This window comes from Burkholderia sp. MSHR3999 (assembly GCF_000833595.1).
Classification (GTDB): domain Bacteria; phylum Pseudomonadota; class Gammaproteobacteria; order Burkholderiales; family Burkholderiaceae; genus Burkholderia; species Burkholderia ubonensis.
On the sequence record NZ_JRFO01000007.1, the window covers coordinates 1 to 111854 of the forward strand.

Annotated in this window: 109 protein-coding genes and 7 pseudogenes (1 of these 116 running past the window's edge); 67 read left to right on the forward strand and 49 right to left on the reverse strand. The window is 67.4% G+C overall.

Annotated features, from left to right (window positions below; genetic code table 11):
• The 3 genes from KY49_RS38715 to KY49_RS38720 all read left to right on the forward strand — a co-directional run.
• On the forward strand, positions 1-361 hold a 361-nt coding region (locus tag KY49_RS38715), incomplete at its 5' end, for an HlyD family secretion protein (protein WP_442854637.1).
• 7 nt (positions 362-368) lie between these two features.
• The gene (locus KY49_RS23630; RefSeq protein WP_042586943.1) at positions 369-722 is read left to right on the forward strand and encodes a hypothetical protein; all 354 of its coding nucleotides are present in this window, start codon (positions 369-371) and stop codon (positions 720-722) included.
• On the forward strand, positions 694-1071 hold the full coding sequence (locus KY49_RS38720; RefSeq protein ID WP_143137743.1) for a PucR family transcriptional regulator: 378 nt from the start codon (positions 694-696) through the stop codon (positions 1069-1071). Before KY49_RS23630 ends, KY49_RS38720 begins: the two co-directional genes overlap by 29 nt.
• Before the next feature lie 59 nt (positions 1072-1130).
• Here the strand turns inward: KY49_RS38720 and KY49_RS23640 are convergent, their stop codons facing one another.
• From KY49_RS23640 to plcR, 5 genes are all read right to left on the reverse strand, one after another.
• Positions 1131-2831: a M4 family metallopeptidase gene (locus KY49_RS23640; RefSeq protein WP_042588663.1), complete on the reverse strand. Its 1701-nt coding sequence runs from the start codon at positions 2829-2831 to the stop codon at positions 1131-1133.
• A gap of 574 nt (positions 2832-3405) precedes the next feature.
• Positions 3406-3693 carry a hypothetical protein gene (locus tag KY49_RS23645; RefSeq protein WP_042586945.1) on the reverse strand — a complete coding sequence of 96 codons (288 nt, stop codon included), beginning with the start codon at positions 3691-3693 and terminating at the stop codon, positions 3406-3408.
• A 264-nt stretch (positions 3694-3957) separates the two neighbouring features.
• Positions 3958-6120, reverse strand: a complete 2163-nt coding sequence (locus KY49_RS23650; RefSeq protein ID WP_042588664.1) for a glycoside hydrolase family 15 protein — start codon at positions 6118-6120, stop codon at positions 3958-3960.
• A gap of 121 nt (positions 6121-6241) precedes the next feature.
• A complete protein-coding gene (locus tag KY49_RS23655; RefSeq protein WP_042586946.1) occupies positions 6242-7618 on the reverse strand; it encodes a pectin acetylesterase-family hydrolase in 1377 nt (458 codons plus the stop codon).
• Between the two features lie 68 nt (positions 7619-7686).
• On the reverse strand, positions 7687-8415 hold the full coding sequence (plcR, locus tag KY49_RS23660; RefSeq protein WP_156162586.1) for a phospholipase C accessory protein PlcR: 729 nt from the start codon (positions 8413-8415) through the stop codon (positions 7687-7689).
• Positions 8416-8823: 408 nt separating this feature from the next.
• Here plcR and KY49_RS23665 point away from each other — a divergent pair, with 408 nt between their 5' ends.
• From KY49_RS23665 to KY49_RS23685, 5 genes are all read left to right on the forward strand, one after another.
• Entirely contained in the window at positions 8824-10050 is a 1227-nt protein-coding gene (locus KY49_RS23665; protein WP_042586947.1) for an amino acid deaminase/aldolase, read from the forward strand.
• Positions 10051-10090: 40 nt separating this feature from the next.
• Complete coding sequence (locus tag KY49_RS23670) at positions 10091-11377, forward strand: D-arabinono-1,4-lactone oxidase (RefSeq protein WP_042586948.1); 1287 nt, start codon at positions 10091-10093, stop codon at positions 11375-11377.
• 56 nt (positions 11378-11433) lie between these two features.
• Positions 11434-12630 carry an MFS transporter gene (locus tag KY49_RS23675; RefSeq protein WP_042586949.1) on the forward strand — a complete coding sequence of 399 codons (1197 nt, stop codon included), beginning with the start codon at positions 11434-11436 and terminating at the stop codon, positions 12628-12630.
• A 138-nt stretch (positions 12631-12768) separates the two neighbouring features.
• The gene (locus KY49_RS23680) at positions 12769-13965 is read left to right on the forward strand and encodes a porin (RefSeq protein ID WP_042588666.1); all 1197 of its coding nucleotides are present in this window, start codon (positions 12769-12771) and stop codon (positions 13963-13965) included.
• An 89-nt stretch (positions 13966-14054) separates the two neighbouring features.
• A complete protein-coding gene (locus KY49_RS23685) occupies positions 14055-15086 on the forward strand; it encodes an AraC family transcriptional regulator (protein ID WP_042586950.1) in 1032 nt (343 codons plus the stop codon).
• Positions 15087-15173: 87 nt separating this feature from the next.
• Here KY49_RS23685 and trpS read toward each other — a convergent pair whose 3' ends face one another.
• Positions 15174-16190, reverse strand: a complete 1017-nt coding sequence (gene trpS / locus KY49_RS23690) for a tryptophan--tRNA ligase (protein ID WP_042588667.1) — start codon at positions 16188-16190, stop codon at positions 15174-15176.
• 341 nt (positions 16191-16531) lie between these two features.
• Between trpS and KY49_RS37570 the strand changes: the two genes are divergently transcribed.
• The 4 genes from KY49_RS37570 to KY49_RS23710 all read left to right on the forward strand — a co-directional run bounded on the left by KY49_RS37570 (position 16532) and on the right by KY49_RS23710 (position 19853).
• A complete protein-coding gene (locus KY49_RS37570; protein ID WP_156162587.1) occupies positions 16532-17245 on the forward strand; it encodes a hypothetical protein in 714 nt (237 codons plus the stop codon).
• Between the two features lie 60 nt (positions 17246-17305).
• Entirely contained in the window at positions 17306-17854 is a 549-nt protein-coding gene (locus KY49_RS37575; protein WP_156162588.1) for a hypothetical protein, read from the forward strand.
• A gap of 181 nt (positions 17855-18035) precedes the next feature.
• Positions 18036-19484: a DEAD/DEAH box helicase gene (locus KY49_RS23705; protein ID WP_042588668.1), complete on the forward strand. Its 1449-nt coding sequence runs from the start codon at positions 18036-18038 to the stop codon at positions 19482-19484.
• A gap of 9 nt (positions 19485-19493) precedes the next feature.
• Positions 19494-19853 (forward strand): hypothetical protein, encoded by a 360-nt coding sequence (locus KY49_RS23710; RefSeq protein WP_042586953.1) that lies wholly within the window; start codon positions 19494-19496, stop codon positions 19851-19853.
• An 85-nt stretch (positions 19854-19938) separates the two neighbouring features.
• Here the strand turns inward: KY49_RS23710 and KY49_RS23715 are convergent, their stop codons facing one another.
• From KY49_RS23715 to KY49_RS23735, 5 genes are all read right to left on the reverse strand, one after another.
• A complete protein-coding gene (locus tag KY49_RS23715) occupies positions 19939-20358 on the reverse strand; it encodes a secondary thiamine-phosphate synthase enzyme YjbQ (RefSeq protein WP_042586954.1) in 420 nt (139 codons plus the stop codon).
• A gap of 22 nt (positions 20359-20380) precedes the next feature.
• Complete coding sequence (locus tag KY49_RS23720; RefSeq protein ID WP_042586955.1) at positions 20381-20707, reverse strand: thioredoxin family protein; 327 nt, start codon at positions 20705-20707, stop codon at positions 20381-20383.
• Between the two features lie 93 nt (positions 20708-20800).
• The gene (locus KY49_RS23725; RefSeq protein ID WP_042586956.1) at positions 20801-22063 is read right to left on the reverse strand and encodes a lipoprotein-releasing ABC transporter permease subunit; all 1263 of its coding nucleotides are present in this window, start codon (positions 22061-22063) and stop codon (positions 20801-20803) included.
• A gap of 56 nt (positions 22064-22119) precedes the next feature.
• Entirely contained in the window at positions 22120-23193 is a 1074-nt protein-coding gene (locus KY49_RS23730) for an ATP-binding protein (protein ID WP_052495766.1), read from the reverse strand.
• The gene (locus KY49_RS23735; RefSeq protein WP_042586957.1) at positions 23190-23879 is read right to left on the reverse strand and encodes a response regulator; all 690 of its coding nucleotides are present in this window, start codon (positions 23877-23879) and stop codon (positions 23190-23192) included. Before KY49_RS23735 ends, KY49_RS23730 begins: the two co-directional genes overlap by 4 nt.
• A 225-nt stretch (positions 23880-24104) precedes the next feature.
• Here KY49_RS23735 and KY49_RS23740 point away from each other — a divergent pair, with 225 nt between their 5' ends.
• The 10 genes from KY49_RS23740 to KY49_RS23785 all read left to right on the forward strand — a co-directional run bounded on the left by KY49_RS23740 (position 24105) and on the right by KY49_RS23785 (position 35858).
• Positions 24105-24785: a hypothetical protein gene (locus tag KY49_RS23740; protein WP_042586958.1), complete on the forward strand. Its 681-nt coding sequence runs from the start codon at positions 24105-24107 to the stop codon at positions 24783-24785.
• 228 nt (positions 24786-25013) lie between these two features.
• Complete coding sequence (gene thrS / locus KY49_RS23745; RefSeq protein WP_082062495.1) at positions 25014-26234, forward strand: threonine--tRNA ligase; 1221 nt, start codon at positions 25014-25016, stop codon at positions 26232-26234.
• A gap of 378 nt (positions 26235-26612) precedes the next feature.
• Positions 26613-28115 carry an MFS transporter gene (locus KY49_RS23750; RefSeq protein WP_052495767.1) on the forward strand — a complete coding sequence of 501 codons (1503 nt, stop codon included), beginning with the start codon at positions 26613-26615 and terminating at the stop codon, positions 28113-28115.
• Positions 28116-28124: 9 nt separating this feature from the next.
• A complete protein-coding gene (locus tag KY49_RS23755; RefSeq protein ID WP_042586960.1) occupies positions 28125-28712 on the forward strand; it encodes a hydrolase in 588 nt (195 codons plus the stop codon).
• Between the two features lie 57 nt (positions 28713-28769).
• Positions 28770-29933 carry a quinone oxidoreductase family protein gene (locus KY49_RS23760; protein ID WP_042588671.1) on the forward strand — a complete coding sequence of 388 codons (1164 nt, stop codon included), beginning with the start codon at positions 28770-28772 and terminating at the stop codon, positions 29931-29933.
• A 90-nt stretch (positions 29934-30023) separates the two neighbouring features.
• Positions 30024-31274: a CaiB/BaiF CoA transferase family protein gene (locus KY49_RS23765; protein ID WP_082062428.1), complete on the forward strand. Its 1251-nt coding sequence runs from the start codon at positions 30024-30026 to the stop codon at positions 31272-31274.
• The gene (locus tag KY49_RS23770; protein WP_042586962.1) at positions 31271-32143 is read left to right on the forward strand and encodes an HpcH/HpaI aldolase/citrate lyase family protein; all 873 of its coding nucleotides are present in this window, start codon (positions 31271-31273) and stop codon (positions 32141-32143) included. The genes KY49_RS23765 and KY49_RS23770 overlap by 4 nt, the downstream gene beginning before the upstream one ends.
• Positions 32140-33624 (forward strand): MmgE/PrpD family protein, encoded by a 1485-nt coding sequence (locus KY49_RS23775; RefSeq protein ID WP_052495768.1) that lies wholly within the window; start codon positions 32140-32142, stop codon positions 33622-33624. Before KY49_RS23770 ends, KY49_RS23775 begins: the two co-directional genes overlap by 4 nt.
• Entirely contained in the window at positions 33621-34640 is a 1020-nt protein-coding gene (locus tag KY49_RS23780; RefSeq protein WP_042586963.1) for a cyclase family protein, read from the forward strand. The genes KY49_RS23775 and KY49_RS23780 overlap by 4 nt, the downstream gene beginning before the upstream one ends.
• A gap of 288 nt (positions 34641-34928) precedes the next feature.
• Positions 34929-35858, forward strand: coding sequence for a LysR family transcriptional regulator (locus KY49_RS23785; protein ID WP_042588673.1), 930 nt, complete (start codon positions 34929-34931; stop codon positions 35856-35858).
• 301 nt (positions 35859-36159) lie between these two features.
• On the opposite strand, the gene KY49_RS23790 is transcribed toward KY49_RS23785, so the two are convergent.
• The 3 genes from KY49_RS23790 to KY49_RS23805 form a co-directional block, all read right to left on the reverse strand.
• Positions 36160-37620, reverse strand: a complete 1461-nt coding sequence (locus KY49_RS23790) for an MmgE/PrpD family protein (RefSeq protein ID WP_042586964.1) — start codon at positions 37618-37620, stop codon at positions 36160-36162.
• A 45-nt stretch (positions 37621-37665) separates the two neighbouring features.
• Positions 37666-38748, reverse strand: a complete 1083-nt coding sequence (locus KY49_RS23795; protein ID WP_042586965.1) for a porin — start codon at positions 38746-38748, stop codon at positions 37666-37668.
• A gap of 192 nt (positions 38749-38940) precedes the next feature.
• Entirely contained in the window at positions 38941-39843 is a 903-nt protein-coding gene (locus KY49_RS23805) for an HpcH/HpaI aldolase/citrate lyase family protein (RefSeq protein ID WP_042586967.1), read from the reverse strand.
• A 228-nt stretch (positions 39844-40071) separates the two neighbouring features.
• Here KY49_RS23805 and KY49_RS23810 point away from each other — a divergent pair, with 228 nt between their 5' ends.
• From KY49_RS23810 to KY49_RS23825, 4 genes are all read left to right on the forward strand, one after another.
• On the forward strand, positions 40072-40836 hold the full coding sequence (locus tag KY49_RS23810; RefSeq protein WP_042588674.1) for an IclR family transcriptional regulator: 765 nt from the start codon (positions 40072-40074) through the stop codon (positions 40834-40836).
• 75 nt (positions 40837-40911) lie between these two features.
• Entirely contained in the window at positions 40912-42192 is a 1281-nt protein-coding gene (locus KY49_RS23815) for a CaiB/BaiF CoA transferase family protein (protein ID WP_042586968.1), read from the forward strand.
• A 66-nt stretch (positions 42193-42258) separates the two neighbouring features.
• Positions 42259-43278 carry a cyclase family protein gene (locus KY49_RS23820; RefSeq protein WP_042586969.1) on the forward strand — a complete coding sequence of 340 codons (1020 nt, stop codon included), beginning with the start codon at positions 42259-42261 and terminating at the stop codon, positions 43276-43278.
• Between the two features lie 91 nt (positions 43279-43369).
• Positions 43370-44815 (forward strand): MFS transporter, encoded by a 1446-nt coding sequence (locus KY49_RS23825; protein WP_063840494.1) that lies wholly within the window; start codon positions 43370-43372, stop codon positions 44813-44815.
• A gap of 20 nt (positions 44816-44835) precedes the next feature.
• On the opposite strand, the gene KY49_RS23830 is transcribed toward KY49_RS23825, so the two are convergent.
• Together KY49_RS23830 and KY49_RS36110 are read right to left on the reverse strand one after the other, a co-directional pair.
• Positions 44836-45762 carry a LysR family transcriptional regulator gene (locus KY49_RS23830; RefSeq protein WP_042586970.1) on the reverse strand — a complete coding sequence of 309 codons (927 nt, stop codon included), beginning with the start codon at positions 45760-45762 and terminating at the stop codon, positions 44836-44838.
• An 86-nt stretch (positions 45763-45848) separates the two neighbouring features.
• Positions 45849-46160 carry a hypothetical protein gene (locus tag KY49_RS36110; protein WP_197083597.1) on the reverse strand — a complete coding sequence of 104 codons (312 nt, stop codon included), beginning with the start codon at positions 46158-46160 and terminating at the stop codon, positions 45849-45851.
• Here KY49_RS36110 and KY49_RS39320 point away from each other — a divergent pair.
• A complete protein-coding gene (locus KY49_RS39320; RefSeq protein WP_177316595.1) occupies positions 46135-46278 on the forward strand; it encodes a hypothetical protein in 144 nt (47 codons plus the stop codon). The genes KY49_RS36110 and KY49_RS39320 overlap by 26 nt on opposite strands.
• Here the strand turns inward: KY49_RS39320 and KY49_RS23840 are convergent.
• Positions 46275-47537 (reverse strand): MFS transporter, encoded by a 1263-nt coding sequence (locus KY49_RS23840; RefSeq protein ID WP_042586972.1) that lies wholly within the window; start codon positions 47535-47537, stop codon positions 46275-46277. The two genes, KY49_RS39320 and KY49_RS23840, sit on opposite strands and share 4 nt — an antisense overlap.
• A gap of 453 nt (positions 47538-47990) precedes the next feature.
• Between KY49_RS23840 and KY49_RS23845 the strand changes: the two genes are divergently transcribed.
• The 5 genes from KY49_RS23845 (at position 47991) to KY49_RS36115 (ending at position 54990) form a co-directional block, all read left to right on the forward strand.
• Positions 47991-48539 carry a hypothetical protein gene (locus KY49_RS23845; RefSeq protein WP_042586973.1) on the forward strand — a complete coding sequence of 183 codons (549 nt, stop codon included), beginning with the start codon at positions 47991-47993 and terminating at the stop codon, positions 48537-48539.
• A 442-nt stretch (positions 48540-48981) separates the two neighbouring features.
• A complete protein-coding gene (locus tag KY49_RS23850; protein ID WP_082062429.1) occupies positions 48982-53889 on the forward strand; it encodes an RHS repeat-associated core domain-containing protein in 4908 nt (1635 codons plus the stop codon).
• A complete protein-coding gene (locus tag KY49_RS37580) occupies positions 53886-54293 on the forward strand; it encodes a DUF6258 family protein (protein ID WP_156162589.1) in 408 nt (135 codons plus the stop codon). Before KY49_RS23850 ends, KY49_RS37580 begins: the two co-directional genes overlap by 4 nt.
• A 43-nt stretch (positions 54294-54336) precedes the next feature.
• Positions 54337-54759 (forward strand): RHS repeat domain-containing protein, encoded by a 423-nt coding sequence (locus tag KY49_RS23855; RefSeq protein ID WP_042586974.1) that lies wholly within the window; start codon positions 54337-54339, stop codon positions 54757-54759.
• Positions 54760-54990, forward strand: a complete 231-nt coding sequence (locus tag KY49_RS36115) for an RHS repeat-associated core domain-containing protein (protein ID WP_080405389.1) — start codon at positions 54760-54762, stop codon at positions 54988-54990.
• Between the two features lie 15 nt (positions 54991-55005).
• Here KY49_RS36115 and KY49_RS23860 read toward each other — a convergent pair whose 3' ends face one another.
• Positions 55006-57387: a DNA polymerase II gene (locus tag KY49_RS23860; RefSeq protein WP_042586975.1), complete on the reverse strand. Its 2382-nt coding sequence runs from the start codon at positions 57385-57387 to the stop codon at positions 55006-55008.
• A 287-nt stretch (positions 57388-57674) separates the two neighbouring features.
• Here KY49_RS23860 and KY49_RS37585 point away from each other — a divergent pair, with 287 nt between their 5' ends.
• The 4 genes and pseudogenes from KY49_RS37585 to KY49_RS23875 form a co-directional block, all read left to right on the forward strand.
• Positions 57675-57842: a hypothetical protein gene (locus tag KY49_RS37585; RefSeq protein ID WP_197083598.1), complete on the forward strand. Its 168-nt coding sequence runs from the start codon at positions 57675-57677 to the stop codon at positions 57840-57842.
• 44 nt (positions 57843-57886) lie between these two features.
• Positions 57887-59140, forward strand: a complete 1254-nt coding sequence (locus tag KY49_RS23865; protein WP_042586976.1) for an MFS transporter — start codon at positions 57887-57889, stop codon at positions 59138-59140.
• 362 nt (positions 59141-59502) lie between these two features.
• Positions 59503-60888, forward strand: a complete 1386-nt coding sequence (locus tag KY49_RS23870; protein WP_042586977.1) for an NCS2 family permease — start codon at positions 59503-59505, stop codon at positions 60886-60888.
• Positions 60854-61141, forward strand: a pseudogene (locus KY49_RS23875) (DUF4377 domain-containing protein); the annotation flags it as partial. The gene KY49_RS23870 and the pseudogene KY49_RS23875, both read left to right, overlap by 35 nt.
• Before the next feature lie 13 nt (positions 61142-61154).
• Here KY49_RS23875 and KY49_RS23880 read toward each other — a convergent pair.
• Positions 61155-62021 carry a LysR family transcriptional regulator gene (locus KY49_RS23880; RefSeq protein WP_042586979.1) on the reverse strand — a complete coding sequence of 289 codons (867 nt, stop codon included), beginning with the start codon at positions 62019-62021 and terminating at the stop codon, positions 61155-61157.
• Positions 62022-62209: 188 nt separating this feature from the next.
• Here KY49_RS23880 and KY49_RS23885 point away from each other — a divergent pair, with 188 nt between their 5' ends.
• Positions 62210-63208: an NAD(P)H-quinone oxidoreductase gene (locus KY49_RS23885; RefSeq protein WP_042586980.1), complete on the forward strand. Its 999-nt coding sequence runs from the start codon at positions 62210-62212 to the stop codon at positions 63206-63208.
• Between the two features lie 25 nt (positions 63209-63233).
• Here KY49_RS23885 and KY49_RS23890 read toward each other — a convergent pair whose 3' ends face one another.
• On the reverse strand, positions 63234-63668 hold the full coding sequence (locus KY49_RS23890; RefSeq protein ID WP_042586981.1) for a hypothetical protein: 435 nt from the start codon (positions 63666-63668) through the stop codon (positions 63234-63236).
• A gap of 280 nt (positions 63669-63948) precedes the next feature.
• Complete coding sequence (locus KY49_RS23895; RefSeq protein ID WP_042586982.1) at positions 63949-65307, reverse strand: NAD(P)/FAD-dependent oxidoreductase; 1359 nt, start codon at positions 65305-65307, stop codon at positions 63949-63951.
• A 100-nt stretch (positions 65308-65407) separates the two neighbouring features.
• On the opposite strand from KY49_RS23895, the gene KY49_RS23900 reads away from it, so the two are divergent.
• Positions 65408-66361, forward strand: coding sequence for a LysR family transcriptional regulator (locus tag KY49_RS23900; protein ID WP_042586983.1), 954 nt, complete (start codon positions 65408-65410; stop codon positions 66359-66361).
• A gap of 19 nt (positions 66362-66380) precedes the next feature.
• On the opposite strand, the gene KY49_RS23905 is transcribed toward KY49_RS23900, so the two are convergent.
• Entirely contained in the window at positions 66381-67616 is a 1236-nt protein-coding gene (locus tag KY49_RS23905) for an NADH:flavin oxidoreductase/NADH oxidase family protein (protein ID WP_042586984.1), read from the reverse strand.
• Between the two features lie 70 nt (positions 67617-67686).
• Here KY49_RS23905 and KY49_RS23910 point away from each other — a divergent pair, with 70 nt between their 5' ends.
• A complete protein-coding gene (locus KY49_RS23910) occupies positions 67687-68163 on the forward strand; it encodes a MerR family transcriptional regulator (RefSeq protein WP_042586985.1) in 477 nt (158 codons plus the stop codon).
• Positions 68164-68202: 39 nt separating this feature from the next.
• The gene (locus tag KY49_RS36120; RefSeq protein WP_080421914.1) at positions 68203-68358 is read left to right on the forward strand and encodes an AraC family transcriptional regulator; all 156 of its coding nucleotides are present in this window, start codon (positions 68203-68205) and stop codon (positions 68356-68358) included.
• A 6-nt stretch (positions 68359-68364) separates the two neighbouring features.
• Here the strand turns inward: KY49_RS36120 and KY49_RS38725 are convergent, their stop codons facing one another.
• Entirely contained in the window at positions 68365-68826 is a 462-nt protein-coding gene (locus tag KY49_RS38725) for a hypothetical protein (protein ID WP_231636471.1), read from the reverse strand.
• On the opposite strand from KY49_RS38725, the gene KY49_RS23920 reads away from it, so the two are divergent.
• On the forward strand, positions 68791-69732 hold the full coding sequence (locus KY49_RS23920) for an AraC family transcriptional regulator (protein ID WP_042586986.1): 942 nt from the start codon (positions 68791-68793) through the stop codon (positions 69730-69732). The genes KY49_RS38725 and KY49_RS23920 overlap by 36 nt on opposite strands.
• Positions 69733-69814: 82 nt before the next feature.
• Here KY49_RS23920 and KY49_RS23925 read toward each other — a convergent pair whose 3' ends face one another.
• On the reverse strand, positions 69815-71023 hold the full coding sequence (locus tag KY49_RS23925; protein WP_042586987.1) for an MFS transporter: 1209 nt from the start codon (positions 71021-71023) through the stop codon (positions 69815-69817).
• Between the two features lie 184 nt (positions 71024-71207).
• Here KY49_RS23925 and KY49_RS23930 point away from each other — a divergent pair.
• Positions 71208-72090 (forward strand): annotated as a pseudogene (locus KY49_RS23930) (NmrA family NAD(P)-binding protein).
• A gap of 19 nt (positions 72091-72109) precedes the next feature.
• Here the strand turns inward: KY49_RS23930 and KY49_RS23935 are convergent.
• Positions 72110-73135: a fatty acid desaturase gene (locus tag KY49_RS23935; RefSeq protein ID WP_042586988.1), complete on the reverse strand. Its 1026-nt coding sequence runs from the start codon at positions 73133-73135 to the stop codon at positions 72110-72112.
• A 97-nt stretch (positions 73136-73232) separates the two neighbouring features.
• Here KY49_RS23935 and KY49_RS23940 point away from each other — a divergent pair, with 97 nt between their 5' ends.
• Positions 73233-74057, forward strand: coding sequence for a phosphate/phosphite/phosphonate ABC transporter substrate-binding protein (locus KY49_RS23940; protein WP_042586989.1), 825 nt, complete (start codon positions 73233-73235; stop codon positions 74055-74057).
• 16 nt (positions 74058-74073) lie between these two features.
• Here the strand turns inward: KY49_RS23940 and dbpA are convergent, their stop codons facing one another.
• From dbpA to KY49_RS23965, 5 genes are all read right to left on the reverse strand, one after another.
• A complete protein-coding gene (dbpA, locus tag KY49_RS23945) occupies positions 74074-75468 on the reverse strand; it encodes an ATP-dependent RNA helicase DbpA (RefSeq protein ID WP_042586990.1) in 1395 nt (464 codons plus the stop codon).
• A 1-nt stretch (position 75469) separates the two neighbouring features.
• Positions 75470-75667, reverse strand: a complete 198-nt coding sequence (locus KY49_RS23950; RefSeq protein ID WP_010089753.1) for a hypothetical protein — start codon at positions 75665-75667, stop codon at positions 75470-75472.
• A 307-nt stretch (positions 75668-75974) separates the two neighbouring features.
• Positions 75975-77618 (reverse strand): malate dehydrogenase (quinone), encoded by a 1644-nt coding sequence (gene mqo / locus KY49_RS23955; RefSeq protein WP_042586991.1) that lies wholly within the window; start codon positions 77616-77618, stop codon positions 75975-75977.
• Between the two features lie 485 nt (positions 77619-78103).
• A complete protein-coding gene (locus KY49_RS23960; protein WP_042586992.1) occupies positions 78104-78373 on the reverse strand; it encodes a hypothetical protein in 270 nt (89 codons plus the stop codon).
• Positions 78374-78419: 46 nt separating this feature from the next.
• Entirely contained in the window at positions 78420-78908 is a 489-nt protein-coding gene (locus KY49_RS23965) for an Lrp/AsnC family transcriptional regulator (protein WP_010089756.1), read from the reverse strand.
• A gap of 116 nt (positions 78909-79024) precedes the next feature.
• Between KY49_RS23965 and KY49_RS23970 the strand changes: the two genes are divergently transcribed.
• The 3 genes and pseudogenes from KY49_RS23970 to pdxR all read left to right on the forward strand — a co-directional run bounded on the left by KY49_RS23970 (position 79025) and on the right by pdxR (position 81859).
• Positions 79025-80068 (forward strand): histone deacetylase family protein, encoded by a 1044-nt coding sequence (locus KY49_RS23970; RefSeq protein ID WP_042586993.1) that lies wholly within the window; start codon positions 79025-79027, stop codon positions 80066-80068.
• Positions 80069-80085: 17 nt separating this feature from the next.
• Positions 80086-80226: pseudogene (locus tag KY49_RS38730) on the forward strand (branched-chain amino acid ABC transporter substrate-binding protein); the annotation flags it as partial.
• A gap of 157 nt (positions 80227-80383) precedes the next feature.
• Positions 80384-81859 (forward strand): MocR-like pyridoxine biosynthesis transcription factor PdxR, encoded by a 1476-nt coding sequence (pdxR, locus tag KY49_RS23975; RefSeq protein WP_042586994.1) that lies wholly within the window; start codon positions 80384-80386, stop codon positions 81857-81859.
• Between the two features lie 70 nt (positions 81860-81929).
• Here the strand turns inward: pdxR and KY49_RS23980 are convergent, their stop codons facing one another.
• Positions 81930-82352 (reverse strand): NUDIX hydrolase, encoded by a 423-nt coding sequence (locus KY49_RS23980; protein WP_042586995.1) that lies wholly within the window; start codon positions 82350-82352, stop codon positions 81930-81932.
• A 99-nt stretch (positions 82353-82451) separates the two neighbouring features.
• Entirely contained in the window at positions 82452-82607 is a 156-nt protein-coding gene (locus KY49_RS37595; protein WP_156162590.1) for a hypothetical protein, read from the reverse strand.
• A 51-nt stretch (positions 82608-82658) separates the two neighbouring features.
• On the opposite strand from KY49_RS37595, the gene KY49_RS23985 reads away from it, so the two are divergent.
• From KY49_RS23985 to KY49_RS37600, 3 genes are all read left to right on the forward strand, one after another.
• Positions 82659-82958 carry an ArsR/SmtB family transcription factor gene (locus KY49_RS23985; protein WP_042586996.1) on the forward strand — a complete coding sequence of 100 codons (300 nt, stop codon included), beginning with the start codon at positions 82659-82661 and terminating at the stop codon, positions 82956-82958.
• A 10-nt stretch (positions 82959-82968) separates the two neighbouring features.
• A complete protein-coding gene (locus KY49_RS23990) occupies positions 82969-84321 on the forward strand; it encodes a pyridoxal phosphate-dependent decarboxylase family protein (protein WP_042586997.1) in 1353 nt (450 codons plus the stop codon).
• 324 nt (positions 84322-84645) lie between these two features.
• On the forward strand, positions 84646-85200 hold the full coding sequence (locus tag KY49_RS37600) for a hypothetical protein (RefSeq protein WP_139253446.1): 555 nt from the start codon (positions 84646-84648) through the stop codon (positions 85198-85200).
• 187 nt (positions 85201-85387) lie between these two features.
• Here the strand turns inward: KY49_RS37600 and KY49_RS36135 are convergent, their stop codons facing one another.
• The 3 genes from KY49_RS36135 to KY49_RS37605 are packed head-to-tail and all read right to left on the reverse strand — an operon-like array spanning position 85388 to position 86227.
• Positions 85388-85720, reverse strand: a complete 333-nt coding sequence (locus tag KY49_RS36135) for a helix-turn-helix domain-containing protein (RefSeq protein ID WP_010100491.1) — start codon at positions 85718-85720, stop codon at positions 85388-85390.
• The gene (locus KY49_RS24000; protein ID WP_042586998.1) at positions 85713-86045 is read right to left on the reverse strand and encodes a type II toxin-antitoxin system RelE/ParE family toxin; all 333 of its coding nucleotides are present in this window, start codon (positions 86043-86045) and stop codon (positions 85713-85715) included. The genes KY49_RS36135 and KY49_RS24000 overlap by 8 nt, the downstream gene beginning before the upstream one ends.
• Positions 86042-86227, reverse strand: a complete 186-nt coding sequence (locus tag KY49_RS37605; RefSeq protein ID WP_156162591.1) for a hypothetical protein — start codon at positions 86225-86227, stop codon at positions 86042-86044. Before KY49_RS37605 ends, KY49_RS24000 begins: the two co-directional genes overlap by 4 nt.
• A gap of 93 nt (positions 86228-86320) precedes the next feature.
• Here KY49_RS37605 and KY49_RS24005 point away from each other — a divergent pair, with 93 nt between their 5' ends.
• The 3 genes and pseudogenes from KY49_RS24005 to KY49_RS36140 all read left to right on the forward strand — a co-directional run.
• Positions 86321-86941 (forward strand): LysE family translocator, encoded by a 621-nt coding sequence (locus KY49_RS24005; RefSeq protein ID WP_042586999.1) that lies wholly within the window; start codon positions 86321-86323, stop codon positions 86939-86941.
• A 69-nt stretch (positions 86942-87010) separates the two neighbouring features.
• Entirely contained in the window at positions 87011-87484 is a 474-nt protein-coding gene (locus tag KY49_RS24010; RefSeq protein WP_042587000.1) for a cupin domain-containing protein, read from the forward strand.
• Between the two features lie 53 nt (positions 87485-87537).
• A pseudogene (locus tag KY49_RS36140) lies at positions 87538-87732 on the forward strand (SDR family oxidoreductase); the annotation flags it as partial.
• Between the two features lie 42 nt (positions 87733-87774).
• On the opposite strand, the gene KY49_RS24015 reads toward KY49_RS36140, so the two are convergent.
• A complete protein-coding gene (locus KY49_RS24015) occupies positions 87775-88074 on the reverse strand; it encodes an AzlD family protein (RefSeq protein ID WP_010097871.1) in 300 nt (99 codons plus the stop codon).
• A complete protein-coding gene (locus tag KY49_RS24020; RefSeq protein WP_010097873.1) occupies positions 88067-88804 on the reverse strand; it encodes an AzlC family ABC transporter permease in 738 nt (245 codons plus the stop codon). The genes KY49_RS24015 and KY49_RS24020 overlap by 8 nt, the downstream gene beginning before the upstream one ends.
• Positions 88805-88929: 125 nt before the next feature.
• Here KY49_RS24020 and KY49_RS24025 point away from each other — a divergent pair, with 125 nt between their 5' ends.
• Both KY49_RS24025 and KY49_RS24030 read left to right on the forward strand, forming a co-directional pair.
• Complete coding sequence (locus tag KY49_RS24025; RefSeq protein ID WP_006486309.1) at positions 88930-89388, forward strand: Lrp/AsnC family transcriptional regulator; 459 nt, start codon at positions 88930-88932, stop codon at positions 89386-89388.
• A gap of 104 nt (positions 89389-89492) precedes the next feature.
• Positions 89493-90062, forward strand: a complete 570-nt coding sequence (locus tag KY49_RS24030; RefSeq protein ID WP_042587001.1) for a hypothetical protein — start codon at positions 89493-89495, stop codon at positions 90060-90062.
• Positions 90063-90114: 52 nt separating this feature from the next.
• On the opposite strand, the gene KY49_RS24035 is transcribed toward KY49_RS24030, so the two are convergent.
• From KY49_RS24035 to KY49_RS24045, 3 genes are all read right to left on the reverse strand, one after another.
• Positions 90115-90747, reverse strand: coding sequence for a LysE family translocator (locus tag KY49_RS24035; RefSeq protein WP_042587002.1), 633 nt, complete (start codon positions 90745-90747; stop codon positions 90115-90117).
• Positions 90748-90854: 107 nt separating this feature from the next.
• Complete coding sequence (locus tag KY49_RS24040; protein ID WP_042587003.1) at positions 90855-91769, reverse strand: helix-turn-helix domain-containing protein; 915 nt, start codon at positions 91767-91769, stop codon at positions 90855-90857.
• A 67-nt stretch (positions 91770-91836) separates the two neighbouring features.
• On the reverse strand, positions 91837-92397 hold the full coding sequence (locus KY49_RS24045; protein WP_042588678.1) for a DNA-binding protein: 561 nt from the start codon (positions 92395-92397) through the stop codon (positions 91837-91839).
• Between the two features lie 373 nt (positions 92398-92770).
• On the opposite strand from KY49_RS24045, the pseudogene KY49_RS24050 reads away from it, so the two are divergent.
• Positions 92771-94052 (forward strand): annotated as a pseudogene (locus tag KY49_RS24050) (SLC13 family permease).
• Positions 94053-94128: 76 nt separating this feature from the next.
• Complete coding sequence (locus KY49_RS24060) at positions 94129-94635, forward strand: adenylate kinase (protein ID WP_042587004.1); 507 nt, start codon at positions 94129-94131, stop codon at positions 94633-94635.
• Here KY49_RS24060 and KY49_RS24065 read toward each other — a convergent pair.
• The 5 genes from KY49_RS24065 to KY49_RS24085 all read right to left on the reverse strand — a co-directional run bounded on the left by KY49_RS24065 (position 94619) and on the right by KY49_RS24085 (position 98996).
• A complete protein-coding gene (locus KY49_RS24065) occupies positions 94619-94951 on the reverse strand; it encodes a DUF2322 family protein (protein ID WP_042587005.1) in 333 nt (110 codons plus the stop codon). The genes KY49_RS24060 and KY49_RS24065 overlap by 17 nt on opposite strands.
• 45 nt (positions 94952-94996) lie before the next feature.
• The gene (locus KY49_RS24070) at positions 94997-95698 is read right to left on the reverse strand and encodes a flavin reductase family protein (RefSeq protein WP_042587006.1); all 702 of its coding nucleotides are present in this window, start codon (positions 95696-95698) and stop codon (positions 94997-94999) included.
• A gap of 78 nt (positions 95699-95776) precedes the next feature.
• A complete protein-coding gene (gene atsR / locus KY49_RS24075; RefSeq protein ID WP_042587007.1) occupies positions 95777-97588 on the reverse strand; it encodes a hybrid sensor histidine kinase/response regulator AtsR in 1812 nt (603 codons plus the stop codon).
• Positions 97585-98085 carry a molybdopterin-dependent oxidoreductase gene (locus tag KY49_RS24080; RefSeq protein ID WP_042587008.1) on the reverse strand — a complete coding sequence of 167 codons (501 nt, stop codon included), beginning with the start codon at positions 98083-98085 and terminating at the stop codon, positions 97585-97587. The genes atsR and KY49_RS24080 overlap by 4 nt, the downstream gene beginning before the upstream one ends.
• Before the next feature lie 35 nt (positions 98086-98120).
• The gene (locus KY49_RS24085; protein WP_042587009.1) at positions 98121-98996 is read right to left on the reverse strand and encodes a helix-turn-helix domain-containing protein; all 876 of its coding nucleotides are present in this window, start codon (positions 98994-98996) and stop codon (positions 98121-98123) included.
• Between the two features lie 759 nt (positions 98997-99755).
• Between KY49_RS24085 and KY49_RS24090 the strand changes: the two are divergent.
• From KY49_RS24090 to KY49_RS37610, 5 genes and pseudogenes are all read left to right on the forward strand, one after another.
• Positions 99756-100417 (forward strand): annotated as a pseudogene (locus KY49_RS24090) (hybrid sensor histidine kinase/response regulator); the annotation flags it as partial.
• A 272-nt stretch (positions 100418-100689) separates the two neighbouring features.
• A complete protein-coding gene (locus KY49_RS38735; RefSeq protein WP_042587011.1) occupies positions 100690-100887 on the forward strand; it encodes a hypothetical protein in 198 nt (65 codons plus the stop codon).
• Positions 100888-101264: 377 nt separating this feature from the next.
• On the forward strand, positions 101265-101942 hold the full coding sequence (locus KY49_RS24100; protein ID WP_042587012.1) for a response regulator: 678 nt from the start codon (positions 101265-101267) through the stop codon (positions 101940-101942).
• Between the two features lie 71 nt (positions 101943-102013).
• On the forward strand, positions 102014-104485 hold the full coding sequence (locus KY49_RS24105) for a response regulator (RefSeq protein WP_042587013.1): 2472 nt from the start codon (positions 102014-102016) through the stop codon (positions 104483-104485).
• Positions 104486-104598: 113 nt separating this feature from the next.
• Entirely contained in the window at positions 104599-104910 is a 312-nt protein-coding gene (locus KY49_RS37610; RefSeq protein WP_156162593.1) for a hypothetical protein, read from the forward strand.
• A 72-nt stretch (positions 104911-104982) separates the two neighbouring features.
• Here the strand turns inward: KY49_RS37610 and KY49_RS24110 are convergent, their stop codons facing one another.
• Entirely contained in the window at positions 104983-105999 is a 1017-nt protein-coding gene (locus KY49_RS24110) for a 1-aminocyclopropane-1-carboxylate deaminase (RefSeq protein ID WP_042587014.1), read from the reverse strand.
• A gap of 183 nt (positions 106000-106182) precedes the next feature.
• Between KY49_RS24110 and KY49_RS24115 the strand changes: the two genes are divergently transcribed.
• Together KY49_RS24115 and KY49_RS24120 are read left to right on the forward strand one after the other, a co-directional pair.
• The gene (locus KY49_RS24115) at positions 106183-106683 is read left to right on the forward strand and encodes an Lrp/AsnC family transcriptional regulator (RefSeq protein WP_042587015.1); all 501 of its coding nucleotides are present in this window, start codon (positions 106183-106185) and stop codon (positions 106681-106683) included.
• A gap of 170 nt (positions 106684-106853) precedes the next feature.
• Positions 106854-107561 (forward strand): haloacid dehalogenase type II, encoded by a 708-nt coding sequence (locus tag KY49_RS24120; protein WP_042587016.1) that lies wholly within the window; start codon positions 106854-106856, stop codon positions 107559-107561.
• Here the strand turns inward: KY49_RS24120 and KY49_RS24125 are convergent.
• From KY49_RS24125 to KY49_RS24135, 3 genes and pseudogenes are all read right to left on the reverse strand, one after another.
• Positions 107530-107772 (reverse strand): annotated as a pseudogene (locus KY49_RS24125) (hypothetical protein); the annotation flags it as partial. The gene KY49_RS24120 and the pseudogene KY49_RS24125 sit on opposite strands and share 32 nt — an antisense overlap.
• A 2-nt stretch (positions 107773-107774) precedes the next feature.
• Positions 107775-108689 carry an acyltransferase family protein gene (locus KY49_RS24130; RefSeq protein ID WP_231636472.1) on the reverse strand — a complete coding sequence of 305 codons (915 nt, stop codon included), beginning with the start codon at positions 108687-108689 and terminating at the stop codon, positions 107775-107777.
• A gap of 26 nt (positions 108690-108715) precedes the next feature.
• Positions 108716-109591, reverse strand: a complete 876-nt coding sequence (locus KY49_RS24135; RefSeq protein ID WP_010097423.1) for a LysR family transcriptional regulator — start codon at positions 109589-109591, stop codon at positions 108716-108718.
• On the opposite strand from KY49_RS24135, the gene KY49_RS37615 reads away from it, so the two are divergent.
• The 4 genes from KY49_RS37615 to KY49_RS24150 all read left to right on the forward strand — a co-directional run.
• Complete coding sequence (locus KY49_RS37615; RefSeq protein WP_143134402.1) at positions 109590-109775, forward strand: hypothetical protein; 186 nt, start codon at positions 109590-109592, stop codon at positions 109773-109775. The two genes, KY49_RS24135 and KY49_RS37615, sit on opposite strands and share 2 nt — an antisense overlap.
• Positions 109772-111091 carry a DUF3422 family protein gene (locus tag KY49_RS24140; RefSeq protein ID WP_042587018.1) on the forward strand — a complete coding sequence of 440 codons (1320 nt, stop codon included), beginning with the start codon at positions 109772-109774 and terminating at the stop codon, positions 111089-111091. Before KY49_RS37615 ends, KY49_RS24140 begins: the two co-directional genes overlap by 4 nt.
• Before the next feature lie 28 nt (positions 111092-111119).
• Positions 111120-111329: a hypothetical protein gene (locus KY49_RS24145; RefSeq protein ID WP_042587019.1), complete on the forward strand. Its 210-nt coding sequence runs from the start codon at positions 111120-111122 to the stop codon at positions 111327-111329.
• Between the two features lie 122 nt (positions 111330-111451).
• Positions 111452-111854 carry the 5' portion of a GNAT family N-acetyltransferase gene (locus KY49_RS24150; protein WP_042587020.1) on the forward strand. It continues 32 nt past the right edge of the window, so the window shows 403 of its 435 coding nt (coding positions 1-403); it begins with the start codon at positions 111452-111454; its stop codon lies off the right edge, out of view.

Consider the following 111854-nt stretch of genomic DNA (forward strand, 5'->3'; position numbering starts at 1 on the left):
GCGGGGGTTTTTGCATTTCCAGCGACGGAAATGGCACCGGGCGCGCCGGCGCGCGAAAACGTCACCCATCACCTCGCCCGGGGGCGGCTCAAGAAGGCTAGTAGACATCCCAGAGTTCGCTCCGGCGCTCAACTTCGAGGGTACGGTCGATTCGATCAGCTACGGCGCGCTCCCCGACGATGGCGGCATGGTGCTGGAAGGGTTGCCGCAGGTGCCGCGCAGCATCAACTGGGTGCACGTGTCGCAGCGCTTCCCGGTCAAGATCGCGGTGCAGAACCCGGATCCGGCGCTGTTCAGGGTTGGCACGTCGGCGGTCGCCACGCTGCGCCGCGACGGTCTCGCGCACGATGCATCCCGCTGAGCGATACATGGACGCGGGACATTCCCTGCCGGACAGCCTGAAACGGTTCGCCCGCTTCGTGGGCGGCGAAATCCGTCCGTATCCGGGACGCATGAACGTGACGCTGCGCTGCGTGCTGACCAGCGAGCTCGTGATCGTCGCGTCGATGGCGCTGCGGGTGCCGCTGCTGGCGTTGTCGCTGATCGTCGTGTTCCTCGTGACGCAGGTAAACGTCGTCGTGACGCGCATGATCGGCACGCTGTTCATCATCGGCTCGACGGTGGCGGTGATCAGCGCGCTCTTGGTGCTGAAGCTGACCTACGACTATCCGCTGCTGCGGATTCTGCTGGCCAGTGCGCTGTTCTTTTCCGCGTCTACCTGATGCGGGTGGCCAGGATCGGCGTCGTGGCGGCGACGGCCCGTTGCACCGGTTCTCGGACATCGTCGTCGGCGAGTGCATTCGCAGCCATGACAGTGCGCTCGGTTACCTGCTGTCGCTGATGCAGGAATTGTCCGGCGAACAGGACCTGATACTGACGCTCGAGACCTTCTTTGCCAATATGCAGCGCCGGAAAGTGACTGCCGCGGCGCTCGGCGTTCATCCGAACACGCTGGATCACCGTCTCGAGCGGATCGAAAACATCCTGGGTGTCAGGCTCGATCACGCGGCATGGATCGCGAAGCTGGAAATCGCGTTGAAGCTTCAAGGGGCCGGCGAACGGAGCCGGTGAGCACGCGTGGAAATTCGGCCGCGCGTGCGTCAGGCCGCTGACGCACGCGCGTGCTGCCGTCAGTTCACGCCGGCAGCGCTCCATGCGCGCGCGACCGTTACGCTCTCAACCGAATTCACGCCGTACAGGTCGTTCGCCGCCTGGATCGACGCACGCCGCGCGTTCGGGTAGCTGGAGCCGGCGGTCAGGTACACCGTCAGCGTCCGGTACCAGATCTTGCCGGCCTTGTCGCGGCCGAGCCCGCTGAAGCTGATGTCGCCGTTGCAGACCAGCTGGCTCCTCGACAGTCCGGTGTCGGTCGCCGGCACCACCGGGCCTTCCGACAGCAGGTAGAAGAAGCGGTTGCCGACACCCGACGTATAGTGCGGATCGTGGCGCGGATTCCACCACGAGAAGCCGCCGGACGGATAGCAGCTGTACGACCGGCCGTCGAGATCCTGCTTGTACATCTTGCGCAGGCCACCGTTGATCACGCGCGCGCCGATCACGTAGTTGCCCGGATCTTTCGGGTTGTTCGCGTAGTACTTGACGAGCGTGCCGAAGATGTCGGATGTCGATTCGTTGAGGCCCCCCGCGTCGCCCGAATAGTTCAGGCCCGCGGTGGCCTGGGTCACGCCGTGGCTCATCTCGTGCCCGGCCACGTCGATCGACACGACAGGGTTCGGCAGGCGGGTGCCAGGTTCACCGTCGCCGTACACCATCATGCGCGTGTCTCCCAGCCACGCCGCGTTCGCGCCAGTCGTGCCGCTGCCGGTGTTGAACACCACGTGGGCGAAGCTCTTCACGCCCTGGCCGTCGTTGAAGATGCCGTTGCGGTTGTGCGCAGCCCTGTAGTAGTCCCAAGTGAGTGCGAGACCATAATCGATGTCGGCCGCGACGGTCTGCCGGTCGGTGGTCGTGTTGTTGCCCCACACGTTCGTGCTGCTCGTGAAGATCGGCAGGTCAGTGGATTGCGCGACGTCGTCCGAGGACAGGCCGCGGCCGTCGTAGACCGAGCCGCCGCCGCGGGTCGGATCGACCATCTGGTACGAGTTCGTACCGAGCTGGTCGGTCGTCAGCGACAGGTTGCCGTAGTACAGCGAACGGCCGGTGCCGGTGGCGGCGGAGGCGGCGGTCATGATCAGGTCCTGCACATCCAGGACGTTGCCCGTGCGCGCGTCGACGTAGTAAAGCACGGCTTCGGTGTGCGCGTCGGTCGCCTTGCCGTATACACGCACCGCATAGGCCAGCGTCGGCGCGGTGTCGCGCGCGAACACGACGAGCTCCGGCCCTTCGACGCGGTGCACCTGCGCACCGAAACGCGTGGAAGCGGCACGCCGGGCCACGGCTGCGCCCACGTCGGGCGCGTTGCGCACCACGAAGCGGTCGCCGACCTTGCCGATCTTGCCGGCAAGATCGATCGGCACGGACTGGGTCAGGCTCGCCTGCTTCAGTTGCCCCTGGCTCGAGTGAACGACGACGTCGCCGCCAATCACGCGCAGGCCCGAGTAGAAGCGGTCGAAGCGCACGTGCTCGGTGCCGTCGGGGTCGACGATCACGTCGCGCACCTGGAACTGGTCGCCTTCCGTCGGCACGTTCGCCTTCGCGAACTTCAGCGTGCGCGCGGCACTGCCGGCGGCCAGGTTGAAGCTGGACGGGTTCTGCTGGATCAATTGCAGCGCCCGGTCGACTGTGGCCTGCTGGTCGCCGGCTTGCGCAAATGCACTGAAGCTGGCAAGGGAAATCGCGGCGACCGACAGCAAGCAAGACAGTTTCTTCATGTAATCCTCCAGATAATGAATGCGCAATTATTGAAAGTTTATTGAATGCAACCACTAAGCAAGAGAGGTACTGTGAACTGCAAAGCCATGCTAGGAGGTGAAATTAATATTTACAAGATAATTGCAAATAAATTAACTTTTGATTGTGTCGGCATGAATCGAGTCGGGAATTGGTGAGAAATATGAAATGATCCTGTGCGGCTCGGTCTGAGGAAAATCCGCGGCATGCGTGACGGCCGCCACGTTTTATTTCATTGGCTATTCAATTGGATTATTGACGGCGTCAACCTGAATATTCAGACGGCCCGTGAGGCACGCGCGTCGATTCAGGCTGCCTGCGTTTTCGGATGAGCGGCGGAAGTCCGGCGTACAGGCCGGTATGCGAAGCGCCGCGTCGTTCGGCAGGATGAAACGGCGCGGCGCGCGATGGCGCGCAAAAAAAGGCGACCGCCGCATGACGCGATGGTCGCCAGAGGCGAATACCGAGGCAGTATCCGCTGAGACACACGAGAGCCCGCGCCGGGCGCGGGCAAAGGCCCGTAGGCTGCCGGCCGGGAAGCGGCCCGGCTAGCTGCTACGACGGAAACGTGACGAGGAACCTGAGCTGGTCATCCTCCACCAGCGCTTGGACGGTCTGCTTCTGCCCGAGCACGGCAATCGCGTTGCCAATTTGAGTCAGCAACGCGGTGTCGGAAGGCTGGACTCGGAAAAAGTGGCTGCCGTCATCGCTATTGAACATGAATTCGTAGAACACCGCCCCGTTCCCGGACGCGGTATACGCGACTTGAATGGACTTGACTTGCACCAACTCGCCTGCGGCTTTCGCGCGTGCGCGGATTTCGTCGAATTGATTGGTAGACATGGCGATATTCCTTTGATCAACGGGTGAATGAAAAAAAGGATGCCGTGGCCGAGCTTTGCTCTTGTGGTGCGGGTGACTGGATGGTTGGCTCGTCCAAATCGAATTCTAGGAATTAGAAAGCTCGCCGTCTCCTGACAGTTCTATTGGGTAGGTGCTTTTTGAAGGGACGCAATTGCGGTAATGCTCGTACACCGAAACTGATCAATGTGCGAAATTGATTCGTGATCTTAGGCGATCTGGGACATTCGGACGGCTGCCGAGCGGTCAGTCCTCGTCGTCATCCTTGCACCTCCCGGCATACCGGCTCGCGACGATGGACGGCATCGCCACGGGCGCACCGCAGTCGATCGACCACGCAAGGCGCACGAACTGGGCCGCGGTCCACGCGAGCGGCGTCGCCGACGTCGTGCCGGTTCCCGGGGCGAAACCTGGCTGCCCCGACGGCGCCTGCCAATCCCAGACCTGCTCCGGCAGCATCAGCCCGTCGTTCGCGCTTGCCGCCATCGCGTCGAGGCGCGACCGCGCGAGATCGGGCCGGTTCGCGGCCAGCTCGTACTCGCCGCGCTCGCCCGCGAAGATCGGCCACGCGCGGCCGATCGTCAATCGACTGCCGGCCGGAAGGTCCATGCGCCATGCGCCGCCGTCGCGCCGCTCGCCATAGCCGTCGAAGGTGTAGCGATGCCAGAACATGCCGTTCGGCGTGGCCACGCCCAGTTGCGCGTCGATCACCGCGAGACTGTTCAGGATCACCGGATCGTCAGCCGGCTTCACGCCCAGCCTGACGAGATCGAGGAAGCTCGGGTCGACCACCGCGCGCTGGTCGATGCCGTCCGGACCGCTGTCGCTGATGGCGTACGCCGTGGCGGCATCGGGACGCCGGTCCTTGGTCAGCCGCAGGTAGTACGGCGAGCGCGAGTACGGGCCCGTGCAGGTCGCCGTCCATGATTCCACGTTGCGCTGCCACGCGTCCGCCGTGGCCGCATAGGTTGCGGCCGACGCCGCATCGCCGTTGCGGCGCGCGATATCCGCCGCGGCGACGAGGCCGGCGATCTGGGCCGCGATGGCGGCCGGCGAGTAACCGCCCTGATTCTCCCAGCGCTCCGCCGGCGTGTACGGCCCTGTCGCGACGATGAAATCGGCGGCCTTCCTGATGTGATTCAGATACGTCGGCTCGTCGAAGCGCTGCAACTGCCAGGCCAGCACGATCGGAAACGACACTTCGTCCATCTGCAGCCCGCGCCAGTACGGCGTGCCGTCGACCTGCGAGTTCTGCGGGAACGCGCCGTCGGCTTTCTGCTGCGTCATGAACAGCCAGTCCAGCGCGCGCTCGGCGGCGCGGCGGTCGCCCGCGGCGATCAGCGCGGTCGCAATCTGGTAGAGGTCCCGCGCCCAGACGAGATGGTATGGCCCGGACGGATGGTCGAGCGCTGCGCCACACGCCCAGGGCATCGACGGCGAAGCGACGAACGCGCCGCGCCAGGTCTTGTCCTCATGCGCGGCGAGGATCATCACGGCCGCGTCGTACAGGCGGAGGTGGCCGGCCGCGCTCGCCGGCGCCGGCTCGAGCGACTGCAGGTAGCGATGCCAGCCTTCCGCATACCGGCCGGCCGTCGATGTAAATCCGTCGGCCAGTGCGCATTGCGCGTTGCTGTCCGCCTGCGCGGTGTCGGCGCCGAACCCGATCGCGAGCGTGACGTGCGTGCGCGTCACGCCGTCGAGCGGCGTCTGGCCGGTCTGCACGACATTGCCTCGCGGCGCGCACGCGTAGGCACGGGTTATGCAAAAGTGCCGGCCGAGGTCCTGCCAGCCGTCGCTGGCGCCGGCATAGCCGTTCGACAGGCGGGTAAAGGGCGGATTCGACGCGAACGCGGTCGCGACGTAGCCGTTGCGCGCGGTCAGCGTCATGCCGTTCGTCTCGCCGGTCGTGTTCGTCAGCGCATTGCCGGGTGCGGGGTTCAGCAGCGCGTAGACCTGATAGGGCCGTCCGTCGAGCGATTCGAACGTGATGTCGACGAGCACCACCGGGCGTGCCGGGTCCGTTACGTACGTCGTCGTCAACCGGTAGCGGCCGGCGTCGTCGACGTCGACCTGACGGTAGGTGAGGCCGTCCGCGTCGATCAATGTCGTCTCGTGCGTCGCATGATCGGTGACGCGTTCCGCGAAGGTCTTGCCGTCCGAGACCACGAACCGCAGGTCGCGCACGCTCGGCGTGTCGACGCGCGGGTAATAGATCTCGTCGAGGCCGGCGCTGCCGAGCGTGAACCAGACCTTGCTTTCAAGCGTCGCCGAGGTGCCGAAGCCGTGCTTGTTCGCCGGATTCCAGCCGCCTGCCGCGCCCGGTGCGCCGGGCGCGACGCCGTGGGCTTGTGTGGAGGGGGCGCCGGCAAGTGCGGCCGACGACGCGGTAACGGGATGCCTGGAATGCATGAGATCGCCCCCTTCCGACGACGTTGTCACACTACGTCGCCGCGTGCCGTTTTGATCGGCGTGGTGACACGCTAGCGGAGCTCGTCCATCCCGTCACTGCGTTTTTTCCATGACGCGCTCGTCAGGCCCGGTGCCCCGATATCGACCCGGCCTCGCCGGTCAGGTTGAACAGGCTGTCGATCCACGCGAGAAACGTCGAGAGCGTGAAATCCGACCATTGCTGGGTGCGGAACGCCTTCATCACCGGCGCGTCGGCCGGGTCCTTCTGGTTGAGCAGGTCGGCGACGAAGTTCCCGACGTCCGCGTCGATGCCGTTCTCGCGAATCACCGATCCCGTAAAGCTGACCACCGTGACCTGGTGATTCTGGATGAAGTCGTTGCGCGCCCACGGCATGAAGTAGCCGAAGTTCGGCAACGGATCCAGCGTGTCCTTCAGCCGCGCGAGCTCCTGGTCGAACATCGCGAGCGACAGCGCGTCCTTGGTCGCGTCGTCGGGCGCCGCGATCACCGCCGGCACGAATGCGCGGTAATGGTAGGCCGCCTCGATCTTGTCGCGCTGATACGTCGAATAGCCGAAGCGGTCATGCGGGAAGGTCGCCGCCAACGCCGCGTACGCGCTGCCGAGATTGCCGGGATCGAAGTTGCGGGTCAGCCGGCTGTTCACTGTGATCAGCCCGTCCGGGCCCGTCATCCCCCATTCGTCGCGCACCCTGCTGTACAGGCCCACTGACGGAGAGGTCGCCGGTTCGGCGTCGAACGGCGTATTGAACACCGTGCCGGCGTCGTTGAGCAGCGAGCTGTTCTGCTGCGGCTGCAGCGTGCTGCGAAGCGTCGCGTAGTTGCCCAGCGTGCCGTAGCCGCCCGCGCTCGTGCCGTACACCAGCAGCCGGCCGGGCTTGCCGAAGCCGTGCGCGACGAGCCATTGCGCGACGGCCTGGATGTTCTTCAGGCCGCTGAAATGCTGGATTCGCCAGTCGCCCGTCGGCGACGTGTAGTTGCGCACCGCGCTGCCCATGTGGATGTCGCCGGTGCAGTACGGCACGAACACCTGCGTCCACTCCTGCGTCTCCACCTTCGGCTCGCCGACGAGGATGTGCGCGAGGTCCATCCGCGTCATCAGCGGCGACAGGAACGACGACACCAGCGTCTGGTTCACGGTGCCGTTCATGTAGTTGTGCGGGATGCCGTCCGGATTGAAGCTGCCGAGGCCGGCTTCCGCGCCGGTCGCCGTCTGCGTGCAGGTGCCGTAGTTCCAGCACGCGCCGCCCGGCTGCATCATGTACAGCAGGTTGTCCGACTGCGCGCGGTTGATGTAGAAGCGCATCGGCGTGCCGTTGCCGCACGATGCGCCGCTGCTTTCCGGCAACGTCACTTCGTACCACGAATAATAGGGAATCGACGGGTCCGGCATCGGCGTGTCGGCCGCCTGGCCGTTGAGCGCCGCGCAGCCCAACAGGCCCGCGAGCGCGAGCCCGCGCAGATGGTTCGCTGTGAACATGCCCCCTCCATTTCGATGAATGCGACGTGGTCTCGCCGCGTCCCGGCGCGGCGTCGGGCGTCCGGCATTCAGTGCGCGCCGGACGGTGAAGCGCCGTCGAACAGCTGAACGCGCAGCGCCTGCAGGCGCTGTGCGATGACGGCCTGTTGCTGGACGGGATCGGGCACGCTCGCCTGCACTTGCAGGACGATGTCGCGGCTCTGTCGCGCGTAGTCCTGGAAACGCGGATCCTGCGCCGGCGACGGACCGACGGTCTGGCGCGCATATGCATCCCATTGCTGGCGCATCGACTGGATGGCCGCGCCGCGCGTCGCGGGGTCGGCATTCGCGTCGGTCAGCAGCGCGACGCCGAGCGCCTCCGCCTGCACCGGCACGATCTCGTTGCGTGCGACGTGCTCGGGCAGCTCGTCGAGGATCCGGCGGGCCAGCGCCGCGCGTTCGGCGGGCGGCAGGCGGTCGCGGCCGTTGCCGTACGCCGCGATTTCGTCGCGAAAGCGGGCGAACGCGACGATGCGCTGCAACTCCGCGTCCGCATCCGGACGGCCCGCGAGGCTGCGGCGCAGCGCATCGAGATCGAGCCGGCGTTCCGCCGGCCCGGGCGCGACCGTGGTCGGGGCGGGCGTGTCGGCCGCGGCCCGCGCTGCGTTCGCGCCCGCGCCCGAGGTTGCGGGCGACGCGGCCGCCGGAGTCGGCGATTCGTATCGCCAAATTGCAACGGCGGCGGCGATTGCTGCAACCGCGCCAGCGCGTCGCCAGAATGTCCGGTTCTTGTTCACGCCGTTTCGCTGGGGTTTCATGCCGCTCTCCGTCGGGGGCATCGCGACTGGGTTCTAGGTCGAAACCCGCTGGTCGTCAAAACCGGCGCTAGAACCCATCCACTAGACGGACGCCGGCCAGGCGCACCGATTCGATCCGCGCGAACGCGCCGCGCGTCGCGCGCGCTGCGGCGCGGCAACGCGCGCCACGCCCGTGCGGCGCGCGACGCGGCGCGGCGGTTCATGCGCGTCGCCGTGCCAAGCAAGCGGCGGTCCAGCCGCGTGCGGACGGCCGGTCGTGCGGGCGTGCGCGCGAGGCGATTGGCCGGATCGGACCCATCGAACGACCCGCTGCGCGCTTGGGCCGCGCTGCGGTTGGGCCTATGCTGATTTCCCGCGCGCATCGACGGTCGATGCGCGGAGTGCCTTCCCCTTGTCCGAGCCAGGTCGATGAGCCGTGCAGACACGCCGCGCCGGGCGTCACCCGCCGCGCACGATTACCGGTACTACCGCGATGCGCTCGCGGGCCGCGCACTGCCGGCGGCGTTCGTCGACCTCGACCACGTCGACGCCAATCTCGCGGACCTGAAGCGCCGGGCGGGCGGCCTGCCGATCCGCCTCGCGACCAAGTCGGTGCGTTCGCGCGAGCTGATTCGCACGGTGCTGGCCGCCGGCCCGTTCATGCGCGGCCTGCTGTGCTACTCGGCCGCTGAAGCGGCGTGGCTCGCGGACGACGGGTTCGATGACATCGTCGTCGCGTATCCGACGGTCGAGCCCGCGGATCTGCGCGCAGTCGCCGCACAACTGCGGCGGCATCGTGCGATCACACTGATGGTCGACGACGCCGCGCAGGTCGAGCGCATCGCTCGGTTCGCGCGCGCCGAAGGCGTCGTGTTTCCGCTCGCGATCGATCTCGACATGTCGTCGAGCTTTCCGGGGCTGTATTTCGGCATGTACCGGTCGCCGGTGCGCGACGTCGCCGGCGCCGTTGCGCTCGCGCACGACATCGCCCGGCGGCAGGGCGTGCGGCTGGCCGGCCTGATGGGCTACGAGGGGCAGATTGCCGGCGTGTCGGACGCGGTGCCGGGCAGCGCCGCGCGCAACGCGCTGCTGCGCTACCTGAAGCGGCGCTCCGCGCGGGAGATCAACGCGCGGCGCCAGGCGGTCGTCGAGGCGCTCGCGGCAGCCGGCCATGCGCTGTGCTTCGTCAACGGCGGCGGCACCGGCAGCTTCGAAAGCACGCGCGGCGATCCGTCGGTCACCGAGCTGGCGGCCGGCTCCGGTCTCTACGCGCCCGCGCTGTTCGACCATTACGCCGCGTTCCGCGCGCAGCCCGCCGCCGGCTTCGCGCTGCCGGTCGCCCGCGTTCCGCAGCCCGGCATCGTCACGTGCTCGGGCGGCGGCTACGTCGCGTCCGGCCCGGCCGGCCGCAGCCGCTTGCCGCAACCGTGGCTGCCGGCCGGCTGCACGCTGATCGGCAACGAAGGCGCGGGCGAGGTGCAGACCCCCGTGCGCGTTCCGGCCGGCGTCGCCCCCGCGATCGGCGAGCCGATCCTGTTCCGGCATGCGAAGGCGGGCGAGCTGTGCGAGCGCTTCAACACGCTGCTGCTGATTCGCGACGGCCGCGTGGCCGGCGAGGCGCTCACCTACCGGGGAGAAGGCAAGAGCTTTTTCTAGGCGGCATTTCCGATAACACGCAATCAACGAGGAAACCTTCATGTGGCGCAACTGGTCCGGATACGTACGCAGTCCTAAGGCCACCGTCTCGACACCGGCGACGCGCGACGCGCTGGCTGCCGTGTTGCGCGATGCGGCGGCTTCCGGCGCAACCGTGCGGGCAGCGGGCGCCGGCCATTCGTTTGCGCCGCTCGTGCAGACCGACGACGTGATCCTGTCGCTCGACCGGATGCAGGGCGTGATCGACGTCGACCCGGCGCGGCGCGTTGCGCGGGTGCATGCGGGCACGCGGCTGCGGACGCTCGGCCCCGCGCTCGCCGCGCACGGTCTCGCGATGGAGAATCTCGGCGACATCGACGTGCAGTCGATCGCCGGCGCGACTAGCACCGGCACGCACGGCACCGGCATCACGCTCGGCAACCTGTCGACGCAGATCGAGAGCCTCGCGTTCATGCGCGCGGACGGCTCGGAAATCCGCGCGTCGGCCGACACGCATCCCGACCTGTTCGCCGGCGGCCGGATCGGGCTCGGCGTGCTCGGCGTGCTGACCGAGATCGGCCTGCGTCTCGTGCCGTCGTTCCGGCTGCGCCTCGAGCGCGGCGCGATGCACGTCGACGATTGCCTGGCGCAGGCGGACGCGCTGATCGACCGGCACCGCTCGTTCGAGTTCTACTGGTTTCCGCACACGGACACCGTGCTGACGAAGGCGTGGGACGTGACCCACGAGGCGATCGACGCCGCGCACCGGGCCGGCCGCGCCGCCGAAGCGTTCGTCGAGAACACGGTATTCGGTGCGTTGTGCGGGCTCGGGCGGCGCGTGCCGGCGCTGTGTCCGGGGCTGAGCCGGCTGTGTGCGTCGACGGTCTCGGCCGGCCGGCGGGTGAACGCGAGTCACGCGATGCTGTCGACGGTGCGCCGGGTCCGTTTCAACGAAATGGAATGGTCGGTGCCCGCCGAGCGCGGCGCCGACGCGTTGCGGGAAATTCGCGCGCTCATCGCCCGCAAGACCTTCCCGTTGATGTTCCCGCTCGAATACCGCTGGGTGCGCGGCGACGACATCTGGCTGAGCCCCGACTACGGACGCGACAGCGTGCGCATCTCGGTGCACCAGTATCGCGGCATGCCGTTCGACGGGTACTTCGCGGGCGTGCAGGCGATCTGCCTGAACCACGGCGGGCGGCCGCACTGGGGCAAGGTGCATTCGCTGGGCGCCGCCGATCTCGCGGCATGCTATCCGCGTTGGGACGACTTCCTCGCGCTGCGCGAACGCATGGATCCGCAGGGGCGATTCCTGACACCGTACTTGCGTGATCTGTTCGGTGTATAGCGGGCGGTGCATTTGCGCCGCTCGCGATGGATCGGACCTTTTTATCAGGAGAGCAGATGAGATCAACCGCTTTCGATTCCGCCGGCCGGTCGCGGCCCGATCCGTCGAGCGGCGCGGTCGTCCGCCTCGCGCTCGCGTTCACGGCGGCGACCAACGGCTTGATCCTGTCGCCGTTTCTCGTCGCGGCGGTGATGACGCGGTTCCGGCTCGACGACGGCGCCGCGACCGCGCTCGTCAGCGTCGAGATCCTCGGCATCGCGATCAGCTGCGCGCTGCTGCCGCGCCGGATCGCGCGCGCGGCCCGCCCGTTCACGCTGGCGGGCGCGCTCGGTGCGATCGCAGGCCAGGCGCTCAGCGCCGTCGCACCCGGCATCGTGTCGGCCGGCGCGGCGCGCGGGCTGACGGGACTGTTCGAGGGCATGCTGTTCGTCGTCGTCGCGTCCGGCGTATCGCAGCGCGCGTCGACGGAGCGCCTCTGGGGGCAGATCAACCTGCTCGCGGGCGGCATCAACGGCGGCATCCTCGTGCTCGTGTCGACGCTGCCGGCCGCGTGGCTCGGGCGCTGGATCTTCGCGCTGCTGGCGGGCGCGCTGGCCGTGCTCGCGCCCGCGATCCGCGGGATCGACGCGTTCGCGGCGCAGCCGGTCCAGGCGCGGACGCACGACGGCAGTTTGCCCTGGCGCCCGATCGTCGCGATCTGGGTCGTGACGGCGCTGGTCTACGGCGTTCAGGCGTCGCAGTGGGCGATCGCCGGGTTCGTCGGCGCGCGCGCCGGGCTGTCGCCGCCGACGATCGGCGTGCTGCTGTCGGTGTCGTCGCTGCTCGGCTTCGTCGGCGCGGCGATCCCTGCACATCCGGCCAGCCGCCGGCATCGCGTCGCGATCATCTGGGCCGCGCAGCTTGCGGTGATCGCGTCGATCGAATGGTTCTTCGGCTCGACGGGCGGCGGCGCGTACTTCCTGAGCCAGCTGCTGCTGAACAGCGCGTTCTTCGTGATCGTGCCGTTCCTCACCGGCATGCTGTCCGACGTCGATCCGGACGGATCGCTCGTCGCGCGCACCCTGGTGGTCACGTTCTTCGCGGCGGGCATCGGCACCGCGCTGTCCGGCGCGCTGCTCGAGCGCTACGGCGGCGCGCGTGTCGCGCACGTGCTGGGCGCAGCCGTGCTGGCCGCCGCGCGGTTCGTCCGGCTCGCGCTGCGCCGCGCGCCGCCTGCGGGCGCGCCCGGCGGCGTCGGCCATCCGTTGCGCTGAACCACGCGCCGCACTGGCCGCGACGCACCACGAAAATGGCCGCCGCGGCCTTGTTCCGCGCAAATTTGGCTTCCTACATTCGTCCGCGACGGCCCGCTATCGCTAGGTGTTTAGTCCCGGCATTTGATGGAGCGCAGCATGAATCGTCACGAAAGCCTGCGCGCAGCGTGCTGCGCGATGATGGCCCTGGCATGCGCCGCAGCGCACGCACAAAGCAGCATCACGCTCTACGGCGTGCTCGACGCGGGCATCCGCTACGAGACGCACGGCGTGTCCTACGGGCCCGACGGCACGCCGGCGTCGACGGGCCGCAAGGTCTCGATGGCGGACGGCGGCGGCCTGACCGAAAGCTACTGGGGCCTCAAGGGCAATGAGGACCTCGGCGGCGGTCTGTCGGCGCAGTTCAACGTGGAAAGCCACTTCGGGCCGAACAGCGGCAGCATCGTGCCGGCCGGCTCGGTCAACTTTTTCCAGATCGCGTATGTGGGGCTGACGTCGTCGACGCTCGGCCAGCTGACGCTCGGCCGCCAGTACGACGTCGCGTTCGAGAGTGTGTCGCTCTCCTACGGATCGAATCTGTGGGCAGGCCAGCAGGACCCGTACTTCAACCTGTTCAAGCCGGAGCAGACGATGCTGGCGGCCGCCCGCACCAGCAACATGATCCAGTACGGCGCGCAGCTCGGCGGCTTCTACCTGCTCGCGCAATACGCGCCGGGCGGGCGCGCGGGCGGCGGCGTGCTCGGCAGCCAGCTCGGCGCGGCGGTCGCGTATGCGCCGGACAAGGGGCCGTTCACGCTCGGCGCGTCGTTCATGCGCAGCCGGGACGACGTGACCCAAGCGAAATTCGACATCTACTCGGGCGGCGGGTCGCTGACGATCGGCGACGCGACGGTCAACGCCGGCTACATCGAGAATGCGCGCGACAACGACTTCACGTCGTTCGCGAACGGCCCGTTCAGCCCGTCCGATCTTGCGGGGCTCGGCATCATCTCGCCCGCGCAGGTGGCCGATCCGAACGTGCCCGGCGGATTCCGCCGGCGCAAGATGGTGCTCGCCGGGCTGACCTACCGGATCACGCCGGTGCTGACCGCGGCCGTCAACGCATGGTGGACCACGCAGTCCGGCTACACGGCGGACTTCGACGGTCGCGCGCGGCAGTTCCAGGTGATCGCCGGCTACAGCCTGTCGAAGCGCGACATGCTCTATGCGGAAGTCGATTACGCGATCTACCGCGGCGGCCTGATCGGCGCGCAGCTCGTGGGTATCAACGGACAGGCGCCAAGCACCAGCACCACGCAGCTCGGCGCGACGGTCGGCCTGCGCCATTACTTCTGAGTGGAACTGACGGGTGATGGCCGAGGCGGCGGAGGCGCCCCGGCCGGGCGGGACATGTACAATCCGTGGAAAAAAGACATGGAGCATCCATGGACGAGACAGCCCGCTATACGACGGCGAATCTGCCGGCTCATTTGCTGCGGTGCCTGGCGGAGACGAGCAGGGAACTGGGCATCGATCCCACACGGCTGTGCCTCGGGCTCGGCTTCGATGTCGCGGACCTCTCCAACCCGTCGTGCCGGATCTCGTTGCGTCAGGCGGGCGTGATGATCCGGCGCGCGCTCGAGATGGCGCCGGCGCGCGCGCTCGGCCTCGAACTCGGCATGAGCGAGACGATTGCGTCGATCGGGCTGGTCGGCTACGCGATGCTGACGAGCCCCACCGTCAAGGATGCGATCGCAGTGGGCATGCGGCTGCAGCGGCACACCGGCCCGCTGATGCATTTCGACATGATGGCGGACGCGCGGACGCTGTCGATCTGCGCTACCAACACCTTCCTCGAGTCCGACATCGAGGCGTTCCTCGTCGAGGAAGCGTTCGGCAGTTTCCTGAAGATCGGGCGCTCGCTGGCCGGCAGCGCGTTCAAGCCCAAGGCCGTCGATCTCAGCTACCCGCGGCCCGACTACGCGGTGCACTATATGCGCGTGTTCCAGTGCCCGGTCCGGTTCGAGCAGGCGCACAACCTGTTCGCGTTCGATGCCGCGTGGGGCGATCGGGCGATCGCGACCCACGATCCGCTGGCCCATCGCCAGGCGCTCGAATTCCTGCAGACGGCGCTGCCGGCCGAGCCCGAAGGCACCGACTTCCTCGCATCGATCGAGCGGATCGTGCGACGCGACTTGCGGTGCGCGCCCGCGCTGTCCGCGATCGCCGCGCAGCTGTGCATGAGCGAGCGCACGTTGCGGCGGCGTCTGGCCGATCAGGGCGTGTCCTATCAGATCGTGATCGACACGATTCGCAAGAAGCGCGCGTTCAAGCTGCTCAATAATCCGCGGCTGTCGATCGAGGATGTCGCGCACGAGGTCGGCTACAGCGATTCGCACAACTTTCGGCGCGCGTTCAAGCGGTGGACCGGGCATGGGCCAAGGGACGGGGCGGACGGGATCAAGATGGGCGAATGACGATGCCGAGACGGCGCCCAACGGGCGCGGCCACGAGCGTTGATCAGTACCTTCACGTCGCCGGTCAGTTCGGCCGAAAACCGCTGTTCAGCTCTGGAAATAGGTCAGGCCCAGCGCGCGCTTGACCTCGGACAGCGTCGCGCCGGCCACTTCCCGCGCACGCATCGTGCCGTGACGCAGGATCGCCAGCACCTCGGCCCGGTCATTCTCCAGTTCGCGACGGCGTGCGCGAATCGGTTCGATCAGCGACTGGAGCCGTTCGTTCAGCACGCGCTTGACCACGCTGTCGCCCAGTCCGCCTTGGCGATAGCGGGCTTTGAGCTCGTCCACCTTCTGCGTGTCCGGCTCGAATGCATCGAGAAACGCGAACACGACGTTGCCTTCCACCTGGCCCGGGTCGCTGACGCGCAAATGGTTCGGGTCCGTGTACATGCTGTTGACCGCCTTCGTGATTTCGTCCGGCGTGGCGCCCAACGCGATCGCGTTCCCGAGGGATTTGCTCATCTTGGCTTTGCCGTCGATGCCGGGCAAGCGCGTGACCGGCGACAGCAACGCTTCGCATTCGACCAGCACCGGATGGTCGACGGTGTTGTTGAAGCGGCGCACCAGCTCGTTGGTTTGCTCGATCATCGGCAGCTGGTCGTCGCCCACCGGCACGTGCGTTGCCTTGAACGCCGTGATATCGGCCGCCTGACTGACCGGATAGGTCAGGAAGCCCGCCGGGATGTCGCGCTCGAACCCGCGCAGGCGGATTTCTTCCTTGATCGTAGGGTTGCGCTCGAGGCGCGCGACCGTCACGAGGTTGAGCAGGTACTGCGTCAGCTCCGCCAGTTCCGGCACCTGCGACTGGATGACGATGGTCGACTTCGCTGGGTCGATGCCCACCGCAAGATAGTCGAGCGCGACTTCGACGACGTTTTCGGTCACTTTCTGATGCCGGCCGACGTTGTCGGTCAACGCCTGGGTGTCCGCGAGGAGCAGGAACTGCCGTGCTTCGTGCTGAAGCTGGACGCGGGCGCGCAGCGAGCCGATGTAGTGGCCGAGGTGAAGCGGGCCGGTGGTGCGGTCGCCGGTCAGGATAACGGGGTGGTTTGCGTGTGTCATGGACTGGAGCCTCATGGTTCGGATGCCGCCAGCCATCAGCGCGTTGAAACGAAAATGCCGCCAAGACTGGCGGCATCACGTTTGCGAAATGCGTGGGGAAACGGGCCGCCGGAATCAGGCGTGCCACCAACGATGCAGGTTCAGCGAGGTCGGGTTCGTATCCATGGGGGGAGTATAGCGCGGCGATGCGGGGAGTGCTTCGGCCTGTCCGCGAGCAGGATTTGAATCGTGAATAACGGGCTTGGCACGTTTGGAAGCTGAAGATGTAATCGTCGTAAAATTGGCCGGTCGGGAAATCTCAACATGTCGAATCCTGACCTCCAAACAAACAAAGGACGCGCATGGGATTCGGATTCGGAAAACGCAGCGAATCATCAAGCAACTCGACGATCGACATGGCGAAAAGCCAGCGGTCGCGAGCCAATGACAATTTCACCACTGGACTTGCGCTGCGTCGGGCATTTGCAGTTTTCAAATGCTGTGCATCGTACGGCACATACGTTGACCTCAACGATGCCGATACCGGGTGGAACTATCTTCGGGAAGAAGGTCTGGTTTCAACCGATCTGGAAGCCACGTGGAAAGAAGTGGAACGCATCCTGCAAACCTATTCCAGCGCCGGTGTGCTTGCCAAATCGGACAAGGAGCATGCCAACCACCTGGTGGAGGTCATCGAGGAGCAGCTTGATGCCGTACAGGGCAAGGTGGAAGGCATGGTGGATGCCGTCGTCGCACTCAATGTCGCCCGGCTCAACTACCCTTCGAAGAACTGGATCATCGATGGCATCCTGGCTGCTGCGTTCGGCGTGCTTGTCGGCGCGATCGTGGGTACCGTGGCCGGTCAACTGGCAGACAATTCGCCTGCCGTTTCGAATGTCGTCTTCGGTCTCGTGATAATCGGTTCGGTTCTCGTGGCGCGTTATCGCCGCCAAAAGAGAATCGTTGCAGCCGATGCGAAAATTGCGCATGCGCGAGCCGAGCTTGATCGCATGGTGCTTCGAAACCTGTCGCCTTCCGCTTATCCGCCACCGATGGCGGATGCGGACGCTACTTGAGTTTGATGAGATAACGGAATCCTAAGTATCTAAAGTTTCGGAAATTCAGCTCATCCATCGATGTCAAGAATAAAAGTCATCCCGCTCTTGCTGATGCTGTGCGGCGCAGCGAGCTCGCTCACGGCCTGCAACGACCATTCGGCAACGCCATCTCATTCCGTCACTAATCACGCTGGAACGGCGCAGCCTGAGTCGTCGACACCCCCGTCGCCTCGTGCCTTTGCAGTCAATACGCTTTCGCTCGACGACGGTGAAAATGAGCTCAATGGCTGCACGACCGAATTGACGCGTGTGGGGGCGCCGGAGTCGGCCGGGGCCGTTTTCCGCGATAGTAGCTCGGATACCGAAGGAACCGGCTTCATTCGGATTGATGGCACGCTCATCCGAGTACATTTGACAGCAACCAAGGTGGATGAGTCGAGCGCCGAGAAAGTACTCCGGTACACCCACGTGTTCGAAGATGCTTCGCGCACCACTCGGGTGGTCGAGATTCTCAAGAATGGCGCCACGAATGAGCAAGCCGATTCGACTCAACAAACCGGTTTCCTGACAATCACCCACGGGGGCGCGACCCAAACTCTGCGTGTCGAGGGCGGCACGGCATGTTAGGTGAACGCCATGATCAGGCGAGTAATCGGCTTGGGAGCCGACGCATTGGAAATATGCATTCCTGTTCGTGCCGTCGCGACTTTCCCTCGGCCTTGTTTCGGACGGTGGGTGGCGATGCGGGGTGCCCGGTGCAGTCAGCGCGGTAACCGCTAGAATTGCGGTTTTAGCCCGGAACATGCCCATGTCTTTTGCCACGCTTGGCCTGATCGATACCTTGCTGCGCAATGTGCAGGATCTCAATTACCAGACACCTACGCCGGTGCAGGCCAAGGCGATTCCTGCTGTGCTCAGTGGCAAGGACGTCATGGCTGCGGCACAGACCGGCACCGGCAAGACGGCGGGTTTTGCGCTTCCGCTGCTGCAACGGCTGGTGCAACACGGCCCGGCGGTGTCCAGCAACCGCGCGCGTGTTCTGGTGCTGGTGCCCACGCGCGAACTGGCTGAACAAGTGCTGCAAAGCTTTATCGCTTACGGCAAAGGCCTCGACTTGCGATTCCTGGCCGCCTACGGCGGTGTGAGTATCAACCCGCAGATGATGAAGTTGCGCAAGGGCGTGGATGTGCTCGTTGCCACGCCGGGCCGTTTGCTGGATCTCAATCGCCAGAACGCAGTGCAGTTCGATCAAGTACAAGCGCTGGTGCTGGATGAAGCCGACCGCATGCTGGATCTGGGCTTTGCGCGCGAACTCGACGCCGTCTTTGCCGCGTTGCCCGCTCGGCGCCAGACGCTGCTGTTCTCTGCCACGTTTACCGACGATATCCGCGCGATGGCGGCGGGCATTCTGCGCGACCCGGTCAAGATCAGCGTCAGCCCGCCCAACGCCACGGCCAGCAAGATCAAGCAGTGGGTGGTGCCGGTGGATAAAAGGAACAAGCCTGAGCTCTTCATGCACCTTGTGGCCGAGAACAACTGGGAGCACGCGCTGGTGTTCGTCAAAACCCGCAAAGGCGTGGATTACCTGGCGGCCATGCTGGATGAAGCGGGCTATGCGGTCGACACGATTCACGGCGACAAACCGCAACCCGCGCGCCTGCGTGCGCTGGAGCGCTTCAAGACGGGTGAAGTACAGATGCTGGTAGCCACCGACGTGGCTGCGCGCGGGCTGGATATCGACGACCTGCCGCTGGTGATCAACGTTGATCTGCCGATCGTGGCGCAGGACTATGTGCACCGTATTGGCCGTACCGGCCGCGCGGGCGCCAGCGGCGTGGCTGTGTCCCTTGTGTGTGCCGATGAAGCGCCGCAACTGGCAGCGATTGAAGCGCTGATCCGGCAAACGCTGCCCCGTGAAGAAGAGCCGGGTTTTGAAGCCGAACACCGCGTGCCGCAAACCAGCGCAACGGGCCAGATCATCAAGAAACCCAAAAAGCCGAAGAAGCCCAAAGTGCCGCAAGCTGCGCCGGGCGCCACGCAGGCGCTCAGCAAGAAACCGCGCCCGCAAAGTGGCGAAAACAAGCGCAAGCCTGCGGCGCAGCGTGCTGTCGCCGCAGGTAAAGGCACAAGTTCGTCCAGCGGGAACCCGTTCAACGTGCAAAAGCCACGCAGCAAACCCGCCGGCAAGCCGGCTGCGGGCTCACCACGTAAGCCGGCTGGCAAACCCGCTGGTGGCCGTGGCAAACGTCAACCCTGATCCATGGGGATGAATAACGCCAGCCGTGGGACCGAAGATCCCGAGAACGCCGGCTCTGGACCGTCATCCGGCGCGATCAAACTCGCCCTTACCACCCTCATCGGATTGTGGCTTCCGTGGATCGGCTTCGCGTACTGGTATGCGCAGGTCGGCGGATTTCACACCGGAATTTTCGCCCCCGGCACGATGGAATTCCTCGGATTCACCGTTGCCACGTGGGTCGTGACGCCACTCTTTACGTTGATCTACATCGTTTATGCGAGGCGCTCGGCACCGCGCAACGCATATGACGAGGCAATGTTCGCCATTGAGTGGTTGATTCTGATCGGAATGTGGGTGTTCACTGCGGCTCCGTTCGTCGGCCGCTAGATCGTCACGCGCGAAACGCGTGGCCCTGCGTCAACGGCCTCGATCCTCACGGCATCTCGCTTCGGCCACCGCAAACGACGGGCCCTCACTCCCCGATCAAATGCAGCACGATATCCCGCTGATGCGCGGCACGCCGATGCTCGAACAGGTAAATCCCTTGCCAAGTCCCGAGCACCATCCGCCCATGCTCTACAGGAATCGACAGCTGCACCTGCGTGAGCGCCGTACGCAAATGCGCGGGCATGTCGTCGGGGCCTTCGGTGTCGTGCTCGTAGCGGGAGCTGTCCTCGGGCGCGAGCGCCTCGAAGTAGCGTTCCAGATCGCGCTGCACCGACGGATCCGCGTTCTCCTGGATCAGCAGCGAAGCGGACGTGTGCCGGCAGTACACGGTGAGCAGGCCGGTGCGGATCGACTGCTGGTCGACGAACGCGCGCACCTGCGACGTGAACTCGATGAGGCCGCGCCCGCGTGCGTCGACGATGACGTGTTGAATCGCCTGTTTCATGATCGTTGCAATACCGATGTGCTCAGGCCAGCGCGGCGAAGCCGTCGGCTTCGATCTGCCGCGCGTCGACCGGGCGAACCACGCGCGCGACCTCGACGCCGTTGCGCAGGAAAACCAGCGTCGGCCAGAGCTTGATGCCGAAGGAGCGCCCGAGCGGCCGGCCGGGACCGTCTTCGATTTTCAGGTGCCGGACCGCGGGGTGCGCCGAAAACGAGTCGCGAATCGCGGGCTGCGCGCCCTGGCAGATCCCGCACCAGTTGGCGCCGAACTCGATGACGGTCGCGCCGGCGAGCGCTTCGACCTCCGCGCGCGTGGGCGCATCGGCGCTATAGGTTTGTGGAGAATGCATCGCGACCCCATGTGCTTGAAGAAAGTGTGGCCGCATTCGCGGCCCCTGCGCTTACTGTAGCGGAAAAGGGCGCGGCCGGCGTAGAGGCGGCGCTCATTCGTAGCGCAATGCATCGGCAGGCCGAACCCGCGCGCTGCGCCAGCTCGGGTAGAGCGTCGCGAGCGCCGACAGCAGGAACGCAATGGCGCCGACTTCGATCACGTCGGTCACGACGAGCTTGGACGGCAGCTTGTCGAGGAAATAGACGGACGGCGTCAGAAAGTGGATGCCGAGCATGTGCTCGATCGCGGGCAGCAACCAGGGAATGCTCGCTGCGATCGCACAGCCGATCACCACGCCCGTCATCGTCCCGACCAGGCCGATCGTCATCCCCTGGATCGCGAAGATCTTCATGATCGAGCCGGGCTGGGCGCCGAGCGTGCGCAGGATCGCGATGTCAGCCTGTTTCTGCGTGACCGTCATCACGAGCGACGAGACGAGATTGAACGCCGCGACCGCGACGATCAGCAGCAGGATCACGAACAGCATGCGCTTCTGCAATTGCTCGGCGACGAACCATGTCCGGTTCTGCCGGGTCCAGTCGCGAATGTAGAGATCGCCGGACAGCGATCGCGCAAGCTGCAGCGCGATCTCCGGCGCGCGTTCCATGTCGTCGATGCGCAGCCGCACGCCGGTCGGCGCGGCGACATGGAACAGCGTCTGCGCATCGCCGATGTGGATGAACGCGAGCGCGCTGTCGTACTGATAATGGCCGGACTCGAACGTGCCGACCACCTTGAACTGCCTGAATTGCGGAAGGAGATTGCGCATTTGCGCGCCGCCGCCGGGCGCGAAGAACGTCAGCCGGTCGCCGGCCTGCACCTGCAGGGTGGACGCGAGCGCGGCGCCGAGCACGATCCCGAGCTCGCCCGGCGCGAGCGCGTCGAGGCGCCCGCTCTTCATGTCTTTCGCGATGTCGGACACCTGCGGCTCGAGCCGCGGGTCGATGCCACGCAACGCGACGCCGGTGACCTTGCCGCCGTGCGTGAGCAGCGCCTGGGCCTCGACATACGGCGCCGCGCTTTTGACCGACGAATTGCGCAGCGACTCGCCGGCGGTCTGCTTCCAGTCGGGCATCGTGCCGGTCGGCGAGAAGATCTCGATGTGCGCGAGCACGGCAAGCATGCGGTCCCGCACCTCGCTCCTGAACCCGTTCATCACGGACAGCACGATGATCAGCGCGGCCACGCCGAGCGCGATGCCCGACATCGACGCAACGGCGATGAACGAAATGAAGCCGTTGCCTGTCGTGCCGGTCGTGCGCTTGCCGACGCGGGTGTACCGCAACCCGATCTGCCATTCGTACGGGACTTTCAAGCGCTTTCCTCTGAAGAGCGGTTCGTCAACGGGAGCACTTTATACGAACATCGAGGTCACGATTTGCGACGCGGAATGTCCAGTTCGAAGATCGACCCGCCGGCGCGCGACGTGACGTACCGCGCGTGGCCTTGGTGCGCCTGGGCAATCGCGCGGACGACGGACAGGCCGAGGCCGGAGCCGCCGAATTTGCGGGAACGCGACACGTCCGCACGCGTAAAAGGCTCGAACGCATGTCGCGCGAATTCGGGGCTGAGGCCGGGGCCTTCGTCTTCCACGCGAAGAACGACGCTCGAACCCTGGACCGCCATCTCGATGCGAAGCTTGCCGGGCACCGCATAGCGGCGCGCGTTGTCGAGCAGCGCGAGCAGCGCCTGCCGGATGCGCGCGCCGTCGCATGGCACGACGCTCGCGGTGGTCGCCATTTCGACGGCAAAACCGGCGTCGTGCAGCGCGTCGCTGACGGAATCGACGGCGCTCCGGACTTCGAGCTCGATGTCGGTCGGCTGGATGTTCATGTCCAGGCGCCCGATGTCCTGCAGCGTGACGATGTGCAGGTCGTCGACGAGCCGGGACAAGCCTTCGACCTGATTCAGCAGGCCCCGGAACAGCGATTCGTCGGGCTCGAACACCTTGTCCCGCAGGCCTTGCAGCCGGCCCCTGAGGATCGTGAGCGGGGTGCGCAGTTCATGGACGATCGCCGCGTTCCACGCCGTCATCTCGGAGGTCATGCCCTGCAGCCGGATCGCCATCGCATTGAAGTCGTCGACCAGCAGCGCCGTCTCGCCGAGCGAGCGGTCGCCGGGAATCGCCCGGGCGTCCAGGTCGCCGGCGGCGATGCTGCGCGCGCTTTCCGCAAGCGAGTTGAGCGGCTTGAGAATGCGCCGGGCCAGCCGGGTCGCCATCACGACCGCGGCGATCAGCCCCGTCAGCAGCAGGATCGCGAAGATCAGGTAATCGGCCGCGTGCGGGATGAGCACATCGATGACGCGCTCGTGCGTGGGCGGCGAAAAGGTGAACAGCAACCCGTAGATGACGAACAGGCCGACAAAGATGATCAGCGTCGTGGTGACCGAGACCAGCCCCATCGACAGCACGATCTGCCGGCTCAGCTTGCTGCGCGTGTTCACTGGATTCTCTGCAGCCGGTAGCCGACGCCGCGCATCACCTCGGGCATGCCGGGCGCGCCGGCGCATTCGAGTTTCTTGCGCAGCCGGCTGATGTGGCTGTCGACGGTGCGCTCCAGCGCGCCGCTGCCCGCGAGGCACGCATCGACCAGTTCGCTGCGCGTGAAGACGCGGTTGGGCGATCTCGCCATGTGCGCGAGCAGCCGGAACTCGGTCAGCGTCAGCGACACCTGGGTTTCGCCGGAGTCCGACCGGACCCTGGCCAGATAGCTTTCGGTGTCGATCTCGAGGTTGCCGACCCGCATCACGCCCCCTTGCAGGGACGTGCCGGAGCGCCGCAACACCGCCCGGATGCGGGCGACCACCTCGACGGGATTGAACGGTTTCGCGATGTAGTCGTCCGCGCCGATGCGCAAGCCCTGCAGCCGGTCGATGTCCTGATCGAGCGCCGTGATGATGACGACCGGCGTATTGCCGCGGCGGCGCAGCTCGATGAGCACCTCCCAGCCGTCCTTCTCCGGCATCTTGATGTCGAGGAGGATCAGGTCGGGCTTCAGCAGAGGCTGCACGTCGAGTGCGGCTTGCCCGTTGCCGACCCGGTAGGTGCGAAATCCCTCGCGGGTCAGGTATGCGTCGAGGATTTCCGCAATTTCCGGCTCGTCCTCGGCAATCAGTATCAGCGCATTCATTGGTTCAGCTGCGTTTCGCGTAACAGGAATGTGATGCAATGTTGGCGTGGCGTCGGGCTCGAAACAATGTCAGCCATGGAATCTCCATTTTCTCGCAATACTGCCGGCTGATTCGACGCGAAAATCCGCGGAAATGCAAACGTCTCCATCGAATGTTCACAATGGCTGCGCGATCGCTACACCGTTTCGGGCGATGATCGGCGCCGGCCTCCCACAGGTGAAAAATTGTCGAATAGTCAGGAGATTCCGCTGCACGAAGAGAGCCGGTTCTGGGAAAACACACTGGTGAAACGGTGGGTCCGGGGGCACGGCGAGGACGGCTACGATTTCAGGCTTCTGCTGTATCCGCTGGCCGGCATTTTCGTGCTGCTGTTCGTGCTCGTCCTGTTCGAGCAGATCGGCTGGGCGCTCCTGCTGAGCGCCGCCGCGACGCTGTTCCTTGGCGTGGCGGGCTATTACGGCGCGAAGCGCGAAATTCTCGTGTCGTCGCCCACGACGCGAGCCGTGATGAGAGCGCGCACAAAGCAGGCCGCCGAACGCTTCTCGTCGCTCGGCGCCGGCGCGACCGTGATGGCGATCTTCGTCCATGCGACGTCGGTGTCGCTCGCGCTGTACGGCCACATGCTGCTCGACACGATGATCAAGGACGCGTTCTCGATGTTCATCGCGTTGGCGTTTCTTCCGGTGTATGTCTGCGGAGCGGTGCGCAAACTCGCGGTGGCGCGCATCGAAGAGCTCGACGCGCTGCGCAACGATGCAACCGGCACGACGCTGAAATTCGATCGGAAAGGCGCGGTCCGTGCGATCGTCGTCCAGGGCCCGGCCGGATGGTCGAGCGTATCGGTGCTGGAATACACGGTGCTTCGGTTCAAGCCGGACATCGACGAAATCGGGCGCGCGCCTTGAATCCGAAGAAGGCGCGTGTTGACAACGACAAATCGCGTCGCTAGATTGCTCGCATGAACGCATTTTTCGTCACGACTACGACCACCACCACCGCGACCGCATATGGCGGGCGTGGAGGAGGTCGCGCGTCGTAGATCGATGCGTCGGATCACCCCAAAGCCCCGCCGGAGACGACGGGGCTTTTTTCATGCTCCGTTTTCGTCGGCATCAACGTGAATGGAGAACATGATGGATGCTTTCGATCACCGCGTGCTCGGCAACAAGCTCGATTTGTTTCACCAGCAGGATGAAAGTCCCGGCGGCGTTTTCTGGCATCCGCGCGGAATGGCGCTTTATCGCGTCGTCGAGGAATATGTTCGGGAACGGATGAGGCAGGCCGGGTTCGCGGAAGTGCGCACGCCGCAAATCGCGTCGCGCGCGCTCTGGGAGCAAAGCGGCCATTGGGAGAAGTTCGGCAGGAACATGTTCTCGCTCGACAGCGACGGGCAGCCGTTCTGCCTCAAGCCGATGAGCTGCCCCTGCCATGTGCAGGTATTCAAGCGAGGGTCGCGCTCGTATCGTGACCTGCCCGTCCGATATTCGGAATTCGGCGCGGTCCACCGGGCCGAGCCGTCCGGTTCGCTGCACGGCCTGATGCGCGCCCGGGCGTTCACGCAGGATGATGCCCACGTGCTCTGCATGGAGGATCAGGTCGAAGCCGAGGTCGCACGGTTCTGCCGTCTGCTGAAGACGATCTACGCGGATTTCGGGTTCGATCGCTTCGATGTCGCGTTGTCGACGAGGCCGTCGGTTCGCGCCGGCAACGACGCGCTCTGGGACCGCTCCGAATCGATGCTGGCGCTTGCCGCGCGCTCGGCCGGACTGCACTTCGAGATACAGCAGGGAGAAGGCGCGTTTTACGGGCCCAAGCTCGAATTCCACCTGCTCGACCGCCAGGGACGGAAGTGGCAGTGCGGCACGATCCAGCTCGATTTCGTGCTGCCGGAGCGGCTCGGCGCAACGTATGTGTCGGAGAGCGGCGCGAAGGCGACGCCGGTCATGCTGCATCATGCGGTCCTCGGAAGCCTCGAGCGATTCATCGGCATCCTGCTCGAGCACTATGAGGGATGGCTGCCGACGTGGCTTGCTCCCGACCAGATCGTCGTGGCCAACATCGGCGACGAAGAGCGCCCGTTTGCGGACAGCGCGGCGCTCGCGTTCGAAACGATCGGCTGCCGCGTATTGCGCGACTTTCGCGCGGAACGCCTGCCGCGCAAGATCTTCGACGCGCGCGAACTGGCTGCGCCGATCTTCGCGGTAGCCGGACCGAAGGAAGCGCAATCCGGCGCGGTGTCGCTGAGGTTGAGAAACGGCGAACGGCATGCGTTGTCGATCGGTGACGCGCTCGCGTATCTGGAAAAGCAGGTAAGCGCGCCGTCGCGTTGGAGCGCGCTTCGCAGGCACGCCTGATGTTGCCGGCCGGTCGGCACGCGACCGTTGCATGAGCGGCTTTGGCGTGGCTAGAGCCTACCCTCTGATTTCACCTCGCACCGCCGCATAAAACTGTCATCCGGCGCCTGCGGCGACCGCGCGCGCGGCGTGCCGAACGTTGCACGGGCGACCCTCCGCGTTTCGTCGCTGCCGTCCTTCAGGCAAGGCCCACGCGGCGCTTCGCGATGTCGCCCGATGCGCCAAAGCGTATCCGGCCCGCCGCGCAGCTCGCGATCTGCATTCAAGCGACGAATGTGTGCATCGCAACAATCCATTTCATTCACGGCGATCGTAACGGTAAGGTGAACGCACGTTCGAATTTGATCGAGCGATGCGAAATCACCACTCGACGACGCCATGAAAACGACTTCCGATCGACCTGCGCAAGCAGCACCCTCGACCCCCGGCGGCGCGCCGGCAGGCGGCGGCAATGCGCACGCGGCGGGCCTGCGCCTGCCGGCCAGGCTCGTGGGCCCGATCGTGCTCGGCACGCTGCTCAACGCGCTGAACTCGTCGATGATCGCGGTCGCGCTCGTCAGCATCCAGCAGGCGTTCGCGCCGCAGGGCGCGGCGCATGAACGCATCGACACGATGTGGCTCGTGTCGGGCCTCTATCTCGCGACGGCCGTCGGCCAGCCGACGATGGGGCGGCTCGCCGATCGCTTCGGCGCGAAGCGGATCTTCTGCATCGGCCTCGCGATCGTCCTGATCGCGTCCGCGCTCGCGCCGTTCGCGCCGTCGCTCGGGTGGCTGATCGCATCGCGCGTCGCGCTCGGCATAGGCACGTCCGCCGCGTATCCGGCCGGCATGGCGATGATCCGCACGTGGTCGCAGCGGCACGCGAACGGCGCGACGCCGACGGGCGGCCTCGGCGCGATCTCGGTCGCGGCGCAGGTGGCCGTCGCGTTCGGGCCGCCGCTCGGCGGCGCACTCGTGCAGTTCGCCGGCTGGCGCGCGATCTTCTGGATCAACGTGCCGATCGTGCTGCTGGCCTTCGTGCTGGCGTGGCTGTGGATTCCGGCCGACGTCGTCCAGCGCGGCGCGCAGCAACGCCGCACGCTGCGCGGCACGCTGAAGGAGCTGGACCTGCCGGGCGTCGCGCTGTTCGTCCTGACGCTCACGAGCCTGCTGCTGTTCCTGCAATCGGTGTCGCGCGCGCCCGACTGGCTGCTGCTCGTCGCGACGCTGGTCCTGTGCCCGGTGCTGGTCCGGCGCGAGCGGCTGGCGGCGACGCCGCTGATCGACATCCGCATGCTGAGCGACAACCGCGCGCTCACGAGCACGTACCTGCGCTGCGTCGGCACCTACGCGGTGTTCTACGCGATCTTCTATGCGCTGCCGATGTGGCTGCAGGAGGCCAAGCGCCTGTCCGCCGCCGATGCCGGCCTCGTGATGCTGCCGGTCGCCGGGGTCGGCACGGTCGCGACGATGCTCGCGACCCGCATCGCGCACCGTCACGGCTCGCGGCCGGTGCTGATCATCGGCTCCGCGATGCTGTGCGTCGGCAGCGTCGTGATGAGTCTGCTCACCAGCGCGATGCCGGTCTGGTCGATCGTGCTGCTGTCGATCGTGTTCGGCGTGCCGAACGGTTTCAACAATCTCGGCAATCAGGCGGCGCTCTACCAGAGCGCGCCGCACGACCGGATCGGCACGGCCTCGGGGCTGTACCGCACCGCGCAGTATGTCGGCGGCAGCCTGTCGTTTGCGCTCGTCGGGCTGGCGCTCGGCCATCCGGCGAGCGATCGCGGCCTGCGCGAGCTGGCCATCGTCCTGGCGGTCATCAGCGTGCTGCTGCTGCTCAACGCAGCGTCGAGCCGGCACCTGGATGCCGCCGCTTCTTCCATCCCCCAACAGAAGTGAGGTTTCACCATGTCCATTCCGACGCTCAATCGCACGGTCGCCCTGGTCGCCATCGATCTGCAGAACGGCATCGTGTCGCTGCCGGTCGTGCCCTACACCGGCGCGCAGGTCGTGGCGAAGACGGTCGAGCTCGCGACCGCGTTCCGCGCGCTGCAGCTTCCCGTCATCTACGTGCACACGAGCTACCAGCCGGACGGCGGCGTTGCGCTGAAGGTCAAGACGGATGCGCCGTCGGCGCCGCCGAATCTCGATCCCGAATGGAGCGCGTTCGCGCCGGCGCTCGGCGTGGGGCCGTCCGACATCGTCGTGACGAAGCACCAGTGGGGCGCGTTCACCGGCACCGACCTTGACGTGCAGCTGCGCCGGCGCGGCATCACGGACATCGTGCTGACCGGGATCGCGACCAACATCGGCGTCGAATCGACGGCGCGCCAGGCATACGAGAACAACTACAACGTCGTCGTCGTCAGCGACGCGGTCAGCACGTCGTCCGCCGACGCGCAGACCTTCGCGCTGACGCAGATCTTCCCGAAGCTCGGGCAGGTCGCCGCGACGGCCGACGTGGAGGCGGCACTGGAGCAGGCGTATTCGCGCTGAACGAAGCGGCGTGTTCGGCGTGCACCATTCATATCGAGTCATTTACGAGGCGTGACGATGATCAAGACCGATGCATGGGTTCTCTACGCAGGACCGGAACCGAGCAGGAAGCAGGCGCCCGTGGCGGGCGAGCTGCGTCGCGAAACCTTCGAATTCTCCGATCTGGAAGCCGACGAGGTGCTGGTCGAGCCGCTGTACGGATCGTGGGAAGCGAACCTCGACCACGCGCTGTCGCGCAATCCGGTCGACATCTGCCGGCAGCGCCGCGAGGACAAGATCGTGCTCGGCAACGGTGCGCTGGTGCGCATCGTCGAGCGCGGCAGCGACGTGAAGACGCTGAAGGAAGGCGAGATCTGCATGGTGATGCCGTTCGGCAAGCGCGACGAATACGGGTTCGCCGAACTCGTCTACGCGTACGACGCGCCGGGCACGATCGGCGTGATGGCGCAGCGGACCAAGATGCGCGCCGACAACCTGGTGGCGGTGCCGACGGACAGCCGGCATTCGCTGCTGCAATGGGCGACGTACGGCCGCTACTTCACCGCGTGGGACAACTGGAAGGTGGCGTCGGCGTGCTGGCGCTCGCAGCTGCCGGACGTCGATCCGGCCGACTACCTGGTGTTCGGCTGGGGCGGCGGCACGACGCTCGCCGAGCTGCAGCTCGCGAAGCGCGAGGGCTTTCGCGTCGCGATGACGGCGAGCAACGACCGGCGCCTCGAGGAGCTCGCGAAGCTCGGCATCACGCCGGTCGATCGCCGCAAGTTCCCGAATCTCGCGTATGACGACGAGCGCTACAAGACCGACCCCGAGTACCAGGCGAGCTATCGCGAGTCGGAGCGCGCGTTCGCGGAGACGATCGCGGAACTGAGCGGCGGCCGCGGCGTCGCGATCTTCCTCGACAACCTCGGCGGCGCGCTGTACCGCGCGACGATGCGCGTGGTCGGCCGCACCGGCATCATCGCGACTGTCGGCTGGAAGACCGGGATGCGCCTGTGGAACCTGCGCGCGACGGAATGCATCAACCGCCGCTTGCACATCCACACGCATGCGTGGCGCTACGACGACAGCATCACGATCCGCGACTTCCAGGAAACGAGCGGCTGGATCGGCCAGGAGCCGACCGAGATCTTCGATTTCGACGAGGTGCCGAAGCTCGCGTCCGACTACCTGAACGGGAAGATCCAGACGTATTTCCCGATCTACCGGATCAACGCCGTCTGAGCGGCAGGTCGCGCGCCGCGCCCGCATCGCTGCACGACGATTAGTCATGCAGATGATGCCGGTGCGCGGCGCGCCGTGCAATCCATCTGAATGGAGAACGGCATGGCCTCTGTGGATATCGAGGACGTCGACGCCGGCGCGGCGTCGGACGCCTCCAAACCGGCGCCGCTCGACGGCATTCGCGTGATCGACGCGGCGACGCTGTTCGCGGGCCCGCTCGCGGCGACGATGCTCGCGGACTACGGCGCCGACGTGATCAAGGTCGAGCATCCGGACGGCGATCCGGCGCGCAAGTACGGCGCGCGCCGCGGCGACGTGCCGCTGTGGTGGAAGGTGCTCGCGCGCAACAAGCGGGCAGTCACGTTGAATCTCGGCACGGCCGACGGCCAGCGGATCTTCCGCGAGCTGGCGGTGCAGGCGGACGTGGTCGTCGAGAATTTCCGGCCCGGCACGCTCGAACGCTGGGGGCTCGGCTACGACGTGCTGTCCGCGATCAACCCGCGGCTCGTGCTCGTGAGGGTGACGGGCTTCGGCCAGTTCGGCCCGTATGCGAGCCGCCCCGGCTTCGGCACGCTGGCCGAGGCGATGAGCGGGCTCGCGTCGATCACCGGCGAGGCGGACGGGCCGCCGCTGCTGCCGTCGTTCCCGCTCGCCGACACGGTCGCGGGGCTGACCGCCGCGTTCGCGATCATGACCGCGCTGAAGGCGCGCGAGCGCACCGGGCGCGGCCAGGTCGTCGACCTCGCGATCATCGAGACGATGCTCGCCGCGATGGGTGCGCAGGTCGCGAGCTACGACCAGACGGGCCGGGTGCCCGAGCGCACCGGCAACCGTTCGCCGAACAATTCGCCGCGCGGCGTGTACCGCACGTCGGACGGCAAATGGGTCGCGCTGTCGACGTCGGCGCACAGCATCGCCGAGCGCGTGATGCGCCTCGTCGGCCGCGCGGACCTGATCGACGAACCATGGTTCGCGAACGGCGCGGAGCGCGCGAAGCATGCGGACGAGCTGGATGCGGCGGTCGGTGGCTGGATCGGGCAGCGCACGCGCGACGAGGTGATCGCCGAGTTCGAGCGCGCGCAGGCGGCGGTCGCGCCGATCTACGACGTCGCCGACGTGCTGCGCGATCCGCAGTACGCGGCGCTCGGCTCGGTCGTGTCGGTGCCCGACGCGGAGCTCGGCGCGTTCCGCACGCACAACGTGCCGTTCCGGCTGTCCGACACGCCCGGCGCAATCCGCTGGGGCGGACCCGCGCGCGGCACGCACAACGACGAAGTATTCGGCGCATTGGGACTGGAGCGGCGCGAGATCGCCGATTTGACCGACAGAGGCGTGATATGAAAACCAGCGCAACTTACCGCAGCTACCTTTACGTGCCCGCGCACAAGGCGCAGGTGGTGGAGAAGGCGTATGCAAGCGAAGCCGATGCCATCGTGCTCGACCTCGAGGATGCCGTGCCGGCCAGCCACAAGGCCGAGGCGCGCCGGGCGGCCGCCGCGATGCTCGCGGAAGGTCCGCCGAAGCCGACGTACGTGCGGATCAACCCGATCGGCAGCCCGTGGTGCCGCGACGACGTCGACGCGATCGCGCAGCCTGCGCTGCAGGCGCTGCGCCTGCCGAAATGCGACCTGCCGCAGCAGATCCAGGAGGTCGCGGGCTGGCTCGACGCGCTCGGCTGCGACGCGGGCATCCAGATCCTGATCGAATCGGCGTACGGCGTCGAGACCGCTTACCAGCTCGCGACCGCGTCGCCACGGCTCGAGCGGATCGGGCTCGGCGAGAGCGACCTGCGCGCGGACCTGCAGATCGGCGTCGACAACTTCACGCTCGAGGTGTGCCGCGCGCGCTGCGTCGTGGTGTCCCGCGCGGCCGGGCTGGCCGGGCCGATCCAGACCGTCTATCACACGCTGCCCGATCTCGACGGGCTGAAGGAATCGACGCTGCGCGCGAAATCGATGGGGTTCCTCGGCCGCTTCGCGATCCATCCGTCGCAGCTTCCGGTGATCAACGCGGTGTTCACGCCGTCGGAGGACGAAATTCGCGCAGCCGAGCGCGTGCTCGAGGCGGTCGATGCGGCGGCGGGCCAGGCTTCGGCGTCGTCGGTGTTCGTGCTGCCGGACGGCCGCGTCGTCGCGCCGCCGCTGATCGCCAACGCGCGCGTGACGCTCGCGCTCGCGAACAATCTTCGACTCAGTGGAGCACTGGCATGAGCACACCCGAGACACTTTCTGCTCCGGCGGCCGCGACCACGACGCACCGGCCCGCGCCGCCCGACGGCATCGTCGGCGCGCTCGGCCGCTTCGCGGCGGCGGTGCGCGCCGAAGGGCTGGATCGCCGGCTGCGCGTCGAGGCCGCCGCGCGCGTGCTCGACGTGGTCGGCAACAGCCTGATCGCGCACGACGAACCGGTCGCGCAGTCGGTGCTGCAGGTCGCACGGCGCTGGGCCGGCGCCGGCCCGGCGAGCGTGATCGGCGCGCCCGACCGGCTGCCGGCCGCGAGCGCCGCGCTCGTCAACGGCACGCTCGCGCACGCGATGGACTTCGACGATTCGCACATGCTGTCGGTGCTGCATCCGAGCGCGTCCGTGATTCCGGCCGCGCTCGCCGCTGCGCAGGCGAGCGGCGCGTCGGGCGCGGCGCTGCTCGATGCGATCACGGTCGGCACCGAGGTGTGCATCCGCCTCGGCGTCGCCGCGTACAACGAGCGGCTCGGCAATTCGGTGTTCTTCGAGCGCGGCCAGCACGCGACGTCGATCTGCGGCACGGTCGGCGCGGCGGCGGCTGCGGCGATGCTGCTCGGGCTCGACGCCGAGCAGATCGCGGCGGCGCTCGGCATTGCCGCGAGCATGGGCGCGGGCCTGCTCGAAGCGAACCGCACCGGCGGCTCGGTGAAGCGGATCCACTGCGGCTGGGCGGCGCACGCGGGCGTGAGCGCGGCGGAGCTGGCGGGCGCGGGCGTGACCGCGCCGCCGACCGCGCTCGAAGGCCGCTTCGGTTTCTTCCACGCGTGGTGCGGCGACCTCGCCGACGTCGACGCGGTGCTGCGCGACCTGGGCGACGAATGGGAGACGAGCCGGATCATCTTCAAGCCGTATCCGTGCAACCACTTCACGCATCCGGGCATCGACGCGGCGCTGCAGTTGAAGGCGCAGGGCGTGACGGCGGACGACGTGGTGTCGGCCGAGCTGCGGGTCGCGACGTCGACGCTGCGCACGATCGGCGAGCCGGCGGAGCTGAAGGCGAATCCGCCGAACGGCTATGCGGCGGCGTTCTCGGGGCCGTACACGGTCGCGGCGGCGCTGCTCGGCGGCGGCGGGCTCGGCGTCTGGTTCGACGATTTCGACGATGCGCTCGCGCAGGACCCCGCACGGCGCGCGCTGGCCGCGAAGGTGCGCTGCGTGGCCGATCCGTGGTGCGACGCGCGCTTTCCGAATTTCCTGCCGGCCGTGCTGCGCGTCGAGCTGCGCGACGGGCAGGTGCGCGAGGCGCGGATCGAGTCGAGCAAGGGCACGAATTCGCGGCCGCTGACCGAACAGGAGCTCGTCGCGAAATTCGTGCTGGCGGCGAGTTCGGCGCTCGGCATGGCGCGCGCGCTCGCGCTGCGCGACGCGGTGCTGGCGCTCGCCGACGACGCGTCGCTCGACGCGATTGCGGCGCTGACGTCGGGCACGGAAGGAGGGCGCCGATCTTGAATGCACCCCGCTGGAAAAAGCGGCCGCCCGGCTCGAACTGGGGCGATTTCGGCCCCGACGATCAGAAGGGGCGGCTGAACTGGCTGACGCCGGACAAGGTGCGGCAGGGCGCGGCCGAGGTGCGGGAAGGGCTGTCGTTCTCGCTGAGCCTGCCGCTCGACGTGCCGCGCGGCGGCGGGCTGAACGCGCGGCGGCGTCCGCCGGCGGTCATGCCGGCGCTGCTGGGCGGCAAGCCGTACTTCGGCTATCGCGCGGACGAACAGGTTGCGAACGCAACCGATGTGGTCTGCGACGATGCGTTCTGCATGCACTCGCAGTTCTCGACGCAATGGGACGGCCTGTCGCACGTGGGCGGCCTGTTCGACGCGGACGACGACGGCGTGCCGGAAATCGTGTTCTACAACGGCTTCCGGATGGGCGAGCATCTGCGGGTGCCGCAGGAAGGCGACGCGACGGGCGGCGCGCATGCGCTCGGCATCGAGGTGATGGCGCAGACGGGCGTGCAGGGGCGCGGCGTGCTGATCGACCTGCGGCGTCATTTCGGCGACGCGCGCACGAAGGTCGGCTTCGCGCAGCTCATGCAGGTGATGGAAGCGGACCGCGTGCAGGTCGAGCGCGGCGACATCGTCTGCATACACACGGGCTTCGCGGATCTGCTGCTGAACGACGACGGCGGATCGCCGGCGACGGTCGCGAGCGCGTGCGTGCTGGACAGCGGCGATGCGCGGCTGCTGCAGTGGATCGACGAATCGGGGCTGGCCGCGCTCGTGGCCGACAACCATGCGATCGAGGAGCGTCCGCAGCATGCGCAGCCGCTCGCGCGACCGGGCGCGCTGATGCCGCTGCACGAGCTGTGCCTGTTCAAGCTCGGCATTCACCTCGGCGAGCTGTGGCACCTGACGCCGCTGGCGAACTGGCTGCATGCGCACCAGCGGAACCGGTTTCTACTGACCGCGCCGCCGTTGCATATCCGTGGCCTGGTCGGCGCGCCGGCGAATCCCGTCGCGACCGTTTGACCCTGCGGGCGGTGGCTGTGGCGGTGGCCGCCCGCACTTTTTTTGCAATGCGATCGGCTGGCGTAAAGCGTGAATTAAATTGTCGATTGGCAAGGCATTCAGAAGAATCGGCGCGAAACGGGCGATTTAATTTAAAAATATAACTAATATCGCCCGTTATCTAAAAAATATCGATGAGTCAAGATTGGACTATTCTTGTGCATTGCACTAAACATCAGGGGATTGCTCCGGTTGCGAAATGCAGCAGCCGCAGGCGGTGATTAACCTGTTTAGTGGATGGTCGCAAACATGAATTTACGTTCGATCGATCTGAACCTGCTGGTCATACTCGATGCGCTTCTGACGGAGAAGCAGGTCACGCGGGCCGGCCAGAGGGTTGGCCTCACGCAGCCGGCCGTCAGCAACGCGCTGGCGCGCCTGCGGTTCGTGTTCAAGGACGAGATCCTGGCGCGCACCGCGGTCGGCATGGAATTGACGCCGCGCGCGCAGGCGCTGGCCACGCCGATTCGGCAAATCATGCAACAAATCGAGGAATTATTTGAATCGGATTATCAATTCAATCCTTTTACGTCCGAGCGCCATTTTACGGTGCGCATGTCGGATCTCACCGAGCTGCTTTTACTGCCGGCCCTGTTGCGCTGCATGCGCCTGACCGGCCCGAACATCGGCATGGACGTCGTGCACATGAGCGCCGGCAAGACCGCCGACGCGCTCGAATCGGGGCTGCTCGACATGGCGATCAGCGCGGGCCTCGAACATTCGGGCACGCTGTCGTCGCAAACCGTGTTTCATGACCGGATGGTCTGCGTGATGAGCCGCAGCCATCCGGACGCGGGCAAGCCGCTGACGCTCGAACGGTTCCTCGCGCTCGACTTCCTCAACGTGACGATCAACCCGGTCGACCACAGCCTGATCGACAACCTGCTCGCGAACATGAACTGCACGCGGCGCATCGCGCTCAACGTGCCGCACTGGCTCGTCGTGCCGAACATGCTGGATGCGCTGCCGTACGCGGTGATCATGTCGGAGCGGCATGCGGTGAGCCTCGACGATGCGCGGCTCGTGATCCGCGAGCTGCCGCTCGCGATGGAGCCCGTCGCGTGGTCGCTGTACTGGCACCGCCGCTACGACGGCAGCAACGCGCACGCGTGGCTGCGCGGCCGCATCGTCGAGGTCGCGGAAGCGCTCGAGCGGCAGGGCGTCGCGGCGGAGGCTTAGGGTCTGTTTACATACGGAACGCGCATGCGTTGCCACGAGAACGGCCGCTCGCGAGGCGCGCGACGCCGCGAATACTGGACGTATTCGCAAGGTGCGCAACGCGGCGAGCGGCCGTTCTCGTGGCAACCCCAAACTTAAAATTCATTCCAGGGGAATGCCCGAAATCGCCCGTATGGCGGCGTCGCGCGTCGCTTGTTTGGCTCGGCCAAACGGCGCTCCTTGCTCCTTGCCCTACGAGCGATTTCGGGCATTCGCATGCGCGTTCCGTATGCAAACAGACCCTAGGGTTCGTTCACGCGGGTCAGCCGACGACGAGCAGCGGCGGCAGCGTCGCGACGTCGGGCTGCTCGTCGAGCCGCCACAGGTAATCGAGCGCCGCGCGGATCTGCGCCGGGCTCCAGTGCCGCCGGCAGTTCTTCGTGAACTTCGCCTCGTAGTCGTCGCGCCGCATCGGCCGCGTCGGCGAGCCGGGCAGGTCGTCCACCTGCTTCGCGCAGGTCGTGCCGTCTTCGCACACGGCCGTCACGCGGTTCGGCGCCTGCGCCGGATAGCGGGCGGTCAGCGCCGGGTCCTCGCGCACCGTGACCCGCTCGATCAGCGCGCGCAGCGCCGGATCGCGCAGCGCGTCGTGCCGGTAGCTCTCGGTCGTGATGTCGCCGTCGAGCATCGCGCGCGCGACGATGTACGGCAGGCTGTGATCGGCGGTCTCGTGGGTCGACGGCGCCCATTTTTCGCGGTCGCGGCCGGCCGTCACGTAGCCGACCTCGGTCGTGTGGACCTCGATGCGCCGGATGCGGCGCAGGTCGCCGACCTGCGCGGCGACGTCGAGCGCGGCCGGAATCGCGGTTTGCGTGAGCCCTTGCGCGGGATAGAACTTCACGAAGCACTTGCCGATCCGGAACGCGCCGCCGCGCCCGCCGAATTCGCGCGTGTCGACGGCGAACGGCCCGGACACCTGCGGAAAGAATCCCGCCATGCCTTCGAAGATCGGCGCGGGGCCGGTCAGCCCGGCGCGCGCGAGCTGCGTCGAGAACACCGCGTTGCGCGCCGCGTCCGCATCGGCGAGCGCCTTCCAGTTCGACAGCTGCTGGACGCGGGTCTGGTTCAGCGCGAGATGGCTGTTGATCGACAGGTTCACCGCCTGCACCAGCTGCGGCGCGGGCATGCGCATCAGCTTGCCGGCGGCGAGCGCGACGGCGGGCAGGCTGTAGCACGTGTGGTCCCAGCCGCGCGGGCTGATCGCGGCGGCGTCCATCAGCCGGCACGCGATCTCGTATGCGATCGCGATCGACAGGATCAGGTCGCGGCCGCTCGCATGCTGCGCTTCGGCGACGGCGAGGCACGCGGACATGTTGTCGCTCGGATGGCCGGTCTCCTTGCCGGCGTACGCGTCGTTGAAATCGTAGTAGCGCAGCGCGGTGCCGGTCGCGAACGCGGCGAGATCGGGGCTCGTGCGCTGGTTCGTGCCGACGATCGTCGACACGCCGCCCGGCGACGCGAGCGCCGCGTCGCGCGCGATGCGCACCGGACGTTCGTCGTGTGCAGCGATCGCGCAGCCGAGCGCGTCGATCAGGTGCGCCTTGATCGTTTCGATCGTCGCGGCGTCGAGGTCGCGATACTGCAGCCCGGCCGCGTAGTCGGCGAGCTGTTGCGCGAGGTCGGGGCGGCCGGCGGCCGCCGGCAGTGAGCCGGCGCGGGCGCGGGCGAGCGGCAGCGCGAGCGCGGCGCCGGTCAGCGTGGAAAGGAAGTGGCGGCGGTTCATGGTGGGGAGACTCCGAAGGTTCCTGAAACTGGGGGAGGGGCGGGCTCAGAACAGCTTGCGCAGGCCGAGTGCTGCGCCCGCGCTGCTGGCGCGGTTGGCGGCCAGCGTGTAGTGGAGAAAGTTGTAGTTGTAGTTGTCGAAATCGAGCGCGGCGCGGCGCACGTAGCCGCCCGCGAGGTACAGCGTGACGGTTTTCGACAGGAAGTAGTTCAGCTGCAGCGTGACCTGCTGCGGGTTGGCCGGGTGCGGCGCGCTCGTTTGCGCGTTCGGCGGGTTCTGCGCGCGGATGTCCTCGTAATAGAACGCGCCGATCGCCTGCAGGTAAGGGGTGATCGCGTAGCGCACGCCGGCCCACCAGAACGTGTAGCGCGTCACGACCGACGGCGCGGCGACGCCGCTCTGGCCGTGCGTGACGCCGGCCAGCAGCTGCGCGCGGTCGATGGACACGATCGCGGCGGCGGCGTAGCGGCGGAAATGCGCGAAGCCGCCCGGCTGCGGCGTGTTGACGTTGTCGAACGCGGCGGCGAGCGAGAAGACGCCGCCGGCATAGTCGAAGCCTGCGCCGTACGCTGCGTTCGACTGGAACGCGCCGGGCGTGCCGCCGAACGAATAGTGCGTTTCGAGCGTCAGCGGGCCGATCTTCGCCAGGTACTTGGCGACGTTGTTCTCGCGGAAGTTGATGCCGACGATCGCGCCGGCCGGCTCGTACAGCGTCGAGTACGCGCCCGTCGGCGAATAGTGCTCCATGATGTCGAACAGCGTCGAGTACTGGTGGCCGAGCCGCAGCGCGCCCCAGCGCTCGTGCTGCAGCCCGACCCACGCGGAGCGGTCGAAGCCGCCCGCGCCGGTGCCGCTGCCGTTGTTCAGGTTGATGCCGCTTTCGAGGCGGAACGCGGCCTGCCAGCCGCCGCCGAGCGCCTCGACGCCCTTCAGGCCCCAGCGCGAGCCGCTCTTGCCGCCCGACGCCATCCGCACGAGCGATGCCGACGACTTGTCGCCGGGCGCGGCCTGGTGGGTGAGGAATTCCGTATAGACGTCGGCCACGCCGTACAGCGTGATCGTGCTCTGCGCGCAGGCGCCGGCCGATACGAGGCCCAGTCCGCACAGTGCGGACATCCGCTTGCCCATGGTTGTCTCCTTCGTGGGTCGTTATTTGTTTGATTGCGACGCGGCGCCGGTCGAGCGGCGCGGCGGGTGCTGCGGGGCGACGCTATCCGGGCCGGGCGGCGAACGGGCGGCGTCGCGGCGGGACGCACGCGTACACCGCGCGATGCGCGCGGGCGCAGGTACGAAGCGCGGCGATGCAGGGCGGCGCGCGCATCACCGGGGCGCGCCGTCGGCGCGCGCCTGCACGGCCGCGTGACGCGCGAGCACGCGCTTCGCACGGGCGACGCCGGGCGCATCGACCATCCTGCCGTCGACGCGCAGCGCGCCGCGCCCGTTCGCGCGCGCGTCGTCGTAGGCGGCCAGCACCGCGTTCGCGTCGCGCACCGCGTCGTCGTCGGGCCGGAACGCGCGGTTGAGCGCGCCGACCTGCAGCGGATGGATGCAGGTCGCGCCCGCATAGCCGAGCTCCGCGGACGCGCGCGCGATGCGCTCGAACGCGTCGAGATCGCGCAGCTCGTCGAGGCCGCCGATGAGGCCGAGCGGCAGGATGCCGGCGGCGCGCGCGGCGATGATCAACAGTTGCTTCGGCACGCGCAGCACGTCGGCGCTCGCGCCGCTTTCGCAGTTCAGCGCGAAGTCGCCGCCGCCCAGCATCATCGCGACGACGCGCGGCGACGCCCGCGCGATCCGGTCCATCGCCTGGAACGCGCGCGGCGTTTCGACGATCGCGACGATCCGCGTGCGGCCGGGCGGCGCGCCCGCTTCCTCTTCGAGCGCGGCCAGCAGCTCGTCGATCGCCTCGACGTGCGAGCCGCCGCGCACCTTCGGCAGCACGACGCCGTCCGCGCCGGCGTGGACGGCCGCGCGCAGGTCGGGCGCCAGCAGGTCGAGCGGGCCGTTGGCGCGCACCAGCACGTCGCGGCCCGGCGCGCGCAGCGCCGGCACGGCGTCGGCCAGCCCGTCGCGGGCGGCCGCCTTGCACGCGGGCGGGACGCTGTCCTCGAGATCGAGGATCAGCGCATCGGCGTCGCTCGCGGCGGCCGACGCGACGAAACGGGGGACGTGGGCGGGGACGTACAGCAGCGAGCGCCAGACAGGTTGGGGCGACGGATTCATCTGCGATCTCAAAAAAATGAAAGTCACTTTCATTTTTGTGATGGATGATCCCATTCGTCAAGATTATCGTTAACGCCTAGTATCAAGGAGTGTTGCAGGATGATGAACGAATGAGGCTGCGCGGATTCATGTTGATGTCGTCGATGATCTGCGTATAATGAAAGTGACTTTCATTTTTCGGATGCCGGCCGCCGCGGCATGGATGGCCCGGCATCGCACGAGGTGGACATGAGCAAGGTGGAGACAGGCAATCCGGCAGAGGGCGGCGTGGCCGCGGTCAACCGCGCGCTGACCGCGCTGCTGGCGTTCGGCAACGCGCCCGGCGGGCTGATGCTCGCGCAGGTCAGCGAGGAGACGGGGCTCAACATGAGCACGCTGTTGCGGATGTTCGAGTCGCTCGAGCAGTTCCGCTTCATCAAGCGCCTGCCCGACGGGCGCTACGTGCTGGGGCCGGCCGTGTTCCAGCTCGGGATGATGTATCGCGAGTCGTTCCAGCTGCGCGAGTACGTGATGCCGATCCTGTCGAAGCTGTCGGCGGAAACCGGCGAGACGGCCGCGTTCTACGTGCGCGAAGGCGACCAGCGCGTGTGCCTGTTCCGCATCCAGGCGCAGCGCTCGGTGCGCACGCACCTGCGCGAGGGCGACCGCTTCCCGCTCGACGTCGGCGCGGCCGGGCGCGTGCTGCTCGCGTTCAGCGGCACGCGCGGCGGCGACTACGAGAAGACGGCCGAGCAGGGCTACGCGGTGTCGATCGCCGAGCGCGACCCGGAAAGCGCGGCGATCGCGTGCCCGGCGTTCGGCGTCGGCCGCGTGCTGAGCGGCGCGATCTCGCTCGGCGTGCCGCGCTATCGCTTCAACAAGAAGGTGCTGGCCGACTACCTGCCGCGCGTGCAGGCGGCCGCCGCCGAGCTGACGCATGCGCTGGGCGGCGATCTGCCCGCCGCGGGCGCGGCGTTCCGCGCGGCCGACCAGCTCGGCGCGCTGCTCGAGTAGCGCCGGCGCGCAGCCGAGCGCGCTTTCCCCGCATCTCGCATCGAACGACGCACACACACCAACCAGGAGACAAGCATGTTCGTTCCCGACCCGCAGGCCGCTCACGCGGCCGGCGCGCGCCGTCGCGCGTCCACCGGCCCGATCCATCCGAAACCGTTCGACGCCGGCGCGCAGGGGCCGCTCGCGGGCGTGCGCGTCGTCGACCTGTCGCGCCTGATGGCGGGCAACATGCTGAGTGTGCAGCTCGCCGATTTCGGCGCGGACGTCGTGAAGGTCGAGAGCGAGCGCGGCGATACGCTGCGCGCGGTCGGCGCGGGCGGGATCAGCACGAACTGGAAGGTGTACGGGCGCAACAAGCGCAGCGTGTGCGTCGACCTGCGCGCGCCCGAGGGGATCGACATCGTCCGCCGGCTGGTGCGCGACGCGGACGTGTTCGTCGAGAGCTTCAAGCCCGGTGTCGCCGAGAAGATGGGGCTCGGCCCGGACGACCTGCTCGCGATCCGGCCGCAGCTGGTGATCGCGCGGATCTCCGGCTGGGGGCAGACGGGGCCGTACCGCCACAAGCCGGGCTTCGGCACGCTCGCGGAAGGGTATGCGGGGTTCGCGGCGATCAACGGCTTCGCCGATCGCGAGCCGGTGCTGCCGCCGATGTTCCTCGGCGACATGACGGCCGGGCTGTCCGGCGCGATCGCCGTGCTGGTCGCGCTGCATGCGCGCGACGCGCACGGCGCGGCGGGGCAGGTGATCGACGTGTCGCTGTTCGAGCCGCTGCTGTCGATCCTCGGCCCGGCCGCCGCGAACTACGTGATGACCGGCGAGATCAAGGCGCGCACCGGCAGCCGCTCGTCGAACACCGCGCCGCGCAACGCCTATCGCACCCGCGACGGCAAGTGGCTGTGCCTGTCGAGCTCGACGCAGGCGATGGCCGAGCGGCTGTTCCGCGCGATCGGCCGCGCGGACCTGATCGACGATCCGCGCTACGCGACCAACGTGCAGCGCGTGCAGCACGCGGAGGCGCTCGATGCGATCGTCGGCGAATTCATCGCCGCGCGCGATCTCGACGCCAATCTCGCGTTCTTCGAGGAAGCGGGCGTGACGGTCGGGCCGATCCAGGACATTGCGCAGATCGTTCAGGATCGCTACGTGATCGAGCGCGAGGCGCTCGTCGAGCTGCCGGACGACGACGTCGGCAGCCTGCCGATGCACAACATCACGCCGCGCCTGTCGGCCACGCCCGGCACGTTCCGCCGCCCGGCACCCGCGCTCGGCGAGAACAATCGCGAGATCCTGCTGCCGCTGCTCGGCGAACGCGAATACGAGCGGCTCGCCGGGCTGGGCGTGATCCGCACGCGGTAGGCGCGACGCGCGACGCGGCCGCGAAGGACGGCCGCCGCATCCTGGACACTGCATGGAGGAGACACCATGAAGCCACGCTGGACCCATCGGCCGCCCGGCTCGAACTGGGGGGATTTCGGCCCGGACGATCAGAAAGGGCGCTTGAACTGGCTGACGGCCGACGCGGTGCTGCGCGGCGTCGCGGAGGTGCGCGAAGGCCGCGTGTTCTCGCTGAGCCTGCCGCTGGACGTGCCGCGCGGCGGCGGGCTGAACGCGCGGCGCCGGCCGCCGGCGATCATGCCGGCGCTGCTCGGCGACCGGCCGTACTTCGGCTATCGGGCGGACGAACAGGTTGCGAACGCAACCGACGTGGTCTGCGACGATTCGTTCTGCATGCACTCGCAGTTCTCGACGCAGTGGGATGCGCTGTCGCACGTCGGCTCGCTGTTCGATCCGGCGGGCGACGGCGAGCGCGCCCGCGTGTTCTACAACGGCTACCGGATGGACGAGCACATCCAGGTGCCCGAAGCGGGCGCGCCGCGCGGCGGCGCGCGCGCGCTCGGCATCGAGGTGATGGCGCGCACGGGCGTGCAGGGGCGCGGCGTGCTGGTCGACCTGCGCCGCCACTTCGGCGACGAGCGGCGCAAGATCGGCTACGCGGAATGGATGGCGGTGCTGCGCGCGGACGACGTGGTCGTCGAGCGCGGCGACATCGTGTGCGTGCATACGGGCTTCGCCGATCGCCTGCTCGACGCCGACGCGCGCGGCGAGCCCGGCGCGCCGGACGTGTGCTGCGTGCTCGACGGCAGCGATCCGCGCCTGCTCGAATGGATCGACGCATCGGGGCTCGCCGCGCTCGCGGCGGACAACCACGCGGTCGAGGAGCGCCCGCGCGATGCGTCGGCGCGCGAGCGGCCCGGCGCGCTGATGCCGCTGCACGAGCTGTGCCTGTTCAAGCTCGGCATTCATCTTGGCGAGCTGTGGCACCTGACGCCGCTCGCCGACTGGCTGCGCGCGCACCGGCGCAACCGCTTCCTGCTGACCGCGCCGCCGCTGCACCTGCGCGGGCTCGTCGGGTCGCCGGTCAATCCGGTCGCCACCGTATGAACGCCGGCGCCGCGCGCACGCCGCGCAGGCGCCGGGTCTGCCGCTTCGCCGCTTCGCGCAGGCCGCGCGGGCGGATCATCGAGGAGTCGCCATGTCACATTCCCATGCGGCGTCGATCGCCGCGCGCATCGACCGCCTGCCCGCGACGGCCAGCATCTGGATGCTCGTGCTGTTCCTGAGCGTCGGCGGGTTTTTCGAGGTCTACGACCTGTTCCAGATGACCTACCTGCCGCCGGGGCTGATCCGCGACGGCATCTTTCACGCGGGCTCGCACGGCGTGCTCGGCATGTCGGACCAGGGCGCGCTCGGCGCGGCGACGTTCGCCGGGCTGTTCGTCGGCGAGATGTTCGTGTCGCGCCTCGCGGACCGCTTCGGGCGGCGCGCGCTGTTCACCGGCGCGCTGCTGCTCTATACGGCGGCGAGCCTTGCGATGTGCGTGCAGACGCATGCGCTCGGCATTCTCGTGTGCCGCTTCATCGCGGGCTGCGGCATCGGCGCGGAGCTGATCACGATCGGCGCGTTCCTGACCGAGCTGGTGCCGAAGGCGGTGCGCGGCCGCGCGTTCGCGCTGTGCTTCGCGGTCGGCTATCTCGCGATGCCGGTGCTCGCGCTGGTGTCGTGGCTATGGGTGCCGCGCGATCCGCTCGGCATGTCCGGGTGGCGCTGGGTCGTGCTGCTCGGCGGCAGCGGCGCGGTCGTCGTCTGGTGGCTGCAGTTGCGCTTGCCGGAGTCGCCGCGCTGGCTCGCCCGCACCGGCCGCGAGGCCGAGGCCGAAGCCGTGCTGCAGCGGCTCGAGCAGGCGGTCGAGCGGGAATCCGGCCGGCCGCTGCCGGCGGTCCGGCTGCCGACTGTCGCGGCGCAACCCGCGCAGCGCGCGCCGTCGATGTGGGATGCGCGGCATCGCGGCCGCACGGCGATGCTGATCGCATTCAATGCATTCCTGAGCATCGGCTTCTTCGGCTTCAGCCAGTGGCTGCCGACGCTGCTCGCAGCTCAAGGCGCGAGCGTCACGAAGAGCCTCTGGTACGCGTTCGTGATCGCGTTCGCGTATCCGGTGTCGCCGTTCGTCGCCGGCCTGCTCGCCGACCGGATCGAGCGCAAGTGGCTGATCGTCGCGTCGGCGTTCGGCGTCGCGCTGTTCGGCACCGCGTTCGCGATGTCGGCGCAGGCGCCGTTCGTGATCGCGTTCGGCCTGCTCGTCACGCTGTCCAACACGGTGCTCGCGAGCAACGGCACCGCGTACCAGTCGGAAGTGTTTCCGACCGAGATCCGCGGGCGCGCGCTCGGCTTCGTGCATTCGATCGGCCGCCTGACGGGAATCGCGAGCAGTTTCATCGTCGCGCTGCTGCTCGAACGCGCCGGGGTGTCCGCGGTGTTCGTGCTGATCGGCGGCAGCATGCTGATCGTGATGCTGTCGATCGGCGCGTTCGGGCCGAAGACCAACAATCGGGCGCTCGACGAGATTTCGGACGGCGGCGCGACAGGCGACGCGCCGGCGGGGGCAGGGCTGGACGCGCTGCCGTCGCGGCGCTCGTGAGCGGGGCGATGGCGCGGCCGCTATGCGTCGAGCGTGGCTGGGTCCGCAGCCCGCGCCATCGCCTTCGGCAGATACTCCTCGAGGATCTTCACGACGACCTGGGTCTTCGACGGAACGGGCCGCGTGACCGGCAACAGCGCATGCAGGTCGAATCCCGGCACCGTGTAATCCGGCAGCAGCCTGACGAGCCGGCCGGACGCCAGCGCGTCGACGCACACGTGTTCCTGGAGGACGCCGATGCCCGCGCCGTTCAGCAGCAGCTCGTACACCGGCCGCCAGTGGCTCGTGCTGATCACGATGTTGATCGGTGTCGGCCGTACCGATTTCGACGGGCTCATCAGGCGAAGCTGGCCGTCGTTGAAGAGCCCCGTGACGCGAATGAACGGGTGCCCGACGATGTCGGTCGGCTCCTCCGGCAGCCCGTGCTTTTCGATATAAGACGGCGACGCGACCAGTACGCGTCGCACGTAGCCCATTCGACGCGCGACGAAATTGCCGTCGCTGATCTGGCCGAGCCGCAACGAAATATCGACGCCCTCGGTGACGGGGTCGGTGATCTCGTCGTTCAGGATGAGATCGATATAGAGCTGCGGATTATGTTCACGAATGACCGTGAGGATTTCCGGCAGCACCACTTCGCCGAGCCCATGTGGCGCGGCAATGCGAATGCGTCCGCGCACGATCTTGTTGCCGAGCGTGACGACGGCCCGCGCTTCGTCGGCTGCGTCGAGCACGATCTTGCTTCGTTGATAGAACAGGATGCCTTCATCTGTGCACGACACCGCGCGCGTGCTCCGGAGCAGCAATCTGACGCCGAGAAACCGTTCGAGCCGCTCGACGCGGTCGCTTACGGTAGGTTGGCCCAGGCCGAGATCTTTCGCGGCCCTTGACAAATTGCCACGCTCGACAACCCGCACGAAAATTCGCATGGCCGCCAGCAAATCCATAGTCCCTCGGATCGGAAGAATGTAGTTATTCTGGAAGACGAAAAAGCCTGTTCGTCCGTTTCTTTTCCGTCCAGCGGCGAGCGATTTTAGCCAACTTGAAATGTTGCGATATCGTTGCGTGGGGCGGATGTGGAACTATACCCCTGATATCTTTTGCCGCGCATGGAAACGATCGAGGGCCGGGTGGCCGCAAGCAGCGCGGCGCCGATGGCCATGATTGCCACCATCAACAGCAGGCTCGCGCGGAAGCTCCCGGTCGACGTCCGCAGCCAGCCGATCGCCGCAGGGCTCGAGAAGCCGCCCAGCACGCCGATCGTATTGACCAGCGCGATGCCGCCCGCGGCGGCGGGCCCTTTCAGATAGGTGGATGGAATGGCCCAGAATACCGTGCAGGCCATCCACATCGCGGTGGTCGCGACCGTGGCGGCGAGCGACAGCGCGCTGACCAGCGCCGGAATCGCGCTGTGCCAGCGCCGCTCGCGGCAGCGATGCGCGCGCCGGGAGAAGAAGCGCTAGTCGTAGACGCGGGTGTCGACGGCTACCGGCGACACGGACCATTTGCGGCCGTACGCCAGCATCATCGCGAAGCTCAGGATGAAACTCAGGCCGCCGACCATCAGCAGGCCGAGCTCGCCGAGCATAGGCAGCAGGTTCGTGAGGAAGCCCGTCACGACCCATGCGATCGCCATCACGGAGCCGGCGACGCCGAGCGCCCAGCCTTGGCGGTCCTCGGTCACCGCGTCCGAGTACGCCGTGTACATGGTGGTGTAGGCGACCATGTCGAAGCAGCCGACCACCATGCCGAGCGCCCAGAGCATGCGTTCGTTCGGAAACATGGCCGACAGCACTTGCCCGATGCCGGCGATCAGCAGGCCCGTCTTCGCGATGTCGACGACGCTCCAGACCTTCAGCATCAGCCGGACGATCACCATCAGCCCGAATACGAAGCAGATGCCGATCAGGCCGCTGAACAGGCCGAGCTGCGAGCTCGTGTACTGGAACTTCGTCTGAAGCACCAGCATGATCGTCTGCAGATACAAGCCGTAGCCGACCTGCATCAGGAAGAACACGATCGACAGGAATGCGACGCGGCGGTGCGTGCCGGCCTGGTAGATGATCCGCAGCGGCATCAGCAGGTCCACCCGCGTGTTGCCGGTCGGGGCGATCGCATCGCGGTAGAACCAGTACGTCCAGAGTCCGCAGGCGACCGACAGCGCGGCGACCAGCAGGAACGGCGTGCCGTAGTTGAAGAACGGCGCGATCGTGCGGTCCGACGTGACGCCGCCGAGCACGGGGCCGACGATGACGCCCGCGCTGAACGCGATCGACATGATGCTCATGTTGTACGCCTTGGTCTCCGGCGTGCTCATGTCGGTGATCGCGGCCTGCGCGATCCCCTGGCAACCGGCCATCAGGCCGCTCAGCCCGCGTCCGACCAGCAGCAGCGCGATGCTCGGCAGCAGTGCGCCGAGCGCCATCAGGAAGTAGCTGAGCGCCAGGCCGAACACGCACAGCAGCATGATCTTCCTGCGCCCGTAGCCGTCGGACAGCTCGCCCATCAGCGAGGAACCGAAGAACATGCAGAACGGATAGACGCCGTACCCGAGCCCCAGGTAGAAATTGCGGAGCTGCGGGCTCGTATCGGGCCCGATGATGCCGGACTGGGGATCGGAGAAGATCGCCGCCATGATCGGATACACGAGCCCGAATCCCATCGCGTCGATCGCGATGGCGAGCAGGCATGGACCCAGTAGTTCGAGATTGAGCTTGGGCATGTATGGCCTCGGTAGTAACGTGGTCGCTACGGTATTCGAAGGCCGGTTTTGCGAGTAGGGACGTCTTTGCAATAAAAGCTATCGTAGTTACCGATAACTAACAGGCATCGACCGGCATCGTTTCCTGCCGGGCTAACCCGCAGCGGGGGCAAGTCAGTACGGATTCCAGCCGGACCTCGGTCATGGCGACGTCTCGGGAAGGGGGCGTTCAACGATCATCCACCATGCGCGGACTCGCTTGCAACGCGTGCGACCGGCGGCATGATCCCGTCGACTGTTAAACACTGTGAGCCATTCGTTAGCATTTGCAACGTGAGTAACAGGTTGGCGAAATCCGCCCGCAGCGCCGTCGAGGCCCGCTACAGTAGCTCCCACCTGCCGCATGGTGCGGCGAGGAACGTGACGGTCCGCACGCATGCGGCCGCATCAACGATGTTCTTGGGGAGAAGAAACATGAACAAGCTTTGTACGGTTCTGCTCGGCGCTGCGCTGACGGCAATGGCTACCTCGGCTGCTTTCGCACAGACGGCCCAGACGGGCGCGCAGGGTTCGGCTGGCGCCGGCCTGCAGGTGCAGACGCCGGTGCTCGGCGTTGGCGCGAACGCGCAGGCTGGCGCCGGCGCGAACGCAGCGGGTTCGGGCGCGGGCAACCTCGTCGGCGGCGCGCTCAACGGCGTCGGCAAGACCGTCGGCGGTGTCGGCGAAGCGGCCGGCGATACGGTCAAAGGCGCGGTCGGCGGCGCGACCCACGCAGTGGGTTCGGCAGCCGGCTCGGCGAAGGACGCGGCAACGTCGGCTGCGCATTCGGCGAAGGCGCACGTGAAGCATGTCGCGGGCTCGGCGAAGCATCATGCGGAAGGCGCGATGACGACGGCGGGCGACGTCGCGGGCAACGCGAAGGCGAAGGCCGGCGAGGCACTCGACAGCGCGGCGACCGCGGCGCAAGGCGGTGCATCGGTCGGCGTGAAGGGCTCGGTGTCGGCGCAGGGCGCCGCGCAGTAACCGGCTTCGGCCCGACGACGGCCCGGTCCTGCTTCGATGCGGCCGGGCCGTTTTGCCGTCTGTGCGGCGCTGCGCGTTGAGGCATGAGCGCGCGTAGCGTGCATCTCGAGTTGGAAACAGCGGCGCTTCACATACGAAATTCAGGATGCCTTTTGGCTTCCGAATGTGGTCGAGCTTCCATAACCTCGACCTCTCCGAACACCTTTTCTCATCGAAGTTCGCCAGTCGCGTGGCGCAAACGACAGACGGTTCTTTCTGTACGCGTTTCCAGGCACAAGAAAGGCGCTTGTACTAAACAACCGTCGCAGGTTTTCACGGTCCTACGCAAGTTCGTTCACGAACATTGTTGCGGACCGTTGCCGTTTGCTGGACGTGCGTTCGGCCATCCGTTATCCCTTCAGCTTCCGCAAAAAAATCGAATGCTGAGAGAACAGGACAACCCATGGCCGGCCCCGAAGCCCTTCGCCCCCCGCAGCGCCCGATTCCCCAAGCCCTCCAGCAGAACGCCGAAGCCCGGCGCGTGATCGTCAGCCCGGTTCCCGCACCGGCGACCTCGCCGAAGGTGACCGCCGCCCGCGCCGAATCGGTGACGAACCACGGTCTCGAGATTTTCGTCCAGTGCCTGTACATGCTGCCGGTCGTCGGCAATGCGATGTCGCTCTACGACGTCGGTGTCGACATCTACCGGATCTGCAGCGAGCCCGGCGGCACGAAGAAGGTCCTCAGCTGGAGCATCCTCGCGATCGACGCGATCGGCGTCGTGCCCGCAGCCGGCAATGCGACCCGCCCCGCCCGCGCGGTCGTCAAGGAGGTGTTGCTCGCGTTCGCGAAGGGCGCGGGCGCGGCGGCGCTGGTCGAGCTGTTCTGGGCCACGGCCGGCGGCGACGTGATCGCATTCATGGCCGATCTGGATGCGCACCTGAAGCGATGGAAGAACGACATCGTCAAGGGCGTGCGCGACGCGTCGCAGACGGTGCGGCGCTTCGTGATCAATCCGGTCTCGGCTGCGGAGCAGATGGGACGCATCCAAAAGAACAGCGGATTCCTGTCCTGGGTGCCGTCGACCGAGGCCATCGCGCTGCACGGGATCGATCAGCTGCTCAAGCTGTCCGGTCAGCGCGACGCGATCGTCGCGTGGCTCGACGAATTCGACCGCAACACCAGGCCGATGCTCGACGCGGCGTTCGGCGACGTGGCGCAGGCCGGCAGCCTGCTGTTCATGGCCGCGCAGATTACCGCGGAGATCAAGGCGCGGCGCGCGCGCAGGGTGCCGTCGCATGTCGCGCAGGCCACGCCGGGCACGATGCGGGCGCCGCACCAGAAGCGCGGCGCGCATCGCGATTCGACGCAGAAGGGTGCGCAGCCGAGCCCGCTGCCGGCGAAGGACGGCTGCGGGTGCCCGCCCACCGCGAGTGCGAAGCCGGTCAACTACGCGATGGGCGACGAGAACCTCGAGCAGACGGACTTCGTGCTCGACGGGATCGTGCCGATCGTGTGGACACGGCGCTACCGGTCGAGCCTCGCAGCGTACGACGCGAGTCCGCTCGGCGCACGCTGGAGCAGCCCGTATCACCTGTCGCTGGAAGAACGGGACGGCCTCCTGACGTTCTTCGATCCCGACAACCGCGCGGTGCCGCTGCCGCCGGTGAACGTGGGCGAATCAGCCGAGGTGCCGACCGAGCAGTTCACCGTCACGCGCCCGGACAGCCGGCTCATTCAACTGACCTATCCCGACGGCAGTCGGGAGGATTACGAACGGCACGGCACGGTGACGCATGCGCGCTATCGCCTCGTCTCCCGCCGGGGCCGCGACGGCCTCGGCCTGACCTTCTCGTACAACGAAGCCGGCGAACTCGCCACGCTCAGCGACGGTGCGGAGAACGCGATCCGCCTCGACTACGTCGACGGACGGGTGGCGGCAATCTACCGCGCGGGCGTGCCGGGCCTCGCCCGGGAAGCGCTCGCCCGCTACACCTACGACGCGGCAGGCGACCTGACCAGCCACGTCGACATGCTGGGATTCCGGCGCACGTATGCGTACCAGCAGCACCTGCTCACACGCTACACAGACTTCAACGGCAACGCTGCGAATCTGGAATGGGACTGGCCGGGCCAGCGCACCGGCGTGCCCGCGCCGGCCGACGCGCAGTGCGTGCGCACCTGGCTCGGCGACGACGGGCCGCACATGCAGGACGAGACGCGTTTCGAGTACCACCGCGAGCACTGGTACACGAAGGTCACCGATGCGCACGGCCACGCGACGATTCACCGCTACGACTATCACAACCGGATCGTGCTGGTCGAATACGCGGATGGTTCGACGGACGCGTTCGAGTGGGACGCCCACCACCGTCTCGTCGGCACCCAAAACGCCCTGGGCCACACGCAGCGCTTCGACTACGACGCGCAGGGGCGCCTCACTGCCGAAACGGACGCGCTCGGCAACACGACACGCACCGAATACAACGCGGACGGCTTGCCGATCCAGGTCACGGCGCCGGATGGCCGCGTCACGCAGACCGAATACGACCCGCTCGGCCGGCCGATGTCGGCGACGGACGCTGCCGGCCGGACCACGCGCTACACCTGGAGCGGCAACGGCCGCCTGCTGTCGCTGACCGACCCGACAGGCGGCGTGAGGCGCTTCCGCCACGACAACGCGGGCCGGCTCGTCGAGTCGACCGACTGTTCCGGCCACGCGACGCGCTACGGCTATGACGAGCGCGGCCACCTGTCGCGCGTCACCGATGCCGAAGGCCACGCGACGCGCTACCGCTGCGACGCGCGGGGGCAGGTCGTCAGCGTCACGCATCCGGACGACGTCGAGGAGCGCTTCACGTGGGACGGCGCAGGCAACCTGCGCACCTACCGGGACGGCGCGGGCCAGGTGACGGAATACGCGTTCAACACGCGTCGGCAGCCGACCTGGCGCCAGGATGCGGCGGGACGGCAGCTGACGTATGCGTACGACCGGCAGTGGCGGCTGACCGCGCTGACCAACGAGAACCAGGAGCAGACCCGGTTCCGCTACGACCCGCTGGGGCAACTGATCGAACAGACGGACTTCGACGGCAGCACGACCCGCTACCGGTGGGATGAAGCGGGGCGGCTGGCCGGCTCGACCGAAGGCGAGCTGGAAACGACCTACACGCGCGACCCGCTCGGGCGGCTCACGCGGCGCGAGATCGAAGGACCGGATGGCCGCGGCCGGGTTGCCGAGCACTTCTATTACGACGCGCGGGGCCGGCTGACGACCGCGCAGGGCACCAGCAGCAAGGTCCGGCTCCATTACGACGATGCCGACAACCTGATCGCCGAAGAGCAGACCCACTGCCCGGACACGGGCGTCGCCTACACGGCGGTGACGCGGCACGAATACGACGCGCTCGGCAACCGGATCCGCACGCAGTTGCCGAATACGCACACGATCGACTGGCTGCGCTACGGCTCGGGCCACGTGCACGGGGTGTTGCTGGACGGCCAGCCGCTGGTCGACTTCGAGCGCGACAAGCTGCATCGCGAGATCACCCGCCGTCACCGCAGTTTCGAGCAGAAGCGCGAATACGACCCGGCCGGGCGGCTGCAGCGGATGATCGTGCGCCGCGATGCGCACGCGCCGCCGACGGACTGGATCGCCGCGCGGCAGTACCGATACGACGCGGCGGGCCACCTGACGCGCATCGAGGATCGCACGCGCGGGTCAACGGACTACACGTACGACCCGGTGGGGCGGTTGCTGAAGGCGGTGACGCCCGATCTGAAGGAAGTCTTTGCGTTCGATCCGGCGGGCAATCCGGTGGACCCGGAGCAGATGACGCCGCGCCCGACCGAGGAAACACGTGAGGAGATGAGCCGGCGGCACCAGCGCATCATCGCGCAGGATCGGGCGTGGCAGGACGCGCATCCGGGCGAGCGGATGACGCCCGAGCAGATCGCGCGGCGCACGCGGATGGCAGACGAAGCCGGCCAGCTGGCCGCGTGGGAGAAGGCGTTGCCGAAGTGCATGGGCAACGTGCTGAAGGAATTGAACCGTACCCGCTACGACCATGACGCGCACGGCAACCTGATCCGCAAAACCGAGCCGGGCGGCGCGACGTGGCTGTACGCCTACGATGCGGCGAACCGGCTGACGCGGGCCGATCGCTACGCGAAACCGCCGGCGGCGAACGAGATCGACCGGCTCGAGCGGACGCAGGACGGCACCGCGTTCATTCCGGGCACGGTGCGGCCGGCCTTGCAGGTGCGCTTCGAGTACGACGCGTTCGGGCGGCGCACGCTGAAGGAGGCGGGCCGGCCGGACGGCAGCCTCGACCGGACGGTGTTCACGTGGGACGGCGACGTGCTGCTGATGGAGGAGCGCTTCCACCTGCCGCCGCGGCAGCCGGGCGAACGTGAGCCACTGACCTTCCGCCCGGTGCAGATCGTGCGCGAGGATCCGGACGACGCGGACGCGCTGCCGGTGGCGCAGCGGATGCATACGCTGAGCGAGCGGCATCAGTGGCAAGGGGCGTCGCTCTATCTGCACGAACCCGGCACGTTCGTGCCGCTGGCACGGCTGGACGAGACGCTGGTGGAGGCGGCGTTCATTGCGACGGGGACGGATGGCCGGTTCGTGCAGGTGCCGGCGAAGACGCGGCATGCGACGCTGTTTTATCAGAACGATCATCTGGGGACGCCGCAGGAGTTGCTGGACGAGTCGGGGAAAGTGGTGTGGCTTGGCCGGTACCGGGCGTGGGGCGCGGAGAAGACGGTCTGGCAGGCACAGCCGGAACGCCATGAAGCGGGGAACCCGATCCGGTTCCCGGGGCAGTACCATGATGACGAGACGGGGCTGCATTACAACCGGTACCGGTACTATGATCCGAGTTCGGGCCGGTTCATCTCGAAGGATCCGATCGGGCTCGCGGGCGGCATCAACGTCTATCAGTACGCGCCAAATCCGACGGGCTGGATTGATCCTCTTGGATTGACTGGTAGAAATGTGCCTGCGTTACCGGTACCGAATCAATCTGATCTGTCGGTCCCCGCGCTCGGTACAACCCCAGTCGATCCAATTACTAAGGCTCCAATCGGTAGGGTAATTGTTGACGGTAACGGAAACGCAGTAATTGAGCCGGTGGGAGGTAACACTGTGGCGAGAAGTAACGGAATTGATACTCACACCTTGTACGCGAATGGATCCAACTGTTACCGCTTGAATCCTAAGGGGCATGCAAATAATCCGTGCCCGCATGGTCATGCTCATGCGCTTGGAACTGGTCCTAACATGAAAGGGCAAGGAGCATCCTTGGATATTAATGGGAATGTTGTTCCGTCAAATAGTGCGGCCGCTCATATACCACTGAAATGATAGATAATCCGTTTGATTTTTTTAAAACTGTATATCTTGGTGATCGCGCGTGCAAGGCGATCTCTATAAATACTTGGGATTCGGTGGTTAGGGTCCAGGTTGATCTCATTTCCAGGATTAGATCGGCATCCGGGAATTGGGATTTCTATGCTGATGAGGATGTGGAGAATGGGTTTATCGTCTTCAAGAATGTGAAGTACTTTTCTATGGCGCCAGAAGGATTGTTGCCCAATGATCTTATAAATTCGGTGTCGGTTGAAAAGGATGATCAAGAAGGCTTCTGGGTATTTGTATTGAGTATTGATTCGGCTGACGAGCGAGGCCAGTCAGAGGAGGTTCAAATAAGAATCGTGGCCGAATCTGTATTCATTGAGCGCGAAGACGGATTGGCCGTAGCTGAATGACATTTGCGTTGGCCGTATACGGTACGGGGCTGGACAACTCGCGTTGGTGATCGGCCCGGACGGCAACCACGAAACATTGGAGCGCGACACCGAAGGTCACCTGCTGACGCATACAGATGCGCTGAACCGACAGACCCGCTACAGCTACACCCGCGCCGGGCTATTGGCGAGGCGGACGAACGCGTGTGGCGACTCGCTGGAAGGTTCATGGAACCGGTTGGGTCGGATCGTGACGCTGCGCAATGAGAACTGTCGGGAATATCGCTTTGGGTATGACCGGGTCGGGCGCCTTGTCAGCGAGGCGGATTTCGACGGCCGCGAGACGTGGTACTACCGCGCGGCGGGGAGCGGGCTGGTGACGAACCGCCGCCTGTATGGCGGCGTCATGCAGGCGTTCGAATACGACGCAATGGGCCGGCTTGAAGGCCGGCGCGGCCGGGCACCGCAGTTCACCGACTGGGGATAAGTGTTCCTGAAGACGGGGCTGCACTATATCCGGCACTGGTATTACGATCCGCATTCGGGACGCTTCATAAGCAGGGATCTGATTGGACTGGTGGGCGGAATCAATTCGTATATCTATGTTCACAACCCTTTCATTCGGCGTGACCCATTAGGACTACAAGCAACTGGAGTGGATGTCCGTCTGGTGTCGAGATTCAAGCCAGCAGACCGAGTTCCCCGACTGCCGGGATGAACTTAGGATGGGGTACTAACCCGGAAACAACCGCCCCTGCCCCGAGATCACCGACTCGAAATCGTCGCGCAGGAACGGCAGGATCGCATCGGCGACCGGCTGAAGCTGGCGGCTCAGATAGAACGCGTAGTCGATCGGCGAGCGCATCGTTTCGAGCGGCTCCGGGCCGGCCGTCGTCATCACGTAGCTGATCCAGCCGCCGCGCTGGTATTGCAGCGGCCGGCCATGCGCGTCGTTGAACGCGTCGGCGATGCGCGCCGCGCGCACGTGCGGCGGCACGTTGCGCTGGTACTCGCGCAGCGGCCTGCGCACGCGCTTGCGATAGACCAGCAGTTCGTCGAGCTCGCCGGCCAGCGTGCGGCGGACAGTGTCGCGAATGAAGTCCTGATACGGCTCCCGCCTGAAGACGAGCCGGTACAGTTCCCGCTGGAACTGCTGGGCGAGCGGCGTCCAGTCGGTCCGCACCGTCTCGAGGCCCTTGAACACGACGTCCTCGCCACCGTCCGGCGCGACCGCGAGGCCGGCATAGCGCTTCTTGCTGCCTTCCTCCGTGCCCCGCACGGTCGGCATCAGGAAGCGGCGGTAGTGCCGCTCGTACTGCAATTCCAGCGCGCTCTCCAGCCCGAAGCGCTCGCGCAGGTGCGTCGTCCACCAGCGATTCACGTGCTCGACGATCGCGCGCCCCGTGCACGCGGCCGCGTCGTCGTCGTGCGGCTGGCCGAGCCAGACGAACGTCGAATCGGTGTCGCCATAGATCACTTCGTAGCCCTGAGCTTCGATCAGCGCGCGCGTGCGGTGCATGATCTCGTGGCCGCGCATCGTGATCGACGACGCGAGGCGCGGATCGAAGAACCGGCAGCCGGTGGAGCCGAGCACGCCATAGAACGCGTTCATGATGATCTTCAGCGCCTGCGACAGCGGCGCGTTGCGCTGGCGTTTCGCGACGTCGCGGCCTTCCCACACCCGCCGCACGATGTCCGGCAGGCAATGCCGCGTGCGCGAGAAGCGCGCGCCGAGAAAGCCGGGCACGGACGCGTCGTCGCCGGGCCGGGCGAGGCCCTCGATCAGCCCGACGGGATCGATCAGGAACGTGCGGATGATCGACGGATACAGGCTCTTGTAGTCGAGCACGAGCACCGAATCGTAGAGGCCCGGCCGCGAATCCATCACGAAGCCGCCGGGGCTCGTCTGCCCGGTCACGTCGCCGAGGTTCGGCGCGACGTAGCCGAGCCGGTGCATGCGCGGCATGTACAGGTGCGTGAAGGCCGCGACCGAGCCGCCGGTGCGATCGGCGGCGAGGCCGGTGACGGTCGCGCGCTCGAGCATGAACGACAGCAGGTCCGCCTTCTCGAAGATGCGCGTGACGAGCTCGCAATCCTTCAGGTTGTAGCGCGCGAGCGCGGGCTTGTCTTGATCGAAGCGGCGCTGGATTTCATCCATCCGTTGATACGGGTTGTCGATCGCCTTGCCCTCGCCGAGCAGCGACTGCGCGACGTATTCGAGGCTGAACGACGGGAAGGTCCAGGTGGCGGATTTCAGCGCGTCGATGCCGTCGATCAGCAGACGCCCGGCCGCCGCGGCGAAGAAATGGTCGGGCTGCTGGCTGTGCGCGCGCCAGTCGAGCACGCCGCCGCCGCGGCCGAGCCGCAGCGGCACCCGATACTGCCCGGCGTGCGCATGCAGCACGCGCAGGTCGAACTGGATCAGGTTCCAGCCGATGATCACGTCCGGGTCGTGCTGCGCGAACCAGTCGTTCAGCCGCGCGAGCAGCGCGGGCCGGTCGTCGCAATAGTCGAGCCGGAAGTCGAGGTCGCCCGGATTGCCCGCATCACCGTTGGGCGGGCCGAGCATGAACACCTGCCGTTGGCCGCAACCTTCCAGCGCGATCGAATAGAGTTCGCCGTGCGCGCTGGTCTCGATGTCGAGCGACACGCAGCGCAGCGCGGGACGATAGTCGTTCGCGGCCTTCAGCTCACCGTCGGACAGCGCGCCGTCGCCGGCCGGCGTGCCGCGGAACCAGACCGGCGCGGTGATGAACCGCTCCATCATGTAGCGCTCGGGCGGCAGCACGTCCGCTTCGTAGACGTCGACGCCGGCCTGGGCCAGCCGCTTCTGCAGGCCGGCCAGATGGCGATAGCGGCGGCAATAGAGGCCGACGACCGGACGCTGCCGGAAGTCGCGCAGCGCGAGCGGGCGCAGTTCGGCGCCGGTTTCGCCGGCCAGCACGCGCGCGGCCGGCTCCTGCTGTTCGGCCGGGATGAACGCGACGGCTTCCTGCGGGCGCAGCCGCACCTGGCGCGGACCGCGTTCGGTTGCCAGCCAGAACTCGATTTCGACGCCGGTTGCGGTGTCCCGCCAGTGGCGGGTGAGGATGAAACCCTGCTCGAATTCCGTCAAAACGCGCGCTCGTCGTTGGTGCCCAGGCGGCGGATTTTAACGCCTGGGCGGGGTGGCTCATTCCGCTGGCATTCCGGCTCGTCGTGAAGCGCCTCCGTCAGACACGATCGCGAGTTGAAACAAGGCTGTCGGACGCGTCCCTGCCGAGCTGAATAGTTCAGCGTGCTTCGGGGTTTATGTGCATCGTGACAAGTGAAGTTAACGCATAGACTGGCGCGGATTTTTCTTGTTGTCTATACAACTGGATGCGCTCGGCAAACCGGATTCACGCGTCCGGATGCATCGGGATGATGCGTCAGGCGACCGAACCTCGTCGGCCGTTCATGCTGCCGTTCCATCACCCGGCGGAGCTCGCGCACCGGATCTGCATGCCCGATCACATTTCGCAGCGGCGCCTGATGGTCGGCATCGGCGCGAGCGGCGCGAATCTCGAACTCGAAATGCTCGACAGATGACGGCGTGCTCGATGTCAACGACTAACGAATCGTAGGGGGATTGCATGAGTGACCGGATCTTTCGGGGCTGGCATGTCGTGATCGCGGCGCACCTGCTGCTGGCGCTGATTTTCGGCGCGGCCTATTCGTTCGGCGCGTTCTTCGCGCAGTTGCAGTCGAGTTTCGGCGTCGGGCGATTCTCGGTTGCATCGATTTTCTCGCTGACCGCATTCATCTATTACGCGGTCGGCGTGTTTGCCGGCTCGATCGCCGACCGTACGTCGACGCGCAAGGTGGTCGGCGCCGGCGTGGTGCTGCTGGCGCTCGGCTTCTTCGTCAGCAGCCTGGCCGGGCGGTCGATCGCGCATTTCCTCGTGGCATTCTGCTCGCTCGTCGGGCTCGGGGTCGGTCTCGTGTACGTGCCGACGGTGACCGCGGTGCAGCGCTGGTTCGTCAGGAACCGCAGCAAGGCGTCCGGCCTGGCGCTCGCGGGCACCGGGCTCGGCACCTTCGTCGGACCGAGCGTCGCCGGCCTGCTGATGCAGCACCTGTCGTGGGAAACGACGATGCGCGTGTTCGCGGCGGGGATCGCGGTGCTCGGCTGCGCCGCCGCGGTGCTGGTGCGGGGGCGGCCGGAGGAACTGGGGCTGCGCGCGGACGGCGACGCCGCGCCGGCCCGCACGACGAACGGCGCACACCCGGCGGCCGCCGACGCGACGCTCGCGTCGGCGCTGCGCGGCGCACGCTTCTGGTGGTATTTCGCCGCGATCTTCCTCGGTTCGGTCGGGCTGTTCCTCGCGCTCGTCCACATCAATCCGTATGCGCGACAGCTCGGCCTCTCGGCCGTCGAGGCCAACCTCCTGATCGGGCTGATCGGCGTGGGCAACGTGGCCGGCCGGTTGTTGCTCGGCAGCCTTGCCGACCGGATCGGCGCACGTTCGCTGCTGATGGCGCTGACCTTCGCGCTGGCGCTGCTGAACGGCTTCTGGCTCGCCGCGCACGGCTTTGTCGCGCTTGCCGTATTCGCCGTGTTGTTCGGCGTCGCGAACGGCGGGTGCATTTCGCTTTATCCGTCGGTCGCGGCCGGCTGGTTCGGCACCACGAATCTGGGGGCGATCCTCGGCGCGCTTTACGTGTCGGTCGGCGTCGCGGCGGTTGCCGGCGGCAGCATCGGCGGGCTGCTGTTCGACGTCTACGGCAGCTACGTCGCATCGATCGCGTTCAGCGCGCTGTGCGCGCTGGCGTCGGTCGCGCTGATCGCGGTTGCCGCGTCGCCGTCGCGCGCCGTGCGGGGCGCGAGCCCGACGACGGCGCGCTGAGCGGAGGGCGGGCATGGCGCGCACGGCGAGCGAAATCCATGACCTGCGCGGCGCGCTCGATGCGCCGCTTGCCACCCGGTCCGTCCCCGGTTCAGATCCCGCACTCAAATACTCCCCTTAACGGATTCCCACTAGGCGTATACACGCGTTCCGCGGCGGGAAAGCCCGGTTTCACGCCGATATAAGCGCTTCGACATGCGCTGCATGCTCGTCGCCCAATGGGACGCGATGTTCTGTTCACCTACCCTTCGCTACGGCAAAGTGCGGACGACGTTGCCGACGATCCATTAGAGACAGAGACGAGACAAACCTGACGACGGTCCACGTCGACCGTTTCAGCATGCTGATAAAGGAGCAAGCTCATGAGCGATACCCCGGTGCAGCCGGCCGCCGGCGTCGGCGCGCAAGCGGCGTTCGGCGCGAACGGCGCCATCGACCGATACTTCGGGATTTCGGCGCGCGGCAGCACGCGGCGCCGCGAAATCGTCGCGGGCATCACCACCTTCCTGGCGATGGTCTATTCGGTGTTCGTCGTGCCCGGCATGTTCGGCAAGGCCGGCTTCGACGCGAGCGCCGTGTTCGTCGCCGTGTGCGTGACGACGGCGTTCGGCTCGCTGCTGATGGGCCTGTGGGCGAAGCTGCCGATCGCGATCGGCTGCGCGATCTCGCTGACCGCCTTCACCGCGTTCGGCCTCGTGCTCGGCAAGGGCCTGCCGCCGACGGTCGCGCTCGGCGCCGTGTTCCTGATGGGGCTCGTGTTCACCGGCATTTCCGTCACCGGCGTGCGCTCGTGGATCCTGCGCAACCTGCCCGCGGGCGTCGCGCACGGCACGGGGATCGGCATCGGCCTGTTCCTGCTGCTGATCGCGTCGAACGACGTCGGCCTCGTCGTCAAGAACCCCGGCGCCGGCCTGCCGGTGTCGCTCGGCCACGTCACCGCGCTGCCGGTGATCATGTCGGTGATCGGGCTCGCCGCGATCTTCGGGCTGGAAAGGCGCCGCGTGCCGGGCGGGATCCTGCTCGTCGTGATCGCGATCTCGGCGTTCGGCCTCGCGTTCGATCCGGCCGTGAAGTTCCGCGGCGTGTTCGCGCTGCCTTCGCTGAGCGCGCCGGGCCACGCGTCGCTGATCGGCGCGATGGACATCAAGGGCGCGCTGTCGCTCGCGGTGCTGCCGAGCGTGCTGGCGCTCGTGATGACCGCCGTGTTCGACGCGACCGGCACGATTCGCGCGGTAGCGGGGCAGGCCGGCCTGCTCGACGAGAACGGCCGCATCATCAACGGCGGCCGCGCGCTGACCGCGGACTCGGTGAGCTCGATCTTCTCCGGCTTCCTCGGCGGCGCGCCGGCGGCGGCCTACATCGAATCGAGCGTCGGCGTGGCCGCCGGCGCGAAGACGGGCCTCGCGGCCGCGGTGGTCGGGCTGCTGTTCCTGGTCGTGATGTTCTTCTCGCCGATCGCGGCGCTCGTGCCGTCGTATGCGACCGCGCCCGCGCTGATGTACGTCGGCTTGCTGATGCTCGGCAGCGTCAGCAAGCTGCACATGGACGACATGGTCGACGCGATGTCCGGCCTCGTGTGCGCGGTCTTCATCGTGCTGACCGCGAACATCGTGACGGGCATCATGCTCGGCTTCTCGACGCTCGTGATCGGGCGCATCGCGAGCGGCGAGTTCCGCAAGCTCAACGTCGGCACGGTGAGCATCGCGGCCGTGCTCGTCGTGTTCTATCTCGGCGGCTGGGCGATCTGACGCGCGGCCGGCGGATGGCCGGCCGGTCGCGAAGACCATCTACGTCGCGCCGATGGCGTGCCTGCAGGTGCGCGACCGGCCCGACGGCGAATGGAGCCTGTGGTACGCAGGCATCGAAGGCTTCGACTTCAAGCCGGGCTTCCTCTACGAACTCCAGATCGACGAATGCAAGGTCGCGCAGCCGCCGGCTGACGGCTCGTCGATCCGCTGGGTGCTGAAGCGCGTCGTGTCGCGCACGCCGGCAAGCGCGTGACGCGAGCCGGCGGCTATCCGCCGAACGCGGCGACAATCTCGTCGATCGTCACGCGGATGCGCGCGGTGTGCCGCAGGTCCTGATGCGTGACGAGCCAGATTTCGTACTGCGCATCGTTCGCGCGATCGGGCCAGACGCGCACGAGGCCGTCGCGTTCGCCCATCGGCACCGGGATCTCGCAGAGGCCGAGCCCGGCCTTCAGCGCCGCGCGCAGCGTCAGGTTCGTGTTGAGCCGCGCGACGATGCGGCCGTCCGCCAGCGGTTCCCCGACGAACGACGGCACGCGCGCCTTCGCGAAATGCGGCTGGTAGACGACCAGATCGTGCCCGGCGAAACGCTCGCCCGGCACCGGTTCGCCGTGGCGGCGCACATAGTCGGGTGACGCGAACAGCCCGACTTCCCAGCTCGCGAGCCGGCGCGCGAGCAGGTCCGGATTGCGCGGCTTGACGGTCCGGATCGCGATGTCGGCCTCGCGCTTCGCGAGATTGAGAACCTGCGTCGTCGTGTCGAGCAGCACCGACACGTCCGGATGCTTCGCATGCAGGCGCTCGATCGCCGGCATCACGTATTCCTGCGCGAGCGCGTCCGTGGTCGACAGCTTCACCTCGCCGGCCAGGCGCTTGTCGACGCCTTGCGTGTGGCGCACGAGATCGTGCGCGGACTGTTCCATTGCCTCGGCCGCGCGGATCGCGATCCGGCCGACCGGCGTCAATTCATAGCCGCTCGACGTGCGCAGGAACAGCGTCGCGCCGAGCGCATGCTCGAGCGCGGCAAGCCGGCGGCCGACCGTCGCCTGGTCGATATCGAGCGCGCGCGCAGCGGCGCGCAGGGTCCGTTCCCGATGGAGCGCGACGAAAATGCGCGCGTCGTCCCAGTTCATGACGCCTCCGGCGTGATGCAAATTTGCATCATACGATCGGCAATTCGCTGCGTGTCAAGCGTTCGGCGCGTCACTACACTTTTTCTCAACCGATGCGGCGATTCGGCGTGTGGACCGAATCCGCCGCGCATCCGGACTCTTGAAAAGGTGAAGTCGTGTCGAACGTAAAGCCAATCCTTCCCGCGGCGATGACCGCGATCGAGATCACCCAGCCGGGCGCGCCCGACGTGCTGGCGCCCGTGCAGCGGCCGGTGCCCGCGCCGGCCGCCGATCAAGTGCTGATCCGCGTGCATGCGGCCGGCGTGAACGGGCCAGACCTGCTGCAGCGCAAGGGGTTGTATGATCCGCCGCCGGGCGCGTCGGACATTCCGGGCCTCGAAATCGCGGGCGAGATCGTCGCCGTCGGGCGCGACGTGACCCGCTTCGCAGTGGGCGAGCGCGTGTGCGCGTTGATCACGGGCGGCGGCTATGCGGAGTACGCGGTGGCGCACGAAAGCAATACGCTGGCGATTCCCGACGGCCTGTCGATGGTCGAAGCGGCCGCGATGCCCGAGACCTTCCTGACGGTATGGCTGAACCTGTTCCAGCGGGGCCGGTTCACGGCGGGCGACAGCGTGCTGATTCACGGCGGCGCGTCCGGCATCGGCACCACGGCGACGATGCTCGCGAAGGCGTTCGGCGCGTCGACGATCATCACGACGGTCAGTTCCGACGTGCAGCGCGACGCGAGCCGTGCGCTCGGCGCAGATGTCGTGGTGAATTACCGGAACGAGGATTTCGTCGAAGCGGCGATGCGCGCGACGAATGGGCGCGGTGTCGACGTGGTCGTCGATATCGTCGCCGGCGATTACGTCGCGCGGAATTACGCGGCGGCCGCGATGAACGGCCGCATCGTGCAGATCGGCGTGATCAAGGGGCCGGCGCAGGCGCTCGACCTGTTCCCGATGCTGACGAAGCGCCTCACGCACCTCGGCTCGACGCTGCGTTCACGCACGCCGGAGGAAAAGGCGGCGCTGATCGAGGATCTCGAGCGGGCGGTCTGGCCGCACATCCGTCGCGGCACGGTGAAGCCGCTGATCGATCGGACCTTCGACCTCGACGATGCGCGCGCCGCTCACGCACTGATGGAGGCGAGCGCGCACATCGGCAAGGTCGTGCTGACGACTGCGGCGGCGCGCGCCGCGTGAATGGCCGCGCTGCCCGCGCGTGCGTTCAGCAGTGGCCGAGCGGCGCGGCGGAGCGCGCGACGTCGGCGATTTGCACGCAGCGGGACATGCCGTAGATTTCGGCCTCCCGGCGTTCGCGCTCGCTGCTGGCGACCGCCGCCGCACATTCCCGCGGCACGCCGAGCGCCTGCAGCGCGACGTCGTACGGATGCTGGCTCGCGTCCACGGACGGCTGGCCGGCATCCGCGACGACGACCGAGAAGCGGTCGAGGCTCGCCGTGCCGAACTGCCCTTCGAACAGCGCGCTGAACCGCGCCGCCGGCAGGGTCGTCACGAGGCCGAGGCGATAGCCTTCCGCCGAAGCATGATCGAGCCACTGCAGGATGGTCTCGCGCTGCTGCCGCGATTCGCGCGAGTCGGGGGTCGCTTCGATCTGTTCAAACGCTGCGTCGAGTCTGGTGACGATGGCTTCGATGACCACGGGTGTTTCCTCTTCAGAGACGTGATGGTCCGCTCGCTGACGGGAATGCCACGACCTTATCGTCGAAACGGAATGCAGAACCAATTAATCTTTTTGTTCGACTCATAAGGTTCGGCTGATATCTCAATTTTGCGATTCCGCGTGCAATTTTGCATCCTGACGCATTGCCGGCACGGCTTGCAACGATGCGCGGCATTGCTTCACTCGACGTGCGCGACGTGCACAGGAAAAGTGCGCCGATTCGCACGGAACCGGTGCACTTCTCACGGCTGCCGTCGATTCAATGCAGCTTGATCGACGGCTGGTTGCGACGCTGCAGCCAATGGCCGAACGCCTGGAGCAATGCGCGCGTCACGCCGTGCACGCTGAACAGGTGCTTGCGATACAGAAACCGGTACAGCCCGGTCGCGGCGAGACCGTCGACGATCAGCGAGCGCGAGCGCATGCCGAGCTCCGCCTGATAAACCGCGCCGGCGTGGCCGAGCGACACGACGGTGCCGGCGTCGCGGAACGTGAAGCCGGCCACCGACTTGCCGGACAGCCGCCGCGCGAAAGCCTGGCTCAAGTACACGGCCTGCTGGTGCGCGACCTGCGCACGAGGTGGCAGAAAGCCGTGCGCGCCGGTGGACGGGCAGGCCGCGCAATCGCCGAACGCGAACACGTGCGGATCGTCCGGCGTTTGCAGTGTGTCGGTCACGATCACCTGGTTCGCATTGTTGAGCGCAAGGTCGCCAATCGTCCGCAGCATTGCGGGGCCGGCCACGCCGGCGGCCCAGATCGTGATGTCGCTCGCGAGCCGCTCGCCGGTCGCGGTCACGATCGCGTCCGCGCCGACTTCCGCCACGCGCGTGCTCGTCAGCACGTCGACGTGCAACGCGACGAGCTGCGCGTGCATGCGTGCGGAGAGGCGTTCGTCGAGCACCGGCAGCACGCGCGGGCCGCCTTCGATCAGCCGGATGCGGACGTCGCGATCCGGGCTCAGCGCCTTGAAGCGATAGGCCGCGAGCTGATCGATCGCGTGCGTGAGCGCGGCGGCGAGCTCCACGCCGGTCGCGCCCGCGCCGATCACGTTGATGCAGACGGGCGGCGCGCGCCGGTCCGGCTGCCGTTCCGCCAGATGGTTGGCCTTTGCGCACGCGGCGAGGAACTTGCGGCGAAAATCCTCGGCCTGCTCGACGTTTTCGAGCGGGAGCGCATGGCGGGACGCGCCCGGCACGTTGAAGAAGTTCGTCACGCTGCCGACCGCGAGCACCAGGTCGTCGTAGTGCACGTCCCGCGGCGGCAGGATTTCCGAGCCGTCGCCGTCGCGCACGGCGCCGATCGTCGCGACGCGCCGCGCCCGGTCCACGCGCTGCAGCTCGCCCTGGACGAACTGGAAGCCGTGCCGCTTCGCCTGCGCCGCGTATTCGATCGTGTGGCTCGCCGGGTCGCGATGCCCGGAGGCCGCTTCATGCAGCAGCGGCTTCCAGAAATGCGTCGGAGAACGATCGACGAGCACGACGTTCGCCAGGCCGCGCTGCCCGACGGCGTCGCCGAGGCGCGTCGCCAGTTGCAGGCCGCCGGCGCCGCCGCCGACGATCACGATGCGCGGAACGCGCGTCGCGCGATCCGTTGCTGGGGGGAAGAGGGGCGTGGCCATGAGAGGCTCCTCGTTGTTGTCGATACGGATGACAGATTTCGAGATACGACGATATAGTTCGGCATCCGCTCAGACAATTTAATGTTTATCGCCGACCCATATGTATTCGCTTATAGGAAAGACCGCGACGTTCCGGCAGCTGAAGGCGCTGGACATGATCGCGCGGCTGGGCAGCGTGTCCCGCGCCGCGCAGGAGCTGAACCTGACGCAGCCGGCCGTGTCGCTGCAGATCCGGCTGCTGGAGGAGGCGGTCGGCGCGTCGGTGCTGCAGCGGGTGGGGCGCGGCGTGCAGCTGACCGCGGCGGGCGAGATCGTCGCGCGTTATGCGCGCGAGATCCTGCATCTGTGGAGCGAGGCGGGCGACGAGGTGGCGGCGCTGACCGGCGAGCTCGGCGGCACGCTGCGGATCGGCGCGATCACGACGGCCGAGTACCTGATCCCGCCGCTGCTCGTCAAGTTCACGGCGACGCGTCCGCACGTGAAGACGTATTTCAAGGTCGGCAACCGCGACGACATCATCCGCATGCTCGCCACGCATGAAATCGATCTCGCGGTGATGGGGAGCCCGCCGAAGGAGCTGCGCACCCACGCGGTCGAGTTCGCGAAGCATCCGATGGTGTTCGTCGCGGCGCCGGGACATCCGCTGATGCAGCGCAAGCGCGTGTCGCTGAAGGATCTCGAATCGGCGCACCTGCTGGTGCGCGAGCGCGGCGCCGGCACCCGCACGACCGTGGAGAGCCTGTTCAAGTCGTCAGGGTTCAAGTTTCATGTGGGCTCCGAACTGTCGAGCAACGAGGCAATCAAGCAGATGGCCGAGGCCGGGCTCGGCGTCGCGTTCCTGTCGCTGCATGCGTGCGCGCTCGAATTGCGCACGGGGCTGTTGGGCCAGCTGCCGTATCCCGGCAATCCGATCGAGCGCGAATGGGTCGTGGTGACGCTGGCCGACCGGCGGATCTCGCAGGTGACCGGGCTGTTCCGCGATTTCCTGATCAAGCAGGGCGCGCCCGTCATCGACGGCGCGACGGCGGCGCCGCACGAGCGGCGCCGCAAGTGACGGGCGTGGTCACGCCGGATCAGGCCCCCGCAGGGTTCCACCGGCGATACCGCTGCGTCAGCCTGCGCGTGCGGAGCTGGTCGAGCACGAGGCTCAGGACCGCCGAGTAGCGACGCCGCGGACGCTGTCCCGCCCCGATCGCGCGCAGGCTGCGCTTGACGAGCGCCATCGTGGCCAGGCCGGCGGCGCCCTTGTCGCGCCAGTTGACCTGCACGACGGGCGCGTCGATCGCCTGACCGTCGCGCCAGCGCTTCGGCAGGTCCGGGACGGACGCCAGCGCGGTCGCCATGCCGGCCACCGCGACGCCTTGCTCGAGCACCGCTTCCGCGACGGGCTGCCGGCGAATGCCGCCGGTCGTCATCACCGGCATCCGGGCGATCGCGGCGATGTCGCGCGCGAACGTGAGGAAATAGGCTTCGCGCGCGAGCGTGCGGCCGTCCGCGGTGCGGCCCTGCATCGCCGGGCTTTCGTAGCTGCCGCCGGACAGTTCGACGAGATCGACCGGCAATGCGTTGAGCTGCAGCACGATCTGCTTCGCGTCGTCCTCGGAAAACCCGCCGCGCTGGAAATCCGCGGAATTGAGCTTGACCGCGACGCTGAACGCGGCGCCGACCCGCGCGCGCACCGCGCTCACGACCGACATCAGCAGCCGCGCGCGGTTTTCCGGCGAGCCGCCCCAGTCGTCCTGGCGCCGGTTGGTCAGCGGCGACAGGAACTGCGAGATCAGGTAGCCGTGCGCCGCATGGATCTGCACGCCGTCGAATCCGGCCGCCTCGGCCGCCGCCGCGGTGTCGGCGAAGCGCTCGATCACCTCGTGGATCTCGGCTTCGGTCATCTCGCGCGGCGTCGCGATCAGCTTGCTGTGCCGGCCGAGGTCGACCGGCACGGCGGACGGCGCCCAGCCGTCGCGGCCCATCGCCGCCAGCACCTGCCGCCCGGGGTGGTTGATCTGCATCCATACGCGCGCGCCGTGCCGGCGCGCCGCGGCCGCCCACGCGCGGAACGGCTCGAGCGGCGTGTCGCGTTCCAGCACGACGCCGCCCGGGCCGGTCAGCGCGCGCGCGTCGATCATCACGTTGCCGGTGATCAGCAGGCCTGCGCCGCCGGCGCCCCACGCGGCGTACAGGCGGCGCAGCGCTTCGCCGGGCAACTGGCCCGGGTCGGCCATGTTTTCCTCCATCGCGGCCTTCGCGATGCGGTTGGGCAGGGTGGCGCCGTTGGGCAGCGTCAGCGGGGCAAAGAGCGGTGTCGTCATCGGAAGACCTGTTCGATAGGCTTGATGCGCCTATACTAAGTTTCAAGTCAACTTGAAGGTCAAGAGCGCTATGAAGATCGGGGAATTGGCCGCACGGACCGGCATGACGACGTCCGCCATCCGCTTCTACGAACAGAGCGGCCTGTTGCCGCCGGCCGGCCGCGGCGCGAACGGCTACCGGATCTACGACGAGGCCGCGGCGGAGCGGCTGCGGCAGATCCAGCTCGCGCAGCGGCTCGGTTTCTCGCTGGACGAAATGCGCGGCGTCGCCGAGGACATGGACGCGTTCGCGAAGGAGGGCCTGCTCGCGCGCATCGACGAGCGGTTGCGCGAGATCGACGCGCTGCGCGTCAAGCTGGACGGGCAGCGCCGGGAGTTGCAGCGGATTCGCGACACCCTTCAGGCCGAATGGGAAGCGGGGCGGTGCCTCAAGGTGGACGCGCTGCAAGCGGATGCGCCGGAGGCCGCCGCGAAGGGCCGGCGCGCCCGGCGGGCCGCGCCTGCGCAGGATTTCGGCGGGCGCAGGAAAGCGGCCGACAATCCGTAGCGCGTCGCGCCCGGGCCGCGCGGCGCGAATCAGTCCGCGATCGGCGAGCAGGTCGGCTACGGCGACCTGAGCACGTTCCGGCAGTTGTTCAAGCGCAAGACCGGGCTGTCGCCGCGCAAGTACCAGCGCCGGTTCGCGCAATCGCTCGAGCCCGGCGTGGACGACGGTGCCGTCGATCGTCCGGCGGGTCGGTGACGGACCTCAAACGATCCCGAAGTCGTCGTTGCTGTCCGGAATCGAATTCAGCAACGATTCGAACCATCGCCAGCCGACGATGCCGAGCACGAAGGCGCCGGCTGCGGCGAATGCCGAGCGGGCGGCCCGGGAACGGGAAACGTTGCGCGGTTCCTTCCGCAACGACGCGGGCGACAGCGGGCCGGCGAACGCCGTTCGCCGCGAGCAGCAGGATTGCATGGCGGTCTCCGGAAGGATCGAATGCCCCGATCGTAGCGAGCCGATCGCGAGCCCGCGCGCATGCAAGGATCGGCGCGAACAGAAACGGATGATCGTTTTCGCGTCGACGCCCGCATTCGACGCCCGCATTCGACGCGCGCGGCCGACGGCAAGCGCGCCGGCCGAAACGGCGTCACAATGCGCATTCGATTCGCGACTTGAGAAGAGGATGCGATGAGCAATGCGACTCCGGCCGCGCACCCGGACCACGGCGTGCCGGTCATCCTGCGTTCCAGCGCCGAACGCGGCTGGCAAGGCTTCGGCGCGGCGCTGCTGGGCATTCGCGCGGGCACCCACCGGATTCCGGCGGCCGACTATCACCGGGTCGGCGTGCACGTCGGCGCGCCGGTGCGCGCGCACTGCGTGTGCGATGGGAGCCGGTCCGCGCGCATCCAGGCGCACGGCGACGCCGACGTGATCCCGGCCGGGCTGCCCGGCCAGTGGACCGACGACGGCGACTGCCGGATCCTGCGCATTTCGATCAGCGACGCGTTCGCGCGCGCGACCTTCGACCAGCTCGAACTCAAGCCGTCGCAGGCGCAGATCCGCCGGCGCATGCAGGTGCGCGACCCGCGCCTGCAGCACATCGCGTGGGCGCTGTCCGCCGAGCTGGAAGCGGACGACGCATCGGACCCGCTCTACGCGGAAAGCCTGTGCACGGCGCTGGTCGCGCGGCTCGTCGACGCCGCGCCGGCGTTTCGCGACAGGCGGCGCGCGCTTGCGCCGAAGGCTGCCGCGCGCGTGATCGACTACATCGAGGGCAACCTCGAGCGGCGGCTGACGCTGTCCGAACTCGCCGCGCTGGTGGCGATCAGCGTGCCGCATTTCAAGGTGCTGTTTCGCGAGACGCTCGGCATGCCCGTGCATCAGTACGTCGTGCAGCGCCGCGTCGAGCGCGCGAAGGCGCTGCTGCTCGAAGGCCGGCTCAGCATCAGCCAGGTCGCGCTCGAAGCGGGATTCGCGCACCCGAGCCACATGGCGAACTGGATGAACCGCCTGCTCGGCGCGACGCCGCGCGAGATCGCCCGCTCGGCGGCGAACGCGACGCAGCCCGCCCGGCCCCAGCGACGCCAGCCGGGCACCGGCGGGATCGCGCCGAGGCTGCCGCCGAATTGATGGAAGGACAGGTAGAGGCCGATCGCCGTCGATCGCGCGTCCGGCGGCCGCGAGCACGAGGTCGCGCGGCCCGCGACGCGCATCAGCGCGCGAGCCCCTTCTGCACATACCACGATAGCGGCAGCGTCAGCAGCAGGAGCGCCGCCAGCGCGATCAGCGCGGCGGGAACGCCGGCGACGTCGCCGAGGCGCCCGAACACCACGGGCGCCAGCGCGCCGCCGCCGATGGTGCCCGTGTAGAACAGCGCGAACGCCTGGTCGCGCCGGCCGGCGCCCGCCAGTTCCGGCACGACGCCGTACAGCACCGACGACGTGCCGTTCAGCGCGAGCCCGAGCAGCGGCAGCATCGCCATCATCGCGACGAGCGGCGCGAACACCGCGAAGAGGATCAGCAGCGACGTCGCGGATTCGGTCAGCCACACCGTCTTCATCATGCCGATGCGCGCGCCCAGGTAGCCGCAGAGCAGCTTGCCGAAGGCGCCGCCGACGAACAGCAGCGTCAGCGCGAGGCCGATGCCGGCGGTGCTGGCGCCCTTGCTCTTCAGCAGGAACGGCAGGAACGTGAGAAACCCCATCCGCACCGCGCTGTCGAGGGTGCCGGTGGCCAGCAGCGCCCGCAGGCCGGCGGGCGAGCCGGCGCCGGCCGCCGCGCCTGGCGCTGCCTTGCGTGCGGCACGTGCCGCGTGTTGCGCTGGAATCAGCCACGCCATCAGCACCGCCGACACCACGCCGAGCAGGCCGATCAGCGTCGCGCTGGTGCGCCACGTCACGACCGTCAGCAGCAGGCCGATCAGCCCCGGGATCAGCGTCTTGCCGATGTCGCCCGAGAAGTTGTATTGCGACAGCGCCTCCTTGACGCCGCCGCCGGCCTCGTATGCATCGGTGACCATCGACGACGCGAGCGGGTGCTGGGTGCTCGCGCCGAGCCCGCCCAGCACGAGCGCAATCAGCAGCGCCGCGAGCCCGCCGGCCTGGCCGGCGACCAGGTACGCGAGGCCGGCGAGCGCGGTGCCGCCGACCAGCAGGCGCTTGCGTCCCCAGCGGCCGGCCGCGCGGCTCGCGAGCAACTGGAAGCCGGCCATCATGCCGGAATAGGCGCCGCGCAGCAGGCCGACCTGCGCGTAGTTGATGCCGAATTGCGCCTGCCAGATCGGTAGCAGCACGTAGATGACGTCCGTCAGCCCGTCGTGCACCGCGTGCGCGCCGCATGCGGCCCATAGCGAGCGGCGGCGCGTGGACGCGTCGCCCGCGTCCGGTGCGCCGAGAGAGTGGCCGTTGGTCAGTTCGCTCATCGTTGTTCTTGTGCTGCGGGTCGGAAGCGGGTGATTAAATCAGAATGCAACGGGAATGAACAGCGAGCAGTTTTCTGCTGCACGCCGACGCCGTCATCCTTGCGTGCTCGTTTCATCCGCGCATGCGCGCCGGCGCGGCCGCGCGTGCCGATAATCGCCGCACATCCACCAACGGGAGCGAATCGTGTTCGTGATCTTCGGCGCATCAGGCAACGTCGGCCATGCCACCGCCACGGCGCTGCGCCATGCGGGCCATCCCGTGCGCGCGGTCGTGCGTGACGCGCGTCATCGCGAGCGGCTCGCGCGCATCGGCTGCGACGTCGTGCTCGCCGACCTGACCGACGAGCGGTCGGTCGCCGCGGCGCTCGACGGCGCGCGCGGCGTGCAGATGCTGTGCCCGGTGCCTGCCGCCGACGCCGACCCCGCGGCGACGATGCGGCGGATGATCGACGTCGCGGCCGCGGCGCTCGCCGCGAATCCGCCGCCGGTGCTGCTGGCGCTGTCGGACTACGGCGCGGAGCTGGACATCGACACCGGCATCACGAGCCTGTTCCATGAATTGGAGGAACGGATGAAGCCGATCGCCACGCGCCTGACGCTGCTGCGTTCCGCGGAGCACCTGCAGAACTGGGCGCGGGTCATGCCGGTCGCGCTGGCGACGGGCGTCCTGCCGAGCCTGCACCATCCGGTCGACAAGCAGTTTCCGGCCGTTTCGGCGCCGGACGTCGGCGCGGTCGCGGCGGAACTGCTGCTCGATGATCCGAGGGCCGGCGGACCGCGCGTCGTCAGCGTCGAAGGGCCGCGGCGCGTCAGCGCGCGCGACGTTGCCGATGCGCTCGGCCAGGCGGCCGGCCGGACGATCGTCGCGCGCGCTGCCGCGCGACGCATGGGCCGCGACGCTGCGGCGCGCAGGCCTCAGTGAACGTCATGCGCGCCTGATCACCGATCTCTACGACGTGCACAACGCCGGGCTGATCGACGTCGAGCACGGTGCGACCGAGCGACGCTTCGGCGGGACCGGGCCGGGCGATGCGCTCGCGGCGCTGGCGGCCAGCGCCGCGCGCTGAGCGACGCGCACGAAGCCTGTCAGGTGCTGACCTGCGGATGCCCGTCGACGACCGCGACGCGCACGCCACCGCCGCCGGACAGCGACGCCGTGCCTGCCGGAAACGGATGCACGGGCGCATCGGTCGGCCGCCACGCATGGCGCGTCAACAATGCCCGGTAGCCGCCGCGGATCACGAAGCCGCCGCACTTGTCCGCATACGCGTCGCGCCGCATCCGGTACGCGCGCGGCAGGTCGTACCACGGCAGCTTCGGCAGGTCGTGATGCACGAGGTGGTAGTTGTTGTTCAGGTACAGGAGCCGCATCGCGAAGCCGGCCTCGTTGATCGCGATGCGCGCCTTCGGATCGCGGGCGGCGCGATGCTCGTACAGCGAGCGGATCATCGCGATCGAGTGCGCGGGCCAAGTGACCGCGAGCAGGTAGTACCACCACGGCACGCCGATCGCGAACTGCAGCCACGCGAGCAGCGCGACCACGCACGCGACGTGCGCGGTCCACATCGGCAGATAGCGCAGGTCACCGTGCCGAAACGCCGCGAACGACGCGGCGAACATCGCGGCGACGCTCGCCGGCGGGCCGACCACGAGCCGCCCGATGAAGGTCTTGCGTGCGACCCACAGCGCGCGGCGCCAGCGCGGCAGCGCTTCCCATTGCCGGGGCGACAGGTAGTTCGTTTCCGGATCGACGCCGGGCACGGTGAGGTCTTCGTCGCGATGATGGTCGAGATGCGTGTCGCGATACAACGTGTACGGATACCAGACCGACAGCGGCGGATAGCCGAGCAGCTGGTTCACGCGCGCCGAGCGCGTCGGATGGCCGTGCAGCAGTTCATGCTGCAGCGACAGGTGCCACGCGCACAGCAGGATCAGCGGCGGCGTCGCGGCGGCGAGCGGCAACGCGCCCGCGCGCACCTGCAGCAGTACGCCGAGCCAGCCGCCGTAGATGACGGCGATCAGAAGCCAGGTCGGCCATTCGGTGCGGGCGGTGAAACGGGCGTCGAGCGCCGCGATCGCGCGCGCGTGATCGACGTCGAAGTATTCAGCCATGTTTCACTTTAACCACGCGAAGCCGGCCGGCCAATCAATGGATTCGCATTTGCTTATCTCGGGCGCCGGGACAAACGATCCTGCGTAGAATGCGCGGATGAGCCGCTGGATCGCCGGACTGCCGATGTACAACGTGACGCCGCGCCACGCCGCGCTGTGGCGCGCGCTGCTGCGCGACGCGCTCGACGCCTTCGCGCACGCGGGCGGGCCGGCCGGCGTCGCGCTGTGCGACGAACCGTTCGGCGAGCTGCCGTCCTTCTGGCGCCGCGACGATCTGCTGCTGTCGCAGACCTGCGGGTATCCGTACCGGATGCTCGGGCTCGGCGATGCCGTGCGCCTGATCGCGACGCCCGCTTTCGACGTGGAAGGTTGTGAAGGCGCGCATTATCGCAGCGTGCTCGTCGTGTCGGCGCGCGCGCACGCGCGCGGCGCGACGACGCTCGCCGCGTGCCGCGGCCTGCGTGCCGCATACAACGGCGACGATTCGCACAGCGGGATGAACGCGTTCCGGCATGCGGTCGCGCCGCATGCGCGCGGCGGGCGCTTCTTCGCGTCGGCGGCGCCGTTCGGTTCGCATCTGAACGTGCTGCGTGCGCTGGGAGAGAACGAAGCGGACTGCGCGGCGATCGATTGCGTGACGTTCGCCTACGTGCGCGACGCGCTGCCCGGCCTGCTGCACGGCGTGCGCGCGATCGGCCTGACCGCGCCGGCGCCGGGCCTGCCGCTGATCGCGTCGCGCGCGCTCGGCGCTGCGCAGGCGATGCTGCTGCGCGACGCGCTTGATTATGCCGTCGCGGTTGATGCCGAGCGCGCGCGCGTGCTGCGGTTGCGCGGGTTCGAGCGCCTCGCGCCGGATGACTACGCGGCGATCGAACGGTTCGCGACCGAGGCCGCGGCGCTCGGCTACCCGGCGCTGGGTTGAAGCAGCCCGCCCGGCGTCACTCGTCCATCAGCCGGACCTTCACTCGCTTGCCCTTGATCTTGCCCGCGTTGAGCTTGCGCAGCGCGTCGCGCGCGATGCCGCGCTCGACCGCGACGTACGTCGAGAACTCGGTCACGTTGATCTTGCCGATCTGCGCGCCGCTGAAGCCCGCGTCGCCCGTCAGCGCGCCCAGCACGTCGCCGGGACGGATCTTGTCCTTGCGGCCGCCGAGGATCTGCAGCGTTTCCATCGGCGGCAGCAGCGGTTCGTTGGCGTCGGCCTTCAGCTCGGCGAGCGGATGCCATTCGACTTCGCGCTTCAGCGCCTGCTCGATGCCGCCGACGCGCCCCATCTCGTCCATGCTCGCGAGGCTCAGCGCCCAGCCGTCCTGGTCCGCGCGGCCCGTGCGGCCGATGCGGTGCACGTGCACTTCGGGATCGGGCGTCACGTCGACGTTGATTACCGCCTCGAGCTGCGCGATGTCGAGGCCGCGCGCGGCGACGTCGGTCGCGACCAGCACCGAGCAGCTGCGGTTCGCGAACTGGATCAGCACCTGGTCGCGCTCGCGCTGATCGAGCTCGCCGTGCAGCGCGAGCGCGTGGAAGCCCTGCGCGTGCAGCACGTCGAGCAGGTCGCGGCATTGCTGCTTCGTGTTGCAGAACGCGATCGTGCTGACCGGGCGATAGTGGTTCAGCAGCAGGCCGACCGCATGCAGCCGCTCGTCTTCCGTCACTTCGTAGAAGCGCTGGCGGATCTTGCTGTCGTCGTGTCGCTCCGCGAGCTTCACTTCCTTCGGATTGCGCAGGAACTGCTGGCTCAGCTTCGCGATGCCGTCCGGGTACGTGGCGGAGAACAGCAGCGTCTGGCGCGTCGGCGGGCATTGCCGCGCGACCTTCGCGATGTCGTCGAAGAAGCCCATGTCGAGCATCCGGTCCGCCTCGTCGAGCACCAGCGTGTTCAGCGCGTCGAGCGCGAGGTTGCCGCGGTCGAGGTGGTCCATGATGCGGCCCGGCGTGCCGACGACGATGTGCGCGCCGTGTTCGAGGCTCTGCGTCTGCGGGCGCATCGGCGTGCCGCCGCACAGCGTCAGCACCTTCACGTTTTCCTCGGCGCGCGCGAGGCGGCGCACTTCCTGCGCGACCTGGTCGGCGAGCTCGCGCGTCGGGCACAGCACCATCGCCTGCACGTCGAAGCGGCGCGCGTCGAGGCGCGCCAGCAGCGCGAGCGAGAACGCGGCGGTCTTGCCGCTGCCGGTCTTCGCCTGTGCGATCAGGTCGTGGCCGGCCAGCGCGATCGGCAGGCTCGCGGCCTGGATCGGCGTCATGTCGGCATAGCCGAGCTGCGCGAGATTGGCGAGCGTGGCGGGCGTCAGCGGCAGCGTGCTGAACGGCGTGGCGGTCGGTTGGCTCATGTCAGGACAGGTCTCCGAGGTAAGGGCGGCCTTCCATCTGTTCGTAGACGACGGTGCCGTCTTCGGCTTCGAAGCGCTCGAGATAATTGCGCGCGCCGCACAGCGGGCAGCGGAACAGCAGCCCCTGGCCTTCGTCCTTGATGACGACGTCGGATTCTTCCCACTGCGTGCCGCAGCTCTGGTTTCGGCAGGTAAACACGGTCATTCTCCAGCTGAATTCGGTTGGGCGCCCCGGCGTGTCGGGTGAGGGCGCCGGTATTGCGCGGTCGTGGCGCGCGGCGTCCGCGTGAAAGGGCGGGGCGCGGTGCGGCCGTTCGCGTGATGGCTCGTCGGGGTGGATGATGGATCGGGGCGCGATCGCAGAATCGCGCGTGGCGCAATTCTAGCGGATACCGCGCGTGCCGCGAACGTGCGCGAGACGAGGCGGCAGGGGCGCGGCCCGCACAAGTAAAAACGGCCATCCTCGCGGATGGCCGTTCGAATCACGCATGGTGCCGCTCAGCGCATCAGAGCGCCATGTCGTTCGCGGCTTTCGCGGGCCGCGCCGGTGCGTCCGGCGCCGCGTGCGCCGGCGCGGTGACGTCGATCTTCGGCGGCGGCGACAACTGCAGCACGTCGCTCGTGTAGGCCCACTCTTCAGCGACCTTCGCCGGGTTGCCGTTCAGCTTCGTGCCGTAGCTCGGCACGATCTGGCGGATCTTCTGCTGCCATGCCGGCGTCGCGACCTTGTCCTTGAACACCTTCTCGAGCAGGCTCAGCATGATCGGCGCGGCGGTCGACGCGCCCGGCGATGCGCCGAGCAGGCCCGCGATGCTGCCGTCCTGCGCGCTGACGATCTCGGTGCCGAGCTTCAGCACGCCGCCCTTCACCGGGTCGCGCTTGATGATCTGCACGCGCTGGCCGGCCTGCCACAGGCGCCAGTCTTCCTTCTTCGCGTTCGGGAAGTATTCCTTCAGCGCGTTGAAGCGGTCGTCGTCGGACAGCATCAGCTGGCCGGCCAGGTATTCGACGAGCGGGAATTCGTCGACGCCCACGCGCATCATCGGCATCACGTTGTGCGTGTTGGTGCTGGTCAGCAGGTCGAAGTACGAGCCGTTCTTCAGGAACTTGGTCGAGAACGTCGCGAACGGTCCGAACAGGATGATCTTCTTGCCGTCGATGATCCGCGTGTCGAGGTGCGGCACCGACATCGGCGGCGAGCCGACCGACGCCTTGCCGTATGCCTTCGCGAGGTGCTGCTTCACGACTTCCGGGTTGTCCGTCACGAGGAACGAGCCGCCGACCGGGAATGCGCCGTAGTCCTTCGCTTCCGGAATGCCCGATGCCTGCAGCAGGTGCAGCGCGCCGCCGCCCGCGCCGATGAACACGAACTTCGCGTCGACGTCCTGCGGCGCTTCGTTCGAGTGCAGCTTGACCCACGACACGTGCCACGTGCCGTCGGCGTTGCGCTTGATCTCGCGCACTTCGCTCGACAGCGACAGCGAGAAGTTCGGCTGGCGCTGCAGGTAGCCGACGAACTGGCGGGTGATCTCGCCGAAGTTCACGTCGGTGCCGATCGGCGTCCACGTGGCCGCGACCTTCTGCTTGCGGTCGCGGCCTTCCATCATCAGCGGCACCCACTGCTTGATCTGGTCGTAGTCTTCCGAGTACTGCATCCCGCGGAACAGCGGGCTCGCCTGCAGCGCTTCATAGCGCTTCTTCAGGTAGCGGACGTTGTCGTCGCCCCACACGAAGCTCATGTGCGGCGTCGAATTGATGAACGAGCGCGGGTTCTTCAGCACGCCCTGCTTTACTTGCCATGCCCAGAACTGGCGCGAGATCTGGAACGATTCGTTGATCTGGACGGCCTTCGAGATGTCGATCTTGCCGTCCGGCTTCTCCGGCGTGTAGTTGAGCTCGGCGAGCGCCGAGTGCCCGGTGCCCGCGTTGTTCCAGCCGTTCGAGCTTTCCTGCGCGACGCCGTCGAGGCGCTCGACCATCATCATCGACCAGTCCGGCTGAAGCTCGTGCAGCCAGACGCCGAGCGTCGAGCTCATGATGCCGCCGCCCACCAGCAGGACGTCGACCTTCTTCGTATCCGCCGCATGCGCGGACGACGCGGCTACGCACAGCGCGAGCCCTGACAGCATTACCCGTAACGTTTTGATCACAGCAGATCCCTTTTCAACTTGGATGCATCGGTTTGCCACGCCGTCCGGCCGGGGCGATACACGCATCCGGATATCCGGATCGCGAATCCGGGATTCCGGATTGGCGCGGGCGGACGTTGCATTTGCGCACGCGAAGCCGGTGCGAAGGAGACCTTCGGAGCGACTCGCGGCAGGCACGCAATCACCTGCGTCGCGTGGGCGCGCATTGCGCCGAGGCCCTTGCGGCAAGCCTGAGCGGTTGGGGTTTCAGGCTGCGGCGGAACGGGCCGCACGCGACGCTTTCGCCGGGGGCGGGGTGGCAAGGGGCGCGTAATATAACCGAACTCGATTGCCGTGTCGCACGCGGAAAATAGCCTTGTTTTCGTGGGGTTTTTTGCGTGTCCGGGTTTCCGGAATGGGGGCTCGGGCAGGTAGGGATTCGACGTGACGGAGAGGGTGTCGCGGCCGATTTTCCGGCCGCATTCGGGGACGGATGCGCAACCTGCTTACTTGCCTGAACCACTCCCGCAAAACTGGGCGAACCCTTCCGCCGAATTCGCGAAGCCCTTCTGCTTCGCGAGCTCCCACGGCCGCTCGCACTGCCTGGTCTGTTCGCACCATGCATAGCCGGCCGAGCCGATGCAGCCGTGCGCATCGCGGTCGGCGCCGACGATCGGTGCGGACGCCTGCGCAGGCGGAGTCGGTTGTGCAGCACATGCGCTCAATGCGAACACGATTGCTGCTGCCAGCGAGACTGACGGGATGAAACGCTTCATAGGTTTGTGCTCCGTGAAATGAGGATTGGTGTCGTGACGCCGCCGCTCATTCCTCCGGCACCGGCACGCGCGACGAAAACTTCACCTCGCGCAGCGCGAGGCTCGACTGAATCGACGAGACGCCGGCCTGCTTCCTGAGCACGTGTTCGACGAATTCCGCGTACGCGTCGAGATCCGTCGCGACGACCTGCAGGATGTAGTCGGCCGCACCCGTGATCTTGTGGCACGACAGCACTTCGTCGTGACGCCGCATCACGTTCTCGAAGTGATCGGAATCCTTGTCCGAGTGCATGTTGAACGTGACGAGCACGAACGCGAACACGTTCATGCCGAGCGCGCGCCGGTCGAGGTTGGCCTGATAGCCGGTGATCACGCCTTCGTCCTCGAGCCGCTTGCGCCGCCGCCAGCAGGGCGTGACGCTCAGCGACAGCTTCTCGCCGAGCGTCGCGTTCGACAGCGCACCGTCTTCCTGCAGCAGGCGCAGCATCGCGCGGTCGACGCCGTCCAGTTCAGCCGAAGCGCGATTTTTGCTCATTTTCGAGATTCCGTAGGCGGATTTCTCAAAAGTGTACGAAAGGCGCAAGCGGAAAGCAAAGCTATTGCCGTGCGCCGTCAATAAACTGTTGCTCGCCCTCATCGCAACGGTCAACCATGCTCACGATCTACAGCAGCGATCATCAACTGCATCGCGGCGTCGAACTGAAGGACGGCGCGATCACCGATTCGTTCGAAAACCCGCAACGCGCCGAAACGGTGCTCGCGCAAGTCAGGGCCGCCGGCCTCGGCGACGTGATCGCGCCGAAGCCGTTCGACCGTGCGAGCTACGCCGGCGCACACAGCCGGCGCTATGTCGATTTCCTCGCGGGTGCGTGGGACGAATGGCGCGCGACCGGCCGCACCTGCCAGGCGCTGCCGCTCGTGTGGCCGGTGCGTGCGATGCCGGCCGCCGCGACGCCGCCCGCGTTCATCGACGGCAAGCTCGGCTACTACGCGATGGACGCGGGCGCGCCGATCAACGCCGGCACGTGGAGCGCGGTGAGCGCAAGCGCGAACTCGGCGCTGACGGGCGCCGACCTGCTATCCAATGGCGCACCCGGCGCACGCGCGGCGTTCGCGCTGTGCCGTCCGCCCGGCCACCATGCGGGCCGCGAATACATGGGCGGCTACTGCTACCTGAACAACGCGGCGATCGCGGCCCAGCACGCGATCGCGCGCGGCGCGGCGCGCGTTGCCGTGCTCGACGTCGATTTCCACCACGGCAACGGCACGCAGGACATCTTCTACGACCGGCCGGACGTGCTGTTCGTGTCGATCCACGGCAAGCCGTCGGTGTCGTACCCGTACTTCTCCGGCTACGCGGACGAGCGCGGCACGGGCGCCGGCGTCGGCTTCAACCTGAACCTGCCGCTGCCGAAGGGCACGCTCTGGAGCACGTACGACGAAGCGCTCGGCCGCGCCGCGACGGCGATCGCGGCGCATGCGCCCGACATGCTCGTCGTGTCGCTCGGCGTCGACACGTTCGAGCACGACCCGATCAGCCACTTCCGCCTGCGCTCGCAGGACTACCTGCGGATCGGCGAGGCGCTCGCGCGCCTGAACCTGCCGACGCTGTTCGTGATGGAAGGCGGCTACATGGTCGACGAGATCGGCATCAACGCAGTGAACGTGCTGCTCGGGTTCGAAGGCCGCGCGTGATCGTTCTGCGCTGACGGATTCAAAGGCGGTCCCCAACTGCCGCAAACGCCGCTGTGACCTGCGCGCTGTCCGCGCACGCGGACGAAATCGTGCGCATCGGTCACGTGGCGCCGCTGACCGGCGCGATCGCGCACCTCGGCAAGGACAGCGAGAACGGGCGGGGAAGAAGGTGCTGCTCGCCATCGTCCGGATGTGATTCGTTGGCGTGGAAATGTCACCGCCTTCGGCGTGAGCGGAAGCGGCGCTGGCGTTTCCAATAAGAAAAATCGTGGCACCATGTGTAGACCCATGTCTAACACGAATCCTGGAGCCACGATGGACTACGGCGTATTGCTGTCGATGGTCGAACGCGAAGGCGCGCGGCACGGCCCCGCGCGGATGTCGCAGCAGCATCGGCTGTACGCGTGCCTGCGCACCGCGATTCTCGACGGGCGGATCGCGGAAGGCGCGCGCCTCGCGCCGTCGCGCACGCTGGCGGACGAACTCGGCATCGCGCGCAATTCGGTGCTGTACGCGTATGAGCGGCTGGCCGCGGAAGGCTTCGTGATCGGCACGCGGCAGGGCACGGTGGTCGCGCGCGTGGGGCTGCGTCGTCCGCCGGTCGAGACGGCCGGCGCGGGCGGCGATGCCGTGCGGTTGTCGCGGCGCGTCGCGCACGTCGTGCGCGCGGCCGACGGCATCGACGAATCGCTGCCGTTCGTGCCCGGCACGCCCGCGCTCGACGAATTCCCGCTCGCGCAATGGCGGCGCTGCGTCGAGCGCGCATGGCGCGAGGCCGGGCCCGTGCAGCTCGGCTACCAGTCCCCGGCGGGCGACGCGACGCTGCGCGAGGCGATCGCCGGCTACCTGCGCGTGTCGCGCGGCGTGCGCTGCGGCGCGGAGCAGATCGTCGTCACCGACGGCACGCAGAACGGGCTGGACCTGTGCGCCCGCGCGCTGGCCGATGCGGGCGACACCGCATGGATCGAGAACCCCGGCTATCACGGCGCGCGCAATGCGTTCCTGGCCGCTGACCTGCGCGTCGCGCCGATCGGCGTCGATGCCGAAGGGCTGGCGCCGCGCGCGGAGGACTGGCGCGATCGCCCGCCGAAGCTGATCTACATCACGCCGTCGCATCAGTATCCGCTCGGCGCGGTGATGAGCCTCGAGCGGCGGCTCGCGCTGGTCGCGCAGGCGCGCGCGGCCGGCGCGTGGATCGTCGAGGACGACTACGACAGCGAGTTCCGTCATCACGGCGCGCCGCTCGCGGCGGTGCAGGGCCTCGCCGACGACGCGCCGGTGGTCTATCTCGGCACCTTCAGCAAGGTGATGTTTCCGGCGCTGCGGATCGGCTTCCTGGTCGCGCCGCCGGCGCTCGCGCGTGCGCTGCGCGAGACGGCCGGCGCGCTGATGCTGCACGGGCGCGCGGTCGAGCAGCGGGCGCTGGCGGACTTCATCGAGGCCGGGCACTTCACGCGCCACCTGCGGCGCATGCGCCGGCTGTATGACGAGCGGCGCGCCGCGCTGCAGGATGCGCTCGAGCGGCATCTGCGCGCGTACCTGACGGTGTCGGGCGGGGCCGGCGGCATGCACCTGTCCGCGCGGCTCGACGTGCCGGTGGCGGATGTCGAGCTCAGCCGCGTCGCGCAGCGGCACGGGCTGATCCTGCGCCCGCTGTCGACGTTCTGCATGCCGGGCACCGAGCTGGGCTACAACGGTCTCGTGCTCGGATACGGCGGCGTGCCGGCCGCGCAGATGGACCGGCTCGCGCGGCGGATCGGCGACATGATCGCGCTCGCGGCGGCGGGCTGACGAGACCGGTCGCGCCTGCACGCCGCGCCCTTTCCTGGCCGGCGTCGCGCGCGATGGGCCGACGGGGAAATCAGAAGGCCGCGACGTTCGCCAGGCGAGCGAACGTGTGGCCGCTCACCAGTTCGACGATGGTCTGTGTCGACACGCTCGTCGGCAGCGACGCGACGGCGGACGGCTCGAACCAGCTGCAATGCGCGATCTCGTTGCGGGCACGGGGCATGGCGCCGGGTGCGACGTCGGCGACGAACACGTGGTGCAGCTTCGCCAGTCCGCCGAACTGGAACGCGTAGGCGACCGGCAGGTTCACCAGTCCCGTTTCCTCCCACAATTCGCGATGCGCGGCCGCGAGCGGCGATTCGCGGCGCTTGACCATGCCGCCCGGCAACGACCAGCGGGACGGCCTGCGCGCGACGAGCAGGATGCGCGTGCCTTGCCGGCACACGATGGTCGCGCGTTCCCGGATGATGGCGGCGGCGTCGGGGCGGAAGCTCATGATTGCTGCGGGGCGATCGATGCGGACTGCGATGGACGACAGCGGCAATCATGACACGCCTTGGCGTCGCGTAGTGACGAAATGACGGTGCCGGATCCGTTACCGGAAGGAAAGAATCGCCGCGTGCTGAAGCCCGGCGGCGCTGGCGATCGTGTCGCCGCGCGTGCGGTTGTTCCAGTGGATCAAGGCGCGGCCTTTGGACTGATACGACTCCCGGATGCGCATGCCGCTTTGCCCGTCGTCGATTGCAAACATTTTGTCATTTAGCTAATATTCAAAACGTTCAACGCAGCCGATCGAGCATCCATGGACGACGTAACCCGCATCAGCGCCCTTGCCAATGAAAGCCGGCTCGCCGTCATGCGCTGGCTCAAGAACCCGAGCAAGCATTTCCCGCCGCAGGTGCATGCCGACATCGACGAAGTCGGCGTGTGCTGCACGTTCATCACCGAGAAGCTCGGCATCGCGCCGGCGACGACCACCCGTCACATGCAGATCCTCGCGGATGCCGGCCTGGTGCGCGCGACCCGGCTCGGGAAATTCACCTATTACAAGCGGATCGACGCCGCGCTGAAGCGGCTGAGCCGCGATCTGTCGCAACTCTGAGAGAACCCACATGGATGAACTTGCCCTGCTGGCGGACGCGGACCGGCGCGCGCACGCCTATCTGACGTCGGTGGATACGCGCCGCGTGTTTCCGGATGCCGCCGCGCTGGCGAATCTGGCCGCCTTCGACGAGCCGCTACCCGAACGCGGGAAGCCGGCCGACGACGTGCTCCGGCTGCTCGACGGCGCCGGTTCGCCCGCGACCGTCGCGTCGAACGGCCCGAACTACTTCGGCTTCGTGATCGGCGCCGCACTGCCGGCCGCCGCGGCGGCCGAGCGCCTGATGCTCGCGTGGGACCAGTGCGCGTCGTCGTTCGACAACTCGCCGGTGGCTGCGACGATCGAACGGCAGGCGGCGCGCTGGGTCGTCGATGCGCTCGATCTGCCGCGCGACAGCGCGGTCGGCTTCGGCACCAGCGCGACCGCGTGCACGCTCGTCGCGATCGCCGCCGCGCGGCGCGCGCTGCTCGCGCGCAAGGGGTGGGACTTCGAGGGCGACGGCCTGATCGGCGCGCCGGAGGTCAAGGTGGTGATTTCGGCGCTCGCGCACATCACGGTCAAGAAGGCGCTGCGAGTGCTCGGCTTCGGGATGAAGCGCATCGTCGTCGCGCCGGTGGACGCGCACGGGCGCATCGACCCCGATCGCCTGCCGCCGCTCGACGACATGACGATCTTCTGCATGCAGGCCGGCGAAGTGAACACCGGCGAATTCGATCCGTTCGCCGTGCTGATTCCGCGCGCGAAGGCGGCGGGCGCGTGGGTGCACGTCGACGGCGCGTTCGGCCTGTGGGCGCGCGCGTCGTCGAAGGCGGCGCTGACCGACGGCATCGACGGCGCGGACAGCTGGACGACCGACGGCCACAAGTGGCTCAACACGCCGTACGACGGCGCGATGGTGATCTGCCGGGACGCCGACGCGCTCGCCGTTGCGATGAACGCCGCCGCTGTGTATTCGAGCGCAGAACGGGACGCGCAGATGAATCTCAACCTCGAGTTCTCGCGACGCGCACGCGGCATCCCGATCTGGGCCGCGTTGCGCGCGCTCGGCCGCGACGGCGTCGCCGCGATGATCGACCGGCATTGTGCGCTGGCGTCGCGCGTCGCGACGGGCCTGCGTGCGGCCGGCTACGACGTGCTGAGCCGGGTCGTGCTCAACCAGGTGCTGGTGCGCGCCGCTACGGACGCGCAGACCGTTGCGATCCGCGAGGCCGCGCAGGCGTCGGGCGAGGTGTGGTTCGGCCCGACCGTGTGGCAGGGGCGGCCGGCGTTCCGGATCAGCGTGTCGTCGTGGCGCACGGAGGAAGCGCACGTTGATCGGCTCGTTGATTTGCTGGCAGGGTTGTACGAGCGGCACGCGGCGTAAGCCGGGCGGGTGCACGGCGGGCGGGCCGAACGTCCGTCCGCCGTGCTGCCGGTCGGCCGACGCCGGCCATCGGAGTTTCGCCAACACGCACAGTCCCGCTATTAATCAAGGTCTCGCGCAATTCGTAATAATTGATCTCCCGGTTCAATTCGATGGATTATATTTTTCGGGAATTAATGAATATCGATCGGAACTGGTGCCACCCTCAATCGTCATAACAATAAATTATTTGTCCACCTTCGGCTCGCTGCTAGTCTCGTTTACGCGCGAATGACTCATATTTTAATGCGCTAACGGAGTATTTAATAAAGCCAGGAGGTGGTGATGAAGACGCTAAAAGCACGTGGCCGCTCGTCGATCAAAACACTGTTCGCATCGGTATTCCTGCTGGTTGCCCTGACCGGTTTTTGCGAACAGGCAGGCGCGCAAACCGTCATCTGTACCGGAAGCGAGACGTTGTCATTCAATCCGGCATTGACCAATACCCAGCGGAACCTTGTCGTGACGGACACGGCAAGCCTGTCGCCGTGCCTCGTGGTGGGGGTGTCCGGAATCAACTCGGCCACCGAGAGCGCTCAAGGTGTCGCCAATTTATCGTGCCAAATGTTGCTTGGCGGCGGACCCGCGACGAAAATCATCCACTGGTCGAATGGGCAGTCCAGTACGTTCAGCTATACCGCTTCGAGTAGTGCAGTCAACGGGAATTTCGTCATTACGCAAACGGGTAATATTTCCGCGGGATTATTCAAGGGTCAATCCGCCGTTGGCGTCAGCACGCTCACGTCTTTGAGCCAGCCTGATTTTCTCACTGCTTGTGCCGGCAGCGGCGTCGCGAGTGTAAGCGGAGGGACGACGCTGACGATCGCTCCGCCGCTTTGATTCATAAACAACCGAAAGACCCGGAGGGCTTCGGACGATGGCGCGCAGCGCGCGGCGCGCCACCGGATCGTCCCGGAATTTGCGTTCACGCTGAGCCGTCACGAACCGTTCTGCCTTGCCCCAAGTTCCCGCGTTCGATTGAACATAACGAGCAGGGATCGTTTCGCAGATATTGGATTCGCACAGCCTAAGCAAATGAAATCACGAGCCTCTTGCCACATGCGGCCGCATATTTTCGCAATGTCGCAAACGAGGGCGAATGCTTTTCGCTAGTGAGCGATGCTTCGAGGCGCGACACGGCTGACGCCGTCGTACCCATGCGCTCAGCGACCTGTGCTTGAGTCAGTCCAGCCTCTTGCCGCGCGGCCAATAGTGCGCGCAGCGCGGTGTATTCATCTTCCAGCGCATCATAGGCCGCCTTGACCTTGCCATCTGCGAGCAGACGAGCCGTATCGTCCGCCGTATGCGGAACCGGATCGAATCCCTCAGCGCGAACACGCTTCGTTGCTACCTTAGCCATTCCGCACCTCTCTCAAACGTGCTTGGGCGATCCGCAATTCTTGCGGCGGCGTCTCCTGTGTCTTCTTGACGAAGGAGTGCAGCACAACGACTTGCCGCCCCACATGCGTGCAATAGAACACTCGCCCGATACCTTCCCTACCGTTTGGACGCAACTCGAACAACCCGTTACCCATTGCGCGGGAGTGAGGCATTCGTAGATCTGCGCCGAATTCCTGCATCAGGTCCAGCAGCCGAAGGTAGTTCGCAAGAATCCCGGCGGGGAACGCGAAAACGTCACGCTTCACGCGTTCGTTGTAGTAGACGATTGTCCAATGAACTTTCATGTTAGCAAATTTGCGATATTTCTGCAATTCAGCCTATCGCTTGCGAGCGGCAGGAGCCGCTGTATCGCAGTCGCCGGTGGATAGATCCGCTGCGCCTCGGCGTTCACATGCCATCGCCGCAACCACGGTTCATCAATTTCGACGTGCTCGACGGCCGGGGCAAGATGACGTTCGGCCAGCATGCGACGCTCCTTTACCGGGCTATCCCGAAATACCGCAAAATAGCGTTCACCCTGAACCGTCACGATTCGCTCCCCCTTGCCCGAAGGTCCCGCATGATCGACTCGTCCGCCGTTGCGGCGGTGTTTTCCGTCTATGTCGCCGGCGTCGTGATGCCCGGCCCGAACTTCGTCGCGGTCGCGCATCGCGCCGCGTCCGGCGCGCGCGCCGAGTCGCTCGCGCTCGTCGCGGGCATCGTGATGGTCAACCTGTTCTGGGCGAGCTGCGCGATCCTCGGCATCGGCTTCGTATTCGCCGTGTTTCCGTGGCTCGCGGCGCTCGTGCGCGTCGCCGGCGCCGCCTATCTCGTGTGGTTCGGGCTGCGGCTCATCGCGGCGTCGGGCGCGCCCGGGCAGCCCCGCGCGGGCGCGGCGGCCGGGTCCGCCGGGCTGCGTCCGGCGTTCCTGCACGGCGTCGCGACCAATCTCGCCAATCCCAAATCGATCGCTTTCTACGCGGCGGTGTTCTCGTCGGCCGCGCCGGCCCATGTGTCGCCCGCGACGTTCTTCGCGATGCTGGCGACCGTCGGCGTCACCGCCGCGTGCTGGTACGGATTCGTCGCGCTCGTGCTGTCGCATGACGCGATCGCGTCCATGTATCGACGCGCGAAACGCCGGGTCGACCGCGTCTGCGGCGCACTGATCGTCGCGCTCGGCATCCGTCAGTTCATGCGCTGATGCGTTCGGCGTATTGCCGTACACGCTGCGCCGCCCCCAAACGTTGCAAGCCTCCTTGCGAGAACAACCATGTCCACACGACCCCGTGAACTGCTGAAGGCCGCCGATATCGCGAACATGGAGCCGGAGCGCGCGGTTCATGCGCTGAACGGCGACGCGGTGCGCCTGCGGAAATCGATCGGCGACCTGACCGGGCTCACGCAGCTCGGTGTGCACCTGATCACGCTGATGCCCGGACACGCGTCCGCCGAGTATCACCGGCACTGGTATGAAGAGGAGTTCGTCTACGTGCTGTCCGGAAGCGGAACGGCGACGATCGGCGAGCAGGACCACGCGGTCGGGCCGGGCGATTTCCTCGGCTTCGCGCGGGGCGGCGACGCGCATACGCTGGTGAACACGGGCGACGTGCCGCTGGTGATTTTCGTCGGCGGGCAGCGGCTCGAGCACGACGTGTGCGATTACCCGAGAAGCGGCAAGCGCCTGTACGTGGCCGGCAAGCGCGAGGCGCTCGTCGATCTGCCCGGCGACGAGGAACAGGCATGACACAGAGGTTTTCCGCGACCTTCGCGATCAGGTCATAGGCCTGAACGACGTTATCGCTCGCGCCGGGCCTGGTCGACACGCCGCTGACCGCCGGCTGGACGGATGCGCAGCAGCGCTGGCGCGAGCACGCACCGATGCGCCGCGCGGCGCAGCCGGACGACGTCGCGCAGACGGTCGCGATGCTGGCCGCATTGGACTACGTCACCGGCGAGGTCGTGCTGCTCGACGGCGGGCTGAACCTGACGTAGGGATTGAAGGCTGCAAGATGCCAAGCGCCGCGCCGCGTCCGCCTACCCGAGCAAATGCCGCAGCACGCCCGCCGACACGATGCCGATCGCCACGGTCGGCAGGATCGACAGGCGGGTCGCGGCCAGCAGCGTGACGGCCAGCGCGAGGAGGTCCGCGGGCCGGCTGGACACGAAGGCCGGCGCGATCACCGAGATCAGCACGCAGCCGGGCACGTTCTCCATGACCGCCGTCATGCGCGGGCTGAGCGTGCGGTTGCGCAGCATCACGTAGCCGAGGATGCGCGACAGGTACGTCGTCGACGCCATCAGCACGATGGTCGCGACGGTATGGAAATCAGGCATCATCGCGCGGCTCCCACAGCACGGCGGCGATCAGCCCCGCGCATGCGCCGGCCGCGACGTACCACGCGCCCGGGACGGCCAGGTGCGTGGCGGCCGCGACGACGAGACTGACGAACCACGGCCGGCTCGCGCGCATGCCTTTCCACATGCCTCGCAGCAGCACCAGGAAAACCGCCGTGAACGCCATGTCGAAGCCGTACTGCTCGACGTCGCCGATCGTCGGCCCGAGCGCGGCGCCGAGCGTCGTCATCGACAGCCACGTCATGTAGAGGCCGGCGGCCACGCCCGCGTAATACGGGACGCTGATGTGGTCGGCCGAGCGCCGCCGCGCGTCGGCGAGCGACATCGCCCAGCTCTCGTCGCACATGAAGAACAGCGCCGCGAACGCGCGCCTGCGCGGCAAGCGCCGGATGTACGGCGCGAACGCGGCGCCCATCAGGATGTGCCGCGAATTGACCAGGAACGACATCGCGACGATCAGCGCGATGTGCGGCGGCGAGGTCCACAGCCGGATGGCCGCGAATTCGGAGCCGCCGCCGAAATTCAGGCCGGTCAGCATCGGCACTTCGAGCAGGCTCAAGCCCTTCTGCGCGGCCTGCGCGCCGAGCACCAGCGCAAACGGAACGAAACCCAGCATCATGGGCAGCGACGCACGCAGGCCGCGGCTCATCTCCAGCAAGAACGCGGACTGCTGGCGCAGCCCGGTCGACGTTGAAACACTACTGCTCATCACACCTCCTTCGGGAGGAGGATTGTCTGCTTTTTTGACTCGAATCGGGTTGCGTTGTGGCCAGTTCTTTCGGAGAATTTGGCATTGAATACGCGATACGCGAATTTCTTGAAATTGGATGCCAAATGAAGCTTGATGCCATCGACCGGCGGATCCTGAGCGCGCTCCAGCGCGACGGCCGCATGCAGAACGTGGAACTCGCGCATGAAGTCGGGCTGTCGCCGTCGCCGTGCCTGCGGCGCGTGCGGCTGCTCGAGGAAGCGGGCGTGATCGAGAAATACGTGGCCGTGCTGAACCCCGCGAAGGTCGGCAAGGGGCTGACGATCTTCACGCGCGTGTGGCTGAAGGGGCAGGACGCGGAATCCGTGAACCGCTTCGCCGAGGCCGTCCAGCAGATGCCGGAGGTCGTCGAGTGCCATCTGATGGCGGGCGACTGCGATTTCCTGCTGCGCGTCGTGGCGGCCGACATCGACGACTACCGGCGCTTCCAGATGGAATACCTGACGCGCATTCCCGGCGTGCTGAGCGTGAAGACCGACATTCCGATGCAGAAGGTCAAGCTTACGTCGGCGCTGCCGACGTAGCGCCGCGCCGGTCACGATCGCCGGATAAACTGGCGGGCCAGGCCGCTTCGCCGCGCGCCCGGCCATGCGTCGGGACAGATGCGCTACTTCTTGTCGAGCCCTTCATGCCGCCACTCAACAATCCGTGGAATTCGCTGGAAATCGTCAAGCTCGTGCTCGGCGTGCTGACGCCGCTGTCGGTGGCCTGCCTCGGCTGGCTCGTCGCGCGCCGGCTGAAGCGGCTGGAGCTCGTGCAGTGGACCAACCAGAAGCTGATCGAGAAACGGCTCGCGCTCTACGACGCGGTCGCGCCGCTGCTCAACCAGCTGCTGTGCTTCCACACGTGGATCGGCCACTGGAAGGACATTTCGCCGGACGACGTGATCCGCGCCAAGCGCGAGCTGGACCGCACGTTCCACATCTACCGCTACCTGTTCGGCGACGACGTGTACGACGCGTACCACACGTACATCCATGCGCTGTTCGAGACGCACACGGGCGCGGGCCAGGATGCGCGGATCCGCTCGCTCATCGAGGCGCCGAACGGCGATCGCACGAAGCACGGCACGTACGCATGGAACCCGGCGTGGTACGAGCGGTTTGCGACCGCGAACGTCGTGGACGGCGCCGAAGTGCGCGCGCACTACACGCGGCTGATGGAGGTGCTGCGCGTGTCGCTGGGCGCGAACCGGTGAAGCGATGAAGCGATGAATCGGCGGCCGGCGCGACGTGCACGCGGCGCGCGCGTCAGCTCCGGCCGGCGGCCGCGAGCCGCGCGGCGAGCCCGACGAACACGGCGCCGAGCAGGTACTGCGGCAGTTTCGACGGACGCCTGCGCGCGCCGATCCGGCGGCTCAGCCGGCTCGCGGACACGATGACCACGCCGTTGACCACGAGGCCGACCAGGTTGAGCACGGTCGCGAGCACGAGAATCTGCACGGCGATCGAGCCGTTCTGCGGCCGGATGAATTGCGGGAACAGCGCCAGCACGAACAGCGCCATCTTCGGGTTGAGGAGGTTCGTCGTCAGGCCCTGGCGAAAGATCGTCGCGGTGGAGCGGCGCGGGGTCGACGCGTCCGGCGCGAGCGACGTCGCGTCCGAGCGGAACGTCTTCCACGCGAGATAGAGCAGGTATGCGGCGCCGGCGAAGCGCACGGCGTCGTACGCGATCGGCACGGCCAGGAACAGCTGCGACAGGCCGAGCGCGGCGGCCAGTGCATGACAGTAGGTGCCGGCCTGGATGCCCGCCAGCGTCGCGAACCCCGCGCGCCGGCCCTGGCTGACGCTGCGCGATGCGATCAGCAGCATGTCGGGGCCGGGCGTGGCGGTCAGCGCGAGACACGCGCCCGAAAACAGCGCGAGCGTGGAGAAGTCGATCATGGGCGTTCCTCCGCGCCGATTCGGCGCAAAAGGAAGAACAGTGTAGGAACGCGCGCGATGCCGGTCAACCGGGACGACTCGTAGTCGATGCGACGCGGCGCGCGGCACTACACCCGGTCGAGCAAGTCGACGAGCAGCTTCGCGCCGTCGGCCCCTTTCGTGGAATCGGTCCACAGCCGGTCGATCATCTTCCGATACATGGCGACGGCATCGGCCGACGTGGTGATCGTCGCGATGCCGGTGCGAACGTTCGGCAGCTCGCCGAGCCGGAACGGCGACACCGCGATATGCGCGCTGTCGTCGTCCTCGAAGATCTGGAAGGTCTCGTTCGGCAGGTTGTCGCTGACGATCCCGATCCGCACGCCTTTCGCATCGTCCTCGAGCATTGCGACGATCCGCATCACCTCGCGGCGCGCGGCGAGTTTGCGCTCGAGCTGCACGCCGGGCGGCAGCCCGAGGCGGCCGACCAGGCCGTGGTGCAGGAACTGCTCGATCTGGCGCAGCCCGATCAGGCTCGTCACGTTCAGCGGGGCGCGCCGGAACGCGGCCTTGCGGTCCGCGAGGATCGCCATCACTTTCGACAGCGTCTGCCGCCACGCGGCGTCGGTCAGCGACGGCGGGATGCTTTCCTCGAGCATCTGGCGCAGCCAGCCTTCGTAATCGTCGGACGTCAGCAGGAACGAGAACGGATCGAAATGCGCGACGATGCGCAGCGAGCGGCTCTCGAGCTGCCGCATGCGCTCGAAATAGCTGATCGCCGAATCGTGATACTCGACCTCGACGCCCATCAGGTTCGCGAGCGACACGCCGAACAGGGCGGCGAGCCGCTCGAGCGTATCGATCTTCACGATCTCGCCGCGTTCGAGCTTGTAGACCGCCGCGCGCGATATGTTCAGCCGCTCGGCGACGTCCTCGCTGCGCAGCTCGGCGGCCATCCGGTACGCGCGCAAGCGCTCGCCGATGCTGTTGAAATCGAAGCGCGCGCCGCGCAGGCGCGTTTTTCGGGAACCGGCTGTGGGCATTTGATCCTCTGGGTGGCAGGTAAGAAAATCGACACGTTGATACGCGAAAGCACCGGGCGGCCGCCGGTCACGCGGACGGAGCGTCTGCGGCTGCGCCACCCTCCGCGCGGCTCACCTGCGCGAGCACGAATGCGTAGACGTCGTCGAGCGCCGACACGATGCGCGTACCGGCCGCGACACCGTCGAACGCGCCCGCCGGTCCGACGCAGATCAGCGGCTTCGCGAAGCGTGTCGCGAGGCGGATCTCGTCGAGCGTGCCCTTGCTCCCCGGCAGCGCGACGACGACATCGCTCGTCAGCACGTTCACGTAGTTGCGGCTCAGCGCGTCGTCCGGCGCGTCGGCCTCCTTGCGCGGCAGCGGCGTGACGATCGGCAGATCGATGAACGGATTCGGATAGCCGGCGATCGGCGCGAAGCCGAACAACGGATGCGTTTCGGTCGGCACGATGCCGATCGAGCGGCCGCGGCGCCCCGGCGTCGTCGCATACGCGCGCGCGGCCGACAGCATCACGCCGCGGCCGGCGCCTGTCAGCAGATCGAATCCTTGCGCGGCGATCCACGCTCCGAGCGGCGCCGCCAACTCGGGCCATTCGTTCTTGCCCGAGCCCATCACGCCAATGATCGCCATCTTGTCCTCCTGGTCGGCCGACGAACGGCGCACCGATCTCCGCGATCGTTCGCGCCATTCGTCTTTTTAATTATACATATTGACCGATTTTCGGTGGTGAGGACGTGTGATCGACCTAGAAATAGCGGATTTTCCTGCCTTGAATTTTTCCATCGCTTTCTTTAGTCTATAAAAATAGATTAATTGATGATCGTATCGCGGCTCGAGGGGGCGCCGGTACGCAGACGTCTTCGGGGCGAGACAGCCCGCTACAACCTGAGAGAGGTGTATTCATGCCTGACCGCGCCACCAACGACCTGCTGAACCGCGTGGGGTCGGGCACGTCGTGTGACGTCGAATACGAGACCCCGGCGAACTCGCCGATGATGCGCGCTTGAGCGGCGCCGCGATCGGCGGGCCGGGCCGCGGGGCCGGCATGCTGACGGGCGGGCGCGTCACGGCCGCGCTGCTCGCGGCGGGGCTCGCGACCGTCGCCGCGCTTGGCGCGCGCGGTACGCTGCCGGCCGGCGATGCGCGCATCATCGCGATCGTGTTCACCTGCATCGTGCTGTGGGCGACGGGCGCGGTCGCGAGCCTCTGGGTGTCGCTGCTGTTCTTCTTCCTCGCGGTGACCTGCACGTCGGTGCCCACCGCCGAGATCTTCTCGGGCTTCGGGTCGAGCGCGTTCTGGCTCGTGTTCAGCGGCGCGGCGATCGGCTTCGCGCTGAAGGAGAGCGGCCTGAGCGAGCGGATCGGCATCGCGCTCGCGCGCCGGATCGGCGGCTCGTACCTGAAGGCGCTGCTCGCGTTCGCGATCCTGAGCTTCCTGCTATCGCTCGTGATGCCGTCGACGTTCGGGCGGATCGCGATCCTGATTCCGATCGCGATCGGCTACTGCGACGTCGTGAAGCTCGGCGCGCACGCGAACGGGCGGCGCGCGTCGCGCTCGGCCGCCGCGAATGGCACGCGATCGTGCTGCTCGCGATCACGCTCGCGCTGTGGTTCACCGACGCCGTGCATCACGTCGCGCCCGGCTGGGTCGGGCTCGGCTTCACGCTCGTCTATTTCGCCACGTCGCCGCCCGCGCAGCTCGAACGCTTCACCTCGACGCTGAAGATGGACCGGCTGTGGTTCATCGCGGCGATTATCGGGCTGACCGCGCTCGTCAACCATCTCGGCGTGCGCGTGCCGGACGCGCTCGCGCTCGACGCGCTGCGCGACAGCCTGATGCTCGCGTACTTCGCGCTGACCGCGCTGTCGATCGTCGTCTGCTTCGCGGTCACGTCGAACGCGGAACCGGCGCCGTTCATGCCGGCCGTCGATGCGATCGCGCGCCCGGCGCTCGGCGACGCGCGGCTCCATCACGAGCATTTTTCCGCGCCGGCGGCGGGCGCTGCCGCGGGTGAGGCCGGCGGGTTCGAGATCGAGCTCGCGCGCTCGCGGCGCACGCTGCGCGTGCCGCCGGAGCAGTCGATCACCGATGTGCTGTACGACCACGGCATCGAGGTCGCCACGTCGTGCGAGGCGGGCGTGTGCGGCGCATGCCGGACGACCGTGCTCGACGGCGCGCCCGATCATCGGGACGCGTTCTGAGCGCGGCGGACAAGGCCCGCAACGACTGCATGATGCCGTGCGTGTCGCGCTGCCGCGGCGAACGGCTGGTGCTGGATCTGTGAGCTGCGATGGGGGGCGGCTGTCCGGCCCGTTCGTCCAGTTAGACTGACGCTCCTGCCCAACCCGCCCGCGCGCCCCATGGATCTGACCAGAACGATCGTCATCGGCAATTCCGGCTCGGGAAAGAGCTGGCTGGCGCAACGCATCGCCCGGTCGCAAGCGGCGACACTCGTGGATCTCGACCTGATTCACTGGCTGCCCGGCGGTTACGACGTGCCGCGCGACCGCGACGACGCGATGCGCGCGGTCAAGCGTGCGGCCGCGCACGAGCGCTGGGTGATCGAAGGCATCTACGGCTGGCTGGTCGAAGGGATACTCGCGGATGCGACGGCGCTCGTCTGGCTGCGCGTCGATCCTGCCGACTGTGTCGCCGCCATCCGGGAGAGAGGGATTCGACGCGGCGGCAACGAAGCGTCGCTGGCCGCGCTGCTGCAATGGGCCGCGACGTATCGAAGCCGTCAGGGCTCGAGCTCCGATGCCGGACACGAGCGGATTTTCAATGACTTCCGGCGCGACCGCTTATGTCTGTCGAGCCGTGACGAAGTCACGGCGTTCGCGGCGTCGCTCCTCAGGCGCGCGAAATGACCTCGATGCGCAGCGGTTCGCCGCCGGCCGCGATCGCGAGCAGGTGGTCGACGTTCGGATGCGCGCCCGGACGGTTGCGCGCATCGGCCGTATGTTCGGCGAACACGGCAAGGCCGTGCTCGGCCGCCTTCGCGTCCAGCGCGCCGAACGTCAGCCGCAGATAGTGGTACACCGCGAGCGAGCCCTGCTTGCCCGGCTTGTTCTCGATGTTCGCGACCACGTCGCCGATGCCGTTGACGAGGTCGATGCGCTCGATGCCGTCGATGGACGGCAGTTGCGCGAGGTTGTCCTTGAATACGCTGGTCGGTTGAATCACTGGAAACGCTCCGTCGGTTCGGTAAAGGGCATCGCGGGCCGTATCTTATCCGATCGGCTGCGGCGAGCCGGCGGCCGCTCGCGCGCGGTCGACGTCCGGGCTGCGATACAGGCGCTCCGGAATCTCCGCGAGCCGCGACGCGTGAACCTGCCGCGGCGCGAGGCCGTAGAACTTCTGGAAGCTCATGATCAGCGGCGACCACTTGTCGGGATCGATCCGGTCCGGATCGCCGTCCATCAGCAGGTCCGGATGGACGTGCACGCGCTGGATCCGCACCTCGAACACGCAGATGCGCCCACGCCCGTCGGGGGAATCCTCGGCGAGCCCGTGCCGGGCCGCCACGACGGCTTCCAGGTGCACCGGGCATTCGAGCGCGCGCGGCGCCGCCACCGTGTCGGACGCCGCTTCGGTGAGCCCGGCCCGGCCGAACTTGTCGGGTTCGTACACGTAGCCGCGCGCCGCCTTGGACGCCGGCACCGGGCTGGAACCCGTCGTGCGCGCGATGCGGTCCACCGCATCCGCTTGCGCGGCCGACGGCAGGTTCAGCACGCACTCGCCCGTGCGGATCAGGTTCTGCGTGGTCCGGGAACTGGCCGCGAGGCCGAGCACGCCGCGCCAGCCGAGCCAGAACACGGACGACATCGGCGCGAGATTGGCCGTGCCGTCGTCGTTGCGCGTGCCGATCAGCACGACGGGCGTGCCGAAGTAGAGGATGTTCGGTTCACAGATGCGATGCGGAGCATTCATGGTCGGGGCCTTCGGGTGATGGGATCAGGCCTCATGCTGATCCGTCCGCCGCCGGCTGACGCTCCGCTTCTTGTGATGTCATTCGGCGATCAACTGCTCCACCAGCGCGCCGAGTTCGCCGAGGTGAACGGGCTTCGGCAGGAACGCGTCGAAGACGGTCTTGTGCGCGTCCAGCCCGGCCGATTCGTACGCGCTGACGCCCAGGATCGCCGCGCGCCGCGTGCCGTCCGCCGGCGTCGCCGCGCGGATCCGCTTCGCGACCTCGACGCCGTTCAGGTCGGGCAGCTCGAGATCCAGCAGCACGATGTCGTACCGGTGCTCGGCAAAACGCGCGACGCCTTCGCTGCCGGTGCCGCACAGGTCCGCGTGGACGCCCAGCGCCGCCAGCATCGAGCCGAGCGTCTCGCGCGCGTTGTCGTTGTCGTCGACGACGAGCGCGCGCCGGTCGCGATGCGGCGCCGCGCGCGGCGATGCCGGCGCATCGCCCGCCGGTTCGCCGCTGTCGGGCACCTCGACCGGCAGCGTCACGACGAATTCGCTGCCTTCGCCGACGGCGCTGTGCACGTCGATGTGCCCGCGCAGCGTCGTCACGATCTGGTGCACGACGGCGAGGCCCATGCCGATGCCGTCCACGTGCAGGCCCGCCGCGTCGTTCGCGCGGTAGAACGGCTCGAAGATCTTCGACAGATGCGGCTTCGCGATGCCGGCGCCGGTGTCGCGCACGGCGACTCTCAGCTTCGGGCCGGCGGGCGCGTCCAGCAGCGTCGCGCTCACGTCGATCGTGCCGCCGTTCGTGTACTTGACCGAGTTCTCGATCAGGTTGGACAGCACCTGCTGCAGCAGCTGGCGATCCGAGCGCACGGCCAGACCGGGCGGATCGACGTGCTGCGATGCGTGGATGCGCTTGGCCGAGATCCGCTCGCGAAACGGCTCCATCGCATCGGCCAGCAGCGGCGCGATGCCGACGATTGCCGGTTCGGCGCGGCGCCGGGTGGAGCGCAGCTTGATGTAGTCGGTGAGCTCCCTCACCAGCGCTTCGAGCGACGACGCGGAGTTCTGCAGCCGCCTGATCGTCTTCAGGTTCGCGTCCGACTGCGGCCGCGCGAGCAGGATCTCGATCGACCCGCAGATCGCCTGCAGCGGCGTGCGCAGCTCGTGGCTGACCATCCCGAGGAACGCGTTCTTCGCGTCGACCATCTCGAACGCGCGGTCCGATGCCTGCTTCTCCGCGACCAGCGCCGCGTGCTGCCGCTCGAGCAGGTCGTCGCGCGTGCGCACGGTATAGAACAGCAGCAGGAACAGCGCGCCGAGGATGACGCCGAGGATGCTGCCGAGGATCAGGATCGCCTGCTGCTTTTCCTTCAGCTGGTGGAACGTGAAGTCCCGCTGCGCCATCTCCAGCGCGCGGAAGTAGTTGGCGAGGGCGTTCACTTTGGGCCAGTACGCGTCGACGTCGGCCGCCATGCGCCGCGCGTCGCCGCGCGCATCGCGCAGCGCCGGCACCTCGCGCTGCAGCCGGGCCATGAATGCGCCGAGCGTCGCGATGTCGTCGCGCGCCTTCGGGATGCGCAGCCAGTACTCGGACACTTCGGACGGCCGCCGCAGGAAGCCGAACGACGCCGACAGCGCATCGAGCTGCGTCTCGACGCGATCGAAGTCGTCGTCCTGGCGCGTCGCGTAGAGGATCAGCTGCCGGTCGAACCGGCTGTACGCGTTGCGATACTGCGCGGCAGTCCAGAACACCCCTTCGCGCGGGCCTTCGAGCACGCCTTCGTTGACCGACGTCGCGAGCAGGTCATGCAGCAGGAACGCCCACGCGGCGAAGCCCAGGATCCACAGCGAGCCGAGGGCGACGATGATCTTGCGCTTTTTCCATCGCCTGGCGGTCATTTCACGGTGAGGCCGATGACCTGCCACGCGAACTTCGCTTCGCCGAGCGGCGTCTTCAGCTCATCCGCGAACTGGTCGCGCGGATACATGACCCACAGCGGGCCGTAGCTCGCGTTGTCGAGCACCTTGCCGTTCATCGTGCGGGCGAGGATCACGCCGTACTTGTCGGCGTCCGACGCGGGGATCGTGAACGTGTATTCGTCGATGCAGTGAAGCTCGATCTGCGTGCCTTTCGCGCCGACGAGCTTCAGCACGTCGGCGAGGCGCGGGCCGCTGAAGGTCGCCACCGGCGTCCAGCTCGTCGACGTCGTGATCGTGTGCTGCGGCAGCGCCATCAGCGCCTGTTCGGAGAACACGTACGCGTTTTTCCCGGGCTGATTCGATTTCGCGATGTTGCCGTCGACCGTGAACTTGAACGGCGCGGCCCAGGACGCGGCGGCGGCGCCCAGCAGGCAGGCCAGCAGCAGGCCTTGCAACCAGATTCTCGGATTTCGCATGGTTTCCTCTTGCGTGTTGTCGATGTGTCTTGAGTTCAATCCGCGGGCGCGTTGAACGGCTGGGCGATCTTCAGCTCGCGCGCCACCTCGGCGAACAGGATCGGCAGGCGAACCGGCTTCTCCTCACAGCGCGCGTTGAAGTGCGACATCACGCGCGCGATCTCGTCCTCGCTCGCCTCGCCGGTGGAAATCTTGCCCGTCAGCAGGAAGATCGGCGCATCGCCATTTTCGCTCGAACGGATGCCGCGCACGAGATCGGCGGCCGTCTGGTCGCCGAGCATCCAGTCGAGGATGTAGCCGTCGAAATCCTCGACTTCCAGCGCTTTCCGGAATGAGGCGACATCGTAGTACGGGATCGCGTTCACGCCTTTCTCGACGAAGTATTCGCATACCGTCTCGGCCACGTCCGCCGAATCGTCGACCACGGCGATGCGCGCCGCGTACGCCTGCTGCTGGGCGGAGCGCAGCTCGATCACGTCGACGGGATAGGTGCGGCCTTCATGCGCGTGGTGGCGTTCCATGACGATCCATTCGCCTTGCGACAGGATCGCGACGAAATCCGTTTCGGCGTGGCTGCTGGCCTTCGTCGAGATCGCGGCCCGGCAGCGCAGGCGCCGCGATTCGATGACGAGCGTCGCGTCGAGCATCTCGGGGGCAGCCCCCGCGTGCGCGCCCTGGTCGTCGAGCAGGATCGCGGGCGGCACGCCGAAGTGCGTCGCGATGTCCCGCAGTTGCGACAGGTTCCACGGGATCAGGCCTTTCATCTTGCGGGTGACGACGGAAAAGCTCAGGCCGAGCACGTTCGCGATCGTCGTGTTGTGGCTGCGCGGCGGAATGCCGTTCCGGGTCAGGAGGTCGCGCACCTTGGTGGCGGTGATGAGGTCGGCGTTGGCCTGCTCGCTGTTGGGCATCTCGGTGAGGTCTCCGGTGGTTTGCGCGTCGAAGCATAGCAAAGCTGACGCAATATGCAAACTTCAAAATAAGAATTGACTTGACATGCCATTTTTCTCCATTATTATTGCTCACCGCGTCACTATTGTTTGCTGCGTCATGTTTTGAGGACGCGGCAAAACATGACAATCGAGTCAAGCAGGGAACCTGAGAGAGCCTTGGGCCGAGCGCCGGCGCGGTGGATATCCACTGCGCCGCGCGCCCGACCGGGTGCGCGATAACGAGAAAGACTACAAATGGCGCACGCAATAGCGTGACGTCTATTACGGCTACTGGTATTCGGGCTATCCGTATCGGCGTCTGGAATCAGACGTGCCGGTACGGCTATTGACCGCAGCCGGAAGCATCGGGGGCAGCCGCGGGGAGACCACCATCGCGTGCCTGTCGCGCATCACGGACCTGCAGCGCAACTCCGGCGAATACCGTGCGGGCTCGAAGCAGCAGAGAGGCCGGTGCGTCGCGACCCACGCATTCATCTCCAGCAATCGGCGCTCCGCCGACACGCGCCGATGCCGCACGCGTCCGATTCATTTAGTTCAAGTTCAAAAACACATTACAAATATACTTGACAAGTACTAATCCATTCGTTCTGCACTGATTTTCAGAAATTCGTTTGGCATGATCGGCCCACTTCCATTTTTTTCGGCCGCATTTTTTGCGAGACGCCGGGGGCCGGATGCGATTGCATTTCGGCGCCCGCAGCGTCGTCGTGTCGCGTCATGCCTTACAGCCCGCTCCAGTCCATTCGCCGCTACCAGAGCATTTCGATGTTCGGCGGCGGCATTCTCGTCACGGTTCTGGTCCTGATCGCCTGCGCGCTCGGGATGGCGTCGATCGTCTATGGGCACATCGAGGCCGAACGGCGCAATTTCGTGAGCGGCAAGGAACAGACGCTCGACGAAATCAAGACGAGCGAGACGTCGTTTCGCAACGGCGTGGCGAATACGCAATTGATCTGGCGGGAGATCTCGCGTGCGCCGGGCAGCGTCGTCGAGGCATTTTTCGGCAATGAGCAGCGGATCGCGATCAAGCCGTATCCGTCGCTCGTCGTGGGCGTGCCGGGGCAGACCGGGAACCGCGCCGAAGTCTCGCGCTATCTCGCGTTGTCGATACTGTTGTCGTGCATTTGCGCGGCACGCTCGATCAATCGTGGCCGGCTGCTGGAGGGCTACCACTACAGCACCCGTGCCGGCGTGTTCGGCCTCGTGCCGACCATGGACGAAGACCGGCCGGCGCTGGCGACGCCGGGGCGGCGCGCCCGCGCGTCCGCTGGCTGCCGCCGTACGTCGGTCCCGTCGCGGGGCAAGTCCGGATCCGGATCGCCGCGCAGGCGTATGCGGATGGCGCGCCATTTGCGGTCCTCGTGGCCGAATATGCGCCGCTACGCGCCGGCCGGCGTGCGGCGCATCTTGACGAAACCCGTGACGCCTGCGCATCTGCACGGCGCGCTCGCGCATGCGCGGCGGCGGCGCGACTTGCGCGGGCAGCGGTTACGCATGGGTGGCGCCGGCAGGGACGGGCGGACCAGGAATCGGCGTTGCATGACGAAAAATCCTCAATGCACGATCGTGGAAGCGATGCACGAAATAACGAAGGCAGGGTGCCGGTTTGCATCGTCCGGCATATTTCAAATCAACCAAGGAGGAGAAGGCCGTGCGCCACGTGGGGAAGGTATTCGGACTGCTGCTCGATTTCGCGACGCTCTCTGAGAAATCCCGCAGGGAATTTCTGACGATGATGAACGAATTTCTCGTGATGTCGCCGCTCCAGAAACGGCGAGCGATCAACGAATGGAAAAGCAGGTTGGAAGACGGTTCGCGCGATCTGTCCGTCGATCCAACCCGCCGGTAGCGCGACGCGTCGCGGGGCGGGAAGCGCCGGGCGAAACGGCGCCGCCCCGAACGCGGGCCGGCGCGCAAGGCAGCCCGCCTGCCGAGGCTGGATGACGACTCGACGGCGACTTCCCGCCTATCGGAAATATTTCGATGAGGCGTGCAGGTGCCGTGCGCGTGACTCCGGGCCCGTTCAACATCGCGTTCGGCGCGCGCCGAACGCAGATGCCGCGCGCTGCCTGGCGGGAGCTGGCGAGCCTGGTTTTATCTTAAGATCATGTCACGCATGATCCGGCGGGCTGTACGCGGTGCTCCGTTTGCCTGACGGAACAAGAACGTTGCCTGGTCGAACCGGGGAACTGGATATGTGACTGAAAGCCTCGGGGAAACAGAAACATGGATGAATTCTTTGTACGCGTGATGGTGGCGGACGATCATCCGGCGTCCGCGCTGGGGATGTCGCAGGCGCTGCAAGGCAACAGCACGATCAAGCTCGTGGGCACCGTTTCGAACTCGACGGATCTGGTCGAGGCGATCGACAAGCAGCAGAGCGACGTGCTCGTGCTCGACTATGTGATGCCGGCCGGCAAGTACGGCGACGGTCTCGCACTGCTGTCGTTCCTGCAGCGCCGCTATCCCGCGCTGCGTATCGTGACGATCACGATGATCGACAATCCGAGCGTGCTGCGCGCGATTCACCGGCAGGGCGTGAGCTGCATCCTCAGCAAGTCGGACGCGATCTCGCACCTGATCGGCGCCGTGCATGCCGCTTACGTCGGCGCGAACTACACGTCGCCGATCATCAAGCAGTTGCTGCAGGACGCCGAATCCGTGTCGGTCGCGCGTGACTTGACGACGCGCGAGATCGAAGTCGTCCGGCTGTTCTGCGCGGGCTACACGGTCGGCGAGATCGCCGCGCAGCTGCATCGCAGCAAGCAGACCATCAGTTCGCAGAAGTCGAGCGCGATGAAGAAGCTCGGCATCGTGCGCGACGCGGACCTGATCCGCTACGCCGACGAAGGCAAATTCCCGGATGCGTCGAACGGCGACGGGCCGCCGGGGGCCGCCGCATAGCGCATCGCGGCGCGGCGGCCAGCCGTCGATGACGCGTCGTCCCCGTGCGGGACAGACGAGATCGGAACGACATGCCTGAAAAACTGAAGAGACTCGTCGCCCATGCCGCTGCGGCAGGCCGCAAGCCATTCGATCCGGAACGGGTTCGGCGCCAGCAGCAGTCGTTGCTGTACGGCGGCGGCGCGGCGATCACCGTATTCATCCTGGTGTGCGCGGCACTCGTCGTGCGGCTCGAAGTCCTGGACTATTTCACGCAGGTGCGCGCGGCGTTTCTGAAGCGCGAGGCCGAACTGCATGCCGAGCTGCATTCGACGAAGCTGCTGCTCGGTCGATACGTGTCTCAATCGCAAGCCCTGTGGCGCGCCGACACGCAGGCATCGCCGGAAGTGATGCGGGAATTCGCCGCCGGTCAAGGCAAGATCGTTCGCTACCGGTTCGGCCGTGCGGCGGCCGTCGGGCTGGCCAGTCTCTCGCCGGAGCATCCGGCCCGGCTGTACTCGCCCTATCTCGCGCTGATCGTCCAGCAATTCGACGCGACTGCCACGCAGGTTCCGGTCGATGTCGGCCTGTCCGGTTACCTGATCAGCCTGTACGGCGACCTGCTCGGCGTGTTCGACCCGGTCCTCGTCGACCGGGCGCTCGCGTTGCCGGCCGGCCATTCGTTGGAGATCCTGATCGGCGAACTGCTCCCTTCGAGCGCGCGTATCGTGACGCAGACGCCGGGCATGACGGGCCAGGACGGCATCGTGCTCGAGAGCCGCGTCGATACGCTGCTGGGGCGTCGCGTGCTGCGCTTCGTCCGGTTGGTGTACGACGCCGACGGGAAGCCTGTCGCCTGGGCCGTCATCAACGGCCGTGCCCGGATCGACGACATGCTCGCGTCGCGGGCGATCGACGAGACATACGCGTTGATCGGGAGCGGCGGCAACGTGCTGGCCGGCGCGCAGCCGGACGGCAAGCTGATCGGGAAGGCGCTCGACCATGCGCGCGAACCGTCCGGCGAGCATGCGACGGCGCATCGCGTCGGCGCACGCTTCGTCGTCAGCGACCGCATGCCGGAATCCGATCTGGTGCTGATGGGGACATTCTCGTGGCGCAGCATCGTGGCCGCGATCGCCGTGCCGGCGGGCGTAACGGCCGGTACGGCGCTGGTCGCGATCGCGTTGCTGTGGCTGGCGATCATGCGGTTCGATCGCCGCGCGCTGCGTCCCGCGAACCGGCGCGCGATGCGCCTGATCGAGAGCGAGGCGCTCAACCGGACGCTGATCCGCGCCGCCCCGAGCGGGATCATGCTGCTGTCGCTGGCCGATGGCGAGACGATGGTGAGCAACGATGCGATGCGCGAATACGAGCAGGCCGCGTCGGAGCCGCCGCTCGGCAAGCGGATCTGGCAAGCGTATCGCGACAGCGCGCGCGGCCCCGCCGCGCCGCGCGTGATGACGCACGAGCTGGCCGTCGAGTTGGCGGACCACGGCTCGACCTATCTCGCCGCGAACGTCGTGCGCACGCGCTATCGCGGGCTCGACGTGCTGCTCTGCACGTTGCTCGACGTGACCGCGCGCAAGCGGACCGAACTCAAGCTGCGCGAAGCACGCGAGGCTGCGGAAGGGGCGAACCGCGCCAAGTCGACGTTTCTCGCGACGATGAGCCACGAGATCCGCACGCCGCTGAATGCGATCATCGGCAAGCTGGGACTGATGGCGCGCGCATCGCTGCCGCTACCCGAGGCGCCGGCCGGCTGGCGGGATGCGTTTGCGGAGCCGGACGCAGCGCCCGATAGCGAGCAGGAGCCGGCGCTCGAGACGCACGACGACATGCCGCCGCTTCGCGTGCTGGTGGCCGAGGATCATCCGGCGAGCCGCGCGCTGCTGCGCGACCAGCTCGACGCGCTGGGCTACGACGCGACGATCGTGACGAACGGCATCGAGGCGATGCGGGCGTACTTCGCGCATCCGTTCGACGTCGTATTGACCGGCCTGGGCATGCCGGAGCTCGATGGCTTCGCGTTGGCGAGGTTCCTGCGCGAGCAGGGGGCGAAGGTGCCGGTGATCGCGATGACCGCGCATGGTACCGACGAGGATTACCGGCGCTGCGAACAGGCGGGGGCGGCGGAAGTCGTGCTCAAGCCGTTGTCGATCGACGCGCTTGACGCGGTGCTGCGGCGGCAGGCGGCGTATGGAAAGGCGGCTATTTCGAATGCGGCGCATGCGAGCGACAGGCATGCCGACAACCAGCCGGTGATGTCGGTCGAGATCCGCGAGAAGCTTCGCGCTGCAACGCTGCATTCGCTGGCGGTGATCGGCGACGCGCTGTCGAGCGGTGAAATCGATCCGGTCAGGATCGAACTGCATTCGATGCGCGGCGGGTTCGCGCTGGTCGGCGATACTGCGGCGCGAGATGCATGCGCGCGAGCCGAACGGACCGTGACCGAAGATGGCATCGACGCGATGAACGCGCATTGGCCTGCGTTCGAAGCCGAGATCGAATGCGCGTTGAAACGGCTGTCAGGGGCCGGGCAACGCGAATCGCGCGAGCTCGACTGACGTTCGACCGAGCGACCGCGCCGGCGTGGACCGCTGACGCGCGGTCGCAGGCTCCTGTCCGTTGCGTCGCATCGCTCTGCACGCGGTGCGGTGCCGCGCCCGGGAGTCGGCACGTGTCCGTTGCGCCGGATGGTGTCGAGGCACTGCCCGTTTCGCGGCTGCTATGCCCGCTCTGGCCCTTTCTCATTGTTCGTCCAGCCGCGTCTGCTGTCGTCCGATCGGTTTTCGGGCACGGTTCGATGTTCGCCAGGCGCCGGCTCGCAAGCAATTCGCCGCGCGACGGCATGCTGCTCACGGACGAGCAAGGTCAGGCCGGCATGGCTCAGGGCGTGGGTGTCGCGTTGACCGACAGCAACGGCGCCGATTTGCCGTTTGCCAAGGAGCGGGCGGATGCTACGCTGACCTACATTCTTCAATATAACTAACCGGATCCGTGAAGCGGACGGCGATGCCGCCGCCGTCGCTTCAGCGCTTTCCGCATCGCCGGGCGTTGGGCTTCAACCGTCCCGGAAAATGAAACTGTACGCACTCAACGCCGGCGCCCCGCCCAGATGCGCGTACAGCACCTTCGAGCCCGGCTCGAATTCGCCGAGCCGCACCTTGTCGATCATCCCGTGCATCGACTTGCCTTCGTACACGGGATCGGTCAGCACGCCTTCGAGCCGCGCGCACAGCCGGATCGCCTCGAGCGTGCCTTCGCTCGGCAAGCCGTACTCGGGGCCGCCGTAGCGCGTATCGAGGATCACGTCCTTATCGGTGATGTCGCGCCCGAGGTCCACCAGCTCGGCGGTATGACGTGCGATCCGCGTGATCTGCTCGCGGGTCTGTCCGGGCTTTGCCGACGCATCGATCCCGATTACGCGGTCCGCGCGCCCGTCGGCCGCGAAGCCGACGACCATCCCCGCCTGCGTGCTGCCCGTCACCGAGCACACGACGATGTAGTCGAACTTGAAGCCGAGCTGCGCCTCCTGTTCGCGCACCTCTTCCGCGAAGCCGACGAACCCGAGGCCGCCGAGCGGATGCTCGGAACACCCGGCCGGAATCGGATACGGCTTGCCGCCGGCCTGCCGCACGCTCTCCATCGCCTCTTCCCAGCTGCGGCGGATGCCGATGTCGAAGCCGTCGGCGACGAGCCGCACGTCGGCGCCCATCATCCGCGACAGCTGGATGTTGCCGACGCGGTCGTACACCGGGTCGTCGTAGTTGACCCAGTGCTCCTGCACGAGCACGCACTTCATCCCGAGATGCGCGGCGACGGCCGCGACCTGGCGCGTCTGGTTCGACTGGACGCCGCCGATCGACACGAGCGTGTCCGCGCCTTGCGCGAGCGCGTCGGGGACCAGGTACTCGAGCTTGCGGGTCTTGTTGCCGCCGAATGCGAGGCCGCTGTTGCAGTCCTCACGCTTCGCGTACAGCTCGACCTTGCCGCCGAGATGTTCGCTCAGGCGCTTGAGGGGCTGGATCGGCGTCGGCCCGAAGGTCAGCGGATAGCGGGGGAAGCGTTGCAGGTTCATCGAATGTCTCCGAAAGGCGCGGCGGATAGGTGACGGGACCGGCCGGCAGATGGCGCCCCGACGAGAAAATGATAGTCGGACGCGCGAGAAATGAGCTTGCGAAATAAATAACGTCGTCCTACGTTTCAAACGTGGCCATCACTTTGTGAACAATCCGAGTTCGTCAAACAGGAAATTTACGCAATGAAATTAGGCAGACGTCCGGCGCAGGCGCCGGAAGCCGCGCCCGCGCTCGATCGCATCGACCGCGCGATCCTCCGGCAGCTTCAGCAGGACGCGTCGATCTCGAACGTGAGCCTCGCCGCGAAGGTGAAGCTGAGCGCGCCGGCGTGCCTGCGGCGCGTCGAGCGGCTCAAGGAGATGGGGCTGATCCGCGGGATCGTCGCGCTGCTGGAGCCGAAGGCGCTCGGCGCGGGGATGCTGGTCGTGATCGGCTTCGTGCTCGACCGCTCGACGCCGGAAGCGTTCGCCGCGTTCGAGAAGGCCGCGCAGAAGGTGTCGGGGTGCGTCGAATGCCACGTCGTGACCGGCGAGTTCGACTACTTCATGCTGGTGCGCACGCGCGACAGCGAGAGCTTCAACCGGCTGCATGCGGAGCAGTTGCTGTATCTGCCGGGCGTGCGGCAGGTGCGCAGCTTCATGGTGCTGAAGGAGATTCTGTCGACGCACGCGTTGCCGGTGTAGCGCGCCGTCGCCGGGCGTTCGCGCGTCCGGCGCGGCGCTCGAACGCACCCGTACCGAACGGTCGCACTACGCGCGCGGCGTGACGCATCCGTGGCGGCGCGCTATGCTCGACGTTCGTTGCGGCGCAGCGCGCGGGCGCGTCGCGCGATCGCATCCAGACGGAGACCCCGATGCATGACGTTCAAGCGCTGATCTTCGACGTGCAGGGCACGGCCACCGATTTTCGCTCGACGGTCGGCGGCGCCGCGCGCGCGCTCGCCGGCGCGCGTGCGCCGGATGCCGACTGGGGGCGCTTCGTCGACGACTGGCGGCGCAGGTACCGGCCCGCGCTCGATGCGATCCTCGCGGGCGAACGGCCGTGGTCGTCGGTCGACCGCATCTACCGGCACGCGCTCGACGAAGTGATCGACGCGTGGGGCCTGACGTTCTTCACCGACGACGAGCGCGAGACGCTCAATTTCGCGTGGCAGACGATCGCGCCGTGGCCGGACACGGTCGAAGGCCTGCAGCGGCTCAAGCGCAAGTTCAAGCTGGCGACGCTGTCGAATGCCGACGTGAGCGCGGTCGTCAACATCTCGAGGCGCGGCGGGCTGCCGTGGGATGCGATCTTCGCGGCGGAGATGGCGGGGACGTTCAAGCCCGATCCGCGCACCTACAGGATGGCATTGCGCTATCTCGGCGTGGCGGCGGGCGACGCGATGATGGTCGCGTGCCACAAGTACGACCTAATTGCCGCCGCCGCGCTCGGCATGAGGACGGCGTTCGTCGCGCGGCCGCTGGAATTCGGTCCGGGCGGCGACGTCGATACGGCCTTCGACGAGTGCTTCGACATCAACGCGCACGACTTCATCGATCTCGCCGCGCAGCTCGGCTGTTGAGCAGCGCGGGGCGCACCACGTCGGCGCCGATCTCGCGTTCATCCGCGAGCGCCTTCAGCGCGGCAATCACGATGCTCTCGCGATCGACTTCGAAGAACGACCGCAACGCCTGCCGCGTGTCGCTGAGCCCGAAGCCGTCCGTGCCGAGCGTTACGTAACGGCGCGGCACGTACGCGCGAATCAGCTCGGGCACCGCGCGCACGTAATCGGTTATCAGACGCGCGCGCTGTCCGGCATGCGCGCCGACGCGCGTGTGCAGCGGCGCTTGAGGAAGCGGTCGAGCGGCGTCGCATAACCGCGCGCGATGGCCGCGCTCACGCCGGCCGACAGCACGAGATAGGCCGCGAGCAGCAGCAGCCTGTCGTCGCCCGATGTCGCGCGCGGCGGGAACAGCGTGCGCATTCCGCCGAGCACGACCAGATGGAACAGGTAGAGCTCGTAGCTGAGCCTGCCGCTCCAGCGCAGCGGCGCCAGCAGGCGGCTGCCGCGCGCGTCGCCGCCGGCGGCCCGCGCATGCGCGCCGACCAGCAGCACGGCCGTGGCGAACGCCATCGCGGTCACGCCGGCGACGTGGCTCTGCGCGATCGGCCACGCGAAATAGAGCATGGACATCGCGGCCGCGGCGAGCCACTGCACGGCGGGTTGCGCGAACGCGCGCCAGCGCGGCCGGTCGGCCAGCACCGCCGCGCAGCAGCCGATCGCGATGCCGTCGAAGCATGCGAGGTATGCATAGAGGAAGCCGCCTTCGTCGCTGGAATGCTTGATGCGGTACACGGGGCCGATCGCGATGACGAGCGCCCAGAACGCCAGCAGCCGCGCGTCGCGCCGCAATGCGATGCACAGCAGCGGAAACGAAAGATCGAGGATCGAGTTCGTCTTGTCGCCGGCGATGTGCTGATACGCGGCCTGCAGGTAGACGTCGGTGCGCTTCGACAGGTTGTAGTCGGCCATCAGCCCGACCGAATGGATCTTCGGCTTCGCGCTGCCGCCCGCCGATCTCGAACTGCATCGCTCGCCCGGCATCTGCGATCCGCTGACCGACGATCTCGTTTCGCTGATCGAAGCGATGGTGGACGAGCGGCGGCGTGCGTCGATCGACGCGTTCGCGTAGCGGCGGGCGGTGCGCACCGCCGGCCTGAGCGCCGCGCCGGCGCCTATGCGTCGCCGGCCTGCCCCGTCTGCCGCTGCAGATCTTCCATGATCTGCTCGGCGAGGAAGTCGCACGGCGGCCGCTTCGATTTCGTGCTGCGCGCGAGGATCATCTCGAGCGGCGGCAAGTCGGGCAGCCCATGCGAGCGCCCGAGCACCGTCAGTTGCGCGGGAATCGCGCAGCGCGCGAGCGGCGCGACCGCGAGCCCCGCTTCCACCATGCTGATCAGCCCGAGCAGGCTCGGGCTTTCGTACGAGGTCCGGTACGGCACCTTCGCGCGTTCGAGGCTGCGGATCGCGTTCTCGCGCGCGACGCTGCCGGGCATGAACACCGCAATCGGCAGCGGCCGCTCTTCCCACACGCGCGGCCCGTTGGTCATCGCGGCCCACGCCATCGGCTCGTGGCGCACGAAATCGCCGGACAGCCCTTTCACGCGCGTGCCGCACACGAGATCGACGGTGCCGTCCTTGAGCAGCGGCGCGAGCGCGCTGCTCGGCAGCCCGATCACCTGGATCTCGACCTTCGGATACGACGCCGAGAATTTCTTAAGCACTGAAGGAAGAAGCGACGACGCATAGTCGTCCGGCACGCCGATCACCACCTTGCCGGTCACCTCCGGCCGCACCACGGCGGCCCATGCCTCGTCGCGCAGCGCCAGCATGCGCCGTGCGAAGCCCAGCAGCACCTCGCCCTCGCGCGTCAGCACGATGCTGCGCGGCCGGCGCATGAACAGCGGCCGCCCCAGCGCATCCTCGAGGCTCTTGATCTGCATGCTGACGGCGGATTGCGAGCGGTTCACGGCTTCGGCGGCCCGGGTCATGTTGCCGGTCTCGGCAACGGCGACGACGGTGGCGAGCACGTCGTGATCGAGCATCTTCATGGGTATCAGGAAAACTGAAGGTAACGATCAACATTATGCGTTTTTATTGTCGCTACGTGCGTGCGATAGTGCGATCACGCAAGCGATTCCGCTGCGGCCGCCGGTGCGTCGGGCCATGCCAGGCCGCGATTGCCGGCATGCCGAACCCGCGCAGTTGAACGAGGAAAACCCGGTGTACCGATGATGGACCATCCGTTGCGCGCCGCACTGGCCGCGGAATTGCACGCCCGGCCGTTCCTGAGGCTGGCCGAATCCGTGGCGCTGACCCACTACGCGATCTATTCGGATGGCGAACCGGCGATTCACGACACGCTGCTGCACGCGCTGTGCCGCGACGCCGGCATTGCCGCGCCGCACGAAGGCGCGACGCATTACGCGGTGCAGTCGCCGAGCGGCTGGCATCTGAAGTGGGAGCGCCACACCGAGTTCTCGACCTTCACGTTCGTCGCGCCGCGCCGCGATACCGGCTATTTCGACGATCTCGCGATCGAAGGCATCCCGGCCGCGTGGTTCGCGCGGCTGGCCGGAATTCGCTTCGTCGCGGTGCGCATGGAGCTGCTGTCGGGCGACGCCGCTCAGCTCGCGTGCCGCGACGTGCGGCGCTGGTTCGACGGGCCGATGATGGTCGGCGGCAACGTGCTCGGCGGCGGCAAGGTGTTCTGCGACTGGCACGTGCGGCACGACGGCTTCATGCGCTTTCTCGTCGTCGACGACGACTTCCGCGAAGAGCAGGGCGGCCGCCTGCTGCAGCGTCTGTATGAAATCGAAACCTACCGGATGATGGCGCTGCTCGCGCTGCCGGTCGCGCGCCGGATGAGCCGCGATCTCGACGAGATCCACGCGTCGCTGCAGGCGCTGATGCAGCGGATGGACGCGCACGGCGCGCAGGGCGACGACGCGGCACTGCTGGTCGAGCTCACGCACCTGGCGGTGCGCGTCGAATCGCTGTCGGGGTCCGGCGGACGCTTCAGCGCGTCGCGCGCGTACGAGAAGCTCGTGCTCGCGCGCATCCAGGAGCTGCGCGAGGAGCGCATCGAGGGGATGCCGACGATCGCGGAGTTCATGGAGCGGCGCTTCGCGCCCGCGATGGAGACGTGCCGCAGCGTATGGGCGCGTCGCGAGCAGATCGCCGACCGCATCGCGCGCGCGGTCGACCTGCTGCGCACCCGCGTCAATCTCGCGCAGGAAAAGGACGTCACGCGGCTGCTTGCCGGCATGGAGCGCACCGCGCGCAACCAGCTGCATCTGCAGCATGCGGTGGAAGGGCTGTCCGTCGCCGCGATCTCGTACTACGTGCTGTCGCTCGCGGCCGCCGCGTTCAAGGCGCTGCACGTGCTGAGCCTGCCGGTCGATCCCGAGCTGGCGGAAGGGCTGCTGATCGCGCCGGTCGTGCTCGCGGTGATCCACATCACACGGCGCACCCGCGCGCAGATGGCGCATGCGGATGCCGGCCGCGACGGCGAGCCGGCGCGACCAGCGAAAATGAAGCAAGTGGTTTAGAACATCAACGAAAACTTAAGGAGTGGAGATGACTTTTTCGCAAATGCAACCGGGGTTCTTCTCGAGCATCGACGATTTCGCCGAGCCGGAGTGGGACGACGCAGGCAATGCGGACAATGCGGACGACGCGCGCGTGTCGTCGTATCAGGCGGTGCTGCAGGAGCCGACCACGTCGCTCGTCGGCGGCACCGCCGATCGGCCGGACGTCGCGACGGACGCGATCCTCGGCTACAACTGACCTGCACTTCAGCGCGGCAAGCGGACGACCCGGGGCGGTGCATATCAGGCAGAATGGCGCGGCAGTTTCCGAGGGGGCCGGATCAACCGGCCCGACATTCTGTTGCCGATAAATACATTGACATGACCGCTCCATCAGACGTTGCAATCCAGTTGGCCGCTGTCGGACAGCCGGCGGCCCGAGACCTGATCAGCCGCAAGCTCAACGAATACAACGACGCGATTACCGGCCAGCCCGACAACACGGCGCTCGACGTGTACGTGACCGACCCGAAGACCGGGGAGGTCCTCGGCGGGCTGGTCGGCCGGACCTCGCTGGGGCTGTTCTTCATCGACCTGTTGTACCTGCCCGAATCCCTGCGCAAGGACGGCCTCGGCAGCAAGCTGCTGCACGCGGCGGAAGCCGAGGCGAAGCAGCGCGGCTGCGCGCGCGCGGTGCTGTACACGATCACGTTCCAGGCGCCCGCGTTCTACGAGAAGCACGGCTACCGCGCATTCGGCGAAGTGCCGTGCCAGCCGGCCGGGG

Coding starts and splice junctions, on each gene's coding strand:
- KY49_RS23815 (WP_042586968.1), top strand. CDS start 40,912: ATGTTCGTTCCCGACCCGCAGGCCGCTCACGCGGCCGGCGCGCGCCGT.
- KY49_RS24140 (WP_042587018.1), top strand. CDS start 109,772: ATGATGGACCATCCGTTGCGCGCCGCACTGGCCGCGGAATTGCACGCC.
- KY49_RS23675 (WP_042586949.1), top strand. CDS start 11,434: ATGAGATCAACCGCTTTCGATTCCGCCGGCCGGTCGCGGCCCGATCCG.
- KY49_RS23970 (WP_042586993.1), top strand. CDS start 79,025: ATGCTCACGATCTACAGCAGCGATCATCAACTGCATCGCGGCGTCGAA.
- KY49_RS37570 (WP_156162587.1), top strand. CDS start 16,532: ATGGGATTCGGATTCGGAAAACGCAGCGAATCATCAAGCAACTCGACG.
- KY49_RS23760 (WP_042588671.1), top strand. CDS start 28,770: ATGATCAAGACCGATGCATGGGTTCTCTACGCAGGACCGGAACCGAGC.
- KY49_RS23715 (WP_042586954.1), bottom strand. CDS start 20,358: ATGAAACAGGCGATTCAACACGTCATCGTCGACGCACGCGGGCGCGGC.
- KY49_RS24120 (WP_042587016.1), top strand. CDS start 106,854: ATGCATGACGTTCAAGCGCTGATCTTCGACGTGCAGGGCACGGCCACC.
- KY49_RS24060 (WP_042587004.1), top strand. CDS start 94,129: ATGGATCTGACCAGAACGATCGTCATCGGCAATTCCGGCTCGGGAAAG.
- KY49_RS23665 (WP_042586947.1), top strand. CDS start 8,824: ATGAGCCGTGCAGACACGCCGCGCCGGGCGTCACCCGCCGCGCACGAT.
- KY49_RS23900 (WP_042586983.1), top strand. CDS start 65,408: ATGTATTCGCTTATAGGAAAGACCGCGACGTTCCGGCAGCTGAAGGCG.
- KY49_RS23935 (WP_042586988.1), bottom strand. CDS start 73,135: ATGGCTGAATACTTCGACGTCGATCACGCGCGCGCGATCGCGGCGCTC.
- KY49_RS23850 (WP_082062429.1), top strand. CDS start 48,982: ATGGCCGGCCCCGAAGCCCTTCGCCCCCCGCAGCGCCCGATTCCCCAA.
- KY49_RS24015 (WP_010097871.1), bottom strand. CDS start 88,074: ATGCCTGATTTCCATACCGTCGCGACCATCGTGCTGATGGCGTCGACG.
- KY49_RS23940 (WP_042586989.1), top strand. CDS start 73,233: ATGAGCCGCTGGATCGCCGGACTGCCGATGTACAACGTGACGCCGCGC.
- KY49_RS37575 (WP_156162588.1), top strand. CDS start 17,306: ATGTCAAGAATAAAAGTCATCCCGCTCTTGCTGATGCTGTGCGGCGCA.
- KY49_RS37615 (WP_143134402.1), top strand. CDS start 109,590: ATGGGTATCAGGAAAACTGAAGGTAACGATCAACATTATGCGTTTTTA.
- KY49_RS23750 (WP_052495767.1), top strand. CDS start 26,613: ATGAAAACGACTTCCGATCGACCTGCGCAAGCAGCACCCTCGACCCCC.
- KY49_RS37585 (WP_197083598.1), top strand. CDS start 57,675: ATGATGCGTCAGGCGACCGAACCTCGTCGGCCGTTCATGCTGCCGTTC.
- KY49_RS23685 (WP_042586950.1), top strand. CDS start 14,055: ATGGACGAGACAGCCCGCTATACGACGGCGAATCTGCCGGCTCATTTG.
- KY49_RS24035 (WP_042587002.1), bottom strand. CDS start 90,747: ATGATCGACTTCTCCACGCTCGCGCTGTTTTCGGGCGCGTGTCTCGCG.
- KY49_RS23765 (WP_082062428.1), top strand. CDS start 30,024: ATGGAGAACGGCATGGCCTCTGTGGATATCGAGGACGTCGACGCCGGC.
- KY49_RS24085 (WP_042587009.1), bottom strand. CDS start 98,996: ATGCCCAACAGCGAGCAGGCCAACGCCGACCTCATCACCGCCACCAAG.
- KY49_RS23630 (WP_042586943.1), top strand. CDS start 369: ATGGACGCGGGACATTCCCTGCCGGACAGCCTGAAACGGTTCGCCCGC.
- KY49_RS36110 (WP_197083597.1), bottom strand. CDS start 46,160: ATGGCCTGCACGGTATTCTGGGCCATTCCATCCACCTATCTGAAAGGG.
- KY49_RS23810 (WP_042588674.1), top strand. CDS start 40,072: ATGAGCAAGGTGGAGACAGGCAATCCGGCAGAGGGCGGCGTGGCCGCG.
- KY49_RS23755 (WP_042586960.1), top strand. CDS start 28,125: ATGTCCATTCCGACGCTCAATCGCACGGTCGCCCTGGTCGCCATCGAT.
- KY49_RS23920 (WP_042586986.1), top strand. CDS start 68,791: ATGAGCAATGCGACTCCGGCCGCGCACCCGGACCACGGCGTGCCGGTC.
- KY49_RS23775 (WP_052495768.1), top strand. CDS start 32,140: ATGAGCACACCCGAGACACTTTCTGCTCCGGCGGCCGCGACCACGACG.
- KY49_RS23670 (WP_042586948.1), top strand. CDS start 10,091: ATGTGGCGCAACTGGTCCGGATACGTACGCAGTCCTAAGGCCACCGTC.
- atsR (WP_042587007.1), bottom strand. CDS start 97,588: ATGACCGCCAGGCGATGGAAAAAGCGCAAGATCATCGTCGCCCTCGGC.
- KY49_RS23880 (WP_042586979.1), bottom strand. CDS start 62,021: ATGAACTGGGACGACGCGCGCATTTTCGTCGCGCTCCATCGGGAACGG.
- KY49_RS24110 (WP_042587014.1), bottom strand. CDS start 105,999: ATGAACCTGCAACGCTTCCCCCGCTATCCGCTGACCTTCGGGCCGACG.
- KY49_RS24010 (WP_042587000.1), top strand. CDS start 87,011: ATGTCCACACGACCCCGTGAACTGCTGAAGGCCGCCGATATCGCGAAC.
- plcR (WP_156162586.1), bottom strand. CDS start 8,415: ATGAAACCCCAGCGAAACGGCGTGAACAAGAACCGGACATTCTGGCGA.
- KY49_RS24080 (WP_042587008.1), bottom strand. CDS start 98,085: ATGCGAAATCCGAGAATCTGGTTGCAAGGCCTGCTGCTGGCCTGCCTG.
- KY49_RS37600 (WP_139253446.1), top strand. CDS start 84,646: ATGAAGACGCTAAAAGCACGTGGCCGCTCGTCGATCAAAACACTGTTC.
- KY49_RS24070 (WP_042587006.1), bottom strand. CDS start 95,698: ATGAATGCTCCGCATCGCATCTGTGAACCGAACATCCTCTACTTCGGC.
- KY49_RS23895 (WP_042586982.1), bottom strand. CDS start 65,307: ATGGCCACGCCCCTCTTCCCCCCAGCAACGGATCGCGCGACGCGCGTT.
- KY49_RS24040 (WP_042587003.1), bottom strand. CDS start 91,769: ATGCCCACAGCCGGTTCCCGAAAAACGCGCCTGCGCGGCGCGCGCTTC.
- KY49_RS23650 (WP_042588664.1), bottom strand. CDS start 6,120: ATGCATTCCAGGCATCCCGTTACCGCGTCGTCGGCCGCACTTGCCGGC.
- KY49_RS24135 (WP_010097423.1), bottom strand. CDS start 109,591: ATGAAGATGCTCGATCACGACGTGCTCGCCACCGTCGTCGCCGTTGCC.
- KY49_RS23785 (WP_042588673.1), top strand. CDS start 34,929: ATGAATTTACGTTCGATCGATCTGAACCTGCTGGTCATACTCGATGCG.
- KY49_RS23655 (WP_042586946.1), bottom strand. CDS start 7,618: ATGTTCACAGCGAACCATCTGCGCGGGCTCGCGCTCGCGGGCCTGTTG.
- KY49_RS23720 (WP_042586955.1), bottom strand. CDS start 20,707: ATGCATTCTCCACAAACCTATAGCGCCGATGCGCCCACGCGCGCGGAG.
- KY49_RS24100 (WP_042587012.1), top strand. CDS start 101,265: ATGGATGAATTCTTTGTACGCGTGATGGTGGCGGACGATCATCCGGCG.
- KY49_RS23985 (WP_042586996.1), top strand. CDS start 82,659: ATGGACGACGTAACCCGCATCAGCGCCCTTGCCAATGAAAGCCGGCTC.
- KY49_RS23910 (WP_042586985.1), top strand. CDS start 67,687: ATGAAGATCGGGGAATTGGCCGCACGGACCGGCATGACGACGTCCGCC.
- KY49_RS39320 (WP_177316595.1), top strand. CDS start 46,135: ATGGCCCAGAATACCGTGCAGGCCATCCACATCGCGGTGGTCGCGACC.
- KY49_RS23825 (WP_063840494.1), top strand. CDS start 43,370: ATGTCACATTCCCATGCGGCGTCGATCGCCGCGCGCATCGACCGCCTG.
- KY49_RS23885 (WP_042586980.1), top strand. CDS start 62,210: ATGACCGCGATCGAGATCACCCAGCCGGGCGCGCCCGACGTGCTGGCG.
- KY49_RS23710 (WP_042586953.1), top strand. CDS start 19,494: ATGAATAACGCCAGCCGTGGGACCGAAGATCCCGAGAACGCCGGCTCT.
- KY49_RS24020 (WP_010097873.1), bottom strand. CDS start 88,804: ATGAGCAGTAGTGTTTCAACGTCGACCGGGCTGCGCCAGCAGTCCGCG.
- KY49_RS23865 (WP_042586976.1), top strand. CDS start 57,887: ATGAGTGACCGGATCTTTCGGGGCTGGCATGTCGTGATCGCGGCGCAC.
- pdxR (WP_042586994.1), top strand. CDS start 80,384: ATGGACTACGGCGTATTGCTGTCGATGGTCGAACGCGAAGGCGCGCGG.
- KY49_RS23980 (WP_042586995.1), bottom strand. CDS start 82,352: ATGAGCTTCCGCCCCGACGCCGCCGCCATCATCCGGGAACGCGCGACC.
- KY49_RS24105 (WP_042587013.1), top strand. CDS start 102,014: ATGCCTGAAAAACTGAAGAGACTCGTCGCCCATGCCGCTGCGGCAGGC.
- KY49_RS23870 (WP_042586977.1), top strand. CDS start 59,503: ATGAGCGATACCCCGGTGCAGCCGGCCGCCGGCGTCGGCGCGCAAGCG.
- KY49_RS23790 (WP_042586964.1), bottom strand. CDS start 37,620: ATGAACCGCCGCCACTTCCTTTCCACGCTGACCGGCGCCGCGCTCGCG.
- KY49_RS37580 (WP_156162589.1), top strand. CDS start 53,886: ATGATAGATAATCCGTTTGATTTTTTTAAAACTGTATATCTTGGTGAT.
- KY49_RS23640 (WP_042588663.1), bottom strand. CDS start 2,831: ATGAAGAAACTGTCTTGCTTGCTGTCGGTCGCCGCGATTTCCCTTGCC.
- KY49_RS24145 (WP_042587019.1), top strand. CDS start 111,120: ATGACTTTTTCGCAAATGCAACCGGGGTTCTTCTCGAGCATCGACGAT.
- KY49_RS37595 (WP_156162590.1), bottom strand. CDS start 82,607: ATGTTTGCAATCGACGACGGGCAAAGCGGCATGCGCATCCGGGAGTCG.
- KY49_RS24115 (WP_042587015.1), top strand. CDS start 106,183: ATGAAATTAGGCAGACGTCCGGCGCAGGCGCCGGAAGCCGCGCCCGCG.
- KY49_RS23905 (WP_042586984.1), bottom strand. CDS start 67,616: ATGACGACACCGCTCTTTGCCCCGCTGACGCTGCCCAACGGCGCCACC.
- KY49_RS23680 (WP_042588666.1), top strand. CDS start 12,769: ATGAATCGTCACGAAAGCCTGCGCGCAGCGTGCTGCGCGATGATGGCC.
- thrS (WP_082062495.1), top strand. CDS start 25,014: ATGGATGCTTTCGATCACCGCGTGCTCGGCAACAAGCTCGATTTGTTT.
- KY49_RS23965 (WP_010089756.1), bottom strand. CDS start 78,908: ATGAGCAAAAATCGCGCTTCGGCTGAACTGGACGGCGTCGACCGCGCG.
- KY49_RS23845 (WP_042586973.1), top strand. CDS start 47,991: ATGAACAAGCTTTGTACGGTTCTGCTCGGCGCTGCGCTGACGGCAATG.
- KY49_RS23795 (WP_042586965.1), bottom strand. CDS start 38,748: ATGGGCAAGCGGATGTCCGCACTGTGCGGACTGGGCCTCGTATCGGCC.
- KY49_RS24000 (WP_042586998.1), bottom strand. CDS start 86,045: ATGAAAGTTCATTGGACAATCGTCTACTACAACGAACGCGTGAAGCGT.
- KY49_RS24030 (WP_042587001.1), top strand. CDS start 89,493: ATGCCGCCACTCAACAATCCGTGGAATTCGCTGGAAATCGTCAAGCTC.
- KY49_RS23705 (WP_042588668.1), top strand. CDS start 18,036: ATGTCTTTTGCCACGCTTGGCCTGATCGATACCTTGCTGCGCAATGTG.
- KY49_RS37605 (WP_156162591.1), bottom strand. CDS start 86,227: ATGCTGGCCGAACGTCATCTTGCCCCGGCCGTCGAGCACGTCGAAATT.
- KY49_RS23925 (WP_042586987.1), bottom strand. CDS start 71,023: ATGAGCGAACTGACCAACGGCCACTCTCTCGGCGCACCGGACGCGGGC.
- KY49_RS24045 (WP_042588678.1), bottom strand. CDS start 92,397: ATGGCGATCATTGGCGTGATGGGCTCGGGCAAGAACGAATGGCCCGAG.
- KY49_RS23770 (WP_042586962.1), top strand. CDS start 31,271: ATGAAAACCAGCGCAACTTACCGCAGCTACCTTTACGTGCCCGCGCAC.
- KY49_RS23840 (WP_042586972.1), bottom strand. CDS start 47,537: ATGCCCAAGCTCAATCTCGAACTACTGGGTCCATGCCTGCTCGCCATC.
- KY49_RS23805 (WP_042586967.1), bottom strand. CDS start 39,843: ATGAATCCGTCGCCCCAACCTGTCTGGCGCTCGCTGCTGTACGTCCCC.
- KY49_RS24025 (WP_006486309.1), top strand. CDS start 88,930: ATGAAGCTTGATGCCATCGACCGGCGGATCCTGAGCGCGCTCCAGCGC.
- KY49_RS36135 (WP_010100491.1), bottom strand. CDS start 85,720: ATGGCTAAGGTAGCAACGAAGCGTGTTCGCGCTGAGGGATTCGATCCG.
- trpS (WP_042588667.1), bottom strand. CDS start 16,190: ATGACACACGCAAACCACCCCGTTATCCTGACCGGCGACCGCACCACC.
- dbpA (WP_042586990.1), bottom strand. CDS start 75,468: ATGAGCCAACCGACCGCCACGCCGTTCAGCACGCTGCCGCTGACGCCC.
- KY49_RS23990 (WP_042586997.1), top strand. CDS start 82,969: ATGGATGAACTTGCCCTGCTGGCGGACGCGGACCGGCGCGCGCACGCC.
- KY49_RS23960 (WP_042586992.1), bottom strand. CDS start 78,373: ATGAAGCGTTTCATCCCGTCAGTCTCGCTGGCAGCAGCAATCGTGTTC.
- KY49_RS24005 (WP_042586999.1), top strand. CDS start 86,321: ATGATCGACTCGTCCGCCGTTGCGGCGGTGTTTTCCGTCTATGTCGCC.
- KY49_RS23735 (WP_042586957.1), bottom strand. CDS start 23,879: ATGAATGCGCTGATACTGATTGCCGAGGACGAGCCGGAAATTGCGGAA.
- KY49_RS23830 (WP_042586970.1), bottom strand. CDS start 45,762: ATGGATTTGCTGGCGGCCATGCGAATTTTCGTGCGGGTTGTCGAGCGT.
- KY49_RS23645 (WP_042586945.1), bottom strand. CDS start 3,693: ATGTCTACCAATCAATTCGACGAAATCCGCGCACGCGCGAAAGCCGCA.
- KY49_RS23820 (WP_042586969.1), top strand. CDS start 42,259: ATGAAGCCACGCTGGACCCATCGGCCGCCCGGCTCGAACTGGGGGGAT.